We start from the raw sequence: 115,343 nt of genomic DNA on the forward strand, positions 1-115,343 counted from the left end.
CCCCCAGCACACCATCCAGCTGCTGGTGGACGACGATACCCTGGCCCAGCGCAAGGCCAAGTGGGTCTGCCCCGAGCCCAAGATCAAAACCGGCTATCTGGCCCGCTACGCCAAGATGGTCTCCTCCGCCGACAAGGGTGCGATTTTGGAGTAATAAGCGGTGCGGCCCTCTCCGCCCAGTGTACGCACTGGGCATCTCCCCCTTCGGGGGAGCTGGCAGCGCAGCTGACTGAGAGGGCCACAGCATAAACCCCCGCCGTTTTCAACAAAACGGCGGGGGTTTATAACGTTATTTCCAGCTTATCCGTTGCTGCTGAGCAGCTGCTGCTTGATGTCCCACAGCTTCTGGGACAGGTCCACATAGTAGTTGTGGGGGTTCTCAAAGCGCTTGACCTCGTCCCACAGGGCGTCCACCTGGCGCTGGCAATAGGCCCGGCTGGTCTGGATGTCGGGCACCTGATACACCAGCTTTCCCCCCTGGAACACGGGCACCAGCAGCTCGGTGGCATAGATGCCAGTGAAGGTCTTCTTCTTCCAGGTGGCATCCGGGTCGAACAGCTCCAGGGGCTGGGAGAAGTCGAACTGCTCGTCGTGGAGACAGACTAAATCGGCCTCGGCTTTGCCGGTATCCTTGGAGAAGATGCGGTAGACCTTTTTAAAGTGGGGGGTGGTGATCTTGGCGGGGTTCTCGCTGATCTTGATCTTGGGGATGATGTTGCCCTGGTCGTCCTCGATGGCGGCCAGCTTGTAAACGCCGCCGAACACCGGCTCAGACCGGGAGGTGATCAGCCGCTCGCCCACGCCGAAGGCATCGATGCGGGCCCCCTGGCGCACCAGGTCCCGGATGATATACTCGTCCAGGGCGTTGGACACGAAGATCTTGCAGTCGGTCAGCCCCGCGTCATCCAGCATCTTCCGGGCCTTTTGGGACAGATAGGTCAGATCGCCGGAGTCCAGGCGGATGCCGCAGCGGGTAATCCCCTGGGGCAGCAGAATTTCTTTGAAGGCCCGGATGGCATTGGGCACGCCGGATTTGAGCACATTATAGGTATCCACCAGCAGGGTGGCGTTGTTGGGATACAGCTGGCAATAGGTCTTGAAGGCGGTGTACTCATCTGGGAACATCTGCACCCAGGAGTGGGCCATGGTGCCCGAGGCGGGGGAGCCATACCGCTGGTCGGCCAGGGTGCAGGCGGTGGAGGCACAGCCGGCAATATAGCTGGCCCGGGCGCCCAGCACGGCCCCGTCCGCCCCCTGGGCCCGGCGGGAGCCGAACTCAGACACCGGGCGGCCCTCGGCGGCCCGGACGATGCGGTTGGACTTGGTGGCGATCAGGCTCTGGTGGTTCAGGGTCAGCAGGATAAAGGTCTCCACAAACTGGGCCTGGATGGCCGGGGCGCGGACCGTCAGAATGGGCTCGCCGGGGAAGACGGGCGTGCCCTCGGGCACGGCCCAGATGTCGCCGGTAAATTCAAAGTGCAACAGATACTGCAAAAACTCCTCGCTAAAGCAGCCCTTGCCCCGGAGATAGGCCACATCCTCCTCGTCAAAGCTCAGGCCCTGGATATACTCCACCACCTGGGCCAGGCCCGCGGCGATGGAGAATCCGCCCTTGTCGGGCACCGAACGGTAGAACACGTCGAAATAGCAGATCCGGTCCTTCAGTCCCGTCTGAAAATAGCCGTTGGCCATGGTCAGCTCATAAAAATCACACAGCATCGTCAGGTTTGTTTTCGCTTTCATTCCTGAGGCCGCCTCCTCATATCAGGGGTGACAAGACACCCCGGTTTCTCCCTATTATAACCGGATTCGCCCGAAAAGGCAACTGTGAATTCTGTCCCATTGCCTTTTCCCGCAAAGGGTGGTAAAATAGCCGAAAAAGGCTGTGCCCGCCCATATCCACGCTGCGGGCCCTGTTCCACCGCGTCCCGACACAGAGATAAAGGGGAGTGCTGCATCATGCGCAAGCTGGTCATCGACAGAGCCGCCATCAAAAATAACCTGACGGTCATCAAGGACCGGGCCGCCGGGGCCGCCATCTACGGCGTGCTCACCGGCGACGGGCAGGGGGTGGGCACCGCCGCCCTGGCCCAGCTGCTGCGGGACGAGGGCATCGGCCGCTTTGCCGTGTCCGAGGTCTCCGAGGCCGAGGCCCTGCGTCAGGCGGGCTTTGTGGACGAGGAGATCCTGATGCTTCGGGCCACCACCGACCGGGAGGAGCTGGAGCGGCTGGTGGACCTGAACGTGGTGTGCACCGTCTCCTCTGTGGACACAGGCATGGCCCTGAACGCCCTGGCGGGCAACCGCTCCACCGTGGCCGAGGCCCACATCCAGGTGGACACGGGCATGGGCTTTGGGGGCTTTTTGGTCAGCGAGCCGGAGAAGCTGCTGCTGGCCTATCGCTCCATGCCCAACGTGGCCCTGTCCGGGGTGTATACCCAGCTCCATGCCGCCCGGCCCAACGACCCCCAGGCCAAGCGCCAGCTGGAGCAATTCCAGTTGGCCCTGGATGCCATCCACCAGGCGGGGTTCGAGACCGGGGCGGTCCACGCCGCCGGCTCCTTCGCCCTGCTCCACGGGCTGGCACCGGAGCTGGACGGGGTCCGGGCCGGCTCGGCCATCCTGGGCCGGTGCCGCCGCACCCGGGACGACGGGCTGAAGACCGTGGGCTTTGGACAGGCTCCCCTCACCGAGGTACGCTGGCTTCCCAAGGGCCATGTGCTGGGGGTGGACCGGCCGGTCACGCTGAAAAAGCCCACCCGGGTGGCGGTGCTGCCCGTGGGGTATCAAAACGGCTTTGGCATCACCCGCCCCCGGGAGACGGGGCTGCTGGCCGCCATCGCCCGGTGGCGGAAGAATAACCGCCGCACCGTGCGCCTGGGGTCCCAGCGCGCCCGGGTGCTAGGCGGCCTGGGAGCCAGCGAGCTCATTCTGGACGTGACGGACGTGAAGTGCTCCGTGGGCGACCTGGCCACCTTTGAGATAGACCCCCTGTTCGCCCGGGGCTTTCAGGTGGAGTTTCGATAAGGGACAAGACCGGCAGGGGCGGATGTCCTCATCCGCCCGGACAACGGGCCGCCGGGGTCAGCGGCCCCCTGCAGACGGCCCCGTCATATCCCGTAGGGGCGGATGTCCTCATCCGCCCGGACAACGGGCCGCTGGGGACAGCGGCCCCTACGGACGGCCCCGTCATATCCCGTAGGGGCGGATGTCCTCATCCGCCCGGACGACGGGCCGCCGGGGACAGCGGCCCCTACGGACGGCCCCGTCATATCCCGTAGGGGCGGATGTCCTCATCCGCCCGGACGACGGGCCGCTGGGGACAGCGGCCCCCTGCAGACAGCCCCGTCATATCCCGTAGGGGCGGATGTCCTCATCCGCCCGGACAACGGGCCGCCGGGGACAGCGGCCCCTACGGACGGCCCCGTCATATCCCGTAGGGGCGGCTATCAGCCGCCCGGCGCAACGACATCAGACATTGGAATACAAAGGAGTCTCTTTGATGGATCAGTCACTTTCCTTCCAGCCGCTGCTCTTCGGCGGCGACATCAACGTATACAGTGTGGCCCGGGCCTTTCACCAGGCCTATGGCGTGCGCTCGGTGGCCTTCGGCAAATATCCCTCCTTCCCCTGCCACGGCAGCGCCATCATTGACTATCGGGTCTGCCCGGACAACGAGAGCGACGAGGCGTTCCTGCGCAACGCCCGGGCGGTGGCCGAAGAATTCTCGGACAAGACCGTCCTGCTGCTGGGCTGCGGGGACAGCTATGTCCAGCTGGCCGCCCGCCACCGGGACCATCTGCCGGAAAACGTCATCGCCCCCTATATCTCCGAGGACCTGCTCAACTCCCTCATCAACAAGGAGCGGTTCTATCAGCTGTGCGACGAGCACGGGGTGGACCACCCGGCCACCTTTATCTATGACAAGTCCATGGGCCACGACTTCTCCCTGCCCTGGGGAGCGCCCTATATCGCCAAGCCCGCCGACTCCGTGGCCTATTGGGCCTGCGGGGACCACTCCCTGGCCAAGGTCTATATCTGCCAGAGCTGGGAGGAGCTGCTGGAGAGCCTGGACCACGTCTATGCCGCAGGCTATCAGGACCACATGGTCCTGCAGGAGTTCATCCCCGGGGACGACAGCTATATGCGGGTACTCACCAGCTACTCCGACCGCAACGGAAAAGTGACGACTATGTGCCTGGGCCATGTGCTGCTGGAGGAGCACTCCCCCCACGGCATCGGCAACCACGCCGTCATCCTCACCGACTGCGACGAGGAATTGGAGCTGAAATTCCGGGACCTGCTGGAGAGCCTGCACTTCACCGGCTTCTCCAATTTCGACATCAAATATGACCGGCGGGACGGCAAGTATAAGGCCTTTGAGATCAACTGCCGCCAGGGCCGCAGCAACTACTATGTCACCGGCTCCGGCCACAACATCGCCAAAATGGTGGTGGAGGACCGGGTGGAGCATCAGGACCTGCCCTTCCAGATGACCCACGACCGCTCCCTGTGGCGGATGGTGCCCCGGAAAGTCGCCTTCAAGTTCACCCCCAAGGCCTACCACGGGGAGATGCAGGAGCTGATCCGGGCGGGGAAGGACTCCCACTCCCTGGTCTACTCCGGCGACGCCAGCCTGAAACGCCGCCTGCGCATTTTGAAGAACCATATCGGCAACATCAAGCGTTTCGACCAGTACAACAAGGTGCCGGAGGGATAAAGAATCTTTCCCTGACCCTCTCCGCCCAGTGTACGCACTGGGCACCTCCCCCACAGGGGGAGGCAAGAAGTATAGCACCGAAAGCCCCTTCTTGGCTCCCCCTGCGGGGGCCGATTCCCCTTATCAAGGGGAAATGTCCTGAAGGGACAAAAGGGATAGGGATCCTGGCACGGCGCAGCCGTGACTGAGAGGGCCGGGCGGCCCCAGGCCGCCCCTACACCTAACGCTATCACCATGGAGGTTTTTCTGTGAACGACCGTCTCGGGGTGCTGGGGGGCATGGGTCCCCAGGCCACCAACACCTTTTATCAGCTGGTCATCGACCGCACCGATGCCCGCACCGACCAGGAGCATGTGAACGCCCTCATCCTGTCCGACTGCCAGATGCCCGACCGCACGGCGGCCATTCTGGGCACGGCGGAGGAGCAGGAGGCGGTGTTCCAGCGGCTGCTGGCCGACGCCCGGCTGCTGGAGGGGGCTGGCTGCACGGTGCTGGCCGTGCCCTGTAACACGTCCCACTTCTTCCTGGACCGGGTGCAGGAGCACATCGGCGTGCCCATCCTGAACATGATCCGGGAGACTGCGGCGGCCTTGAAGCGCCAGGGGCGCACCCGCCCGGGCATTCTGGCCACCGACGGCACCATCCGCTCCGGCCTGTACCAAAAGGAGTTCGCCGCCCTTGGCATCACGGCGGTGACCCCCTCCCCGGAGGCCCAGAAGCTGGTCATGTCCCTGATCTATGACGACGTGAAGGCCGGGCGGGACGGCGACCCCCAAAAGTTCGACGCCATCCACCAGGACCTGCTCTCTCAGGGCTGCGACAGCGGGGTGCTGGCCTGCACAGAGCTGTCTGTGTTCGCCGTCCGCCGCCGGCTGCCCCCCTTCTACACCGATGCCATGTCCGTCCTGGCCGAGCGGGCCGTGCTGGCCTGCCGCCGGCCCCTGCGGGACATCTTTATCTGAACCACAAAAAAGCCCGGGGCGATCATGCATAGTCCCCGGGCGATTTATTCGATATACCAAACCTGTCATTGCGAGGAAGGGCGAAGCCCTGACGTGGCAATCCGTTCTTCGCAACATCAGCCTCCCTTGTGAAAGGGAGGTGGCACGGGCGCAGCCCGTGACGGAAGGATTCCGACCACAGGAAAGCTGTCCTGAAAACGGAATCCCTCAGTCATCGCTTCGCGATGCCAGCCCCCTTTCACAAGGGGGCCAAACCCTTCAGTCAGCTTCGCTGACAGCTCCCCTTTCAGGGGAGCCTAAGACGGAAGATGCGGATTGCCGCGTCGGTCCTTCGGACCTCCTCGCAATGACAAGGAACGATTGATTTTTCTTATGGAGGCGACAGCTATGGCTCAGTCCGTCCGTCCCCTGGGGGACTATCTTGATCTGCTGGAGCAGCGGGGGCTGCTGGTGTCCCGGCCCGCCGGCCTGGACCTGACGGCCCCGGTGGCCCTGGTTTCCTACGACTCCCGCCAGGTGGAGCCCGGCACCCTGTTTGTGTGCAAGGGGGCCCACTTCAAGGCGGAATTTTTACAGATGGCCCGGGACAAGGGGGCCATGGCCTATGTGAGCCTGGAGCCCTACCCCCAGGTGGACCTGCCCTGCATCCGGGTGACGGACATGCGGGAGAGCATCGCCCCCCTGGCCGACCTGTACTACGGCCACCCCTCCGGCGATTTAAAGGTCATCGGCATCACCGGGACCAAGGGCAAGTCGTCCACCGCCTATTATCTCAAGTATATCCTGGACGAGTATCTGGCGGGGGAGGGCCGCCCCGCCTCCGGCATCATCTCCTCCATCGACACCTACGACGGCACGGAGCAGTTCGAGTCCCATCTCACCACCCCGGAGCCTCTGGAGCTGCAGCGGCACTTCGCCGCCGCCCGGGACAACGGCCTGGGCTATGTGACCATGGAGGTGTCCAGCCAGGCGCTGAAATATCACCGCACCCTGTGCACCGACTTTGCCGCCGCCTGCTTTTTGAACATCGGCACCGACCACATCTCCCCCATCGAGCACCCGGACTTTGAGGACTATTTCTCCTCCAAGCTGAAAATTTTCGCCCAGGCCCGCATCGCCTGCGTGAATCTGGACTGCGACCACGCCCAGCGGGTGCTCCAGGCCGCCCAAGAGGGGGGCCGCCCCGTCATCACCTTCTCCCAGAAGAACGAGGAGGCGGACGTGTACGCCAGCCAGGTGCGCAAGCGGGGCAACGACATCCTGTTCCGGGTGCGCACCCGCCGGTTCCAGCGGGAATTCCGCCTGACCATGCCCGGACTGTTCAACGTGGAAAACGCCCTGGCCGCCATCGCCGTGTGCCAGGGGCTGAACATCCCGGAGCAGGCGGTGTATGTGGGGCTGATGAAGGCCCGGGTGCCCGGGCGGATGGAGGTCTATTCCAACGCCGACGACACCGTCACCGCCATTGTGGACTACGCCCACAACCGCATGAGCTTCGAGACTCTGTTCCGCTCTGTCCAGGCGGAGTACCCCGGGCGGCGCATCGTCACCGTGTTCGGCTGTCCCGGCAAAAAGGCTCTGGACCGGCGGAAGGATCTGGGCGAGGTGGCCGGGGCCAACTCCGACTTCATCCTTCTCACCGAGGAGGACTCCGGGGAGGAGGACACCGTGTCCATCTGCCGGGAGATCGCCCAGTATGTGGCCTGCGACTACTCCATCGAGCCCAACCGGGGGGAGGCCATCCGCCGGGCCATCCTGTCCTGCCAGACCCCCTCGGTGCTGCTCATCACCGGCAAGGGGGCGGAGACCCGGCAGAAGCGGGGCAGCGAGTATATCGACACCCCCTCTGACGTGGACTATGTCCACACCTATCTCCGGGAGTATGACGTGTCCCACGGCCTGGACGGCATGGAGAAGGTGCGCAGCCTGCTCTCTCTCCTGCCCATCCTGAACCGGGCGGAGGGGCAGACGGTGGTGGTCAAATACGGCGGCTCGGCCATCGGGGCGGAGTCCGTCCACGACACCACCCTGCAGGACGTGGCCGCCCTGCGCATGGCCGGGGTGCGGGTGGTTCTGGTCCACGGGGGCGGCAAGCATATCACCGCCCTGCTGAAGCAGCTGAACGTGCCCACCCGGTTTGAAAACGGCTACCGCTACACCGACCAGACCGTGCTGGACACGGCGGAGCTGGCCCTGTCCGCCCAGGTGAACAAGTCCATCGTCCAGGAGCTTGCCCGCCGGAAGGTGTCCGCCGTGGGCGTGTCCGGCAAGGACGGCGGCCTCATCACCGCCACGGTGAAGGACCCGGCCCTGGGCCGGGTGGGGGAGATCACCCATGTGGACACCAAGCTCATCACCACCCTGCTGGATGCCGGGTTCCTGCCCGTCATCTCCCCCATCGCCCTGGGGGAGGACGGCGGCGGCCTGAACTGCAACGCCGACGATGCCGCCCGGGCGGTGGCCGAGGCCCTGGGTGCCCAGAAGCTGGTGTTCCTCACCGACGTGGGGGGCATCCTCATCGACAGCCACAACACCAAGACCGCCGTGCCCCACATGGACGTGAAGCGGGCCCTGGAACTGATGGATGCCGGGCTCATCGCCGGGGGCATGGCCCCCAAGGTCCGGGGCTGCGTCCACGCCATCCAGTCCGGTGTGGGCCAGGTGTCCATCCTGGACGGCCGGGTGGAGCACGCCCTCCTGCTGGACACCCTGGGCCAGCGGGTGGAGGGCACGGTCATTACGGGGTGAGGGGAAACGGATTGCCACGTCGCTGCGCTCCTCGCAATGACACAACGAGAGTGCTCCGTTCTAACAATCATTGTTAAAACCGATTTTCTGTCATTGCGAGGAGGGCAAAGCCCGACGCGGCAATCCGTTCTCAACGTCCAAAATCCGATGACCTGCCGGGTGACGGCGGCGGACCTCCGTGTCCGCCCGAACGATGACCGCTGTACCCCCAATATCCCCACCAACCCCATTCAAGGAAGGTATCCACATGACACGACCTCGTACCCACAGACAAACTCCGCCCCTCACCCCCCTTCGCCGGGCCTGGCTGATCTTTGCCCTGACAGGGCTGGGCTGCTGCGTGGGGGCGCTGACCCTGCTGTATGGGGCGGCGGCCTATATCAAGCTGCCGGGGCTGGCCCTGTTCCGGTCCTATTTTCACCACCCGGCCCTGCTGGGGCTGAACCTGCTGCCCCCGGTGCTGCTGATCTGGCTGTTCTATTTCCTCACCCGCCGGGGCTGGGGCGCCTTTTTGGGCAGCTTTCTGCCCTGCGTGGCCGTGGCCATGGTGAACTACTTCAAGATCCGCCTGCGGTCAGACCCCTTTCTGGCCGCCGACCTCACCCTCATCTCCGAGGCGGGGGGCATCGTGGGCAACTACTCCCTGGATGTAGACTGGCTCACCTGGCTGACTCTGGGGGCGCTGCTGGCCGGACTGCTCTTCTCGGTTTTGCTCATCCCCAAGTGGCCCCGCCGGGGCTGGGGCCGGGCCTTTGCCGCCGCCTCCTGCGCTGCAGTGTGCGCCGTGAGCTGCGCCAGCCTGTTTACAAATTCCGATCTATATCAGTCCACGGACAATTCCGAGTATATCAACCCCTGGTCCGACGTGGAGGTCTTTGTGTCCAAGGGCTGTCTGTACCCCTTTTTGTACAGTATGCGGGACATGTTTCCCGCCCCGCCCCCGGGCTATGACGGGGCCCAGGCCCAGGCCCTGCTGGAGGCGTTCTCCGATGCGGACATCCCGGCGGACAAGCAGGTGTCCGTGATGGGCATCATGCTGGAGGCCTTCTGCGACCTGACCGATTTTGACTTTATGGCCGGCCACCCGGACGCTGCCCGGGTGTATGACCCCTGGCACGCACTGGCGGAGCAGGGGGTGTCCGGCCGGCTGCTGACCAACATCTTTGCCGGGGGCACGGTGGACAGTGAGTGGGGCTTTCTGTCCGGCTACTCCCAGCACGACGACTTCCGCCGGGACACCGACTCCTATGTGTGGTACCTCCGGGACCAGGGCTATCAGACCTTTTTCAGCCACCCGGGGTACGGCTGGTTCTATAACCGGCAGAACGTGAACGACTATTTGGGCTTTCAGGACAGCTGGTTCACCGAGAACCACTACGGTGCGCTGGTAGACCCCACCAGCGCCATCTACCACTCGGACGACATTCTGGTCCGGGAGCTGCTCGCCCAACTGACCCAGCGCACGGCAGAGGGCCCCTGCTTCTCCTTCTCCGTGTCCTATCAGAACCACGGCCCCTACGAGTCGGCCTATTCCGCCGGGGTGGAGTATTTCACCCCAGCCAACTCCGGCATGGCCGCAGAGAGCTGCCACATCTGGAACAACTATCTCCGGGGGGTGGACTCCACCATCCAGGCCATGGTCCAGCTGACCCAGGGACTGGAGGAGCTGGACCGGCCGGTGGTGCTGGTCCTCTTCGGGGACCACAAGCCCTGGGGGGGGAACGGAAACTCCGCCTATGCCGATATGGGGCTCACCTTCGACCTTGGCACCCTTCAGGGGTTTTACGACTACTACGCCACGCCCTATCTCATCTGGGCCAACTCCGCCGCCAAAGAGGTGCTGGGCAGCGACTTCACTGGGGAAGGCGGGGATTTCTCCCCCTGCTTTCTCATGCCCAAGGTCTTTGACCTGTGCGGCTGGACAGGCCCCGGCTTTATGCAGCTGGCCCGCCAGGTGCGGGAGATCACCCCTCTGGTCCACGAGCGGGGGCTCTACCTGTCCGGCGGCCAGATCACCGACGCCCTGCCCCAGGGACAGCAGGACTTTGTAGACCGCTTCCTGTGGGCGGAGTATTGGCGGGAGAATAACGGACGATAATTCAAAACAGGCATAAAAAAACAGCCCCCCCGGGGCTGTTTTTTTATGCCTGAACTGTTACTTGATCTCATAGTCCCGGCCGAACTGGAGGGAGCCGAAGTCGATGCGGCCGTCCCGGCGGGCGGAGGGCATGTCCTCCTCCTGGGACTGCTCCTCCTGCTGGGGCTGGGCGGAGACGGGGGAGAACTCGGCAGTGTCGGACAGGTCGGCCTGGTCGGCTTCTGGCTGGTCCTGCCCGGTCGGCTCCCCTTCCTGGGCCTGCTGGGCCTGGTTGGCGGCGGTGGCCTCCTGCATGGCCTGGGCCAGCAGCCGCTGTACGTTGTCGTCGATCTCCTCGGCGGCCTTCTCCACCCGGTCGGCCTGGCTCTGGACAGGGGCGGCGGGGGAGAGCTGGGAGAGCTGGTCCAGATACTGGGTCTGGGCGGCCTGGAGGGCCTTCACCTGGGCCACAAACTGGGCGGTGTGCTCCTTAGCCTGGGCCAGGCGATACTCCTCGGCCTGGAACTCCTGCTCCAGCGCCTGCTTGCGCTGCCGGGCCTCGCCCTCGGCCTGCTGGAGCAGCTCGGCCTTCTTCTGCTCGGCCTCCTTCACCATGGTGTCCGCCATGCGCTGGGCGGTCATCAGGGCCTTGCGCATGGCCTCCTCGGTGGAGCGATACTCCTCCACCTTGTCCACCAGCACCTTCATCTTGCTCTTTAAAACGGCGTTCTCGCTGTACAGGGCGGAATAGTCCCCGGTGAGCACATCCAGAAACTCGTCCACCTGTCCCATGTTATAGCCGCCGAAGGACGCCTTTTGAAAGGCGCGCTCAGAGACCTCCTGAGGGGTCAGCATAGTCCATTACCTCCTAAAAAACGCCCCCTGCCTGACCGGCGCGGGGGCGCGGGATCAGAAATACATCCCGTTATTCTCCAGCTCGTCGATGAGATCCCCCAGAATGTCCACGTTATAGGGGGTGATGATATAGGTGGAGATGGCCACCTTTTTGATCTTGCCCTCGTTGGCATAGGCCACGCCGGACAAAAAGTCCAGCAGGCGGCGGGCGATCTCTTTGTTGGTGGACTCCAGATTCAGCACCACCGTGCGCTTCTCCCGCAGGTGGTCGGCGATGGAGGAGGCGTCCTCAAACTTCTCCGGCTTCACCAGCACCACCTGCAGCTGGGTGGCCGCCCGGATGTTCACCACCTTGTTGCTGCGGCGCTCCTCGTCCAGCATGGGGGCGGAGCCATACAGCGACCCGGTGCGCTCCCGGCGCTCGGCCCGCTCGGCAGCCCGGTCGCTGCGGTCGGACCGGTCCTGGCGCTCGGCGCGGGGGGCGGGGGCGTCATACTCGTCATAGTCGTCCTCCTCTTCATCCTCATAGGGATGGGCAAGGCGCTTGAATTCATCCAATAATCCCATGGTACTCCTCTTTTCTTTCCGATTATCCTGAAAAGGTCAGCAGGATTCCAGCCAAACTCAGGAGGGCAGGCGGGATCTCATGGGGGGCCGGGGGCCGAACAGGGCGGAACCCACCCGAACCATGGTGGCCCCCTCGGCAATGGCATCCTCAAAGTCTCCGCTCATACCCATAGACAGACAAATGATATCATTTTCATTATCCGACATTTTCTGTCTGATGTCAATAAAAAGCTGACGCATGGCCGCAAAATAGGGGCGGTTGGCCCCGGGCTGGGCAGAGACGGGGGGAATGGCCATCAGGCCCCGCAGACGGACAGCGCCCATGTCCATGGCCTGGCGGGCCAGGGCCTCCGCCTCCTGGGGCATACAGCCCCCCTTGCTCTCCTCCCGACCGATGTTCACCTCCAGCAGGATGTCCTGAATGATCCCCTGCTTGTCCGCCTGGTTCTGGATGGCCTGGAGCAGATGGGCAGAGCCCACCGACTGGATGAGGTCCACATGGCCCACCACCTGCTTGACCTTGTTGGTCTGAAGGTGGCCGATGAAGTGGACCTGCTCCGCCCCGGCGTAGGCATCGGCGGCCAGATGTGCCACCAGCTCCTGCACCCGGTTCTCGCCGCACACCCGCACCCCGGCGGCGATGGCCGCCCGAATGGTCTCGTCGGTCTGAACCTTGGTGGCCGCGCACAGGGTGATCTCCCCCGGCTCTCGCCCGGCGGCCAGGGCCGCCCGGCGAATGCGTTCCATTACCCGTTGAACCTGTTGCGAAACATCCATTTTGATCACCTTTTCTGTCTTGATTCGGTTTATGATTCAGTTAGGAGTGAGGAGGGATGAGTTTTTTAGGACGGGGGTACGGATTGCCGCGTCGCTGCGCTCCTCGCAATGACAAGACACGGTAGCCTGCTGTTTCTGTCATTGCGAGGAGGGCGCAGCCCGACGCGGCAATCCGTCTCTTAACTCCTAACTCCTAACTCCTAACTCATCCCTTTTTTAATACTCCAACAGCTGCCCGTCGTACAGCTCCGTGGCCCGGACGATGACCTCGTCCCCGGCGCGGAGGGCATCGCTCTCGTCGGTGGTGGAGCGGACCACATAATAGTCGTCCCCCTCGGTGACCACCTCCACGGTTTTAAACTCCGCCCGGCCGCCCAGCAGGGCATACACGCCCAGGCGGTTGTTCTGCACCTCCTGGCCCGTCTCCTTGTCGGTGTAGGTGCTCTTCTCCATGCGCAGGGCCTGCTTGGGGATGCGCAGGCCGGACCAGCTGTTGAAGATGAGCTCCGCCGTCTGCTGGCGCAGCAGGGTGGTCTGGGACAGATAGCGGTCAGTGGAGAAGACCACCACGCTCTTGTCCCCCTCGGCCTGGCCGACCTGGTCCACTCGCATGTCGATGTCCTGGTCAAAGTCTCCGGAAAAGCGCAGGGTGGCCGTGATCCCCTCCTTCAGCCGCTCTGCCACAGAGACAGGCAGGGCAGCGGCGAAATACCACCGGGTGGAGGTGATGAGCTTGCCCATGCCGCCGCCGGCCTCCTTCCCCTGACCGGCCAGCAGGGCGGACAGGGAGGAGGGGGTCAGCTGGAACACGGTCTGGGGGGTCACCGCCGTCTCATACCCATCTACCAATGTGGAGAACACCCCGGACTGTGGGGCCCGGACGGAGGATGTGGAGGAGGAGGTCTGCTGCTTCAGGGCGGCATACTGGCTTTTCAGGTCGTTGAGCTTTTGGCTCAGCTCCTCGGCCCCCAGGCCATTGCCATAGACATAACCCCGCTTGAGCACGGTGCTCTTCAGGGTGCGCGCCTGATCCTCCAGCTGGTTATAGTCCCCCACGCCGGAGGCGGCATGAAGGGCGGTGACGGCCTGCAGAATGTTCTCGTCCAGCTTGGCGGCGGAATCCACGCCCCCGCCGTCGGAGGAGTACTCCAGCAGCTGGATCTGGTCGGCCAGGGCCTCTAAGTCGGCCTGGTTGTTCTGGGCCTGGCTGTCCCGATAGACCTGGGCCACGCTCTGGCCCACGCCCACCTTCTCCCCCTCTGACCGGGTCACGTCCACGATGCCCGTCTGGGCGGGGAGAACGGTCTCCTGCCGGACTAAAATGCCAACGGCCTCGGCGCTGTCGTTGGAGGTGTAGGTATAGGCCAGGGCGGTGGTGTACGGCTCGCTGAATACCTTGGCCACATAAAAACCGAAATAGATGACCAGGGCCACGGCGATGGCGGCGATGGCAACGGTGATAACAGGTTTTCCTTGCTTCATGGGGTCCTCTTTTCTGGCCGATATGCAGAATCCCCCCGCCGCTGCGCGGCCCTCTAGCCCTATCCCTTTTGTCCCTTCGGGACATTTCCCCTTGATAAGGGGAATCGGCCCTTTCACGAGGGGGCTGCTGTTACGCTTTATCAGGCCCCCTTGTTAAAAGAGGGCCGGCGTCGCTGTAAGGCGACGACTGGGGGATTCCAACGTTTTGCTCCGTCAGGGGGACGGGGCGCTCCGGCGTGATGGTAGAAATCGCGTGCTTATAGACGAACATCTGCTTTCCGTCGCTGCTGAGCACCACGGAAAAGGCATCGAAGCCGGTGACATAGCCCCGCATCTGAAAGCCGTTCATCAAAAACATGGTGACGGGGCGGCGCTCCCGGCGCAGCTGGGTGAGGAAAATTTCCTGAAGGTTGTTGGTTTTCTGCATAAGTAGCACTCCTTTTTCTTTTGGGGACCGTTTAAACCGCTGGGTCTTAGTCAGTCCCTGAGTGCCTTTATACTAAACCAAATTCTTCCATATATTCTGTCGAAGTCTGGAGGGCGGCTGCAAAATCCGGCTCCCGGCCCCACAGCAGCCACCGGGCGGCCCTGTTCCGCCTGAACCAGGTGAGCTGCCGCTTGGCATACTGCCGGGAGCGGAGCTTCACCTCCTCCGCTCCGGCGGACACATCCCCGTGGGACAGCAGGGCGGCGGCCATCTCCTTATAGCCGATGGCCTGCATGGCGGTACACTTGGCGGGCACGCCGGAGTCCAGAAGGCGCTGCACCTCGTCCACCAGACCCTGGTCCATCATCTGGTCCACCCGGCGGTCGATGCGGCTCCACATGTCCTCCCGCTGTTCAAAGGCCAGAGCCAGGGTCAGGGCATCGTACCGGGGCGGGATGGCCCGGGTCTCCAGATTGTGCTGGGTGATGGTCTTGCCCGTGGACTGATACACCTCCAGGGCCCGGATAATGCGCTTTTCGTCGTTGGGGTGGAGGCGGGCGGCGCTGTCCGGGTCCACCTGGGCCAAGCGGGACAGCATGGCGGCCCCGCCCTCCCGGCGCAGCTGCTCCTCCAGCTGTCCCCGCAGGGGGCTGTCCGGCTGAAATGGTGCAAAGGTCCGGCCGGACAGCAGGGAGTCGATATACAGCCCCGTGCCCCCGGCCAGAATGGGCAGTCTGCCCCGGGACAGGATGTCGTCCACGCATCTGGCGGCCATGTCCACATACCGGGCCACGGAGAAGTCCTCCTCCGGGTCGGCCACGTCCAGCATGTGGTGGGGCACGCCCCCCATCTCCTCCGGGGTGGGCTTGGCGGTGCCGATGTCCATGCGGCGGTAGAGCTGCATGGAGTCCGCCGACACCACCTCGCCGTTGTGCCGCCGGGCCAGCTCCACCGCCAGGGCCGTCTTGCCCGAGGCCGTGGGCCCGCAGATGACTAAAATTTTGGGGGGCATAGGATTCACCTTCTTTGAGTTAGGAGTGATGAGATAGGATGTAGGAGTTAGCCTTCCCCTGGGGGAAGGTGGCATGGCGCAGCCATGACGGATGCGGGTGGGGATCGTGGGTGCGGTGGTCATCGCGGGCCGACACAGTACCCGCAAGGGGTATGCCGCATCCGTAAGGCTCCTTCGTCGCCAACGGCTGCGCAAAGGTCGGCCCCTACAAGAGCCATCGTGACACGCCGTAGGGGCGGACCTCCGTGTCCGCCCGTCGACAACGGATGCACCCCCGCAGGTCCCCCTCATCCGCCCCTCCGGGGCACCTTCCCCCCTGGGTGGGGAAGGCTTTTACCAAGCCACCTCTACTTCTTCACCGGCCATCTTTTCACTGCGTCCCTCGCCGCCCGTAAAAACGCCAAAAAGCCGTCCATCTGCCGGTCGAAGTCCTCCTGGGCGGCCTTTTGCAGGGCGGACTTCTCCCCGTCGTCCTTGAAAAAGCAGTCGTCGGTGAGGGCGGCGATGTGGTCGGTGAGCCAGGGGGAGCGCTGGGTAAGGGTGCCGTCAAAGTTCTCGCAGCACACCTCCACGGTGTGCGCCCCGTCGTCCAAGGGGCCGGGGGCGACCCGCAGGGAGTCGCCGGGGCGGGCGGTCAGGGCGTTTCGCAGCTCCCGATCCCCCAGCACCAGCTTGGTGAAGGCCCGGTCGTCCGTGGTCACCACCCGGCCCTTCAGGGCGGCGGGGTCGCCGTAGTCCCGGCGCTCTCCCGCCAGACTCATCAGGGTCTGAAAGCCCGCCCCGGTCAGGTCCTTCCGGCGGATGTGCAGGGAGTAGCTGCCATCCAGAGGGATGGTGGTCCGGGCGATCAGGTTGTCCCAGCTGCCGCGCCCCTCGGCGCACTGCCGGAGGAGGATCAGCAGGGGCGGCTCCTCCCCGTCGGGCAGCACCAGCTGGCTGTCGCACTGGTTCAGCCGCTCCCGTCCACAGCTGAAAAAGCTGCCGCCCCGGTGCTTCTGATAGCCCGCAAGAAATCGGTTCCAATCGATGTAGCTCATATGGACCCTCCTTTGGGTAGGTAGGAGTTAGGAGTGATGAGTGATGAGTTTTAGGACGGGGGCTACGGATTGCCACGTCGGGGCTTTGCCCCTCCTCGCAATGACGGAAACAGAAAGCCCCGTATCTTGTCATTGCGAGGAGCGCAGCGACGTGGCAATCCGTCCCCAAACTCCTATCTCATCCCTCCTAACTCCTAACTAAACTCAAATCCTCTTAAACTGCTTCTCCAGTTCTTTCTGCGTCAGTTCAATGGCCACCGGTCTGCCGTGGGGGCAGTATTTCACCTGGCCGGACATGACGGCCCGGGCCACCCGCTCCAGCTCCTGGTCGCTGGTCTTCCAGCCGCCCTTGATGGCGGCCTTGCAGGCCATGGTGTGCAGCAGCTCGTCCCGGGCGGCGGCGGGGTCGGCATCCCCGGTGGTCAGCAGCCTTTGGGCCAGCTCAGACAAGGTGGCCTCGATGTCCCCCACATCCACGTCGAAGGGGGCCTGGCGCACCGCCAGGGCATCCCCCAGCTGGTCCACGTCAAAGCCGAACTGCCCCAGCAGTTCCTGATGGGCCAGCAGGACGGCCTGCTCCTGGGCGGGCAGGCGGCACAGGACGGGGGAGAGGAGGGTCTGGGCCATGGGGTCATAGCCCTGGGCCTTCATGCGGTCAAAGTTCATCCGCTCGTGGGCGGCGTGCTTGTCGATGAAGAACACCCGGTCCCCCTGCTCCACCACGATATAGGTGTGCAGCACCTCCCCCACCATGCGCCAGGGGAGTTCCTCCGGGGACGGGCTGCCGGGGCCAGCAGCCCCTACGGACTCTTGGGGGACAGGGCTGCTGGGGACAGCAGCCCCTACATTTTTTTCAGAAACAGCGGCCCCTGCGGGTTTTTCTGGAATAGCGGCCCCTACAGGTCTTTCGGGTTCTTTCGGCTCTAGGTTTTCCACATGGGGCTTCTCTGCCGTGGCAAAAGCCGCCGGTTGGGCGGGGGAGACGGGGGAGGGGACGGAGACTTCCGGTTTTTTCTCCACAGGCCCCGCCGGAACGGGGGAAACGCGGGTCAGGGGGCGATAGGTGCTGTCCTGCACCCGCAGGTTGACGGGAGGGGAGACCGGCTTGGGCGATGCCGGGCGGGGGGAGGGGGCCACAGACGCAGGGCCGCTGGGGACAGCGGCCCCTACGGGCTTTTGCGCAGCAGCGGGGCGGGGCGTGATGGTCAGCTGCTGCTCTGTCACCTGGTCCACAGACCGCACCCCGGGGATGGGCTTGGGCTTCAGCTCCACCTGGGGCCGGGAGCGGTCCGCCTCTAAGGCGGAGAGGACGGCGTGGTATACGGCGGAGAACACCTGCCGCTCGCTGCCGAACTTCACCTCGCTCTTGGCGGGGTGGACGTTCACGTCCACGGCGCTGCGGCGGATGTCCAGATGGAGGACGCAGCCGGGGAACTTGCCCACCATCTTCTGGTTCTGATAGGCCTGCTCTACGGCGGCGGTCATCAGGGGGCTTTTCACCGGGCGGCCGTTGACGAAGAAGAACTGCCAGCTCCGGCTGGCCCGGCAGCAGGCGGGCATGGACACAAAGCCGGTGACGGTCATCTCCTCCCCGGCGGACTGCACCGGGCGCAGCCCTAAGGCCAGCTCCCGGCCCAGCACGGCATAGACGGCGGACTTTAACTGTCCGTCCCCGGGGGTCATCAGCTCCTGCTTGCCGTCCCGGATGAAGTGGAAGGAGACCTCCGGGTGGGACAGGGCGGCCTTCTGCACCACGGCAAAGACGGCGGCCCCCTCGGCAGCGTCCTTTTTCAGGAATTTCTGCCGGGCGGGGGTGTTGTAAAACAGGTCCCGCACCACCATGGTGGTGCCCTGGGGACAGCCCGCCTCCTCCACCTGGCCGAACACGCCTCCCTCCACTGTCAACGACGCACCCAGCGGGGCATCGGCGGTGCAGGTGAGCACCTCCATCCGGGACACGGCGCAGATGGCGGCCAGGGCCTCACCCCGAAAGCCCAAAGTGCCGATGGCCTCTAAGTCCCGGGCGGAGTGGAGCTTGCTGGTGGCGTGGCGGAGAAAGGCGGTCTTCAGCTGGTCGGCGGGGATGCCGCCCCCGTCGTCCGTCACCCGGAGGAAGGTCATGCCCCCGTGGGCGATCTCCACCGTGACGGCAGAAGCCCCGGCGTCCACCGCATTTTCGATCAGCTCTTTGGCGGCGCTGGCGGGCCGCTCCACCACCTCGCCGGCGGCGATCAGGTCGGCCACATGGGGGTCCAGTACAGTAATGACCGACATCGCCTTACACCTGGGGCTCCACGCCCCGGGCCCGGTCCAGGGCGGCGGACAGCTGCCGCAGACTGTGCAGGGAGGCCAGGCGCTGGGGCCCGACGGCCACCCCCGCCAGGCGCAGCGGGGTCTTGGTCCAGATGGTCAGGGTCCACACCCCCCGGGTCATGGTGTGCTGGCGGAGAAAGGCGGACTGAATATCCCCGATCAAAATGGTCCGGCCGTCCAGCTCCAGGGCCCGGTCGTCCATTGTCCAGGCCACCCGGCGGACATTCCAGTTTTTCAGCAGCGTCACCCGCACTGCCACCAGCACCGCCAGGGTGGCCAGCACGCCGGCGGTCACCGTCTCCTGGGTGAGATAGGCCCGGGACAGGCCCCAGGGGATGAGACTCACCACAAAGGTGCAGATCCAATACAGCTCGTCCTTTCGGGGCTGGCGCAAAATCAGTTCTCCATGATGCATGATAAATGGCTCCTTTTGGGTCAATTTTGAATACTATTTGTATTTTGTGGATTGATTTATTCTGTTCATTTTGAAAAATGCTGCGTTTGCGGGGTGCATCCGTTGTCGGCGGGCCGACGCGGAGGTCGGCCCCTACGGCGTGTCACGATAGCTCTTGTAGGGGCGGACCTCTGTGTCCGCCCGTTCGATGACCGCCGCACCAACGGTGGTTCACCCCTCCAGCATCCGCTTCAATTCGTCCAACAGATTCAACGCCTGGATGGGGGAGAGGGCGTTCACGTCGGTCTGCTCCAGGCGGTCCAGCACCGCCCGGCTGCCCAGTTCGGCCAGGGAGAACTGGTCCTCCTCCGGCGCTTGGGCGGGCCGGGGATGGACCCCCTGGCCCCCCTCCAGCTCGGCCAGGATCTCCCGGGCCCGGCGGATGACCCCCTCGGGCACGCCGGCCAGGCGGGCCACCTCGATGCCATAGCTCTGGTCTGCGCCCCCCCGGAGGATCTTCCGCAGGAAGATCACGTCCGCCCCCTTCTTTTTGGCGGCGATGTGATAGTTCTTCACACCGGGGATGCGGCCCTCCAGCACGGTCAGCTCGTGGTAGTGGGTGGCGAACAGGGTCTTGGCCCCCAGGCGCTTGGGGTCGGCGCAGTATTCCAGCACCGCCCGGGCGATGGACATGCCGTCGTAGGTGCTGGTGCCCCGGCCGATCTCGTCCAGGATGAGCAGGGAGCGGCGGGTGGCGCTTTTCAGCAGGGCGGCCACCTCGGTCATCTCCACCATGAAGGTGGACTGGCCCGCCGCCAGGTCGTCGCTGGCCCCGATGCGGGTGAACACCCGGTCCACCACGCCGATGTGAGCCGACTGGGCGGGGACAAAGGAGCCCATCTGGGCCATCAGGACGATGAGGGCCACCTGGCGCATATAGGTGGACTTGCCCGCCATGTTGGGGCCGGTGATGATGGCGCACCGGTCCTCCCCCCGGTCCATGTGGGTGTCGTTGGGGACGAAGGGGGTCCCTTTCAGCACCTTCTCCACCACCGGGTGCCGCCCCTGGGTGATGGTCAGGGTGTCGGAGTCGTCCACCTGGGGCATACAATAGCGGTTGTCCGCCGCCACTGTGGCAAAGGAGTTCAGCACGTCCACCTGGGCCACCGCTGCGGCGGAGGCCTGGATGGCGGCCACCTGCCGGCACACCTGGTCCTTCAGCTGGCAGAACAGCTGATACTCCAGGGCGGTCACCGTGTCCTGGGCGGACAGAATGGCGTGCTCCAGCTCCTTCAGCTCCTGGGAGATATACCGCTCGGCGTTCACCGTGGTCTGCTTTCTCGTCCAGCTGTCGGGGACCAGGTCGATCTGGGACTTGGCCACCTCGATGTAATATCCAAACACCTTGTTGGACTTGATCTTCATATTTTTGATGCCGGTCTGCTCTTTGGTGTCCGCTTCCAGCTGGGCCAGCAGCTCGGCGGAGTGGTCAAGAATATTCCTCTGCCGGTCCACCTCCCCGTCAAAGCCGTCCCGGATGAAGCCGCCCTCCCGCACGGAGAAGGGGGGCTCGTCCACCAGGGCCCGGCCCAGCAGCTCCCGCAGCTGGGGCAGGTCGTCCAGCTGCTGCCCCAGGGACCGGAGCAGGGCGGAGGGGCAGGGGGAGAGCAGCTGGCGGATGTGGGGCAGCTTGCCCAGTCCGGCGCACAGAGCGGACAGGTCCCGGCCCCCGGCGGAGCCATAGACCACCCGGCCAATGAGCCGCTCTAAGTCCGTCACCTCCCGCAGGGCGGCGGACAGCTCCTGACGGGCGATGCTGTTCTCCACCAGATCGCCCACCGCCTGCTGCCGCCGGGAGATCTGGACGGGGGAGAGGAGTGGCCGCTCCATCCACGCCCGGATCAGCCGCCCGCCCATGGCGGTGCGGGTCTTGTCCAGCACCCACAGCAGGCTGCCCTTCTTCTCCTTGCCCCGCATGGTGGCGGTGAGCTCCAGGGTCTGGCGGGCGGTGAGGTCCAGCTCCATGAACTGCCCCGTGGTATAGTAGGTGAAGTGGGCGATGTGGCTCAGGTCGGTCTTTTGGGTCTCGTACAGATAGGACAGCAGGGCCCCCGCCGCCTGGACGGCGGCCTCCTCTCCCGCTCCCAGGCCGTCCAGCCCGGACCGGAACTGCTTCTCCGCCAGGGCCCGGGCCGCATCGGGCCGAAACCGGCCCTCCCCCCCGTTTTCACAGGGGCAGTCCAGCCGCTCCTTCAAAAAGTCCCGCAGCCCGTCCACCTCCCAGGCCCCCGCAGACAGCAGGGCCTCCGCCGGGTGGAACCGGGCCAGCTCGTTTTTCAGGTGGTCCAGATTCTCCCCCCCGGCGGGGAAGGCGGTGGCATACACCTCGCCGGTGGACAGGTCGCACAGGCACAGGCCATACCGGGCCGAGTCGGCGTAGACGGCACAGAGATAGTTGTTCTTGCTGTCCTCCAGCATGGAGGAGGAGATGACCGTCCCCGGGGTGACCACCCGGATGATGTCCCGGTCCACCAGGCCCTTGGCCAGGGCCGGGTCCTCCGTCTGCTCGCAGATGGCCACTTTATAGCCCTTGGCGATGAGCCGGGCGATATAGCCCTCGCAGGAGTGATAGGGCACGCCGCACATGGGGGTGCGCTCCTCCGGGGGCTTGTTCCGGTCCCGGGTGGTCAGGGTCAGGTCCAGCTCCCTGGACACCAGCTTGGCGTCCTCGTTGAACATCTCGTAAAAATCCCCCAGGCGGAAAAACAAGATGGAGTCGGGGTTCTGGGCCTTGATGTCCAGATATTGCTGCATCATGGGGGTGAGCTCTGCCATAGTACACCGGCTTTCTGTGAGTTAGGAGGTAGGAGGGATGAGGTAGGAGTTTTGGACAGGGTCAAAAGCCTTCCCCCTCCCAGGGGGAAGGTGGCATGGCGAAGCCATGACGGATGAGGGTGAGTATCGTGGATGCGGTGGTCATCGCGGGCCGACACAGTACCCGCAAGGGGTATGCCGCATCCGTAAGGCTCCTTCGTCGCCAACGGCTGCGCAAAGGTCGGCCCCTACGAGAGCCATCGTGACCTGCCGTAGGGGCGGACCTCTGTGTCCGCCCGTCGACAACGGATGCACCCCCGGAGGTCCCCCTCATCCGCCCCAGTGTGCTCACTGGGGCACCTTCCCCCAGGGGAAGGCTTTTTTCGTCTTTACGCCAGCTCCCCGAACAGGGACCACTTGTTGGCCCCGGTGATCTTCACGTCTTTGAACTGGCCCAGGGCAGACTTGTCGCCCACCACCCGGACCAGGCGGTTGCCGGGGGTACGGGCGGTGAGGTCATAGCGGCTGTCGTCGCTGAGGGCGTCCACCAGGCAGCGCACCGTCTTTCCGATGTAGGCGGCGTGCTTTTCCTCGGAAATGGCATCCTGCAGGGCGGTGAGGCGGTTGAAGTTGGCCAGCTTCTCCTCCCGGGACATGGGGTCGTCCATACTGGCGGCGGGGGTGCCCACCCGGGGGGAGTAGATGAAAGTGAACAGGGCGTCGTAGCGCACCTCCTCCAGCACCTTCAGGGTATCTTCAAACTCCTGCGTGGTCTCCCCGGGGAAGCCCACGATGATGTCAGAGGTGAGGACGATGTCGGGGATCAGGCTCTTCAGGTCCCGGATCTTGGCCAGATAGTCCGCAATGGTGTGGCGGCGGTTCATGACCTTTAGAATGCGGTCGTTCCCCGCCTGGAAGGGCAGGTGGAGGACGGGGGCCACCTTTTCGCACCGGGCCATGGTCTCAAACAGCTTGTGGGTGGCATCCTTGGGGTGGGAGGTCATAAAGCGGATGAGAAACTCCCCCGGAATATCGTTGACCGCAGAGAGCAGGTCAGAGAAGTCCATGGGCTCGGGCAGGTCCTTGCCATAGGAGTTCACGTTCTGGCCCAGCAGGGTGATGTCTTTATAGCCCTGGGCGACCAGCCCCCGCACCTCCTCCAAAATGTCTTCGGGGGCCCGGGAGCGCTCCCGGCCCCGGACATAGGGCACGATGCAATAGGTGCAGAAGTTGTTGCAGCCGTACATGATGGACACCCATGCCTTGATGCCGTCCTGGCGGACGGTGGGGATGCCCTCGGCGATGGACCCGGCCTCGTCGGCCACGGAGAAGATGCGCCCCCGCTGGGTGAGCAGGGTGTGGACCATCTCCGGGAACTTCCACAGGGCGTGGGGGCCAAAGACCAGGTCCACGTGGCGATAGGACTGGCGGATCTTCTCGGCCACATGCTTCTCCTGCACCATGCAGCCGCACAGACAGATGAGCTGCTCCGGGTGGCGGCGCTTGGTGTGGACCAGAGCACCCACGTTGCCCAGCACCCGCTGCTCGGCGTGCTCCCGGATGGCGCAGGTGTTGATGACGATGATGCGGGCCTGCTCCGGGTCATCGGTAAAACCAAAGCCCATCCGCTCCAGATAGCCCCGGATGCGCTCTGAATCGGCCTCGTTCTGCTGGCAGCCATAGGTGTCCACCAGGGCCAGGGGCTTGTCCGCCCACTGCCCGGTCACCCGGCAGATGTCGTCGCACAGGGTCAGCTGGCGCTCCACCTCCGCCTGGGAAATCTGGGTGGTTTTTCGTTCCATAAAGTATTGTCCTCCGTTCCGGCGCATGTTCCGGCGCTTTCTTCGTGTTCATTTAAGTTAAGTAATTATTTTATCATGGTGCCCGAAAAAACACAAGTGCGGGGAAGGGGAGAAAACCCCAAAGCCCTCTCAGTCACGGCTATCGCCGTGCCAGCTCCCCCACGGGGGGAGCCAAGGGGCGGCGGGTTCCGGGCGGATGGGGACATCCGCCCCTACAGAATGTGACGAATCTCGTCCGTAGGGGCCGCTGTCCCCAGCGGCCCGCCGGCGGCGCCGCACCCGCAATAGGAACGGATCACCGCGTCGGCCCGTTGGGCCTGCTCGCAATGACAGGCTTTTTTGACCGCCTTGCCTCCCCCCTTGGGGGAGGTGCCCAGTGGGCACACTGGGCGGAGAGGGCCACGAGCGGCCCGGCCGCCCGTCAAAAACCCATTCTTACCCTTGACATTGCCGCAGTTCTGTAATAGAATACCCGTTAACAGCAACGACAGAGAACAGTACCCCGCATTCTGGTGGCAGAGAGAGGGCGGCCGGTGAGAGCCCTTCGACGGTGCGGCGGGAAGGCACTTCTGGAGCGCGGGCAGGAAATGGCCCGCCGGTCCCCGCCGTTATCGGGAGGAGAGTGCGCACCAGCCAGGTGCGAATTCAGGTGGAACCACGGACATGTTTATGTTCGCCCTGAGCCTTATTGGGCTCGGGGCGTTTTTTTCTGCCCTGAGTCACAACAAAATCAAGACAGAAGGAGTTTGATCCCCATGAAGAACACCGAAAAGACCATGGAAAAGATCGTCGCCCTGTGCAAGGGCCGCGGCTTCATCTTTTCCGGCAGCGAGATCTACGGCGGCCTGGCCAACACCTGGGACTACGGCCCCCTAGGTGTGGAGCTGAAAAACAACGTGAAGAAGGCCTGGTGGAAGAAGTTCGTCCAGGAGAACCCCTATAACGTGGGTCTGGATGCCGCCATCCTGATGAATCCCCAGGTTTGGGTGGCCTCCGGCCATGTGGGCGGCTTTTCCGACCCCCTGATGGACTGCAAGGAGTGCAAGGAGCGCTTCCGTGCCGACAAGGTCATCGAGGACTGGTGCCAGGAGAACAAGTTCGATCTGGGCCACAGCGTGGATGCCATGAGCCAGACCCAGATGAAGGAGTTCATCGACGAGCACCAGATCGTCTGCCCCTCCTGCGGCAAATTCAACTGGACGGACATCCGCCAGTTCAACCTGATGTTCAAGACCTTCCAGGGCGTGACCGAGGACGCCAAGAACACCGTGTATCTCCGTCCCGAGACCGCCCAGGGCATCTTCGTCAACTTCCAGAACGTGCAGCGCACCACCCGGCGCAAGCTGCCCTTCGGCGTGTGTCAGGTGGGCAAGTCCTTCCGCAACGAGATCACCCCGGGCAACTTTACCTTCCGCACCCGCGAGTTCGAGCAGATGGAGCTGGAGTTCTTCTGCAAGCCCGGCACCGAGCTGGAGTGGTTCGCCTACTGGAAGCAGTTCTGCCACCAGTGGCTGCTGGACCTGAACATGAAGGACGAGAACCTGCGCCTGCGGGACCACGACCCCGAGGAGCTCAGCCACTATTCCAACGCCACCACCGACTTCGAGTTCGTCTTCCCCTTCGGCTGGGGCGAGCTGTGGGGCGTGGCCAGCCGGACCAACTTCGACCTGACCGCCCACCAGAAGACCTCCGGCAAGGACATGTCCTATTTCGACCAGGAGGCCAACGAGCACTATATCCCCTACGTCATCGAGCCCTCCCTGGGTGCCGACCGGGTGACCCTGGCCTTCCTGGTGGATGCCTATGACGAGGAAGTGGTGGACGCCGAGAAGAACGACGTGCGCACCGTGCTGCGTCTGCACCCCGCCCTGGCCCCCTACAAGTGCGCCGTGCTGCCCCTGAGCAAGAAGCTGGGCGAGAAGGGCCGCGAGATCCAGCAGATGCTGTCCAAGTACTTCATGGTGGACTATGACGATGCCGGCTCCATCGGCAAGCGCTATCGCCGCCAGGACGAGATCGGCACCCCCTACTGCATCACCGTGGACTTCGAGACCGTGGGCGACGACAAGACCCCCGCCGACAACGCCGTCACCATCCGCGACCGCGACACCATGGAGCAGGTCCGCGTCCCCATCGACCAGCTGAAGAGCTGGCTGGAGGAGAAGCTGGCTTACTAAGCAAAAAGTTCAGAAAAGATAAGCCCCCCGCCGGAAATTTGCATTTCCAGCGGGGGTTTCTGTTTGCCTTCCCCTGGGGGAAGGTGGCATGGCGAAGCCATGACGGATGAGGGGGAGCACGGGGGTGCATACGTTGTCGCCGGGCCGCTGGGGACAGCGGCCCCTACGAAATCTATCGTAACCCGGCGTAGGGGCGGCTATTAGCCGCCCGCCCTCTCAGTCACGGCTTCGCCGTGCCAGCTCCCCCAAAGGGGGAGCCAAGACCAGACCCGAGGACCCCACCGAACCTTGCCTCCCCCCTCGGGGGAGGTGCCCCCGCAGGGGGCGGAGAGGGCCGCCCGCATCCCCCACCCTGTCATTGCGAGGAGCGCAGCGACGTGGCAATCCGTCCACCCGTCCAAAGCCTTCCCCACCCTGGGGGGAAGGCTTTTCTCTTTATCTTGCCAGCAGCTTTTTCATGGCCTCCTCCAGGCCCTCCACGGTGAGGGGGAACATGGGGAAGACCCGGGCGATGGCGTCGTAGGTCTGGGTCCAATAGTCCCCCCACACGGGGCGCTCACTTGGGTTGAGCCAGACCACGTTGGTGTAGCGGCTTTTAAAGCGCTTGAGCCAATCTAACCCGCACTGGGGGCCGTCGCCGGTGTTGTTCCGGCCATAGTAGCCCCCCAGCAGCTCGTAGGGGGCCATCTGGGCATCCCCCACAAAGATGACCTTCCAGTCCCCGGGCAGGTTGGACAGCACCCAATCTGTCAGCACCGACTCCCTGGTCCAGAGCATGGGGTCTTTATACAGCCGGCCATAGACGCAGTTGTGGAAGTAGAACACCTTCAGGTCCTTGAAGTGCCCCGACTTGCTCACCGCCTGGAACAGGGAGGAGCACAGCTGGCTGTAGTAGTCCATAGAGCCGCCGGAGTCCATCAGCAGCAACACCTTCACCGTGTTCTCCCGGGGGCGCTTATAGCGCACCTGCAGCACGCCGCCCTGGTCGGCGGTGTCCTTGATGGTGTTGTCCACGTCGAACTCCGTAGGGGGCAGGTCCACCAGGCCGGAGAACTGCCGCAGGCGGCGGAGGGCCACCTGGAACTGGCGGGTGTCCAGGGTGTTGTCCCGGCGGAAGTCCCGGAATTTCCGCTCCCCCGCCACCCGAAAGGCCCGGTGGTACATGGACTCGCCTCCCACCCGGATGCCCTTGGGGGACAGGCCGGAGTTGCCGAAGGTGGACATGCCGTGGGTCCCCACCCAATAGCTGCCCCCGTTGTGCTCCTCGTTCTGCTCCTGCATGCGCTCCTTCAGCATCCGCTCGATCTCTTCCTCGGAAAGGCCCATGTTTTTCAGGGCCTGCTCCTCGTCCCAGTTGGCATAGTCATTCAGCACGTCGGGCCGGTTCAGCCAGTCCATCAGCTCCTGAGATACCTCCTGCTGGAAGGGCACGTCCCGGAAATACTCCAGAAACACCCGGTCAAACCGGTCAAAGTCCGCCTCGCTCTTCACCAGCAGACAGCGGCACAGGTAGTAAAAGCCGGTGAAGCTGGACCCGTGCAGTCCCTTGTCCAGGGCCTCCATCAGGGACATCCACTCCGTCAGCGAGACCTTCAGGCCGCTGGAGCGGAGGAGATAGAGAAAATCCTCGAACATAGGCTCACCGCCAGTTGCGCCGCAGGGCGTCCATGTCCTCGTTCTTCTTCAGCAGGACCCCCAGATAGGGCACCTCCTTCACCACCCGCTTGGGGTCCACGCCCCCGTGGACCAGGGCCTGGAGCCAGTCGATGATCTCGCTGGTGGAGGGCTTTTTCTTGATCTGGGGCAGCTGGCGGATCTTATAGAAGGCCTCCAGCACCTGGGTCAGCAGCTTGTCGTCCAGGTCGGGGAAGTGGACCCGGACGATCTGGGCCATCAGCTCCTTGTCCGGGAACTCGATATAGTGGAAGACGCACCGGCGCAAAAAGGCATCGGGCAGCTCCTTCTCCGCATTGGAGGTGATGATGACCACCGGGCGGTGCTTTGCCGTGACGGTGCGGCCCGTCTCCGGGATGTGGAACTCCATGCGGTCCAGCTCCCACAGCAGGTCGTTGGGGAACTCCAGATCGGCCTTGTCGATCTCGTCGATGAGGAGGATCACCTGCTCGTCGGCGGTGAAGGCCTCGCCCAGCTTGCCCAGCTTCACATACTTTTCGATGTCGTCCACGCCCTGGCCGCCGAACTGGCTGTCATACAGCCGCTGCACCACGTCATAGACGTAGAGGCCGTCCTGGGCCTTGGTGGTGGACTTGATGTTCCAGATCAGCAGCTTTTTATTCAGGGCGGCGGCAATGGCCTCGGCCAGCATGGTCTTGCCCGTGCCCGGCTCGCCCTTGATGAGCAGGGGCTTTTGCAGCACCATGGCGATGTTCACCGAGCGCATCAGCTCCTCCGAGGCCACATAGTCCTGGCTGCCTTTGAATTCGTTCATGGGGTGTTTCCTCCTTGTGTTTTGAAAAAGGGCGCAGAAAATACTCTCTTTTCTGCGCCCGGTTTTATTTGTATTTCTGGCTCTGGGCCACGGCCAGCTGGTCGCAGCGGTTGTTGTACTGATTCTCCGCGTGGCCCTTCACCCAGTGCAGGTGTACGTCGTGCTTTTCGTACAGGTCCAGCAGGCGGCCCCACAGGTCGGGGTTCAGGGCGGGCTTTTTGTCGCTCTTCACCCAGCCCCGGGCCCGCCAGCCTTTGGCCCAGCCCTTACCCAGGCCGTCGATGACGTATTTGGAGTCGGAGTACAGCTCCACCCGGCAGGGCTCCTTCAAAAGCTCCAGGGCGGAGATCACCCCGGTGAGCTCCATGCGGTTGTTGGTGGTCTGGGCCTCGCCCCCGGACAGCTCCTTGGTGTGGGGGCCATACATCAGAATGGCCCCCCACCCCCCGGGCCCCGGGTTGCCCGAACAGGCCCCGTCGGTGTAGATGGTGACAGTTTTCATGTTGGTGTTCTCCTGGTGCGTGGTGGGAGTGTCGATGGGTATCGGCGGTCCGGTGTAGGGGCGGATATCATCCGCCCGCGATACCCGTGCGCCAACGGTGGGCGGACACAGAGGTCCGCCCCTACAAAAGCCATCGTAACTCGCCGTAGGGGCCGACCTCCGTGTCGGCCCGTCGATGACCGGCAATTCTACCCCGGGCGGCTAATAGCCGCCCCTACGCCAAATGTCGGTGGCATTTCGTAGGGGCGGCCTTTGGCCGCCCGCGTGCCCCTCACTTCCCCCTCAAGATCTCTTCCTTCTTCTGCCGATACTCCTCGTTGGTATAGAGCCCGGCTTTTCTCAGGGTCTCCAGCTGTTCCAGCTGGCCGGTCTGGTCCAGGCAGATGGAGGGGATGTGGTCGTGCTGTTCTTTGCGGGGTGTGCGTTTGGTGACACTCTGATATGTGCGCTTGGCGGGCCCGGATATGGACAGGGCAGGGCCCTTGCTCTCCCGCCGGGGGGACAGGGGGGCGGAGGGCTTTTCTCCGTTCCCCCCCTGTTTTTTTGCCTGCTTCACCAGCAGAAATGCGGCGACGGCGGTCCACAGCAGGCCAAACAGGCCGGACATAGGCAGGATGACAAAGATACCCACCAGCAGCAGGATCATGTTGGGGGAGAGCTTGTTGTTCCCCCTGTTTCGGCCGTTGTCTCCAAAGGAAGAAAGGCTCATAATTTACTCCTCTTCTGCGGCGGCCTGCTCCGGGGCGGGGGCGGTGTCCTCCTCCCGGTCAGCCAGGGCCATGGCGATCACCTGATCGCCCTCCTCCTTAAAGCGCATGACGATGACGCCCTGGGTGGCCCGGCCGGCCATGCGGATGGCGTCCACATGGGTGCGGATGAGGATGCCCGCCTGGGTGACCAGCAGCAGGTCCTCGGTGCCGTCCACCACCTTGATGCCCACCACGGGGCCGGTCTTGTCGGTGACCATATAGTTGCGGATGCCCAGGCCGCCCCGGTTGGTGATGCGATACTCCTCCAGATCGGTGCGCTTGCCAAAGCCCTTTTCGGTGATGGCCAGCACAGACCGGCCGGGCCGGACCACGCCGGCCCCCACCACAAAGTCGCCGTCCCGGAGCTGGATGCCCCGGACGCCCACGGCGTCACGGCCCATGGCACGGACCTTCTCCTCGGGGAAGCGGATGGCCTGGCCGTCGTGGGTGGCGATGAGCACGTCCTGGCCGCCGTCGGTCTCCAGCACGGAGATGAGGGCGTCCCCCTCGTCCAGGCGCAGGGCCCGGATGCCGCTGACCCGGATGTTTTTCAGGGCGGACACCGCCAGGCGCTTCACCGTGCCCCGGCGGGTGACCATGAACAGGTACAGCTCCTCCTCGGTGAAGTCCCGGAAGTGGATCATGGTCTGGACCCGCTCCCCCTGCTCCACCTGGAGGATGTTCACGATGTTGGTGCCCTTGGCGGCCTTGCCGCTCTCGGGGATCTGATAGCCCTTCTTGCGATAGACCTTGCCCGTGTCGGTGAAGAAGAGCAGATAGTCGTGGGTGGAGGCGGTGAACACGTCCACCACATAGTCCTCCTCCCGGGTGGTGATGCCCTTGCGGCCCTGGCCGCCCTTGGACTGGGCGGCGTACTCGCTGACGGGGGTGCGCTTGATATAGCCCGCATGGGTCAGGGTGAACACGCACTGCTCCTCCTCGATCAGGTCCTCGATGTCCAGCTCGTCCTCCACGTCCTGGATCTCGGTGACCCGGTCGTCGCCGTACTTGTCCCGGATGGCGGTCAGCTCGTCCTTCAGGACCCCCCGGAGCATGGCCTCGTCGGCCAGCAGGCGCTGGAAATAGGCGATGCGCTTTTCCAGCTCGTCATACTCGCCCTGCAGCTTCTCCCGGTCCAGGCCCTGCAGAGCCTTCAGACGCATGTCCAGAATGGCCTGGGCCTGCACGTCGTCCAGACCGAAGCGGTCCATCAGGCGCTGCTTGGCATCGTCATAGGCGGAGCGGATGATGTGGATGACCTCGTCGATGTTGTCCTGGGCCACCAGCAGGCCCTCCAGCAGGTGGGCCCGCTCCTGGGCCTTGCGCAGGTCGTATTGGGTGCGGCGGATGATGACCTGCTCCTGATAGGCGATATACTGGTCCAGAATGTGCCGCAGGGACAGGATGCGGGGCTGCAGCTTGCCGTCCACCTCCACCAGGGCCAGCATATTGATGGCAAATGTGGTCTGCAGCTGGGTCTGGGCAAACAGGCGGTTGAGCACCACCTGGGGGTTGGCATCCCGCTTGAGCTCGATGACGATGCGCATGCCGTTCCGGTCAGACTCGTCCCGGATGTCGGAGATGCCCTCCAGCCGCTTGTCCTCCACCTGGTCGGCCATGTTCTTGATGAGCTGGCGCTTGTTCACCTGATAGGGGATCTCGGTGATGACGATGCGGGTGCGGTCCTTGCCGAACTCCTCAAACTCGTGCCGGGCCCGGACCATCAGGCGGCCCCGGCCAGTGGCATAGGCGGCCCGGATGCCGCTGCGGCCCATGATGATCCCGCGGGTGGGGAAGTCGGGGCCCTTCACATGCTCCATCAGGTCGGCCAGGGTACACTCCGGGTCGTCCAGCACGCAGATGGTGGCGTTGATGACCTCCCGCAGGTTGTGGGGGGGGATGTTGGTGGCCATGCCCACGGCGATGCCGCTGGAGCCGTTCACCAGCAGGTTGGGGAAGCGGGCGGGCAGCACCCGGGGCTCCTTGCGGCTCTCGTCAAAGTTGGGGTCCCAGTCCACCGTGTCCTTTTCGATGTCCCGGAGCATCTCGTCCGAGATCTTGCTCAGCCGGGCCTCGGTGTAACGATAGGCGGCCGGGGGGTCGCCATCCACCGAACCGAAGTTGCCGTGGCCGTCCACCAGCATATAGCGCATGGAGAAGTCCTGGGCCAGACGGACCAGGGCATCATACACCGATGCGTCGCCGTGGGGGTGATACCGGCCCAGCACGTCGCCCACGCAGGTGGCCGACTTTTTAAAGGGCTTGTCCGAGGTCAGGTTGTCCTCGTACATGGCGTAAAGAATGCGCCGGTGCACGGGCTTCAGGCCGTCCCGCACGTCGGGCAGGGCCCGGCCCACGATGACGGACATGGCGTATTCGATATAGGACTTCTCCATCTCGGGGACCAGAGGAGAGGTGACGATCTTCTGTTGAGGATATCGGATCTCCTCGGGGTCGTATTGGGGTTTTTTAGACATTTATGTGTTTCCTCCTTCGCACAGAGGCCGGATCAAATCGTTTTATAAAAATCGCTCCACGCTGGGTTCGTTGTCTCGACCAGTTGGTTCTTTCGTTTTCTGCTCCAGGATTTTATCTGCTTTTCCCGTGCTATCGCAGCCTGGATATCTGGTGTTTCTTCAAAATAGACCAGCTTTGTGATGTTATATTTGGCGGTAAAACTATCAGGGAAATGGTGGCTCCGATGTTCTGCCACGCGGCGCTCCAGATTGTTGGTCACACCAATGTAGAGCGCCACATTGGTCTGATTGGCCATGATATAAACGTAATAGCTCACGGAATATCACAGCCTCCTATCATTTGTCCCTGCGGGGGACAGGACGGATTGCCACGTCGCTTCGCTCCTCGCAATGACAAAAATTACAGTCTCCGCTTTTATCGATACATTCCCAAAGTCAGCCATCTGTCAGCGCCGTTCCGGCTGGTTCAGAACTGCAAGCCCTCGGCTTCCTGTCATTGCGAGGAGGCCGCAGGCCGACGTGGCAATCCGTTCCCTGCGATGACAAAAATTTTGGTCTCTTTCTCTACCGAATCATTCGTAAAGTCAGCCATCTATCTGCGCCGTTCCGGCTGGTTCAGAACTGCAAGCCCTCGGCTTCCTGTCATTGCGAGGAGGCCGCAGGCCGACGTGGCAATCCGTTCCCTGCGATGACAGAAATTTTGGTCTCTGTCTCTACCGAATCATTCATAAAATCAGCCATCTATCTGCGCCGTTCCGGCTGGTTCAGAACTGCAAGCCCTCGGCTTCCTGTCATTGCGAGGAGGCCGCAGGCCGACGTGGCAATCCGTTCCCCTTCGTCCTTAATAATCCAAATTCACCGCATATTTTGCATTCCGCTCGATGAACTCTTTTCTGGGCTCCACTTTTTCGCCCATCAGGATGTTGAAGGTGGCATCGGCGGCCACGGCGTCGGTGAGTTCGATGCGGCGCAGGGTGCGCTTTTCCGGGTCCATGGTGGTCTCCCACAGCTCGTGGGGGTTCATCTCGCCCAGGCCCTTAAAGCGGCTGATGTCGATCTTCACGTTGGGGTTTCCGCCCCGCATCTCGGCGGAGATCTGGTCCCGCTCCTCGTCGGAGAAGGCCACCCGGGTGGTCTTGCCCCGGGTGAGCTTATAGAGGGGGGGCACGGCGGAGTAGACATAGCCCTCCTCGATCAAAGGCCGCATAAAGCGGAAGAAGAAGGTGAGCAGCAGGGTGCGGATGTGGGCGCCGTCCACGTCGGCATCGGCCATGATGACCACCTTGTGATAGCGCAGCTTATCCAGGTCGAACTCCTCGCCGATGCCCGCGCCCAGGGCGGTGATGACGGGCTGGAGCTTGTCGTTGCCATAGACCTTGTCCGCCCGGGCCTTCTCCACGTTGAGCATCTTGCCCCACAGGGGGAGGATGGCCTGGAAGCGGGAGTCCCGGCCCTGGGTGGCCGAGCCGCCGGCGGAGTCGCCCTCGACGATATAGAGCTCGGTAAGCTCGGGGTTATTCTCGTTGCAGTCCCGCAGCTTGTCGGGCATGGCCGCGCCGCCCAGGGCGGTCTTGCGGCGGATGGACTCCCGGGCCTTGCGGGCGGCCTCCCGGGCCCGGTTGGCGGTGAGGGCCTTGTCCAGGATGGCGCGGCCCACGGCGGGGTTCTCCTCCAGATAGGTCTCCAGCTTTTCGCTGACGATGGCGTTGACCAGGGCCCGCATCTCGCTGTTGCCCAGCTTGGCCTTGGTCTGGCCCTCGAACTGGGCCTCGGTGAGCTTGACGGAGATGACCACGGTCAGGCCCTCCCGGCAGTCCTCGCCGGAGACCTTCTCGTCGTCCTTGAGCAGCTTGATCTTCCGGCCATAGGCGTTGAGCACGCTGGTCAGGGCCCGCTTAAAGCCCTCCTCGTGCATGCCGCCCTCGGGGGTATGCACGTTGTTGGCAAAGGAGACCATCACCTCGTTATACCCGTCGTTATACTGCATGGCCACCTCGGCCATGGAGTCCTCCCGGGAGCCGGACATGTAGATGACATCGCCGTGCAGGGCATCCTTATCCCGGTTGATCCAGGAGACGAACTCCCGGATGCCGCCCTCATAGCACATGTCGTCCTCCTGCTCCTGGCCGGGACGCAGGTCCACCGTCTGGATGCGCAGGCCGGCGTTTAAGAAGGCCTCCTCCCGCATACGGGTGTGCAGGGTCTCGTATTGATACTCCAGGGTCTCGAACATCTCCGGGTCGGGCTTGAAGGTGACGGTGGTGCCCGTGTGATTGGTCTGGCCCACGATCTTCATCTCCTGGGTGATCTTGCCCCGGGAGAACTTCATCTCGTAGATCTGCCCGTTTTTGTGGACCTGGACCTCCAGCCACTCGGACAGGGCGTTGACCACCGAGGCGCCCACGCCGTGCAGGCCGCCGGAGACCTTATAGCCCCCGCCGCCGAACTTGCCGCCGGCGTGCAGGATGGTAAAGACCACCTCCAGGGCGGGCTTGCCCGTCTGGGGCTGGATGTCCACGGGGATGCCCCGGCCGTTGTCGGTGACGGTGATGGTGTTGTCCGGGTTGATGGTCACAGTGATGTCGGTACAGTAGCCCGCCAGGGCCTCGTCGATGGAGTTGTCCACGATCTCATAGACCAGGTGGTGCAGGCCGGACTCGGACGTGGAGCCGATATACATGCCCGGACGCTTGCGGACGGCCTCCAGGCCCTCCAGCACCTGGATCTCCGACCCGCCATACTCGTGTTCCACCTGGGTGGAATTCAATTCGTTCAATTCTTCTGACATAACTACCTCCGGTAAATGATCTCGTGGAATGGTTGAGAGGGGAGGGGGAAGAGGACTTTTTGTCATTCCCGTAGGGGCGGATATTATCCGCCCCTACATTGGGTATCGATGGACCGCAATGACAATGATTGCTTCTTTCCTCTCCGCTCTCAACTTTCCTGGTTTCTATGTTCTACTCAAAGGAATTGCGCGCCGCCCGGCTGAGGAGGGTGGCGGAGGACAGCTGGGAGATATAGACGGTGGGCTTGCCGCCCTGTCCGCCCACCAGCACGAAGGACCTGGGCAGGTCGTCGCACACCCACACGGCCCGGCCCTCGGCCTCGGCCCGCTCCAAAAATTCCCGGGTCTTAAAGGCCCAGCTGGCGTTGTCCAGGTCGAAGATGCCTAGGATCTCCCGGTGGGGCACCACCACCGACTGGCCCAAGTGCAGATACACGGCGTTTCCTCCTCAGATCAGGCTTCCGCCCTGGACATGGAAGGCCTTGCCGCCCTCCAGCCCCTCTAATTTTTCCTCCTCGCAGCAGGTGATAAACACCTGGCCGCCCCGGATGCGGTTCAAAATAAATGCCTGGCGGCGACTGTCCAGCTCAGACAGCACGTCGTCCAGCAGCAGCACGGGCCACTCCTCCGTCTCCGCCTGGAAGATCTCCCGCTGGGCCAGCTTTAAAGACAGGGCGGCGGTGCGGGTCTGGCCCTGGGAGCCGTAGGTCTTGGCGGACAGGCCGTTGATGTCCACCAGCAGGTCGTCCTTGTGGGGGCCGGAGAGACACTGGCGGCTGTCCAGCTCCGCCTGTTTGTGCCGGGCCTGGTGGTCCAGCAGCAGGGGCAGCAGCTCTTTGGGCGATGCCAGGGGGTCCGGGATGTTGGACACGGTGGTATAGGTCAGGCTCAGCTCCTCCCCGCCGCCGGAGAAGTCCCGGTGGATGGGCGGGGCCGCCTCCTGCAGGCGCTTGACGAAGTGGGCCCGATAGTGGATGAGCAGCGCCCCCATCTGGGCCATGCGCAGGTCAAAGTCGTCCAGGGCGGACAGCAGGGAGGGGTGCTCGTTCCAGTCCCGCAGGATGCGGGTCTTGTGCTCATACAATCGGCCGTATTCCGCCAGGGCCTGGGCGTACCGGGGGCGGAGCTGACAGATGGCGCTGTCCAGAAACCGCCGCCGGGCGGCGGCCCCCTCCCGGATAAGATACAGGTCCTCCGGGCAGAACAGCACCGTGTTCAGCACCCCCGCCAGCTCCCCGGCGTTTTTCAGCCGGACCCCGTTGGAAAAGAGCTTTCTGGTGCGGCCCCGGGCCAGCTGGGCCTCCACCACAAAGGTGCGGCCCCGGCTTTCGATGGTCCCCCGGATATGGGCGGCGGTCCGGTCCATGCCGATCATCTCCCGGTCATACCGGGCCCGGTGGGACCGGGCGGAGGACAGATAGGCGATGGCCTCCAATAAATTGGTCTTGCCCTGGGCGTTGTCCCCGTAGATCAGGTTCACCTGGGGGTGAAACTCTGCCGCCAGCCGGTCATAGTTGCGGAAGCCCTCCAGCTCCAGGCTGCGGACGATCATTCCACCACCAGGGCGGTCTCGCCGTCGATGACGGCGGTGTCACCCGGACGCATCTTCTTGCCCCGCATGGTGCAGACTTCGCCGTTCACCGCCACCCGGCCCTCCTGGATGATGAGCTTGGCGTCGCCCCCCGTCTCCACCGCCCCGGCGAACTTTAAAAGGTCCTGGAGCTTGATGAATTCGGTGTGAATTTTAACGTGTTCAGTTTCCATAGCTGCCTCTTTCTGGTTGGGTTTTAGTTTCGCCTTCCCTCGGGGGAAGACATTGTGTAGGCGAATTTAGCCTTCCCCTGGGGGAAGGTGCCCCAGTGGGCACACTGGGGCGGATGAGGGGAACGCCGAAGGGTTTTGAGCGGTTGCAACGGAACGGATAGAGCCTTCCCCCTCCCAGGGGGCCGATTCCCCTTGTCAAGGGGAAATGTCCCGAAGGGACAAAAGGGATAGGGAAGGTGGTCCCGAAGGGACCGGATGAGGGTGGGTATCGTGGGATGCGGAGGCCATCGAACGGGCGGATGGGGACATCCGCCCCTACACAGGGTCACGATAGATTTCGTAGGGGCCGCTGTCCTCAGCGGCCCGTCGATAACGGCTGCACCCCCGTGGTCCCCCTCATCCGTCATGGCCTACGGCCATGCCACCTTCTCCCCTGCGGGGCGAAGGCTTTGGCCTGTATTTTCGGAGATACTCAAATGTCGATGGCGTTCCCCTCATCCGTCACGGCTGCGCCGTGCCACCTTCCCCCAGGGGAAGGCTTTTGCGATACGTTTTGTATAATTGATTTTACTTTTAACTTAAAGTTATTTAATTTGCCTTCAATCTCACGGGCAGGACCATATAGATGAAGTTCTCCTCGCCCTCTGCGGGAAGGATGACGCATGGGGCCACGCCGGAGGTGAACTCCAGACGGAGCTTCTCGGCGGGGGCGGCCTTCAGGGCATCCATGAGATATTTGTTGTTAAAGCCGATCTCCAGCTCCTGGCCGTCGCCGTCGATGGGGCACTGGTCGGCGGCATCGCCGATGGCGGTCTTGGTGGTGATGGACACCATGCCGCTGCCGAACACACAACGCAGGGGGGACTTGAGTTTCTCGCTGATGATGAGGGAGACGCGCTCGATGCTGCTGAGCAGGGCCCGGGCGCTGCACACCACGTGGATGGGGTTGTTCCGGGGGATGGCGCTTTTATAGGGGAGGAACTCCCCCTCCAGCCGGCGGCAGACCAGCACGATGTCCCCGGTCTGGAACAGGATGTGCCGGGCGCCCTGGATGACGGTGATGTCCTCCTCGCCGGAGCAGATCTTCTCCACCTCGCCCAGGGCGGAGCCGGGGACCACGAAGGAGAAGGCATCGGCCCCCTTCTTTTCGGTCACATTCTCCCGGCGCAGGGCCAGGCGGTAGCCGTCCACCGACACCACGGTGAGGCTGTCCCCCTCCACGTCGAAGAGGGAGCCGGTGTGTACCGGGCGGCTCTCGTTGTCGCTGACGGCAAACAGGGTCTGGCCGATCATAGAGCGCAGGGTGGGCTGGGGCAGGGTGAGGGCGTTCTGCTGGTCCACGGTGGGCAGCTCGGGGAACTCCTCCGGGTCGCTGCCCACAATATTGAACTCGGACAGGCCGCACTTGATGTTGACCATATAGCCCTCGGCGGAGAAGACCACCACGTCGTCGGCCATCTTGCGGACGATCTCGCCGAAGAGCCGGGCGGACAGGACCAGAGAGCCCCGCTGGGTGATCTCGGCGGGGACGGTGGCCTGGATGCCCGTCTCCAGATTATAGCCGGTGAGACGCAGCTGGCTGCCCGCCTCGATGAGGATACCCTCCATGGCAGGAATGGAACTTTTTGCGGCCACCGCCCTGGATGCCACGGATACCGCGGCGGAGAGCAGGGCCTTCTCGCAGGAGAATTTCATTGGGATGCCTCCAGTTTCTTTCTCTCCGCAACAAGAGGAGAGGATAGGATTATTTTAGTAACAATAGCCGTAGAGAAAAAAAGTGTGGAAAACCGGGGAAAGCCGTTGGGGGACGGGAGTTTGACCGTCCACAGGGGGTGTGGACAAAAAATTGGGCTTATCCACAGACGAAGAAACGGAAAAAAGTTTTCCACATCCGTCCACGAACAATCCACAAGCAAGTGTGGATAACTTTGGGGACGGAGAAAGAGAAAAAAGAGAGCAGACCGCCTGTTTTGCAGGAAATCCTGCTGAATACGGGTGTATAGAACGAATATTTATGCAAGTGTATTCATAAAGCTCATTCGTAGCGGATATTGATGTTGGCGGTGATGTCCTTGATGATCTCCGCCTTCTCCGGGTCGTTTTTGGACAGGTCCTCTATGCGCTCGATGGAGTGGAGCACAGTGGTGTGGTCCCGGCCCTCAAACTCCTTGCCGATCTCCTTCAGAGACAGGTTGGTCATCCGGCGGATGAGGTACATGGCGATCTGCCGGGCCATGGAGATGTCTTTGGCCCGGCCCTGGCCCTTGAGTACGACGGGCTCGATGTTATAGAACTTGCACACCTCGTCGATGATGACCTCTGCCGTGGGCACGATGTCGGATTTCTCCTTAAACATGTCTTTCACGGCCCGGACCACTGTCTCCTTGTCCACCAGGTCGCCCATCAGGTCCTGATAGGCCATGATCTTGTTCACGGTGCCCTCGATCTGCCGCACGTTGGCGGTGATGTTCTCGGCGATGAGCTGCAGCAGGAACTCGGGCAGCTCCACCCCCATGCGGATGGCCTTATTTTTAATGATGGCCATGCGGGTCTCATAGTCGGGGGGCTGGATGTCCGCCAGCAGGCCCCACTCGAACCGGGTCTTCAGCCGGTCCTCCAGGCGGAGCATCTCCTTGGGCGGGCGGTCAGAGGTAAAGACGATCTGCTTTTTCAGCTCGTACAGGGTATTGAAGGTGTGGAACATCTCCTCCTGGGTGGAGTCACGGCCGGCGATGAACTGCACGTCGTCCATGAGAAACACGTCCGCGCCCCGGTATTTCTCCCGGAATTCGGAGTTGCGCCCCTCCCGGATGGCCTGGATAAGCTCGTTGGTGAAGGTGTCGCCCTTGATGTAGACCACTTTATAGTCCGGGTGGTTGTTGTGGATGGTGTGGGCGATGGCGTAAAGCAGGTGGGTCTTGCCCAGGCCGGACTCGCCGTAGATGAACAGGGGGTTATAGCTGTGGCCCGGGTTGTCAGCCACCGCCCGGGCGGCGGCGTGGGCAAATTTGTTGGACGAGCCCACCACGAACCGCTCGAAGGTATACTCCTCCGTGCCGGGGAGAAAGCTGCTCTTGGCGGGCTGCTGATAGGTGTCCAGCTCGCCCTCGGTGAGGACCACCACGTCGAAGTCGGTGGAGAACAGCTCGTGGAGGGCTTTTTGGATGAAGGGGACATACCGGGTGGCGATGATGTCCCGTTTGAAGCGTGTGGGGGAGTAGAGGACGAAGCGGTCCTCCTCCAGGGCGACGGCGGTGGCGTCGTCGAACCAGGTGTGGATGGTGGTGGTGGTCATGTCGGGCTGCATCAGCTCCAGCACCTTGGCCCAGATGTCTGTGGCTAGGTTCATGGGGACCCTCCTTCACGGTTTTGAACTTGCGGGGTCTGTCCGGCCATAGCCGGGATGAATGATAAAGAGAAAAAGGAGAACGGGATCAGAGCGCGGAAAAGGCCTTGCCGGGGCCAAAAGGGCATAACCTTCAAAGCGCCTTTCCCCGGGAGAAGGAAAAGGCGTTGTAAAAGCTGCCGCTGAATGGGCCTGGAAAGCAGAATTTTTCTCCACCATTATAGCAGATGGCTGTGGACATCGCAATATTTTTTATATAAATGTGTGGAAAGACCTGTGGAAAAATTGTAGCTGCCGCGCCCTGCGGCTACAAGATGTGGTACACGGGACAAAAACAGAAAAAAATTTCCCCGGCGGGGCGAAAAATACGGTTGACAGGGCCGCCGCTCATCGTCTATAATGAACCTTGCGTTCTGGGCAAAGGAGGGGTTCTTGTACCCTTTTCCGGCGACAAAGCGCCGGCCAGTCTGGCCGATTCCATGCAGACCGCAGCCCCATAAAACGGGCTGTTGTTGGGCCGGGAGAGCCGGCTTGAAATCTGATGAGGAGGTGTCCCCCATGCTTCGTACCTATCAGCCCAAGAAGCGCCAGCGTTCCAAGGAGCACGGCTTCCGCAAGCGTATGGCCACCAAGAACGGCCGCAAGGTGCTGGCCCGCCGCCGCGCCAAGGGCCGCGCCCGTCTGTCTTACTAAAGACGCCGGGGTCTCCCGACGGCATCGGTAACGCAGGACAAGGATCGGATCGTTTTTGCGATACGACGAGAGGACACAGCTGCCATAAAGCCAATAGATCGCGCAGAAGGGGCGTGGGAGTATTCCCCCGCCCCATGTGTGCATTCCAAAGCTTTTTGGTGCAGCTTCAGTACAGGGGAGGCCGCAGGCATCCCCCCGTTTGGTTTTTAGGAGGCAGTTTTCATGCAGCATACGGTTTCGCTCAAGCAAAACCACGAGTTTCGCCGCCTGTACAACCGGGGGAAGAGTGCGGTGTCCCCCTATTTTGCCATCTATTGCCGCAAGACGGGCCGGGACTACAGCCGCCTGGGGATCACCACCGGGGTAAAGCTGGGCAACGCCGTCAAGCGCAACTTTGTCCGCCGCCGCATCCGCGCCCTCTACCGCACCAACGAGGCGGGGCTGCAGCCGGGGTACGACATTGTGGTGGTGGCCCGCACCCGGGCCATCTTCGGCCGCTATGCCGACCTGGAGCGCAGCTTCCGCCAGCTCACCCGCAAGCTGGGACTGACCCTTGGCGCGCCTGCCCCCGCTCCCGCCCCGAAACAGAGGGCGAAGGAGAACAAAGAGGCGGACAAGCCGTGATCAAGTCTCTGCTGCTGTGGCTCATCCGATTCTATCGGCGCAACCTATCCCCCCTGCGCCCCCCCTGCTGCCGCTTTATCCCCACCTGCTCCCAGTACGCCCTGGAGGCCGTGGAGAAATACGGCGCGGGAAAAGGGGGCTGGCTGGCATTGCGGAGAGTTCTGCGGTGCCATCCCTTCCACCGGCAGAGGTCTGTTCAATATGACCCCGTGCCCTGAACAGGCCGCGGCGCTGCCCCCATTTTAAACTTGTGGAGGTTTCAACGTGCAATACATTCTAATGCCATTTTCCTGGCTGCTGCTGTTTTTCTATCATGTTCTGAACAGCTACGGCCTGGCCCTGATCCTGTTCGCCGTTGTCATCAAGGTCATTTTGTTCCCCGTGACCCTGAAGGGCAAGAAGAGCATGATCCAGACCACCATGATCTCCGGTAAGATGCAGCAGCTGCAAAAGCAGTACGGCAAGGACCGGGAGCGCTATAATCTGGAGCTGCAGAAGCTCTATGAGCGGGAGCATGTCAATCCCATGGGCGGCTGCCTGTGGTCCATGATCCCCCTGGTGCTGCTCATTGCCCTGTACGCCATCATCCGGGAGCCCCTGATCAATCTGATGGGCGTGCCCAAGGACATGATCGCCACCGTGGCCGACATCACCGGCATCGCCAACAGCGGCGCCTATCCCCAGATCTACATGGCCGAGGCCATGAACGACCCCGCCATTCTCCAGAGCGTGCAGAAGGCCCTGGGCGAGGCCGGTTCTAAAGTCTTTGCCATGGATTTCAGCTTCCTGGGCATCAACCTGGCCAGCGTGCCCACCTGGAAGTTCTGGACCAACGGCTTTGGCTGGGGCAGCATCGGCCTGACCATCCTGCCCCTGGTGTCCACCGTCATCTCCTTCCTGTCCATGAAGGTGAGCATGGACACCAATAAGATCAACAACAACCAGCCCCAGAACGACCAGATGGAGCGCACCAACAAGACCATGCTGTGGACCATGCCCCTCATGTCTCTGTGGATCGGCTTCACCGTGCCCGCCGGCCTGTCCATCTACTGGATCGCCCAGTATCTGGTGAACATGGTCCAGGAGCTCATCTGTGCCAAACTGCTGAAAAAGGACTACGAGGCCGCCCGGGTCGCCGCTGAGGAGCAGGCCCGCCAGGCCAAGGAGGACGAGAAGCGCCGCAAGGAGGAGGCCCGCCTGGAGCGCGCCCGCCGGGCCGAGGAGGAGAAGAAGAACAAGAAAAAGAAGCTCCCCAAGCCCGTGAGCGCCGAGCCCGGCGTGGACCCCAACGACAGCAAGGAGGGCATCCGCGCCCACGCCCGGGGCCGCAGCTATATCCCCGACCGCTATGAGGCCACCGAGTACACCGACCCCAATGCCCTGCTGGGTCAGCTGTTTATGACCAAGAAGGAGCGCAAGGCCGCCGAGAAGGCCCAGCAGGAGGCCAAGAAGGCCCAGGCCGAGGAGCAGCCCGAGCCCAAGTCTGAGACCGCCGCCCCTGAGGCCCAGGAGCCCGTCCAGGCCCCCGTTCCCGAAGAGACCGCCGCCCCTGAGCAGTCCGCCCAGCAGCCGGAGCAGGAGCAGCAGAAGGAGGAGAACTGACCATGGTGAAATGGATCGAGACCACCGGACGGTCTGAGGAGGATGCCATCTCCGCCGCCCTGTTCCAGCTGGGACTGGAGCGGGATGATGTGTCCATCGAAGTCATCGAGCGGGCCAAGTCCGGTTTCCTGGGCTTCGGCGGCAACCCCGCCAAGGTCCGCGTCAGCTACGAGGTGGACCAGGAGGGCGGCAGCCCCAAGCCCATGAAGGACCCCTTCCAGGAGCTGCGGGATGTGGCCCGGCCCTCCGCCCCCAAGAAGGAGGAGAAAAAGCCCGAGGTCAAAAAGCCCCAGGCACCCAAGCCCCAGCCCGTCCGGGCCCCCAAGGCCGAGGAGAAGGCCGCCCCCAAGGCGCAGGAGGAGACACCCGCCCAGCCTGTGGAGGAGGAGACCATCCTCACCGCCAAGACGGCCTGGAAGCCCGCCTCTAAGTCCGCCCGGCCCCAGCGCCGGGAGCAGCGCCGCCCTCGCCCCGCCCAGAACCAGCTGCAGGAGGGGGACGAGGTGCTCATCGGCGGGGAGAAGCCCGTCCATGTCCACAAGGAGGTCACCCTGACCCCCGCCAGCGCCAACGACGAGAAGGCCCAGAAGATCGGCACCTTCCTCACCGGCCTGCTGGAGCGGCTGGAGGTGGAGGCCACCCCCGAGATCTTTGCCGCTGACGACGGCGGCTATCAGATCGTCCTCCAGGGCCAGAACCTGGGCGCCATCATCGGCCGCCGGGGGGAGACTCTGGATGCCATCCAGCAGCTGACCAACTATGCCGTCAACCACGGCCAGTCCAAGCGGGTGCGTATCCACGTGGATGCCGAGGGCTATCGGGCCAAGCGGGAGGAGTCCCTCCAGCGCCTGGCAGTGAAAGTGGCCGGAAAAGTGGTCAAGTATCGCAAGAACATGACCCTGGAGGCCATGAACGCCTACGAGCGCCACGTCATCCACACCGCCCTGCAGGACTACCCCAACGTGACCACCTACTCCACCGGCGTGGAGCCCAACCGCCGCACCGTGGTGGCCTACGCCCCGGGGCAGAAGTAAAAATTTGATTCTGCGAGGCTTTTGGCGGCGGGAGGAACTTCCTCCCGCCGCCTTTTTGTCAGGAGGTTTCATCATGTCCACGCCCCTTTATGACGCCCTGAAAGACTATGCCGCCCGGCGGACGGCCCGGTTCCACATGCCCGGCCACAAGGGCCGCTGGCTGCCCCTGCCGGAGCTGGTCCCCCTGGCCCCTCTGGACGTGACCGAGATCCCGGGAACGGGGAACCTGTACGAGGCGGGGGAGCCGTTCGACTCTGCCCAGGCCCTGTGGGCCCAGGTCTTCGGCTTTGACCACTGCCAGTTCCTCACCGGCGGCTCCACCATGGGGGTGCTCACCGGGCTGACCCTGTTCTGCCCCCCGGGCAGCCGGGTGCTGCTGGACCGGGGCTGCCACCGCTCCGCCTTCAACGCCCTGGCCCTGCTGGACTTAGATCCCGTCTATCTCCCCCGGCCCTGGCTGGCGGAGGAAAATCTGGTGGGCCCCTTCGGGCCGGAGCAGGTGGAGGCGGCCCTGAAAAAAGCCCCGGAGATCAAAACGATATGTATAACGTCACCCACATATGCCGGAGCGTTGTCGGATATTCCCGCCATCGCCCAAGTGGCTCACGCCCACGGGGCCCGGCTGCTGGTGGACGGAGCCCATGGAGCCCACCTGCCCTTTTTGGGGATCGACGCCTTTGCCGGAGCGGACGGGGTGGTGGTCTCCGCCCACAAGACCCTGCCCGCCATGGGCCAGTCCGCCCTGCTTTTTACCCGGGGAGTGGACCCGGAGCTGGTCCGCCGCCGGGCCAGCCTGTACGGCAGCTCCAGCCCCTCCTATCCCATGATGGCCAGCCTGGACGCGGCCCGGGATTGGATGCTGGGGCCGGGGCGGCAGGAGTATGAACGGGCAGCCCGACGGGTAGCCGGGCTCCGCCGCCGCTTTCCCAGCGTGGGGGATCGTTTGCCTTGGGACCCCGCCCGGCTCACCGTGAAGGTGAAAAACGGCCCCGCCTTTGCCCGGGCGCTGGAGGGAATGGGCATCTATCCCGAGATGGAGGACGGGGGGCATGTGGTGTTCATCTGCTCGGCCCAGGACCGGGAGGAGGATCTGGACCGGCTGGAGGGGGCGCTATCGGCCCTGGAGGGGGAGATGGGTCCCTGTCCGCCCCTGCCTGCACCCCCCGCCCCGGAGCGGGTGCTCTCCCCCAGACAGGCCCTGTTCGCCCCCGTGGAGACCCTGCCTTTAGCCGACTGTCTGGGCCGGGTGGCCGCCGGACAGCTGGCCCCCTATCCCCCCGGCATCCCCGTGGTGGCCCCGGGGGAGCGGATCGGGAAAAAAGAACTTTCTTATTTCGCCCAAATAGGGTATAATAGCCCCAACGTGGCCGTGGTGAAAGCGTAACGGCATGTTTTCTGTCATTGCGAGGAGGGGCAAAGCCCCGACGCGGCAATCCGTATCTTCGTCCAACAGCCTCCCTTGTCAAAGGGAGGTGGCACGGGCGCAGCCCGTGACGGAAGGATTCCGACTACCAGAAAGCTGACCTAAGAAAGGAATCCCTCAGTCAGCTTCGCTGCCAGCTAGCCCTATCCCTTTTGTCCCTTCGGGACATTTCCCCTTGGTAAGGGGAATCGGCCTTTGACAAGGGGGCCAAGGGACGGGGGTTACGGATTCCCACGTCGCTTACGCTCCTCGGAATGACAAACGATAGAAGCATTTCTAAAATTCTAAGAGAAACAGGGGTGAGACCATGGACTTTCCTGCTTTGGCGGGGAACGGGCGCTTAAAGCAGCAGCTGTCCCAGCGGGAGGAGGGCCGGGGCCTCTCCCACGCCTATCTCATCGCCGGGCCAAAAGGCTCCGGGCGGCACACCCTGGCCACGGAGCTCTCTGCCGCCATGGTCTGCACCGCACCGGCGGGACAGCGCCCCTGCCATAGGTGCCCGCCCTGCAAAAAGGTGCTCGCCGGCGTACACCCAGACGTGAATATGATTTCCGGCGGGGAGAAACCCATCGCCGTGGACCAGGTGCGCTCCCTCCGCTCCGATGCCTACGTCCGCCCCAACGAGGGGCAGCGGAAGGTCTATGTGCTGGAGGGGGCCGACCAGATGAACGCCTCCGCCCAGAACGCCATGCTCAAGCTGCTGGAGGAGGGGCCGGACTACGCCGCCTTTCTGCTGCTGGCGGAAAACGGCTCCGGCGTGCTGGAGACGGTGCGCTCCCGGTGCGAGGAGCTGGAGCTCTCCCCCGTGCCCCTGGCCGACTGCCGCAGGTATCTCGCCGTCCGCTTCCCGGGAAAAACGGAGGAGGAGCGGGAACAGGCCGCTTTCAGCTGTCAGGGCGTGCTGGGCCGGGCGGTGGCCCTGCTGGAGGGTAGCAGCACCCCGGAATGGCAAAGCGCCGTAGAGACGCTGGCAGAGGCCATAGAGCGGGGCGGCGAGCTGGAGCTGTTCCAGGCCTCCATGGCCCTGGACCGGAAAGATAGCCTGCTGCCCATGCTGGAGGCCCTGGAGGAAAATTTAGGCCGCCGGTGCGTGGCGGCCTCAGACCGCCGCCGGCTGGTGAAGGGCATGGAGCTTGTGGCCGCCCTGCGCCGGGCAGCCAAACTCAACGCCAACCCGGGCCAGCTGGCCGGGTGGCTGTGCGCAGGGATGTTTTCCTGAACGAACCGCACCGGAAAAAGGGGGCTCCGGCCCCGATCCGGCAGATTTTCAATCGATATTTTGTTTTTAAGATCGGACCAAAGGAGAAGGCAATGGTAGAGATCATCAGCGTCCGCTTTAAAGAGGGCGGCAAGCAGTATTATTTCAATCCCGACGGCCAGCAGTTCCAGGTGGGGGACGGGGTCATTGTAGACACCACCCGGGGCACGGAATACGGCCTGTGTACCCACGGAAATTCCATGATCGACGAGATCGAGCTGATGGCCCCCCTGCGCCCGGTGGTGCGCAAGGCCACCCAGGAGGACAAGCTGACCCTGGAGCGGAACAAGGAGAAGGAGAAAAAGGCCTTCGCCATCTGCCAGGAGAAGATCGCCCAGCACGGGCTGGACATGAAGCTGGTGGAGGCGGAGTATAGCTTCGAGGGGAACAAGGTCCTGTTCTTCTTCACCTCCGACGGGCGGGTGGACTTCCGGGCCCTGGTGAAGGATCTGGCCGGGACCATCCACGCCCGCATCGAGCTGCGGCAGATCGGCGTGCGGGACGAGGCCCGGATGCTGGGCGGCCTGGGCATCTGCGGCCGGCCCTTCTGCTGCGCCCAGTTTTTGGACGAGTTCCAGCCCGTGTCCATCAAAATGGCCAAGACCCAGAACCTGTCGCTGAACCCCACCAAAATTTCCGGGGCCTGCGGGCGGCTGATGTGCTGCCTGAAGTATGAGCAGGATGCCTACGAGGATCTGGTCAAGCACGCCCCCAAGCAGGAATCCTTTGTAGAGACCCCCGACGGGGCGGGCACCGTGTCCAGCGTGAACCTGCTGCGGCAGACGGTGCAGGTCCGGCTGGACAGCGCCCCCGAAAGCCCCAAGTGCTATCACAACTGCGAGCTGTGCGTCATCCGCAGCGGCAAGGGCAAGCGGCCTGACGACTATGTCCAGCCTCCGTTAGAGGAGCTGGCCAAGCTCCGCCGTTCCGCCGAGGAGGACCAGGCCAAGAAGGAAGTCGACGCCCTCACCGTGGCCCTGGAGAACGCCTTCCCAGGCCGTCCGGCCAAGGAGCTGCGTCAGCCGGAGCCCGCCCCCGACCAGGGGGAGGAACGCCCCGCCAAGCCCCGGCGCAGCCGTCCCCGCCGCCCCCGCCCCCAGGGGGAGGACCAGGCCCAGAGTCAGGATAAGAACCAGGGCCAGCCCCGTCAGGACCAGCGGCCTCCCCGCCAGGAGCCGTCCGGCGAGGGCAAAAAGCCCGAGTTCCGCCGCCGCCCGCCCCGCCGCCCCCAGGAGGGCAGCGGCGAGCCCCGGCAGCAGCCTTTCCAGCAGGAGCGGAGAGAGAATCAGCCCGGCCCCGACCGGGAGGGGGGTGCCAACCGCCCCCGCCGCCGCCGCCGCCGTCCCGGCCGGGGCAATGGCCCCGCCGGAGCCCCCGGAGGAAAGCCGGGGGAGGAGTAAGCGGAAGGCCCTCTCCGCCCCCTGCGGGGGCACCTCCCCCAAAGGGGGAGGCAAGTGAGAACCGCTATCGAGAATGCGCCCGTGGCTCCCCCGGCGGGCCGCTGAGGACAGCGGCCCCTACGGACAAGGTTCGTCGCATTCCGTAGGGGCGGATGTCCCCATCCGCCCGTCCCCACGTCCCAAGCCTTCCCCTGGGGGAAGGTGGCACGGCGTTAGCCGTGACGGATGAGGGGAAGGCCGAAGGGCTGTGAGCCCTCGCATCAGAACGAATATAGCCTTCCCCACGCAGGGGGGAAGGTGGCATGGGCGTAAGCCCATGACGGATGAGGGGGACCCCCATGGATGCATCCGCCCCCGGCGGGCCGCTGGGGACAGCGGCCCCTGCGGACGAGGTCCGTCGCATTCCGTAGGGGCGGATGTCCCCATCCGCCCGGAACGCTTTGTACGCCGACGGCGGGCGGCCACAGGCCGCCCGCTGTTTTTGTAAAACTGGAAAAGAGAGAAGGGTCCCGATGGCGGAATTTTTCAATGCGGTGTCCGCCGTGTTTTTGTTGTTTTCCCTGATGGCCGTGGGCTATTTTCTGGGCGTGTCCGGCTGGATGGGCGGCGGGGAGAAGAAGTTCCTCAGCCGCTTTGTAGTGAACATCGCCGTGCCCTGCAACTGTCTGGTGGGTCTGCTGAACAATCTCAAGCACGAGGACCTGGCCCGGGCGGGGCAGATGATGGTGTTCACCGTGGGGGGCATCGTGCTCACCCTGGCGCTGAGCGCCCTGGCGGCCACCCTGCTGCAGCTGCCCCGGTCCCGGTGGGGCGTGTTCGTGCCCATGGCGGGGCTGTCCAACGTGCTGTTTGTGGGGCTGCCCCTGTGTACCCAGCTGTTTGGGGAGGTGTGCGTCCCCTATGTGATGGTCTATTACCTGTCCAACACCATCTTCACCCAGTCTCTGGCCGTGGTGCTCATCGAGCGGGCGGGCAGCCAGCCGGGGAAGGGGGGCAGCCTGGCTCACCGGATGCTGGACATGCTGCGCAAGCCCCCCATCGTGGGCATGGCCGTGTCCATTGTGCTGCTGGTGCTGGGGCTGCGCCCGCCGGAGCTGGTGATGCGCTTTGCCAGCCAGATCAGCGGCAGCGTCACCCCCCTGGCCCTCATCTACTGCGGCTATATCGTCTATGAGGTGGGGCTGAAAAACCTGCGCTTTCTCCGGGGCATGCCGACAATGCTGATCATCCGGCTTATCATCTCCCCTTTGATCTGCGCAGCGTTCTGCACGCTGGGGGGCGTGTCCGGCCTTGCCATGCGGGTGTTCATCGTGGAGTCCGCCCTGCCCGTGGTCAGCCAGATCACGGTGATGGCCGGGGCCTATGGGGCCGACGAGGAGTATGCCGCCACCGGGGCCTGCCTGTCCATGCTGGGCTGCTTTCTCACCATCCCGGTGCTGATGCTGATCCTGTCTTAACGCAAAAAATCGGCGTGAGTGTTCTCACGTCGATTTTTTGCGCTCTTTTTTTGGAAACCAGCCCCGGGCTACCCGCTTTTCCTGTTCCTTCAGCTCCAGAATGCTCCACAGGCAACTCATCCCTGCCACGCCCAGGGCGGCGGAGGGGATGGTCTGCCGGACGAAGAGAGAAGCAGCCAGCAGGGCCAGTCCGGCCAGGAGGAAGGCGGGCCAGCACCGGCTGGAGAAGTGGTATTCACTCCAGATGACGATGGGGTGGAACAGACCGATGAGGGCAAAGGCGATGCCCCCGATGATCACGCCGTCCAGCATCACACGAAGGTGTTTTCCAGGGTGCCGATGCTCTGGATGGTCACGGACACCCGGTCCCCGGGCTTGAGCCAGTCCTTCCGGTCGGCGGGGTAGCCCTGCATGACCCCCTGGGGGGTGCCGGTGAAGATCAGGTCCCCGGGCATCAGGGTGAAGTGGCGGGACAGGTCGGCGATGATCTGCGCCACGGAGAAGATCATGTCTCCGGTGTTGGAGCTCTGCCGGGTCTGGCCGTTCACCTGGCTGGAGATGTCCAGGGCGGTGGGGTCCAGCTCCCTGGCGGGGACCAGGCAGGGGCCGATGGGGGCAAAGCCGTCGAAGGTCTTGGACAGCAGCCACTGGCCGCCCCGGGCAAACTGCAGGTCCCGGGTGGACAGGTCGTCGCCGCAGGTATAGCCGTAGACATAGTCCAGGGCCTCGTCCACGGAAACGTCCCGGGCGGGGCGGCCCATGACGGCCACCAGCTCCGCCTCATAGTCATACTCCTTATAGTCGGGCAGCAGCTTCACGGCCTCCCCGTGGGCGGCCAGGGCATTGGAGAACTTGCAGAAGGGCACGGGAGCCGGGGGCAGGGGCAGACCGCACTCCTTGGCGTGCCGGCGATAGTTCAGGCCGATGCACAGGATGCGCCCGGTCTGGGTGACCACCGGGGCCAGAGGGGCGCTGGTAAAGCACCGGGCGGCTTCCGCCAGGGGAGCGAGCTGAGAGAGCCCCTCGTCCCCCAGGGCGATGGCCTGGGCCATGTCCGCCGGAGCGGACACCCCCCGCCGGGCGGCCTCCGCCTGCACGTCCACGATGCCCTGGGGGGTCTGAAGGCCAAGGGCGGGAGTGCTGTCGTGCCAAAATTGAACCAGTTTCATAAGTAACACCTCGGTGAGTGATGAGTTAGGAGTTAGGAGTTAGGAGGGATGAGTTAGGAGTTGGCCTTTTCCCCTGGGGGAAGGTGCCCCAGTGGGCACACTGGGGCGGATGAGGGGAATGCCGAAGAGTTTTGAGAGGTTGCGTGGGAACGTATTTAGCCTTCCCCCTGCCAGGGGGAAGGTGGCCCGAAGGGCCGGATGAGGGTGAATTTCGTTGGGTGCAATGGCCATCGAACGGGCGGATGGGGACATCCGCCCCTACGCCGGGTTACGATAGATTTCGTAGGGGCCGCTGTCCCCAGCGGCCCGTCGATAACGGGTGCACCCCCGCAAATCCCCCTCATCCGGCATGGCCTGCGGCCATGCCACCTTCTCCCCTGCGGGGCGAAGGCTATAACCGCTCTGTCGGGAGCGCTCAAATGTCGATGGCCTTCCCCTCATCCGTCACGGCTAACGCCGTGCCACCTTCCCCCAGGGGAAGGCGGAGGGGCAGTGTCGAAGGCGTGTTCTTGGCTCCCCCTTTGGGGGAGCTGGCACGGCGAAGCCGTGACTGAGAGGGCGGGCGGCTAATAGCCGCCCCTACGCAGGGTTACGATAGATTTCGTAGGGGCCGCTGTCCCCAGCGGCCCGTCGATAACGGGTGCACCCCCGCAAATCCCCCTCATCCGGCATGGCCTGCGGCCATGCCACCTTCTCCCCTGCGGGGCGAAGGCTATAGCTGTTCCGTCGGGAGCGCTCAAATGTCGATGGCGTTCCCCTCATCCGTCACGGCTGCGCCGTGCCACCTTCCCCCAGGGGAAGGCGTTGTGCGGGCGAAAAAATACCGGAGCGGGACGGTCCCGCCCCGGCGAATGGGGTCTGTTTTTGAACTTACTGCTCGGCCTCGGGGTCGCTCTGCTCCATGCGGGTGACGGCGATGGACAGGTCGTCCAGCTGCTTGTCGTCCACCACGTCGGGGCAGGCCATCATCAGGTCAGAGGCGTTCTGCACCTTGGGGAAGGCGATGACATCCCGGATGGAGGGGGCACCGGCCATAAGCATGCACAGCCGGTCCAGGCCATAGGCCAGGCCGCCGTGGGGGGGCGCGCCGAACTTGAAGGCGTTGACCAGGTGGCCAAAGCGCTCCTGAATGTCCTCCTCGCTGATGCCCAGGGCCTGGAAGGCCTTCTCCTGCATCTCGGGGGTGTTGATGCGGATGGAGCCGCCGCCCAGCTCCACGCCGTTGAGCACGATGTCATAGGCACGGGCACGGCAGTTGGCCTTGTCGGTGAGGATCTTGTCCTCGTCCTCCACCATGGGGGCGGTGAAGGGGTGGTGCATGGCCATGTAGCGGTTCTCCTCCTCGGACCACTCGAACATGGGGAACTCGGTGACCCACAGGAAGCGGAAGTCCTTGGGGTCCAGAATGTCCAGCTGCTTGGCGATCTCGCAGCGCAGGGCGCCCAGGGCGGCCCACACCACGGTGTTCTTCTCGTCGCCCACGATGAGGACCAGATCCCCGTCCTTGGCGCCGGCCCGCTCCAGAATGGCGGCGTTCTCCTCCTCGGTGAGGAACTTGGCATAGGAGGAGGTGGTGCTGCCCTCGTGCAGGCGGGTCCAGGCCAGGCCCTTGGCCTTGTAGGTCTTGACGAACTCGCCCAGCTTGTCGATCTTCTTCCGGGGGAAGGCAGCTGCGCCGCCCTGGATGTTAATGAGGCGCACGCTGCCGCCGGCGGCCACGGGGCCGGAGAAGACCTTGAAACCGCAGTCCTTCACAAGGTCGCTGATGTCCTTCAGCTCAAAGCCGAAGCGCAGGTCGGGCTTGTCAGAGCCGAAGCGGTCCATGGCCTCCCGCCAGGGCATCCGCTGGAAGGGGGTCTGCACGTCCACGTCCAGGACCTCTTTGAACACCCGCTTGAGGAAGCCCTCCTGGATGGTCATGATCTCGTCCTCGTTGAGGAAGGACATCTCCAGGTCGATCTGGGTGAACTCGGGCTGACGGTCGGCCCGCAGGTCCTCGTCCCGGAAGCACCGGGCGATCTGGAAATAGCGGTCGAAGCCGGAGAGCATCAGCAGCTGCTTATACTGCTGGGGGGACTGGGGCAGGGCATAGAACTTGCCGGGGTGGACACGGCTGGGCACCAGATAGTCCCGGGCCCCCTCGGGGGTGGACTTGGTGAGGATGGGGGTCTCGATCTCTAAAAAGCCGTTCTCGTCGAAGTAGTCCCGGGCGATCTTGGTGATCTTGTGACGGGTGGCGATGGCCTGCTGCATCTCCGGGCGGCGCAGGTCCAGATAGCGGTATTTCAGGCGCAGCATGTCGTTGGCCTTGGAGTGCTCCACGATCTCAAAGGGAGGGGTGTCCGCCTTGGCCAGCAGGCGCAGCTGGGTGACATAGACCTCGATGTCGCCGGTGGCGATCTTGTCGGTCTTGGACTCGCGCTCCCGCACCAGGCCGGTGGCGGCCACCACATACTCCGAGCGCAGGGAGGCGGCCTTGTCGAAGATGTCCTTGGCAGTGCTGTCGTCAAAGGACAGCTGGACCAGGCCGGTGCGGTCCCGCAGGTCCACAAAGATCAGACCGCCCAGGTCCCGCTGCCGCTGGACCCAGCCGCACAGGGACACGGTCTTGCCTGCGTCGGCCAGACGCAGGTCGCCGCAGTAGTGGCTGCGGTGGAAATTCTGAAGATTATCCATGAAATTTCAACTCCGAATCGTATTATTAAGTGGATATATAACATAGAGTCAAGAAAATCCCCGCCCCATCCGGGGGATGGGGCGGCGGATGAACTTACTCCTTGTCAACGATGGGGGTGCCCTGGTTCAGCAGCTCCAGGCCGGCCTGGATGAGATTGACGGCCTCGTCGGGGGAGACCTTTACCTGTTCGCCGGTGCGCATGTTCTTTACGGCGGCCACGCCGGAGGCGATCTCCTCCTCGCCCAGGAAGATCACATAGGGGACGCCCAGCTTGTCGGCATAGGACATCTTCTGCTTGAATTTCTTCTGCTCGCCATACAGCTGGGTGCGCACCCCGGCGCTGCGCAGCTGGGTGGCCAGGGCGATGGCGGCGCTCAGGTCCTCGGTCATGGGCAGGATGAGCGCGTCGGCGGGGGCGGTGTTCAGCTGGTCGTTGAGATAGCCCTGGTCCTCCAGCACGAAGAACAGGCGGGTCAGGCCGATGGAGATGCCCACGCCGGGCAGCTTTTTGTCGGTGTAGTACTCGGCCAGGTTGTCAAACCGTCCGCCGGAGCAGATGGAGCCGATCTCCGGGTGATCCAGCATCGTCGTCTCATACACGGTGCCGGTGTAGTAGTCCAGGCCCCGGGCGATGGTCAGGTCCACCTTGAAGTGGTCCTCGGGCACGCCGAAGGCGGCCAGATAGCGGGCCACGGTGGTCAGCTCGTCCAGGCCCTCGTCAAACAGGGGGTGACGGCCGCGGTAGCCCTCCAGGGCCTGAAGGACCTCTGCGTTGGAGCCGTCGATGGCGATAAAGCGCATGATCTCTCCGGCCTGCTCGGCGTTCAGGCCGATCTCCTCGGCCATCAGCAGCTCCTTCACCTGGGCTGCGCCGATCTTGTCCAGCTTGTCCACGGTGCGCATGATGGCCCCGGACTCGTGGGTCAGGTCCAGCATGGCATAAAAGCCGTTGAGGATCTTTCGGTTGTTCACCCGGATCTGGAAGCGCTTCAGGCCCAGAGCGGTGAAGGTGCGGTAGATGATGGCGGGGATCTCGGCGTCGTTGGAGATGTCCAGCTTGCCGTCGCCGATGATGTCGATATCAGCCTGATAGAACTCCCGGAAGCGGCCCCGCTGGGCCCGCTCGCCCCGGTATACCTTGCCGATCTGGAAGCGGCGGAAGGGGAAGGCCAGCTGACCGCTGTACTGGGCCACATACTTGGCCAGGGGAACGGTCAGGTCAAAGCGCAGGGACAGGTCGGAGTCGCCCTTCTGAAAGCGGTAGATCTGCTTCTCCGTCTCGCCGCCGCCCTTGGCCAGCAGAACCTCGCTGGCCTCGATGATGGGGGTATCCAGGGGGGTGAAGCCGTACAGGGAGTAGGACTCGCGCAGAACGGCCATCATGCGGTCGAACTGGATCTGGCGGGCGGGCATCAATTCCATAAAGCCGGACAGGGTCCGGGGCTGAACCTTACTCATAAGTCAAAAATCCTTTCTGTCATGAAGTTGTATTTTGGTGTTTTTCCCGTGGGCACAATGGGCCCGGCATTACAATGATCCTTCCCTGGGGGGAAGGTGGTGCTTGTGATACTGGCCGTATCCCCGGCGGGCATGGGGAAGCTTTTGGGGCCGGAACATCAAAAACAGCTCCTTTCAGAATGGATGTGGACGGGGAAGAGGTAAAAAAATGCGCTCTACGTCCCCCTGGATTGGGACGAGAGCGAAAACCGCTTCGTGGTGCCACCCAATTTCAGACGCAGAATGCGTCCCTTTGGCCCTTTTTGTGCGGAAGGGAAAAACCGCACCTGTCTCCAGGTCCGCTGCTGGCGCTGTCTTGGGCGGCTCCTTCCCCTGCGGCCCTCTCAACCAAGGGGCCGCTCTCTGTCGGGGGGTGTTTCGCTTACTCATGCGCCGTCATTGCGGTGGATGGTGGTATCCTAACTCGAAATGAGAAAAAAGTCAAGGGAATCAGGGCAAAAAGTGACTTTAATACAGTAGATTATAAATTGAAAGCAGAGGAAACGGGCGGACACGGAGGTCCGCCCCTACAAGAGAGATCGAAAACACGCCGTAGGGGCGGACCTCCGTGTCCGCCCGCCGTTGGCGCAACAGTTACCGCGGGCGGCCAAAGGCTGCCCCTACGGTGGGGGATGTTGACATTTTACCACACGGTCCGGCAATGATACCTGTAGGGGCGGATATTATCCGCCCGCCGTTAACAGACCAGGTATCACGGGCGGATGATATCCGCCCCTACACAGGGTGCATTAAATGTCTGTAGGGGCGGCCTTTGGCCGCCCGGACGATCCGCAAAAGCTCAGCTTACAGCGCAAAGGGCACCCGGTTGGGGTTCATGACCTCCCGCCAGTCCAGGTCGCCCCGGGCCAGGCCGTGGATGAGCAGCTCGGCAGTGGCCACGTTGGTGGCCATAGGCACGGAGTGCTGGTCGCACAGGCGGGAGATATACAGCACGTCCTTGTCCATCTCGTTGTCCAGGGGGGAGTTGAAGAACAGGACCATGTCGATCTCGTTATAGATGATGCGCTGGCCAATCTGCTCGATGCCCCCGTGCTCGTGGGACAGGAACAGGTGGACGGGCAGGCCGGTGGCATCGGCTACCATCCGCCCAGTGGCGTTGGTGGCGCAGACGGAATGCTTGGACAGCACCCCGCAGTAGGCGGTACAGAACTGCACCATCAGGTCTTGTTTTTTTGTGTGGCTCATAATGGCGATATTCATGGTGGCGAAACCTCCTTGATCGTGATAGACGGCGTGATGCGGGGTCAGCGGATGCGCATGATGGGGATACGGCGGCCCATCAGCCGCCAGGCGATGTTCCGGCAGGCCATGGCCGCACCCTTGCGGCCCTGGCTGGTGAGGGGGATGCCCCGGTTGGCACACAGCATGACCTGGGCGTCCTCGGGGATGACCCCGATCAGAGGCAGGCCGGCGGTGTTCATGGCATCGTCGATGGTGGTGCGCAGCTTGCGCAGCAGCTTGGGCTGGATGCGGTTCATCACCAGGTGGACCTGGGGCAGCCAGTCCAGCTCGGCCACCACCCGCTGGGCGTCCCGCAGGGAGGAGGCGTCGTTGGTGGCCACGACTAAGGCCCGGTCCGCCCCGCACACGGCATATTGAAAGCCGGGCCCCAGACCGGCGGGGGCGTCGATGAGGACGTAGTCATACAGCGTCCGGGCGGCGGAGAGCATGGAGCGCACCCGATAGGGGCTAAGACTGGGGGGGAGGGCCATGGGGGCGGTGAGGAGCGACAGCTCCTTCAGGTCCGGGTGGTGCACGGCAGCCCGGGACAGGGTGCATCGGCCCAGGGCCACATCGGCAAAGTCCATCAGGGCCCGGTCGCTCAGACCCAGGGAGATGTCCAGATTCCGCAGACCGATGTCCATGTCGATACACAGTACCCGCTGCCCGGCCATGGCCAGGGCGGCGGCTACGCCGCCGGTGACGGAGGTTTTGCCCGTGCCTCCCTTCCCGGAAGCCACGGCGATGACGATACCCATGAAAAACCTCCTATCACACCACTTAAAAGTGTATCACAAATCTGTTTTGCGTCAATGGTTTTGGGACAAAAATTTGTCGAATGCCGGGGGAAAGGCGAAAAGTCCGTGGAACTTTCCACAAAAAAGAGGAGAAATGTGGACAAAATCCCCCGTTACAGAGGGGCCTTTTGGATCTTGGCCCACCGGCGGGGGTAGCCCTTTAACGTGGAGGCCACTTTTTCCACAATGACCAGCCGGTGTGTGACCTCTGTGCCGGGGATGGCGTAGTCCTTCACATCCCGCACCCGGCCCCCCAGCAGCTTGATGGCGTGGGCGGCCTGGTCCAGCTCCTGGTCGCTGTCCACCGACTTCATGGCCAGGAAGCGGCCCCCCACCTTGACAAAGGGCAGGCACAGCTCCGCCAACAGCCGCAGGTCGGCTACGGCACGGGCGGTGACCAGGTCGAAGGAGTCCCGCATGGACTTGTCCAGGGCCCTTTCCTCCGCCCGGCCCTGGATGGCCCGGACACCGGTCAGCTCCAGCTGGGCGGAGACCTCGTTCAGCCAGTCCACCCGCTTGTTCAGGCTGTCCAGCAATGTCACATCCAACTGGGGCAGCAGGATCTTCAGGGGCAGGCCGGGAAAGCCCGCCCCGGTGCCCACGTCCAGCAGGGTGCGGGCCTGAGAGAAGTCGGTGCAGGGGAGCAGGGCGGCGCAGTCCAGCATGTGCAGCCGGGCCACCCCCGCCTCGTCCCGAATGGCGGTGAGGTTCATCACCTGGTTTTTTTCCAGCAGCAGGCGGCCGTATTCCGCCAGCTTTTCTGCGGCATCAGGAGGGACGGAGCCGGTCAGCCCCAGGGCCTCCAGGCCGGAGGAGATCAGTTCTTTCATAGTATAACCTCAAAAATTGCTCATCAGACCCAAAAGGCCGATGGGCAGGGTGAAGGCGGCCAGACAGAAGCACAGCAGGCTCAGTCCAAAGGCCAGCCCCCGGCGGGGGTGGCCGGTGGAGCGCCAGCTGACCAGGATCAGCGCCCCCAGGCCAATGAGCCCGGGCACGGTGAGCAGGGGGGCCAGGTTGCCCAGCATTCTGCCGGTGTAAAAATAGAAGGTGGCCAGACACAGCAGGATGACCATATACACGATGCCGATCCAGGCCATGGTGCGCTTCACCGGGGAGGCGGGGATATACTCCGGCTGCTCCTCCCGGTGGTCAGGCTGCTGGTTGGGGTCGGGTCGGGTTTGATTGGGTTTGGCCATAGGGCCTCCTTTCCGGCGGGCGGCTTACTTGTTCTGCTCCTTCAGCAGGTCACGGATCTCGGTGAGCAGCTTCTCCTCGGCGGAGGGCTCGGGGGGAGGGGTCTCCGCCTCCTTCTTCTTGGCCAGGGCGGCGGCCTTGTCGTGGAAGGTGTTGATGCCCTTGATCATGGTGAACACCACCAGGGCCATGATGAGGAAGTTCAGAATGGCGTTGATGAAGTTGCCGTAGGTGATCACTGCCCCGCCCACGGTGACGGACAGGTCGGCAAAGGACACCTCGCTGGTGAAGATGCCCAGGATGGGCATGATGATGTCGGCGGTAAGGGAGTCGGCGATGGCCTTGAATGCGCCGCCGATGATCACGCCGACGGCCATGTCCATCACATTGCCCCGCGCGATGAAGGTCTTGAACTCGTTGATAAACTTTTTCATAGCAGGGATCATCTCCAATCAAAACATTGTTTTTCGCACGGAAAAAACAGGGAAGCGCTCCGCCCCCATGACCCGCCCCCGGAAACCGTTGGGGCCCAAGGGTTTCCGGGCTTGACCGCTCTGGAGCCATTTTCAGAGGCCAAAATGACCCAGGATAGGGTCGGGGACAGCGTGAGCGGCTGGAGAAGGGTAAAACAAACCGTAATAATATCCGAAAATATTACAGAAAGATATGGAGCGAGCAGTTTTCCACATTCGGAGCGGGAGATGGGGAAAAGCGGGGGAGGGGAGTGGAGTGGGGTGGGGAACGGATTGCCACGTCGCTGCGCTCCTCGCAATGACAAAAATCTGAAGGCTGTCGGTTCGACACGAAACCGATTTACTGTCATTGCGAGGAGGTCCGAAGGACCGACGCGGCAATCCGTCCTCCCCAACTCATCCCTCCTAACTCCTACTTTCTAACTTACTTCTTGGGCACCAGCACCTGGGTGCCGCCCATGTAGGGCCACAGCACCTCGGGGATGGTGACGGAGCCGTCGGCCTGGAGGTTGTTCTCCAGGAAGGCGATGAGCATCCGGGGGGGAGCCACCACGGTGTTGTTCAGGGTGTGGGGCAGATACATCTTGCCGTCCTCGCCCTTCACCCGCATCTTCAGGCGGCGGGCCTGGGCATCGCCCAGGTTGGAGCAGGAGCAAACCTCGAAATACTTCTGCTGGCGGGGGGACCAGGCCTCGATGTCGCAGGACTTTACCTTCAGGTCGGCCAGGTCGCCGGAGCAGCACTCCAGCTGGCGGACGGGGATGTCCAGGCTGCGGAACAGCTCCACGGAGTACTGCCACATCTGCTCATACCACTTCATGGAGTCCTCGGGCTTGCAGACCACGATCATCTCCTGCTTCTCGAACTGGTGGATACGGTAGACGCCACGCTCCTCGATGCCGTGGGCGCCCTTCTCCTTGCGGAAGCAGGGGGAGTAGGAGGTGAGGGTCTGGGGCAGGGTGGCCTCGGGGATGATCTGGTCGATGAACTTGCCGATCATGGAGTGCTCGCTGGTGCCGATGAGGTACAGGTCCTCGCCCTCGATCTTATACATCATGGCCTCCATGTCGGTCTGGGACATGACGCCCTCCACCACGTTGCCGTGGATCATGAAGGGGGGGATGCAGAAGGTAAAGCCCTTGTTGATCATAAAGTCACGGGCATAGGCCAGCACCGCCTCGTGGAGCCGGGCGATGTCGCCCATCAGGTAGTAGAAGCCGTTGCCGGAGACACGGCCGGCGGCGTCCATGTCGATGCCGTGGAAGGACTCCATGATCTGGGTGTGGTAGGGGATCTCAAAATCGGGGGTGACGGGCTCGCCGAAGCGCTGGACCTCCACGTTGGCGGAGTCGTCGGGGCCGATGGGCACGGAGGGGTCGATGATATTGGGGATCTGGAGCATGATGTGGCGGATCTGGGCGGCCAGCTCGGTCTCCTTGGCCTCCAGCTCGGCCAGCCGGTCGGCGCTGGCCTTCACCTTGGCCTTGGCGGCCTCGGCCTCGGCCAGCTTGCTGGGGTCCTTTTTGGCCTGGCCCATCAGCATGCCCACCTGCTTGGACAGGGTGTTGCGCTGGGCCCGCAGGTCGTTGGCCTCGTTCACTGCGGCACGGTTCTCCTCGTCCAGAGCCAGCACCTGGTCCACCAGGGGCAGCTTGGCGTCCTGGAACTTCTTCTTGATGTTCTCCTTGACGATTTCGGGATTCTCCCGGACAAATTTCATATCCAGCATCGTTGATTTCTCCTTATTATAATAAAGTTTAAGAATCTGCGGAAAAAGCCTTCCCCTGGGGGAAGGTGCCCCCGAAGGGGGCGGATGAGGGGAACGCCGAAGGGCCTTTTAGGCTCTCGTCGAAACCGCTCAGTTTTCGCCGCCCTTCCCCTCATCCGTCATGGCTGCGCCATGCCACCTTCCCCCAGGGGAAGGCTTTAGGGGGGCGGTTTTAGCCTTCCCCACCCTGGGGGGAAGGTGCCCCGAAGGGGCGGATGAGGGGGACCATCGGTGGTGCATTCGTTATCGGCGGGCGGCCCTCTCCGCCCCCTGCGGGGGCACCTCCCCCAAAGGGGGAGGCAAGAGAGAGCGGTGTCGAAAGAACGTCCTTGGCTCCCCCTGCGGGGGCCGATTCCCCTTATCAAGGGGAAATGTCCTGAAGGGACAAAAGGGATAGGGATCCTGGCACGGCGCAGCCGTGACTGAGAGGGCCTTCACGTTTCACGTGAAACATCTCGCCCATCAGTGCAGGGCGTGATAGATCTCCTCATACCGGTGATAGGGGGAGAAGCGGCCGTTTTTGGTGGCGCTCTCCTGGGGGAGGTAGTTCTTCAGGGGGTCGCCGTCGCCGGTGTCCTCCAGATGGCGCATCAGGGTGCGGCAAAGGGCGTACTTGCCCCGGACATAGGCCTCGTCCACCTGCCAGAACCAGTCCAGAGCCTGGGCCGAGCGCTGCTGCCACTCCACGGTGTCCTGGGATGCGGCCAGGTCCTGCTCCAGCTGCTGCTTTTCCTGTTCCAGGTTGGATATCTGGGTCTCCAGATGGTCCATGGACTGCTTCAGATATTCGTTCTCCTGATACAGGTTGTCCAGAGACTGGACGGCGGAGACCGACTGCTGCTGCAGCTGGTTCAGCTTGTCGTTGGACTGCTGCTGGAGGATGTCGTTCTGGCGGCGCTCCATCATAAAGGTATACAGCAGCAGGACAAAGGCGGCGGCGAACAGGATGGTGATATACTGGAACACCGACTTCTGCCGGTGCTTGTGGGAGTGCTCGGGCTTTTTCTCCGGTTCCGGCTGCTGGGCAGGGGGATCGGCTTCGGGTGGATGATATCCGCCCCTACGGTCAGATTCCTCCGGGGTAGGGGAGAGGGGCTGCTTTTCTTCGCTCACAGAGATTCCACCTCCCCGCCGTCACGCTGCTGGAGCAGGGCCAGCAGGCTCTCTAAGTCCTGGTCGTCGTAATACTCCAGCTGAATGCGGCCCTTTTTCCCCTTGTGGGAGATGGTGACCTTCCGGCCCAGGGAGCTGGACAGGCTCTTCTCCACCTCGCCCAGATAGAGGGCCAGGTCGGGGCGCTCGGGCTCTTTCGGGGGTTTTTCCCCCTTTTGCAGGGCCTTGATCAGGGCCTCGGTCTGGCGGACGGACAGCTGGTGCTCCATCACCTGTTTTGCGGCCTGGCGCTGCAGGTCGGCGCTGGGGGCGGCCAGGATGGCCCGGGCGTGTCCGGCGGACAGCTGTTCCTCCTCCACCAGGGCCAGCACGTCCTGGGGCAGGGCCAGCAGGCGGAGCATGTTGGTGATGGCCGGGCGGGATTTGCCCATGCGCTGGGCCACCTGCTCCTGGGTCAGACCGTATTCCTCCATCAGCACCTGATAGCCCTGGGCCTCCTCCACGGGGTTCAGGTCCTCCCGCTGCAGGTTTTCGATGAGACCCAGCTCCATGACCTTTCGGTCGTCCGCCTCGATGATGACGGCGGGGACCTGGTCCAGTCCGGCGGACTTGGCTGCCCGCCACCGCCGCTCGCCGGCGATGATCTGATAGTAGCCCGAGGGCAGCCGCCGCACCGTCAGGGGCTGGATGACCCCGTGGACCCGGATGGACTCGGCCAGATCGGCCAGGGACTCCGGGTCAAAGCGCTTTCGCGGCTGATTCAGGCCGGGCTCCACCTGGGAGATGGGCAGCGAGACGGAGCCCTCCCCCTGGGCGGGCAGGTCCGGGTCGCCGAACAGGGCATCCAGCCCCCGGCCCAGACCGGTCTCAAGTTTTCGTTTTGCCATATCAAACCTCGATTTCTTTTATAAGCAACTGAAATGTTGGCATTGTGTCATTCCGAGGAGCGCAGCACCCGCAAGGGGTACGCCGCATCCGTAAGGCAGCAAAGCTGCCAACGGCTGCGCAGCGACGTGGGAATCCGTATCTCCCGTCCCTTGGCCCCCTTGTTAAAGGCCGATTCCCCTTATCAAGGGGAAATGTCCCGAAGGGACAAAAGGGATAGGGCTAGCTGTCAGCGAAGCTGACTGAGGGATTCCGTTTCCAGGATAGCTTTCCTATGGTCGGAATCCTTCCGTCACGGGCTGCGCCCGTGCCACCTCCCTTTAACAAGGGAGGCTGCTGGACGTGGGTTACGGATTGCCGCGTCGGCCCGTTGGGCCTCCTCGCAATGACAGAAACGCTGGCTAATAATCGCTTTGCCTAATTCTTATCGTGGATGGCGATCATCTCCTGGGCCAGGGCGGTGTAGGCCTCCGCCCCCCGGGAGAAGGGGTCGTATGCGGTGACGGGTTTGCCGTGGCTGGGGGCCTCGGACAGGCGGACGTTCCGGGGGATCACTGTGGCGTATACCTGGCCGGGGAAGTGGCGCTTCACCTCCGCCGCCACCTGGAGGGACAGGTTGGTGCGGCTGTCGAACATGGTCAGCAGCACGCCCTCCAGAGCCAGCTCGGGGTTCATCTTCCGCTTTACCAGCCGGACGGTGGCCAGCAGGTCGCTGAGTCCCTCCAGGGCGTAATACTCACACTGCACCGGCACCAGAAGGGAGCCGGCGGCGCACAGGGCGTTCACCGTGAGCATCTCCAGGGAGGGGGGGCAGTCGATGAGGATGTAGTCATACCGGGGGGAGAGGATGTCCAGGGCCTGCTTGAGCAGGGTCTCCCGGTGGTCGATGCCGATCATCTCCACGCCGGCCCCTGCCAGGGCCTTGTTGGAGGGGAGCACGTCCCCGTATTTGGTGGATACCACCGCCCGCTCCACATCTGCGCCGTTGATGAGCACGTCGTAGATGTTGGGAGAAGCGCCGTTTTTGTCCACGCCCAGGCCGGAGGTGGCGTTGGCCTGGGGGTCGAAATCGCACAGCAGCACCCGTTTTCCCTGGGCGCAGAGGGTGGCTGTCAGGTTGACGGTGGTGGTGGTTTTGCCCACGCCGCCCTTTTGGTTGACCACTGCGATGATTCTGGCCATGTTTTGCCTCCTAAATTCGGAAAGGGTCTACCTTATATAAACAGAAGGGCATTGCCGGGAGTATTTACATAAGGCCGTTTGCAGTATCCCATTATAACAATCACCGCCGGGCATTTCAACCGTTTTGCCCGGCTTTTTCACCTTGTGGCAGGAAAAAGACGGGATTTTCTTGCCGTGGAACGGAACGATCATAAAAAACAGCCATGTTTCACGTGAAACATGCGAGAAACCATCTAAGCTGTATACAATGTGTACGCAGGAAGGAACGAAAAAAGACCGCCCGATAGGCGGTCCAGAAGGAGTATCATGGAGGAAGTGATCAACGGAGTTTGACAATACTAAGGGCGGGGCGACGTGGGGATACGGATGGTGAGGGTGATGGCATCCTGGTCGTCCTGGCGCTGGCACTGGGCGTCCACACCCGCCGAGCGCATCACGTCCAGACTGTGGGAGATGGTGTTGAGAAACAGGCGCACATCCTTGACGATGAGCACAGGGCGGCGCTTCTTGGGGGGCGGAGCGCGGAGCATAGACTCCACCAGGGCCTCCGTCTGGGCCACGGTGAGCTTGTCCCGGATGACCCGGTCCGCCGTCCGGCGCTGCGCTTCCCCATCCGGCAGGCGGAGCAGGGCCCGGGCGTGGCGCTCGGTACAGCCCGCGTCCCGCAGGGAGGACAGCACCTCTTGAGGCAGCTTAAGGAGCCGCAGCTTGTTGGCGATGGCCGACTGGCTCTTGCCCAGCCGCCGGGCCAGCTCCTCCTGGGACAGGGCAAAGTCCTCCTGCAGCCGCCGCAGGGCCAGGGCCTCCTCCCAGAAGTCCAGATCCCGGCGCTGTAGATTTTCCACCAGGGCGAACAGGGAGGAGGTCTGGCCGTCGGCCTGAACGGACAGACAGGGCACCTGCTGCAGGCCCGCCAGCTTGGCCGCCCGCAGGCGGCGCTCCCCCGCCACCAGCTCCCAGCCGTGCTCTCCCCGGCGGACCGTGAGGGGCTGGAGCAGCCCCATAGAGCGGATGGAGCCGGCCAGCTCCTCCAGCTCGGGCTGGGAGAACTGGGTGCGGGGCTGGCCCGGATTGGGCGCAATATCCTCCACAGGCAGAAACAGCACCCGCCCGCTGTCATATAGCCCCTTTCTCGTGAGAAAACCCATGGTGGTCCCCGCTTTCGTTCTGATATGGTCAGGAATAGTTTACCATATCATGGAATTAAAACCGTCGAAATATGGGCCGGGGAAATAATTTTCCTGCAGCGGGACAGAAAGAACCGAAAAAAGCCGGACGGAAATGTGAAATTTCGCCGAAACAGAGGGAAAAATATCTTGAAAAAGAGGAAAAATGCCGATATAATGGGAGAGAAAAAGAGAAGAAATCGACGTGGAGAGAACAACACCAGAAATTGGAGGAAAGAAAATGAACACAAAGAAACTGCCCCTTGCATTTTGGATTTTCGTAGGCCTGGTCGTCGGCATCGTGGCCGGTCTGGCCCTGATGGCCATTCCCGGCGGCGTGGACTTTGCCAAGACCTACGTCAAGCCCTTCGGCACCATCTTTCTGAACCTCATTAAGTTCATTGTGGTGCCCATCGTCCTGTTTTCCATCACCGCCGGCATCATCTCCATGGGGGACATCAAAAAGCTGGGCTCGGTGGGCGTGAAAACCATCGTCTATTACATGTGCACCACCGCCGGAGCGGTGATCATCGCCCTGGTGCTGGCCAACCTGTGCAAGGGCTTCTTCCCGCCCCTGGATAAGCTCTCCTCCGGGGAGTATACCGCCGGCGATCCGGTGAGCTTTATGGACACCCTGGTGAACATCTTCCCCGCCAACATCATCGAACCCATGCGTTCGGCCTCCATGCTCCAGGTCATTGTCATCGCCATCCTCTTCGGCGTGGGCATTCTCATCGCCGGGGAGAAGGGCCTGGTGTGTGCCCAGGTGGTAGACAGCTTTAACGAGGTGTCCATGAAGGTCATGGACCTGATCATCCGCCTGTCCCCTGTGGGCGTGGCCTGCCTGCTGGCCCCGGTGGTGGCGGAGAATGGCCCCAAGATCCTGGGTGCCCTGGCCGCCGTGCTGCTGGTGGCCTATATCGGCTATGTGATCCACGCCCTGGCCGTCTATTCCTTCAGCATGGCCGCCCTGGCCCGGATCTCCCCTGTGACCTTCTTCCGGGAGATGGTCCCCGCCATGATGATGGCCTTCTCCTCCGCCTCCTCTGTGGGCACCCTGCCCTTCACCCTGGAGTGCGCCGAGAAGCTGGGGGCCAGAAAGGAGATCGCCTCCTTCGTCATCCCCCTGGGGGCCACCATCAACATGGACGGCACCGCTATCTACCAGGGCGTGTGCGCCGTGTTCATCGCCTCCTGCTTTAACATCGACCTGACCCTGGGCCAGATGGTCACCATCGTCCTCACCGCCACTCTGGCCTCCATCGGCACCGCCGGTGTGCCCGGTGCAGGCATGGTCATGCTGGCCATGGTGCTGGAGAGCGTGGGCCTGCCCGTGGAGGGCATCGGCCTGGTCATGGGCGTGGACCGCATCTTTGACATGGGCCGCACCACCGTGAATATCACCGGCGACGCCGCCTGCGCCGTGGTCATTTCCAAAATGGAGGAGCGGAAAGAGCAGCGCACCCGGGGCGTGCTGGGCTGAGAGAGTTTGAAAATTTTCCACGAAAAACAGCCGCCGAAAGGCGGCTGTTTTTCTGCCTTCCCCTGGGGCCGATTCCCCTTGTCAAGGGGAAATGTCCCACAGGGACAAAAGGGATAGGGCAGGTGGCCCGCAGGGCCGGATGAGGGGAACGCCAAAGGGCTTGTAGCGCTAACGTTAAAATGGACGTGGTTTTCGCCCTGCGGGGGACGAGGGACAGAATCCTTCCGTCACGGCTTCGCCGTGCCACCTCCCTTTCACAAGGGAGGCTGATGTTCCGCACCAATAGGCCCCCTTGTGAAAGGGGGCTGGCATCGCCGCAAGGCGATGACTGGAGGATTCCGTCGAAAATGCGGTGGTCATCGTGGGCGGACACAGAGGTCCGCCCCTACGAGAGCCATCGTAACCTGGTGTAGGGGCGGACCTCCGTGTCCGCCCGTCGATAACGGCTGCACCCCCGTGGTCCCCCTCATCCGTCATGGCTGCGCCGTCGTTGGCAGCTTTGCTGCCTTACGGATGCGGCGTACCCCTTGCGGGTGCATCCGCCCCCGGCGGGCCGCTGGGGACAGCGGCCCCTACGGACGAGGTTCGTCACATCCGCCCCTACGAGAGCGATGTGACCTGCCGATTTTCAAATACACCCCGCAATATTAAAATCAGATTCAACCCCCCGTATCAAAACCACCCCGTTTCCCCGGAAAACCCGGCCATTTTCACCAGAAATCTTAGAAAATCAAAACCGCAAATAAATTTGTGGAAAAGTCGGTGGAAAGTGTGAAAAGCGGGGGAGAACGCTGACGTTTCTTGCGATTTAGGTGTTTGGGCCTGTCTGCCCGGGGGAGGGAGAAAAAAAGAAGGGCGGCGGGGGAAAAGAAATTAAAAAAAGGGATTGCAGGGCGAAAAAATTTCTTGTACAATAACACTGTATCGACATGATCCGCGTGGCCCGTTTTTCCGGGCCATTGTCATTTTTTAAAGAGGAAGGGCGGAACAGGACTATGGAGCTGTTGAAGCAGCGCATCCGCAAGGATGGCACTGTGAAGGGGAACGACGTTTTGAAGGTGGACAGTTTTCTGAACCACCAGATGGATGTTGCCCTTTTTGAGGAGATCGGCAAGGAGTTTAAGCGGCTGTACGAGGGCTGCGGCGTGAACAAGATATTGACCATCGAGGCCTCGGGCATCGGGATCGCTTGTGTCACGGCGCAGTCTTTTCATTGCCCGGTGGTGTTTGCCAAGAAGAGCCAGAGCAAGAACATCGACGGCGCAGTGTATGCCACCAAGGTGCAGTCCTTCACCCACGGAAAGATCTATGACGTGATCGTCTCTAAAAAGTTCCTGGGGCCGGAGGACAAGGTACTCATCATCGACGACTTTCTGGCCAACGGTGCGGCCCTGGAGGGCCTCATCGACCTGGTCCGCCAGGCGGGGGCCACCCTGGTGGGTGCCGGTATCGTGGTGGAGAAGGCCTTCCAGCCCGGTGGCGACCGGCTGCGGGCCCAGGGCATCCGGGTGGAGTCCCTGGCCCGGGTAAAATCCATGAGCGAGGAGACCGGCGTGGTCTTTGTGGACGACTGAATTGGAATTAAGGCCGGGGGACCGGCTTTAAGATAGGGCGGAAGAACATTCTGCCCGAGAAAGAAAAACCGCAAAAATATCAAGGAGGAATTATTCACCCATGAAGAAACTGCTTGCAATGGTCATGGCCGTCGCCATGACCCTGTCCCTGGCCGCCTGCGGCGGGAACAGCACCCCCGCCGCCAGCGGCTCCACCGGCTCCGCCAGCTCCGAGGCCGGTTCCGCTGCCAACGCCGACTTTAAGGTTGGTGCCATCTACATCAACAGCAAGAACGACACCGCCGGCTATACCTACGCCCACCACAACGGCATCACCAAGGCCATGGAGGAACTGGGCCTGGACCCCGACAGCCAGCTGGTCATTGTGGACGAGGTGCACGACAACAACTATGACGGCATCGCCAGCGCCGTGGACACCCTGGTGGCCGCCGACTGCAACATCATCTTCGGCATCTCCTTCGGCTATATGCAGGCCATGGCTGACAAGGCTCAGGAGTATCCCGACGTGATCTTCTCCCACGCCACCGGCTATATGAGCAACGATACCAACTTCAACAACTACTTTGGCCGCATCTATCAGGCCCGCTATCTGGCCGGTGTGGCCGCCGGTCTGAAGAGCCTGGAGACGGGCAACAACAACCTGGGCTATGTCTCCGCCTTCGGCACCGAGTACGCCGAGACCTGCTCCGGCATCAACGGCTTTACCCTGGGCGCTCAGGCCGTGAACCCCAACGCCAAGGTCTATGTGAAGGAACTGGGTGACTGGGCCGACGAGGTGAACGAGTCCGCCTTTGCCAAGGAGCTGATCCAGAACTATAACTGCGGCGTCATCTCCCAGCACTGCGACTCCGCCCAGCCCCAGATCGCCGCTCAGGATGCCGGTGTGTTCGGCTGCGGCTATAACTCCGACATGACCGCCGACGCCCCCAAGGCCCACCTGACCGCCGCCATCTGGAACTGGAACGTGTACTATCACACCGCCATCCAGGCCGCCATGGACTGCAACGGCGATGCCTCCCAGTTCGTCACCAAGATGGGCGGCGGTGCCTACTACGGCGGCCTGGCCCAGGACTTTGTGGACGTGTCCCCCCTGAACCAGGACACCGTGGCCCCCGGCACCGATGCCGCCATCGAGGCCGTGAAGGCCAAGATCGTCTCCGGCGAGTGGGATGTGTTCTCCGGCGTGAAGCTGCACGTCAACGTGAACACTGACGGCACCGTGTCCGTGGACCAGGCCGACGAGGCCCTGGTGGACAATGCGGGCAACGAGATCGTTGCCGCCGGCGGCCCCAGCGTGGAGGACAGCGTCATCACCGGCTCCATGAACTACTTTGTGGCCGGGGTGGAGGAGGCCTAAGGCCCCCTGCCCGGACAATCAAAGACCCGAAACCCGGGCCGGCCGGATATCCGGCCGGCCCGGACTTTTTTGCCGACCCAGGTCGGCCTTTGCTGTTGGGGCCGGAGTCAGTGCAGCTGCCGGCCCGAACAGGAGAGAACAACGGCGGAGGGTTCCGCCGGGACAAAGGAGGAATTTTTTATGGCGGAGCGACCCTGTGCCATTGAGATGCGGGGCATCACCAAGACCTTTGGCAGCGTGACGGCCAACCACAACGTCCACCTGGACCTGCGCCAGGGGGAGATCCTGGCCCTGCTGGGGGAGAACGGCTCGGGCAAGACCACCCTGATGAACATGCTCTCCGGCATTTATCAGCCGGACGCGGGAGAAATTTTGGTGGAGGGCAAACCCGTCTCCATCAATTCCCCGGAGGACGCCAAAAAGCTGGGCATCGGCATGGTCCACCAGCACTTCAAGCTGGTGGACGTGTTCACCGCGGCGGACAACATCTGGATGGGCAAGGAGAAGGCGGGCTTTACGCTGAAGAAGGACCGCTGCCGTGAAATTCAGGACATGGTGGGCAGGTTCGGCTTTGCCCTGGACCCCGGCAAGAAGGTCTGCAACATGGCCGTGTCGGAAAAGCAGACCCTAGAGATCATCAAGGTTCTGTATTACGGGGCCAAGGTCATCATCCTGGACGAGCCCACCGCCGTGCTCACGGTGCAGGAGATCGAAAAGCTGTTCGCCGTCCTGCGCCGGATGCGGGACGAGGGGCACTCCATCATCATCATCACCCACAAATTAAACGAGGTGATGGAGCTGTCTGACCGGGTGGCCATCCTGCGCAAGGGGGAGTATATCACCACCGTGGACACCGCCCAGACCAACGAGCAGGAGCTGACCGAGTGGATGGTGGGCCGGAAGATCGACCTGAACATCCAGCGCCCCGTGGTGGAGAAGACCCGGCCCCTGCTGGAGATAAGGGACCTGACCATCCGCAGCGACGAGGGGGCCGTGGCCATCGACCACGTGAACTTCTATATCCGGGGGGGCGAAATTTTAGGCGTGGCGGGCATCGCCGGCTGCGGCCAGAAGGAGCTGTGCGAGGCCATCGCCGGGCTGCGCCCCGTCCAGTCCGGCCTGATGATCCACAAGGGGGACAACATCGTGGGGCTCTCCCCCAAGGCCATCCTGGAAAAGGGCATCTCCATGTCCTTTATCCCGGAGGACCGGCTGGGCATGGGCCTGGCCCCCTCCCTGTCCATCACGGACAACATGATCCTGAAAAATTATGCCCTGGCCAAGGGCCCCTTTGTGGACCGGAAGGGGGGCCGGGCGGATGCGGAACACGTCATTCAGGAGCTGGAGGTGGTCACCCCCTCCACCGAGACGCCGGTGCGCCGCCTGTCCGGCGGCAACGTGCAGAAGGTGCTGCTGGGCCGGGAGATCAAGGCCGGGCCCAACGTCATCGTCACCGCCTATCCCGTGCGGGGGCTGGACATCAACTCCTCCTATGCCATCTATCACATCCTGAACCAGCAGAAGCAGAGCGGCGTGGGCATCCTGTTCGTGGGCGAGGACCTGGACGTGATGCTGGCATTGTGCGACAAGATCATGGTGCTGTGCCACGGAAAGGTCATGGGCGTGGTCCACGCCCACAAGACCACCAAGGAGGAGCTTGGCCTGATGATGACCGGGGCGCTGGACCTGTCAAACCGCTATGAGGACAAGCCCGCCGGCTATGCCAAGGACACCAACATCACCCCCCAGGAGCTGGCCCAGCTGGAGCGCCAGAACCGGGAGCAGACAGAGGCCGAACAGGCCGTGGAACAGGAGGAGAAGTGAGATGCGCTTTCATGTGGTAAAGCGGGACGGCTGCCCCCTGTGGAAGAAGCTGGGGCTGTATGTCCTGGCGGTGCTGGCCGCGTTGATCCTGGGCGGCGTGGTGCTGCTGGCCCTGGGGGTGGACCCCCTGGCCTATTACAGCCGCATGTTCACCATGGGCATGGTGGGCAACAAGATCGCCTATAAGACCTTTGAGAACTATTTAAAAGTGTTCGTGCCCCTGGCCCTGACCTCGGTGGCCCTGTCCCTGGCCTTTAAAATGCGCTTTTGGAACATCGGCGGCGAGGGGCAGTTCATCCTGGGCGCTGTGGCGGCGGCCACGGTGGCCTTCAAGCTGGGGCCGGTGCTGCCCTCGGCTGCGACGCTGCTCCTCATGTGTCTGGCCGGGATGCTGGCCGCCGGGGTCTACGGGGCCATCGTGGCGGTGCTGAAGGTGAAGTTCGGCACCAACGAGACCCTGATGACCCTGATGCTCAACTATGTGGCCCTGTATTTTGTCACGTTTTTGGGGGAGACCCAGGCCGACTGGAACTTCTATCTGGACAAGAGCTCCGCCCGGCCCATGTTCGCCACCTTCTCCCAGTATGCCGCCTTCCCCCGCATTCCCCTGGGCAAGTTCGGGCTGAACGTGTGCGTCATCTTCACCTTTGTCATCGGCATTCTGGTGTTCGTCTATCTGAAATACACCAAGCACGGCTATGAGATCGCCGTGGTGGGCGACAGCGTGGGCACCGCCCGGTATGCGGGCATGAAGGTGGACCGCATCGTGCTGCGCACCGTGTTCCTGTCCGCCTGTCTCATCGGCCTGGCCGCCGCCTTTAAGGTGGGCACCGCCGGGGTGCTGGCCACCTCTATCACCGACGACGTGGGCTGGACGGGCATCATCGTGGCCTGGCTGTCTCAGATGAACACCGCCGTCATCTTTGTGGTGTCCGCCCTCATCGGTATGCTGCGCTATGGCTCCACGGTGGCTGCGGCCACCTTCGCCCGGGTGGACTCCAGCTTTGCCAACATGCTCCAGGGGGCCATCCTGTTCCTGGTGCTGGCGGCGGACTTCTGCACCCGCTTTAAAGTGGTTCCCGTGAAGAAAGGGGGAAACGACAATGGAAATGGATAAGCTGGGGGTGGTCACCTCCTTTGTACATAACATTGTGGTCTATAACATCCCGCTGCTGTACGGCACGGTGGGGGAGATCATGGTGGAGAAGTCGGGCAGTCTGAACCTGGGCGTGGAGGGCATCATGGCCGTGGGTGCCATCTTCGGCTATATCATCGGCTGTTACACCAACAGTCTGCTCATCGGCATCCTCACCGCCTTTTTGGCCGGGGCCCTGTGCGGGCTGCTGTTTGCCGCCCTCACCGTCTCCCTCCAGGCCAACCAGAACATCACCGGCCTGACCCTGACTACCTTTGGCCTGGGCGTATATTTCTTCGTGGGCAACGGCCTGAAGGCCGTCCGCTGGCCCGCCATGAACGACTATTCCGGCATCAAAAACGGCTTTGCGAATTTACCCATCCCCGGCCTGTCCAAGCTGCCCCTCATCGGCGAGGGCCTGTTTGACCACAACCTGCTGGTCTATCTGGGCGTGGTCATCGCCATCGTGGCCTGGTGGTATCTCAACCGCACCACCCCCGGCCTGCGGCTGCGGGCGGTGGGGGAGAACCCCGGCGCCGCCGACTCCGTGGGCGTGAACGTGAAGCGCTTTCAGTATATCCACATCTGCATTGGCTGCGGCATCATGGGCCTGGGCGGCTATTACATGGGCCTGAACATGTCCGGCTCCTTCTCCAGCAGCTGCTGGATCAACGGCTATGGCTGGATCGCAGTGGCCCTGGTCATCTTCGCCAACTGGAACCCCGCCCTGGCCATTCTGGGCACCTTTGTCTTCGGCTTTTTCAGCACCCTGCGGGTGTCCGGCAGCAGCCTGGCCGCCGCCTTCCCCGCCGCCCTGGGCTGGCTGGCCAAGGTCCCCACCCAGCTCTATCAGGCCCTGCCCTTCCTCATCACCGCCGTGGTCCTGGTGGCCACCTCCGTGCGGAAACGGGAGGGCTCCGGCTGCCCCGCCGCCCTGGGACTGAACTATTTCCGGGAAGAGCGGTAAATGGAAAACACAAAAAACCGGGCAGAGCCATGTAGCTTACACATGGTTCTGCCCGGAAGTTTTGTTTAGAGATACAGTAGGCCAAATAGGATGATCGCCGCTATCATGATCGGTGTCAGGACGGCAAGTACCTTCAAATAGGCGGAGTTTTTTGCTATGCCCTGGCGGTAGGTCCGCACCGCAGTGACCAGACTGCACACCAGAAAAAAGAGTGCCAGAAGTGGGCGGTGGTACACAACGGGAACGGGCGTCTGGGGCAGGAAAATGATAAAGCCAGCGAATATGCACAGGAAGAGCAGGATAATTTTCATGGTCGTCACGCCTCCTTTTAGGGTGCCCGCTTGGTGAAGTACAGCACCGTGTCGATGGGCGCATAGTAGTAATAAAACCCCCGGTGCCCCTGGGTGATGAGGGTGGACTCCCCGGTGGTCTGGTCGGTGAGGAGATAGTGGTTGTTTCCCAGGCTCTCATACGTCCCCTGGGAGAACTTCGTCCGCTGGCCGTCGTCCACCTCCAGGTAGTATTGGTCTTTGTTGAAAAATTGCGCATTGTAGAAGGCCCCATCTGTCCACTCCGTCTGATACATGCCGAACATACTGCCCAGGGGATTCAGGGCGTACAGGCGATACAGAGCCGCCGCCAGGGACACCCCCAGGACCAGGACGAGCAGCAGTAGGACTTTTTCAAGAGAAGTTCGTTTGGTCATGGCGGTTTCCGCCTTCTCAGCGCACGGGTCCCTCTTTTTCAGCACCCAGACCAGCTGCAGGAGCATGAGCAGCTCCGGGTAGATGGCGTACATAAACAGGCGGTAGAAGTCCACGTTGTACTTGATGTACCACCGAATGAACAGGGCTGCCGCCGTGACCAGGACGATCTCCGCGGCGATGATCGGGCGGCTGTGCCCGAATCGCTCCCGGTGGAGCCAAACATAGACGGCGTTGGCCCAGAAGAGGACCTGGGCCACCCAGTTCAGGGCCAGGGCAGTTCCTGTGATTTGGGTAAAGTAATTGTGCTGCCAAGCGGGTTGCTGCCACTCTTGGCAGAGCCAACCCCAATTCTCGTAGCTTATCAAATGTACCTTTGGGTCTACCACGATCATACCCCAAAGCCCTATGAGCTCAATCAGAAAGATTGCCTGAAAGACCAGCGCGCAGAGCAGCATCTCCCACCGCCATTGGCGCTCGTTCCATAAAATCATAGTTGGCTCCTTTCTCTGTCGGCCTTTAGTCGGTCTCCATAGGAAGGTCATAGATGTCGCTGAATGGTACATTCTCTGTGGTCCAGCGGGTGACCTCGCCGGTGTTGTGGTCCACGCGGATGAAGTCGATTCGACCACGTTCTAAATCGGCCATGGCGATGGCAGTACCGTCATGGGTGGAGCTGACGCATATCCCCGTGTTGTCTTCCGACAGGGGGAGCCGGATGCTGTAAGACGGGTCGCCGTTGCCGTCTTTTTTCTCAAACGCACCGGGAGTCCAGGTCATTTTGTCCGACTTTTCTCCGGCGCAGCCGAACAGCGCCGCAACCAAAACCAAAGCCAGCGCCGCCGTGATCCATCGTTTCCAGGTGTGTTTCATGTGGTCAGCTCCTTTCTCCGTTGTGGCCCGAACGGGCCGGTCAGTCGTTTTATGTACAGGGGAAGGATATGGGAATGGTAGTTCTGTAAGCATTGTATCATGGAATTTGCGTTTTGTATAGAAGAACAATAAGATTTAATAGAAATGGGTGGGCAGAGCCAAGAAGGCTCTGCCCAGAAATTTTGGTTAGAGATGCAGTAGACCAAAGAGAAGGATAATTGGCGTGATGACTAATGCCAAAGATACGGATGCTTTTGAATGGCTACTACGTTGTTATGCTAAGAGCGGGTGACTAGTTTGCTGAAACCTTGTCCAGAATTTGTGAAATAGTATTTTGCGATATCAACAGCTTTATTGCCGTTCAGCGCTTTTTTTGCAGCTCCACTTTGGCAGTATCCCCTTCGGTGACCATCAGCGCCGGTAAACAGATCGGAACAGCTTTTTGCTTTTACACCTGGCCAATTATCTGGGTGATCAATGGTCCCTTTGTTTTTACAGCTGGAAAACCATTCGGTCATTAGGTACTGATACGTAGAACTACTAGGTTTGTAGTATAAGATAACCGTACTTGGAGCGCCGTTTGCATTGACAAACATAGCAGAAAGCGCTTTAGGAAGGATTGAGTAGCTCTGTGTAGTATCGTAGGCATGGCACCCTGGAGCACAAACATCATAGCCAGAGTGTTTAATATAGACTTTTTGAAGAGCCTCAATATATGTGTTGCATATTAGTGCCTGTGCTGCATAAACTTGTAGTATGTCCGTATCACTCATATTTAATCCGCTATAATAAGCGGGTGGATATTGTTCAGACGCTACAGTGTGATACACATACTCTTGTCTATCGACTGTTTCAGTTATCCCATCGTGATATACTTTCACTGTTGAATACGCAGTTGGGATTGAACTCATAGGATTATTTGGTTTTCTCGTTGCGCGCATACCGCTTGCGACTAGCTCATCTAACGACTCTTCCTGTGCACATTCTCCAACATGCTCGTGTAGAGTGTCGCGATTCACGGAGAATTCTCTATCATCACAAATCTTAAACTCGAAGATGTTTGTGCCTCCTGCATTTGTGACAACATAGTTTAGGTATGTTCCGTTTTTATACCCGTTCGCAGACACCTCCCAATCGTATTTACCATCGGGGAGATTTACGATTTGAAACCGTCCGTCTTTGTCAGTAGATACAAGTTCCACTCCGTTTGCATTTATCTTTGCGTTAGCAATAGGCTGTTTAGTATAGAGGTCGAGGACCATGCCTACTACGTTGGAGACTGCGGTTTCATCACTGTTGCCAGCTACCATATTAGGCAGTGCCACTCTGGACTCGCCAGATGCGTAGTGGACAAAATTGGAGCTTACATCCTCTTTAGTCATGGCAGCATCAATGTCCGAATCAAGGTTTACGTCAGACGTATCTACAGTAACCATGACACCGTCTTCCATAACGTAAGAAGTGTTTTTGCTAGAGACTGCCTCAAGTGCATACACGCCGGTCAGCATCGTGGCAATACACAGCGCGAGGGCTAACATTCGGCGAGCTTTCTTCATTTTCAGTTCCTCCTTGTAGTTTAGTAATTTACATACCCAGACACCTTGATTTCCTTGGACGAATTGTTTCTGATTTGCAGCGTGTAGCTGCCATTTTTCTCGACTTTCATGGTCTTGTCGATTTTCCCGCTGGTCACGTTGAAATAGCGGAAGTTTCCATCGGGGTCGATAAGACCGAAGTCTACGCTTCCGTCAGGCGTATAGCTGGCGTTAAAGCGTACCGTTTCGCCAGCGGTCAAGTGGAACGACTGACTTGAATGTGCTTTCTGCTTCGCTTGAATCGTAATGTGGAAAGAGTCGGAGGCGCGGGTTACCCCGAATGTCGCAATGCTGATTTCTTCTGCGGGGACATCTACCGCACAGGCAGAGCCGTACAAACAACCCAGCATCAAAGCAACGGCAAGAGCTGCAAAACAGATTTTGTTGCGCTTCATTGGTATTACCTCCTTCCGTTGTTACTTACCACTCATCAAAAGAAAACGATATATCTGAATAGGAATTATCATTTTCTTCAGCGGTATCTGTGCTTACGTCGTACATGGACACCGGCTGTCTCTCCTTCCATTGGAGATAGTACGCCGTGCCCGCCGCTGTGACCAGGACCAGCACAGCGGCAGCAGCCAGGGCCGCCAGAGCCAGGAGCCATTTCCGGTGTTTCCGGGCGGACTTGGGTTTTTCCTGTGGCGGTGCAGGCTGGGCTGTGGGCGGGGGCGTGGGAGTGTCCAGGTCGTCGTTGAGCAGGTAGTCGGTGGAGACCTGGAACACCTGGGCCAGGCTCTTCACGCTGTCGGCCAGGGGTTGGACGGCCCCGGTCTCCCACCGGGAGATGGCCTGGCGGGACACCCCCAGCCGGTCGGCCAGGTCCTGCTGAGACAGGCCGTTTTGCTTTCTCAGTTCGATCATCTTTTTCGCAAGACTCATGGTTTTCTGCTCCTATCCTATCGAAGTGCATGGCAAAAGTAAACCATACGGAGGTTGCATCGGGGGCAACAACATGTTACATGGGTGAAGTTTAACATATTTTTTGTATTTTGAATAGGAAAACGGGAAAAATTGACGGGGCAGAGGGACGGATTGCCACGTCGGGGCTTTGCCCCTCCTCGCAATGACACGATGCCAAGCTTTCCCCCTCCCAGGGGAAGGCTATATATATACTGAAATATTCAAACATGATTCAACATTTCGTACTGAAAAATGCCCTGTCATACCCCTGCCTGTCCCCTCATACACTGTTGGATACAGAGGGTCACGCAGGATAAGGAGGGCGGATGCATGGAGGGCAAAGGACGTGGACTGGGACGGGCTGTGCGCCGGGGGGTGGCCCTGGGATTGACCGGGGCGGCCCTTTGGTGCATGAGCTGGGCGGCGGACCTGACGGGCTGGCTGGGCCGGGCAAAAGCGGCGGGGGAGCGTTCGGCAGTGGCGGTGGCCCTGCTGTCGGCCCAGCTGGGGGACAGTGCGGGGACAGACAAGCTGTCCGGCTGGAGCCGGCTGGTACTCAGTCAGTCCGCCCTGCTGCGGGCGGGACTCGGCGCTGCCGCCGAAGAGACCGACCCGGAGGAGCACCCGGAGCCCTCCTCCGGCGAAGAGCACGAGGAGGACCGGGAGGAGCCCCGGCTCTCTCACCAGGGGGACGACGGCATCATCGAGATGACCGCCCAAGGGAAGAGCGGCGGGAAGTATCTCTTCGGCCAGGGGGTCTATCTCTACAACCGGACGGGCTATGACCTGGACGAGTCGGTGCTGACCCAGGGGAGCGTGGACGTAAATCTGGGGGAGGGGCCCCAGATCCTCATCGTCCACACCCACGGCAGCGAGGCCTACGCCCAGACGGACGGGGACACCTATGAGCCCAGCGACCCCTACCGCACCACCGACTGCACCCACAACGTGGTGCGGGTGGGGGAGGAGATGGCCACCGTGTTCCGGGCCCACGGCTTTGGGGTGGTCCACGACCCCACCCTGTATGATTACCCCTCCTACACCGGGGCCTATGACCGCTCCGGGGCGGCGGTGGAACAGTGGCTGACCAAATACCCGACGATCCAGATCGTGCTGGATGTCCACCGGGACGCGCTGGTGGGCAAGGACGGCCAGGTGTATAAAATGGTGGCCCAGGAGGCGGGGCAGAAGGTCGCCCAGGTGATGCTGGTGGTGGGCTCTGACGGCGGGGGCAAAGAACATCCCCGGTGGCGGGACAACCTGGCCTTCGCCGTGCTGCTCCAGCAGGGGCTGACCCGGGGCTATAGCCAGCTGGCCCGGCCCATCGTCCTGCGCAACAGCCGGTATAACCAGCAGCTGCTCCCCGGCTCCCTGCTGGTGGAGGTGGGCGGTCACGGCAACACCCTGACAGAAGCGGTGGACGCCGCCCGCCTGTGGGCGGACAACGTGGCCAGGACGCTGCTGGCCCGGGAGAAGGGGTGAAAACTTTCCACAAAATTGGACGAAAATGTGGAAACTTTCACGAGCAGCGTACTGTCATTGCGAGGAGGCCGCAGGCCGACGTGGCAATCCGTTCCTTTCGAGCAAGAGACGGGGGAGACGGATTCCCACGTCGCTTCGCTCCTCGGAATGACATTCTTCCCTTGCACTCAGACCGTCCATCGGGTACACTGGAGAAAATGCGATTCCGGGCGGATGATATCCGCCCCTACGGGGAGAGGGCGACCACATGGACCACGAAAAATATATGCGTATGGCGCTGGAGCTGGCGGCCCAGGCGGAGGGGGACGGGGACGTGCCCGTGGGCTGCGTCATCGTGAAGGCGGACCGGGTCATCGGCCGGGGCCGCAACCGCCGGGAGGAGCGGGGGGACGCCACCGCCCATGCGGAGGTGGAGGCCATCCGGGATGCCTGTGCCCGCACAGGGAGCTGGCGGCTGACGGACTGCACCCTGTATGTCACCCTGGAGCCCTGCCCCATGTGCGCCGGGGCCATCATCAATTCCCGCATCCGCACTCTGCGCTATGGCACCCGGGACGACAAGGCTGGCTGCTGCGGCTCGGTGCTGAATTTGTTCGAGGAGCGCTTCAACCACCACCCGCGGATCTACCAGGGGCCGCTGAAAGAGGAGTGCGAGAGTCAGCTCCAGGACTTCTTCCGGGGATTAAGAGAAAAGAGCGGGGAGATTTAATGCTTCTGTAACAGTTTTTCTGAATTTTTGTAATATCATCCGGCTATACTCATACTTGCAAGGCAAGAGCATCTTTTCATTCTATCCTCCAATCTTTTGGGACGGCTGCCGGGGAGACCCGGCAGCCGTTCTCTTATGCAGGACGGCGTTTGAAATATTTAAAACTTATGTAACATTTAATGTTGGATTTGTTAATAACTTTTTCGTATCATAGACTTCGCAAGAGACAGTTCGTTTCATTTTAATCCTCTTTTTCAACGGCAAACCCGGATGCTTTGGAGCTGGCATCCGGGTTTTGCTATATTTTAGATAGTTTGAGAGACCCCTCAGTCACTTGTGGCAACGGTCTGTCCTCTCCGCCCCTGCGGGGGCACCTCCCCCGAAGGGGGAGGCAAGGGGGACGGGGGAACGGATTGCCACGTCGCTGCGCTCCTCGCAATGACAAGCCTATCTTGGCTCCCCCTGTGGGGGAGCTGGCACGGCGTTAGCCGTGACTGAGAGGGCGGGCGGACACAGAGGTCCGCCCCTACAAGAGCTATCGTAACCTTTCCAACAACGCAAAAACCCCGGACCTACGTTTCCGCAGGTCCGGGGTTCAACTTTATTTCTTCAGTTAGAAGCTCAGCACTTCTCGAAGATGGTGGCCACGCCCTGGCCGCCGCCGATGCACAGGGTGGCAAGGCCCTTCTTGGCCTCGTCCCGCTTGAGCATCTCGTGGAGCAGGGTGACGATGATGCGGGCACCGGAAGCGCCGACAGGGTGACCCAGAGCGATGGCACCGCCGTTGACGTTGACCTTGCTCATGTCAAAGTGCAGCTCGCGGGCCACAGCGATGGACTGGGCGGCAAAGGCCTCGTTGGCCTCGATCAGGTCCATATCCTCAATCTTCAGGTCGGCCTTGGCCATGGCCTGACGGGAGGCGGGCACGGGGCCCACGCCCATGATCTTGGGGTCCACGCCGCCCTGGCCCCAGGAGACCAGCTTGGCAATGGGCTTCAGGCCGTACTTCTCCACGGCCTCGCCGGAGGCCAGGATGATGGCGGCAGCGCCGTCGTTGATGCCGGAGGCGTTGGCGGCGGTCACGCGCTGGACGTGCTTGTGGGCATCGGCCTCGTGGATCTGGGTGGGCTGGAAGGTGTGCTCGATGGTGTCCTCAACGCCCTCGGGACCCACGGGGAAGGCACCGCGCAGCTTGGCTACACTCTCGGCGGTGGTGCCGAAGCGGGGGAACTCGTCCACCTTGAACTCCACGGTCTCCTTCTTCTTCTTGATCATAACGGGGACGATCTCGTCCTCGAAGCGGCCGGCCTTGATGGCGGCCTCGGCCTTCTGCTGGGAGGCGGCGCCGAAGGCGTCCAGCTCCTCACGGGTGATGCCCCACACATCGCAGATGTTCTCGGCGGTGGTGCCCATGTGATAGTTGTTGAACGCATCCCACAGACCGTCGCGGATCATGGTGTCGATGACCTTCTTGTCACCCATGCGGGCACCCCAGCGCTCCTCGGGCAGGGCATAGGGGGCAGCGGACATATTTTCCATGCCGCCGGCCACCACGATGTCGGCATCGCCGGAGAGGATGGCGCGGCCGCCCTCGATGACGGACTTCATGCCGGAGCCGCACACCATGCCCACGGTGTAGGCGGGGGCGGACAGGGGCACGCCGGCCTTCACAGCGGCCTGACGGGCGGGGTTCTGGCCCAGGGCGGAGGTGAGGATGCAGCCGAACATGACCTCGTCCACGTGCTCGGGGGCCACGTTGGCCCGCTTCAGGGCCTCCTTGATGACCAGAGCGCCCAGCTCTACGGCGGGAGTATCCTTCAGAGAGCCGCCATAGGAGCCGATGGCAGTGCGGCAGCAGTTAACAACATAAACTTCCTTCATCATGTAAAACCTCCAACATAAATTTGGCGTCTCTTCTCAAGACGCATGTCTCAAGTCTACATTCAACATCATTATATCGGAACAGCTGAAAAAAAGCAATGCAGGAAATTCGTGTTTCCCGGAGAATTTATGTCTCAGGTTGACGGAAGGGATAGAGATAAACTTGCCTTCCCCTGGGGGAAGGTGGCGCGCAGCGCCGGATGAGGGGAAAGCTGCCGATGACCGAGCACTTTCGACGGAGGGCTGGAAAAGCCCTTTGGCGTTCCCCTCATCCGCCCCAGTGTGCCCACTGGGGCACCTTCTCCCAGGAGAAGGCTTGATTCACTTTTACTTGTCAGCCCGTAATGGTCGCCGTGGGCCCGTCTGCTCCGCCGATGACACCGTAGCTGGAGGCAAGGTCATCCATGGCGGGCTCGTCCGGTTCAATGGAGACAGTCTCCGAACCGGATCTGTCCCAGCCGCCGTCCACATAGTCATCGTCGCCGCTGTCCCGGCTGTGGGGCTGGAGCTGATAGTCATTGCCCAGACCGGTGGACTCCAGCACGGCCAAAGTATTGGCGGCCTGGGGGGTGAGGGTGACGGTGACGCTGCGGTAGAAGTCCTCCTGTTCGCCGTCTTTATTCATGTGGCCCCAGGTGAAGGACAGGTCGGTGACATAGGTGTTCTCGCTGCGCTCCTCGTCGTCGAAGAGATAGCGCTTGCCGATGTTCCCAGCATCGAAGTCCGCCTTCACGGCCTGCCACAGCTGCTGGCCATAGTCGTCCATGGACAGGTCGGTATAGGACTGCTTCCGGGTGTTGTACACGCTGCGCAGATAGGTTTCCATCAGCGTGCCCTGTTCCGCCTGGTCAAAGCCATAGGCCTGGGTGACGAGGCTGCGGTCAGAGATCAGCTGGCCCACCTGCCAGGTGAGGGTGCCCTCGGCGTGCTCCTCAGCCTTGTACAGGAACACCTGGCTGTACCGCCGGGTCAAGCGGGTGCCGTCGGTCAGGGTGTAGTCCAGGCTGACATAGACGGAGTTGCCGATGTTGTCCTCCAGCCGGTCCTTGTCCCGGATGATGGCCTTGTGCAGGTCGATGACCTGCTGGACGTGCTGGGGGTCGGTGAGCTCCAGCCCCGAGAGCCGGCCGCTGTCATAGGGATAGCCGGACTCCAGGTACAGGCGGACGGAGGCCACCTCTCCGGCCTGGGGGATGCGGGCCTCGATGCCGAAGGGGTCCAGGAAGCACACCAGGCACAGGGCGGCCATGGCCGCCGTCATGGCCAGGCAGCGCTTCCAGGCTCCCAGCACCCGGAAGGACTTTTTCAGCAGCATCTCCGCCACGAAGAAGCCCACCGCTGTCCAGATCAGGGCACACAGGGTCAGGGCCAGGGGGTCCTCATAGCAGCCGAAGAACAGGGCGGTGAACAGGCCCAGGGACAGCCCGGCGCAGAAGGCCACGCCGATCTGGAACAGGGGGCGGACCAGGGGGATGGACACCACGTCTCCGGCGGACTCCACCTGGCGGGCCCGGTAGATCAGCAGGGCCAGCACCGCCAGCACCACCCCCGCCCCGGCATAGATGGCCACCAGCAGGGGGTCGTCGATGGACCAGCTGTGGGGGTTATAGATGTGGCCGTTGGCATCGATAAGGGCGTATAGGGGGGTGAGGTAATAGACAGGGCCGCCGGAGGGGTCCTGGAAGAAGAAGCCGTAGTAGAACTGGTCCAGCAGACTTTGGATCAGGGCGTAGACGCCCAGGGCCAGGCCGTTGAGCACCCCATAAAAGACGGGCAGGGCCAGAATGTGCCCGGTGAACATGGCACAGAAGGCGGCGAAGGAGAAGAAGAACAGGCAGGCGCCGCTGTGGGCCAAAAACCACACGGCCAGACAGGGCAGAGCGTCGGCCCACATGCTGGGGGGCAGCAGGGCCAGCTCCACCAGCACCCCGCACAGGGCCACCGCCGCCACGGGCAGCAGCAGGAAGGACAGCCCGGCCAGATACTGGGTGACGAACAGGGTCTCCCGGCGCATGGGCAGGGCGTGCATCATGCAGGCGGAGCGGTTATCATAAAGGTAGCCGAAGCAGGCCATGGCGCACAGCAGCCCCATCAGGGCGGCCAGCCAGACGCCGGGGGCCAGATACTCGGGGATGGATTGGGCCAGGTCCAGCAGCAGGTCCTGGGGCGTGCCGGTCCCGCCGGTCCAGCGGAGATAGTTGAAATAGCGGTTCATCAGATTCAGAGGAATGGCAAACATCCAAAACAGGCCGTACAGGGCCCAGAGGGGCCAGAAGCGGGCCATGGTCTTGCGATAGAGGGCCCCGTTAAAGCACGATGTCCCGGACCGCATAGTCCTCACCTCCCAATTCATAAATAAAGATCTCCTCCAGAGACAGGGGCAGGGCCTCCAGCAGCAGGGGCTGATAGGCGGCCATGCGGGCCTTGATATCTGCGGGGTTGCCCCGGACGATGTAGGTGAACACCCGGCCGATCTGGCTGGTGTGGAGGATGTTCAGGTCGTCGGGCAGCTGGGGGGGCTCCGGCTGGGGGAAGGCCACCTGCAGCTTGACCACGTTGTCCTGCAGGTCGGTGAGGGAGCGCTCCAGCAGCACCTTGCCGTGGGACAGGATGCCCACATGGTCGCACACGTCCTCCAGCTCCCGCAGGTTGTGGGAGCTGACCAGCACGGTGGTGCCCCGCTGGGCCACGTCGCCCATGAGCAAAGACCACACCTGGCGGCGCATCACCGGGTCCAGGCCGTCCACCGGCTCGTCCAGCACCAGCACCTGGGGCTGGCAGCACAGGGCCAGCCAGAAGGCGGACTGCTTCTGCATGCCCTTGGACAGGCGGCGGATGGGCTGCTTGTCGTCCACGTCGGGAAAGGCCTCCCGCAGGGCCTCGTACCGCTTGCCGTCGAAGGCGGGGTACATCCCCCGGTAAAAGCGGGCCATGTCCCGGGTGGAGGCGGAGGGGAAGTAGTACAGGTCGTCGGGGATGACGGCGATCTTGGCCTTCACCGCCGGGTTTTCAAACACCGGCTGGCCGTCCACCAAAATGGAGCCGGAGTCGGGGCGATAGACCCCCATGATGTGGCGCAGGATGGTGGACTTGCCCGCACCGTTGGGGCCCACCAGGCCGTAGATCGAGCCCTGCTCCACCGTCATGGTCAGGCCGTCCAGAGCCCGAAAGCCGTCGAAGCTTTTGGTCACGTTGTTCACTTTTATCACTGGCGAACACCTCCATCTAACTTACTAAGGCGCTGGGACAGGGCGTCGGCGGACAGGCCCAGGAACATAAGCTCTGTGGCCGTGTCGTCAAAGACCCGCAGCAGGCCGTCCCGCCGGGCGCTGTCCACCTGGTGGTGGGGCGCAGCGAAGGAGCCCTTGCCGGGGACGGAGCTGACATAGCCCTCCGCCTCCAGCAGCTCATAGGCCCGCTGGATGGTGTTGGGGTTGATGGCCAGGTTGGTGGCCATGGCCCGTACAGTGGGGAGCTGCTCCCCCTCCTGAATGATGCCGGACACCATCAGCCGGCGCAGGCCGTCCCGCACCTGCTCGTAAATGGGCCGGGCATCCCGATAGTCCAGATTCAGCATCAGCTGCCTCCTTTCCCCGGCGCTTCCGCCGGAACTGTATGAGTCTTGCTAGTACAATCCAGTATAGCCGGGAGAAGCGGGAAATACAATTAAGAAAGGCTTAAGATTTCCTTTAGATTGGGGGGAGAGTTAGGAGTTAGGAGTTAGGAGTTAGGAGTTAGGAGTTAGGAGTTAGGAGTTAGGAGTTAGGAGTTATAGCCTTCGCCCCGCAGGGGAGAAGGTGGCATGGCGAAGCCATGACGGATGAGGGGGACCACGGGGGTGCATACGCTGTCGAATGGGCGGACCTCCGTGTCCGCCCGCCCTCTCAGTCACGGCTTACGCCGCGCCAGCTCCCCCAAGGGGGGAGCCAAGATAGGCCCCGCCTGTCATTGCGAGGAGCGAAGCGACGTGGCGATCCGTTTTTGCTCAAAGCGCTCAAAGCCTTCCCACATAGGAAGTCCTGAACAGGCTGTCCTATCCCTATATAAATGGGTTCAGGTCCGGTCAGACGGTGCGCCTGATGGGACACCTCCCCCCCTGGAAAATGGAAGCAAAGTCGGGCAAAAGCTGTGGAAAACACGGTGGAAAGTGGAGGAAAACTGAAATTAGGCTTTAAAAAAGAAAGGAAAAACGGGGTTTCAACCGCGATGGGAAAAATATTTTTAAAAAATTTATTTCAAGTATTTTGTGCCAAAATTAGGCGTTTTCATAAAAATTGTGCAGATTAGACGCAAGGAAACGGGAATCCATGTGCGCTTTTTCAGAAAACGCCCAAATTCATAGACGTTTCAAAGACGACAGGGGGACTATAATCTAGTCACGGTTGCGGGGCCGGACAGGTCCGACAATCTGTAACAAATGAAAAAGGCGGGGCGAAAGAGAAACAGCGAACTGTGAGATATCACAGAAAACCCCGCCTGATCGGCAAGCACCCAACGCATGAATGCGTTAAATAAAACATGAAATTATGATGGAAAAAAGAAAGGAATGGTTTAGCATGGATTTCGGCTTCAACGACGAGTATAAGATGATACAGAAGATGTATCGCGACTTCGCTGAGAAGGAGATCAAGCCCCTGGCGGAGGAGATCGACGAGAACGAGCGCTTCCCCAAGGAGAGCATCCAGAAGATGGCCGACAACGAGATGCTGGGCATTCCCTGGCCCGAGGAGTACGGCGGGTCTGAGGGCGACTACCTCTCCTATGTCATCGCCGTGGAAGAGCTGTCCAAGGTCTGCGCCTCCACCGGCGTGACCCTGTCCGCCCACACCTCCCTGGGTTCCGCCCCCATTTTTGACTGGGGTACCGAGGAGCAGAAGCAGAAGTACCTGGTCCCCCTGGCCAGCGGCGAGTGCCTGGGCGCTTTCGGCCTGACCGAGCCCAACGCCGGTACTGACGCTTCCCGTCAGAAGACCACCGCCGTGAAGCAGGGCGACCACTACGTCCTGAACGGCTCTAAGTGCTTCATCACCAACGCCGGTGAGGCCTCCACCTATGTGGTCATGGCCATGACCGACAAGGAGAAGGGCAACCACGGTATCTCCGCCTTCATCGTGGAGGACGGCTTCGAGGGCTTCTCCATCGGCAAGCACGAGAAGAAGATGGGTATCCGCGGCTCCGCCACCGCCAGCCTGGTCTTCGAGAACTGCATCGTTCCCGAGGAGAACCTGCTGGGCAAGGAGGGCGAAGGCTTTAAGATCGCCATGCACACCCTGGACGGCGGCCGTATCGGCATCGCGGCTCAGGCTCTGGGTATCGCCGAGGGCGCTCTGAACGAGGCCGTGGCCTATGTGAAGATGCGTGAGCAGTTCGGCAAGCCCCTGTCCGCTTTCCAGAACACCCAGTTCGTCATCGCCAGCCTGGCCAACCGCATCGAGGCCGCCAAGCTGCTGGTCTACCGCGCCGCCTGGGCCAAGGACAACCACCTGCCCTACTCCGTGGAGTCCGCCCACGCCAAGCTGTATGCCGCTGAGACCGCTATGTACGTCACCACCGAGTGCGTCCAGCTGCTGGGCGGCTATGGCTACACCCGCGAGTATCCCGTGGAGCGCATGATGCGCGACGCCAAGATCACCCAGATCTACGAGGGCACTTCCGAGGTCCAGCGGATGGTCATCTCCCGCTCCCTGCTGCGCTGAGAAAACGACAATTTCGCCAGCGTCTACATTGCGTCAAACCTATCTCTCTAGCGAATTAAAAAACGTCTAATAATTAGACGTTTAAAAGACGGTGCAAGGTATATAATCGTCTTGTTGATCCTGAGTTGAATGTTGGCGATTTGTTCCAAAAAAGTTCGTTCGCACTAGAGGCGTGAGAGTGTCCCCGGGAAACCGGGAACCCAGACCTTTCTCAAGCAAGAAAGTATCCGTTACCTGTACGAATCTTAAAAGCTCAGCAACCGTTTTCTCCTTCGGGAGGGGCCTGTACGGGCCCTTCCCGAAGGGGTGGCAGCACCACCTGCCAGAACAATCGAATACTTATTATTTTAAGATGACCTAGGGGTAATTCATTCCTGCTTGTTCAGCGCGCTAGTCTAAAAACGATCTAGCGAGGAACTGACCGCCGCGTCCAATGAGGGGCACAGCACCCGGCATACCTGTGTGTGTCCGGTGTTTCGCAGCCGCAATTTTGGAAGGAGGAAGGTTCTAAATGGAAGGCAAAGACACGAACGTAACCACCAAGGCAATGACTGCAGAGGAACTGGAAAGAAAGCTTTCAAAAGAGGTCGGTGTTGAAGTTGACTACAGCACCATCACCCCGGCAAACTTCATCAAGTTCCTGGTCTTCTCCGGCTTGGGCGTGTGGGTGTTCTTCATCAACACCACCATCGGCGGCAAGACCGGTACCCCCATGGTCCTCTTCATTGACTGGCTGAAGGCCACTCTGGGCAGCGTGAAAAACTGGATGACCCTGATCGTCTGTATCGCGCTGGCCGTCACCTTCACCATCGCCAAGGTCACGAAAAAAGGCCCCCTGGCCAAGTTCCACGAGAAGGACGGCATGGTAGACGGTGTTCTGTTCTATCTGGCCGCTATCTTCGCCATCGCCATTACCGCAATGCCCACCTCTGAGCACACCATCAGCGCCGGTGCCGCCGAGGGCGCACTGAACGCCACGTTCCTTCAGAAAGTGATGGACCCCGAGGTCGGTCCCATGGCCATCGGCCTGGCCGGCACCTGCTTGTTCACCGTGACCATCGCCGGCTGGCTGGTCAACCTGCTGATCGAGTTTGGTATCCTGGAGTTCATCGGCACCCTGATGGAGCCCATCATGCGCCGCGTATTCAAGATCCCCGGCCAGGCCGCCGTGGACGCTCTGTCCTCCTTCGTGGCTGCCCCCGCCGTGGGTGTTTATCTGACCAACCGCCTGTACAATGAGAACGTCTACACCGAGAAGGAAGCCTGCTGTATCTCCACCAACTTCTCTGTGGTGTCCCTGGGCTTCTTCGCCCTGCTGGTTTCCATCACCGGTACCGAGTATATGTACGGTCCCGCCGTGCTGTGCTCCCTGATCATTGTCTTTATCCTGGCCATCATCGTCATCCGCATCCCGCCCCTGTCCTGGAAGAAGGACGTGTACCGCAACGGCGTGGTCCAGACTCCCGAGCTGGCCCGTCCCGGCAAGTACACCATGGGCATCTTCAAGAAGGCCCTGGCCGCTGCTACTACCAAGGCCAAGAAGACCCAGTACTCCGTGTTCATCACCTCGATCCCCGATGTTCTGTCCTTTGCGCTGAAGATCGTGTCCTTCGTGATGTCCATCGCCACTGTGTCTCTGTTCCTGTGCTGGTACACCCCCATCTTCACCTGGATCGGCATGCCCATGATCCCCTATCTGCAGCTGTGCCAGATGCCCGACGCGGCGGTCATCGCCCCCGCCACTCTGGTTGGCTGCGCCGAGATCGCCCTGCCTGTTATGACCATCGCCGGTCAGCAGATCAGCGAGATGGCTATCTTCTTCGTTATCGTCCTGTCCACCGTGCAGATCATCTTCTTCACCGAGAGCGCCAACGCCATGATGAAGGCCGACATGGGCCTGAAGTTCGGCCAGCTGATCGTGATCTTCCTGATCCGCACCGTGATCGCTATCCCCATCGTCTCCGTGTTCGCCCACATCATCTACGGTTAACGGAAGCTGTACGGCTTTGACGGAAACCGAACCAGATGACCCGCCGAATGTGAGAAAACGCCTCCCCGCCGCTGAAATATGCGGCGGGGGGCGAGATCAAACAGCCGGCCGGAACGGGAACGCTTTTATCGAAACACTTTTCTTTTGGGAGGTAATATCGTGAAAAAAGCACTTGAGGGCGTGAGAGTCCTTGACTTTACCCAGGTGCTGGCCGGCCCGTTCTGTACCATGAACCTGGCCGACTTCGGCGCGGAAGTCATCAAGATCGAAAAGCCCGGCGTGGGCGACGGCAGCCGTATCTTTGGCCCCTTCAAAAATGGGCAGAGCGGCTACTACACCCTGGTCAACCGGGGCAAGAAGGGCATTGCCATCGACCTGAAAAAGGGCAAGGACCTGATTTATGATATGGTCAAGTCCTGCGACATCGTAGTGGAGAACTTCAAGCCCGGCGTGATGAAGAAACTGGGCTTCTCCTACGAGGATCTGAAGCAGATCAACCCCAAGATCATCTACTGCTCCATCTCCGGCTTCGGCCAGGACAGCCCCATGCGCGACCTGCCCGCCTATGACATCGTGGCCCAGGGCATGTCCGGCATGATGAGCATCACCGGCTATCCCGATACCCCTCCCGCCCGAGTAGGCGCTTCTCTGGGCGACGTGAGTGCCGGCCTGTACGCCGTCACCGGCATCCTGCTGGCCCTGTATAACCGGGAGCGCACCGGCGAAGGCCAGTATGTGGACGTGGCCCTGCTGGACAGCGTGTTCGCCTTTGTGGAGACCAACGTGGTCCGCCACACCATCGGCGGTATCCACCCCACCCGTGTGGGTGCCCGCCATCCCCTCAGCGCCCCCTTCGACATCTACATGTGCAAGGACACCTATGTGATCATTGCCGTGGCCAGCGACCATCACTTCGCCAAGCTGTGCGAGATGATCGGCCAGCCTGACCTCATCAAGGACCCCAAGTTTGATTCCGACCCCCACCGCTCCGCCAACGATGTGGAGCTCAAGGCCATCCTGGAGAAGTTCTTCAGCAACTACACCGCCGCCGAGGCGATGAAGATGATGCAGGACAACTCCATCCCCTGCGGCCCTCTGTGCACCGTGGACGAGGCCTGCGAGAACCCCAGCATCCTGGCCCGGAAGATGCTGGTGGAGATCGACCAGCCCGGCATGGGCAAGGTGAAGATCACCGGCAACCCCATGAAGCTGTCCGAGACCCCCGCCGACCCCTGCCACCCCGCCCCGGCCGTGGGCCAGGACAACGAGACCGTGCTCCGCGACATCTTTGGCTACAGCGACGAGCAGATCGCCAAGTGGAAAGAGGAGAAGGTCCTGTAATTCACTTTGTGCGCAATTAAAATGAACATATAAAACGAAACGAACAAAACAAAATTTTAGGAGGATATGACTTATGGAATTCAAATACACTGAGGACCAAATCGCCCTGCGCCGTGCCGTTCGTGAGTGGGCCCAGAGCTATCTGGCTCCCAAGGCCGAAGAGATCGACGTGAACAACCGCTTCCCCACCGAGACCATCGAGGCTCTGGGCGAGCAGGACCTGATGGGCCTGGCTTATCCTGAGGAGCTGGGCGGCGCCGGCTATGATGCCATCTCCGAGGCCATCGCCATGGAAGAGATCTCCGCCGCCTGTGCTGCCACCGGCTCCATCATCACCGGTCACTATCTGGGCTTCGACGCTCTGTATCTGGCTGGTACTCCCGAGCAGAAGGAGAAGTGGCTGCGGCCCGCTCTGGAGGGCGAGAAGTACGCCGCCTTCTGTCTGACCGAGCCCGCCGGCGGTTCCGACATGACCTCCAACAAGACCACCGCTGTGGAAGACGGCGATGACTATGTCATCAACGGCGTGAAGCACTTCATCACCGGCGGCGCTCACTGCGACTTCCTGTGCTGCTTCGCCATCACCAACAAGGAAGATCCCCGCCACGGCATGACCTGCTTCGTGGTCGAGAAGGGCACCCCCGGCATGAAGATCGCCTCTGAGGATAACAAGATGGGTATCCGCGGCGCCCGTACCGCTGAGATCGTCTTTGAGGACTGCCGTGTTCCCAAGGCCAACATGGTCGGCGAGCTGAACAAGGGCTATCGTCTGGCTCTGGACGTGGTGGACCGCGGCCGTATCGGCATCGCTGCTATGTCCGTCGGTATTGCCCAGGCCGCTCTGGACCTGGCCATCAAGTACGCCAAGGAGCGTGAGGTCTTCAAGCGCCCCATCGCCAAGTTCCAGGGCATCCAGTGGATGCTGGCCGATGCCGCCACTCAGGTCGAGGCCGCCCGTATGCTGACCTACTACGCCGCCGACCTGAAGGATCAGGGCGTGCCCTTCACCAAGCAGGCCGCCATGGCCAAGGTCTTCGCCGCTGAGGCCGCCCACAAGGTGGTCGACACCTCCCTGCAGATCCACGGCGGTTACGGCTACATGAAGGAGTACCCCATCGAGCGCATCTACCGCGACCAGCGCATCACCGAGCTGTTCGAGGGTACCTCTCAGGTCCAGCGCATCGTCATCGCCGGCCAGCTGCTGCACTGATTTGACGGCGCGAACTGCATAACATTTCGTAAAGCTTAGATAGCTGCATCTGCAAAACAATATGGGCAGATCTGGGTTTTACCTGGGTCTGCCCATATCTTATTAAAAATCTTTACTGCGAGACCGGTTTTCCGGTGTACGCTGATAGGAGGATAAAACATGAATATTCTGGTATGTGTCAAGCAGGTACCGGATAACGCCGTGGTGCCCACCCTGGACCCCGCCACCAACCGCGTTGTCACCCAGGGCGTGGAGACCATGGTCAGCCCCTTCGACCTGAACGCGGTGGAAGCCGGCCTGAAGCTGGCTGAGGAGCACGGCGGCGAGGTCACCGTGCTGAGCCTGGGCGACGATTCCTGCAAGACCTCTCTGCGCATTGCCCTGTCCATGGGCGCTGCCAAGGCCTATCTGGTCAGCGACCCCGCCCTGGAGGACTCCGACAGCTTTGCCGTGTCCTACACCCTGGCCAAGGCCATCCAGCACATCGGCCAGTTCGATGTCATCCTCTGCGGCAAGCAGGCCATCGACGACGACGCCGGCCAGGTCGGTGCCGGGATCGCCGAGCAGCTGGGCATCTCCCAGGTCTCCTATGTCAACGAGATCGTTGAGGTGGGCGACGGTGTGATGGCTGTCAAGCGCGTCACCCCCACCGGCGAAGAGGTGGTCCAGGCTCAGCTGCCCGTGCTGCTGACCTGCGAGAAGTCCCTGAACGAGCCCCGTTACCCCACCCTGAAGCGCACCCGTCAGGCCAACCGCATGGAGATCCCCGTGCTGGACTGCGCCGCCATCGGGGCCGACGTGAGCAAGGTGGGCAAGAACTCTCCCTCCGCCATCCTGAAGCTCTATGCCCCCGCTCCTCGTCAGAGCGGCGAGCTCATCAAGGGCGACGCGGAAGAGATCGGCAAGACTGCCGTCGAGAAGCTCGTTGAGCAGAAGATCGTCTGATAAGGGGGAAAGGTCATTATGAAGAATAACGTGTGGGTCTGCCTGGAGCAGAACGACGGTAAGATCGCCGGTGTCTCCTTCGAGATGCTCAGCGAGGCCAGAAAGCTGGCCGACCAGCTGTCCGGTAAGGTGGGCGCTGTCCTGATGGGCGCCGGCGTGAAGGAGCTGGCCAAGGAAGCGGTTGCCTATGGCGCGGACGAGGTCTATGTCTGCGACGATGAGCAGCTGAAGAACTATCGAACCGATGCTTACACCCGCGTCCTGGAGGACCTGGTGAAGGGCAAGGAACCCGGCATCCTGCTGCTGCCCGCCACCACCAATGGCCGTGACCTGGCCGGCCGCCTGGCCAGCCGTCTGGAGGCCGGTCTGGCCGCCGACTGCGTGGCCCTGCGCCTGGAGGACGGCCAGCTGGTGGCCACCCGTCCCATCTTCGGCGGCAACCTGATGGCCGACGTGGTCTTCAAGAAGGACCCCGCCATGTGCACCATCCGTCCCAACTCCCTGAACAAGGCCGACCCCGATGCCACCCGCGGCGGTGAGATCGTGGACGTGGCCGTGGTCAGCGAGGAGGACAAGATCCGTACCCAGGTCAAGGAGATCCTGGCCAAGGCGGCTGGCGAGATCAGCCTGACCGATGCTCAGATCATCGTCTCCGGCGGCCGCGGTCTGGGCGATGCCAGCGGCTTCGACCTGATCCGTGAGTTTGCCAAGGAGCTGGGCGCTGCCGTGGGTGCTTCCCGTGCCGCCGTTGATGCGGGCTGGATCCCCTACGAGCACCAGGTCGGCCAGACCGGCAAGACCGTCGGCCCCAAGCTGTACATCGCCTGCGGCATCTCCGGCGCTCTGCAGCACCTGGCCGGCATGAAGACCTCTGACGTCATTGTTGCCATCAACAAGGACGAGGAGGCCCCCATCTTCGGCGTTGCCAACTATGGCATCGTGGGCGACCTGTATAAGGTCATCCCCATCATGATCGAGGAGTATAAGAAGGTCGTGGCTTCCCGCTAAAGGGACCGCCCCCCTTTTGTTTGAATCGTCGGGCCGGCGCAGCTTTTGCTGCGCCGGCTTTTTTTGGCTGCGCCGCCCCAGCAGGACATTGACAGATGACGCCTTTCGCAGTATTCTAACTGTATACAGGACGGACATCCGCACAACGAACAGGAGGAGGATCATATGGCATATCCCAGCGAACAGATCTTTGGCCCGCAGGTGCGCTGCGCGCCCCAGCGCAGTCTGCTCAAGGCCATGGGTTATACGGATTTTGAACTGGAGGACCGGCCGCTCATCGGCATCGCCAGCTCCTGGAACACCATCTCTCCGGGGCACTATAACCTGAGCGAGCTGGCCGACTTTGTGCGCAAGGGCATTTATGCCGCCGGAGGCACGGCGGTGGACTTTGGGGTCATCGCCCCATGTGATGGCATCCCCGACGCCACCGAAGGGATGAAGTATATCCTGCCCAGCCGGGAGGTCATCTGCGATGCCATCGAGGTGCAGACCCGGACCTCGATGCTGGACGGTCTGGTGCTGCTGGGCTCCTGCGACAAGATCGTCCCGGGAATGCTTATGGCCGCCGCCCGGCTGAATCTGCCCGCCGTTATGGTGGTGGGCGGGCCTATGCCCGGGGGTGTGGTGTTCGATGGGCGCAAGTCGGACCAGACCTCCCTCGACGAGGCCCTGGGAATGCTGCAGGTGGGCAAGATCGAAGCGGAGGATGTCCAGAAGCTGGAGGATACCGCCTGCCCCTCCTGCGGTTCCTGCGCCTTTTTGGGCACGGCCAACACCATGGGCTGCGTGGCCGAGGCGCTGGGCCTGGGGCTGCCCGGCAGCGCCCTGGCCCCTGCCACCTATGCCCAGCGGCGGCAGCTGGCCTTTGAGTCTGGCCGGGCGGTGTGCGAGCTGGTCCGTCGGGGCATCCGGGCTCGGGATATCCTCACTCCGGCGGCCATCCAGAACGCCGTGCGGGTGGTTACCAGCGTTAGCGGCTCCACCAATGCGGTGCTCCACCTGTGCGCCCTGGCCCACGAGGCGGAGCTGGACCTGGATGTGATGGAGTGCTTCCGCTCCATGTATTTCACCACCCCCCAGCTGGCCCGGGTGAACCCGGCGGCCAGGTGGGATATGGAGGACTTCTTCCAGGCGGGGGGCATTCCCCGGGTGATGGACCATTTGGGCGAGCTGATTGACCGATCTGCCCTCACCTGCACGGGCAGGACGGTGGGAGAGAATCTGGCGGAGTATGTTTACCGCTACCCCGAGAATACAGAGATCATCCGCAACCGGCAGGAGCCTTTTGCCCCGGTGGGGGGCATTGCGGTGCTCCGGGGCAATCTGGCCCCCCGCACCGGCGTGACCAAGCCAGGGGCCTATCCCGAGACGCTGCACCACTTTGAGGGCCGGGCCCGGGTGTTCGATGGGGAGGAAGCCGCTGACCGGGCGATCTTAGCCGGGGAGATCCGGCCGGGGGACGTGCTGGTGGTGCGGTATGAGGGGCCCCGGGGCGGCCCGGGTATGCGGGAGATGTATAAGGCCATGAAGCTGCTCTACGGCATGGGCCTGGGGGGCTCCACGGCGGTGATCACCGACGGACGCTTCTCCGGCACCAACAACGGCTGCTTTGTGGGGCACATCTCCCCGGAGGCCGCCGAGGGCGGACCCATCGCCCTGGTAGAGGACGGGGATAAGATCGTCATCGACGTGCCCCGGGGCCGCATCGATGTGGACCTGACCCGGGAGGAGTTAGACCGCCGCCGGGCCAACTGGACCCCGCCCCAGCCGCCCCCCGTCCCAAGGGGCTACCTCCGCCGCTATGCCAGGGGAGCGACCTCGGCGGACCGGGGCGCGATTTTGGAGGATTGACCCGTTTTAAAATAACGAAACGTATTATCACCAGCAAATGAAACGAATCGGAATCAAAAATACCGCAAAAAGAGGCCGCGTCTCCTGTGAGATGCGGCCTCTTTCGGATCTGTTGTCGGCTTATTTGGTCAGCAGGGAGTGGGTGAGGAGCTTGACCTCGTACTGGTTGCAGTAGATGTTCAGCTGCTCCAGGGCCTGGCGGGAATAGGTCTCCACGCTGTCGGGCAGGCGGTCGCCCACGGCGGTCTTCCCCTCCGGGTCCAGGTCGCAGCGCTGGCGGAACACGGCCTCAGCAAAGAAGACCACGCCCAGGTCGTTGGGGTCCTTGATATAGCCCACGTTCTCCCGGGCGGTGGTGAGGTACTTCACGGCCTGGCCGTACTCCCCCTGGCGCAGCAGGGTGAGGGCCATATAGGAGTCCAGGACAGACCGCCGCCAGAAGGAGTCGAACTGGCCGTACAGGGCATAGGCCTTGTCGAAGAATTCCCGGGCCATGCTCAGGTCCTCCAGGTAATAGGCGGTCTTGCCGGCGTTGATATAGAAGTAGGACAGGCTGGCAAGGGCGTTTTTGCCCACGCACAGGGAGATGGCCTTTTGGAACAGCTCCAGGGCCTCCCGATAGGTGCCGTGGGCCAGACGGATCTCCCCGATGTAGTTATAGGCGGCGGCGATGTTGGTGGCATAGCGCTTGGCGATGGTCTCGGTGACGGCCAGGGTGTTGATGGACTCGGTGAGCAGCTTTTCGGCCTGGGTGTAGTTGCCCATCATATAGTGGCACAGACCCTTCAGGCGGAGGATGATGCCGATCTCCTTGTGATAGTTGCACCGCACCGCCAGATCCAGAGCCAGGCCCACATATTCCGCCATGTCCTTGGCGGAGTTGATCTGGAGGTAGTAGAGGATCATCTGCTTGTACCCCTCCAGCATATAGTCCCGGTTGCCCAGCTGCTTGGACTTGTCGATGACGTGGATGATGTCGTTCACCCCGTCGTCATAGCTGCCGTCCCGGATGAGGTAGCGGCCCCGGATGTAGAAGAACTCCAGCTCCAGCAGGTCCAGCTCGGTGGTGTTCCGGGAGCCGGCCCGGACCTTTTTGAAGCTGCTCTCCAGATTGCGGAACAGCTCGCCGATCTGGTCCCGGGACATATAGAGGTTGGCCCCCTCCTCCACGGCCACGTTATTCAGCACGGGGAACATCTCGTGGCTGAAATTCAGATAGTAGTTCAGGGTGTCGATCTGATATTTCAGGGCCTTTAAAAAGTCGCCGGAGGCGGAGAAGTGGTAGATGAGCTTGGAATAGAGCTTGGTGTCCCGCTTTTTCTCGTCCAAAGACTGCTCCAGCAGCTGGCCGATCTTCTGATGCAGGACTTTTTTTCGGGAGGCGGGCTGGCTCTGATAGACATATTCCCGCAGCTTGCCGTGGGTGAAGGAGAAAGCCCCGGCCCCCTCGCTCTCGTGCTCCTCCAGGATGTTCCGGTCCTTCAGCTGCTCCAGCAGGGAGAGGACCTGGTTCTCGTCCCGGTCGGTGAGGGCCAGAATGGTCTGCAGAGGCACAGCGTCATAGAAAAAGGAGAGCAGGTTCACCAGCTCCAGCTCCCCGGCGGAGAGATAGAGCAGGCGGGATTTCAGCGCCTCGATCATGGCGGGGCTCATCTCGTCCAGGTTCTGGTGGTTTTTCAGACGGTTAATATATTCCCCCAGGAAGAGGGGATTGCCCTCGGTGGCGTTATAGATGTGCTCCAACGTGTCGCCGGTGAGGTGTTCGCCGGGGACGGCCTCCTCGATAAAGTGGTGGCAGGCCTCGATGTTAAAGCGCTCCAGGGGGACAGATACCAGGCGGTGATAGCGGGAGAGGGTGGTAAGGGCATCGTCCAGAGCGCGGCTGCGTTCCTTGCCCCGGGTGGCCACCAACATGACCCGCAGGGGGTCGGTCTCCATAAGCACCGAGGTGAGCAGCCGCAGACTGTCCGGGTCCATCCACTGCAGGTCCTCGAACACCAGGACCACCTGGCTGTGGTCGGCCAGCTGTGTCAGGGCTTCCACCATGACGTGGACGATGGAGACGAAAGGCACCGGGTCCTTGCTGGACATGAACTGGCTGTTGGGCAGGTGGTCGTTGAAGTCGGGAAACACACGGGTCATCAGGTCGCGCCACAGGGTGGGGGGAAGGAGCTTCTCCTGCTGGATCTGACGGCTGATCTCCCGGGCGATGGCCCGCCAGGGGCGCAGGGGCATGTCCTGTTCGGTCTGGATGCAGTTGACCTCCAGTACCATCATGTTGTCCGTGGCCTCTTCCATCAGGCGGCGCTTGATGGTGGACTTGCCCACTCCGGGCTCGCCGGTGATGAGGATGGACTTGCCCACCTTCTTTTCCCGGAAGTCTTTAAACGTCTTCTCCAGGGTGGCCAGCTCGTTATAGCGGCCATAGAAAAATACATCGTCGTGGGTGCGCTTGCCCCCGTCAAAGTTGATCTGCTCCAGGGAATGCTCATAGATCTCTTTCGTCTTCTTGTCCGGGTCGATGCCCAGTTCACGCCGCAGCAGCTTGGACAGGTCGTAATAGGTCTCGATGACCTTGCTGTTGCGCCCGGTGTCCTGGTAGAAGCGCATGAGCAGGCGGAAATTCCGCTCGTCATACTCGTCCAGGTCGGTCAGGCGCTGGATCTGGTCCTCCACGTCGTCATAGTGCTTGTTCTGGATGTCCTCTTCGATCTTTTGATAGCACTCGGCAGCGAACTTCTCCTTATAGTAGTTGCGCATCTTTACGATCCAGTATTCGTAGGACTCCGCGTCCTTCAGGAAAAAGCCCTGGAGAAAGTCGCCGGTGTACAGCTGGATGTTCTCCCGTGGGGACTTGGAGAACTGGTCCACGTCGGACTCGATGTCCAGGTCTTCGTTTAAGATCAGAAAGGATTTTTTAGGAGAGATGATAATGTCCTCCCCCAGGGATTTCTTGGCCTGATAGATGGCGTTGCGCAGATTTTTTTTGGCGATTTTCTCGTCCTCGTCGGGCCACAGCAGCCCTACCACCTCGTCCCGGCTGACGACCTTGGAGACCAGGATATAATAGAGCAGGGCGTTGATCTTGGCGTAGGGGAGAAAGACGCTCTGTCCGTCCTTGGTGATCTTGGGGACGCCGAACAGCTTACAAACGATCTTACTCACTCAAGCACCTCCTAATATGGTATGCCGCAGCAAGAGCATGGTACAGAGACGCGGGGATGCGTCCGAGCGGACTGGAGCCGCATGGTGAATTTCCGTGGCGCAGACATCTGGCCGATTTATCTATTATACCGGAAAAGGCCGTCGCTTTCAATGCGGAAGAAGACAAATTTTCACAGGAGCGGCATTGGTAAAATGACGAAAATCGACCCACCGAAACTGGGAGAAAATGGGCTTGGCCGGGGCGGGTTTTCATGCCGTGAAACGAGGAAGGGGGCAATGAAAAAAATAAGAGAATCGAACTTAAAAAAGTAAAGACGCAGGGCTGAAAAAGACAACAAAATCTATTTACGAAATTGAGAGAATGCGGTACAATATGCCCATAAAGCGAACCCATACACATCGTAAAAATAACTAAGGAGGCTGTCAAACATGACCGATATCGAAATCGCCCAGGCGTCCAAAATGCTCCCCATTGAGGAAGTTGCTGCCAAGGTGGGCATCAAGCCCGAGCAGCTGGAGAACTATGGCCACTACAAGGCCAAGGTCGACATCCACGCCCTGAAGGACCTGCCCCGCAAGTCCAAGCTGGTGCTGGTGACCGCCATCAGCCCCACCCCCGCCGGCGAGGGCAAGACCACCACTTCCGTGGGTCTGGCCGACGCTCTGAACCAGCTGGGCAAGAAGACCATCGTCTGCCTGCGTGAGCCCTCTCTGGGCCCCGTGTTCGGCGTGAAGGGCGGCGCTGCCGGCGGCGGCTACGCTCAGGTCGTCCCCATGGAGGACATCAACCTGCACTTCACCGGCGACTTCAACGCCATCGGCATCGCCAACAACCTGATGTCCGCTCTGATCGACAACCACATCCAGCAGGGCAACGCTCTGGACATCGACGTGCGCAACATCCCCTGGAAGCGCGTTGTTGATATGAACGACCGTCAGCTGCGTCACATCGTGTGCGGTCTGGGCGGCAAGGCCTCCGGCGTGCCCCGTGAGGACGGCTTCGACATCGTTGTTGCCTCCGAGATCATGGCCGTTCTGTGCCTGGCCACCGACCTGGCCGACATGAAGGCCCGCCTGGCCAAGATGGTCGTGGCTTACAGCCGTTCCGGCCAGCCCATCACCGCTCACGACCTGAAGGCCGAGGGCGCCATGGCTGCCGTTCTGAAGGACGCCATCAAGCCCAACATGGTCCAGACTCTGGAGCACACCCCCGCTTTCATCCACGGCGGCCCCTTCGCCAACATCGCCCACGGCTGTAACTCCATCCAGGCCACCGAGACCGCTATGAAGCTGGCCGACTACACCGTCACCGAGGCCGGCTTCGCTGCTGACCTGGGCGCCGAGAAGTTCCTGGACATCAAGTGCCGCGCCGGCGGGTTCCACCCCGATGCCGTGGTCATCGTTGCCACCGTCCGCGCCCTGAAGTATCACGGCGGCGTGCCCAAGACCGAGCTGAACCACGAGAACCTGGAGGCTCTGGAGAAGGGTCTGCCCAACCTGCTGCAGCACGTTGACAACGTGAAGAACGTCTATGGCCTGCCCTGCGTGGTCGCCATCAACGCCTTCCCCACCGACACCAAGGCCGAGCTGGACCTGGTCGAGGCCAAGTGCAAGGAGCAGGGCGTGAACGTCCGCCTGTCCGAGGTCTGGGCCAAGGGCGGCGAGGGCGGCAAGGCCCTGGCCGAGGAGGTCATCCGTCTGGCCGAGGATACCACCAACGATCACTTCCAGTACGTCTATGACCTGGAGGACTCCATCGAGGAGAAGCTGAACAAGATCGCCACCAAGGTCTACCGCGCTGACGGCGTGGTGCTGGCCGGCGATGCCAAGAAGCAGGCCAAGCAGCTGGCCGAGCTGGGCTTCGACAAGATGCCCATCTGCATGGCCAAGACTCAGTTCTCCTTCTCTGACGATCAGACCAAGCTGGGCGCTCCCCGCGGCTTCAAGATCACCGTCCGCGAGATCAAGGTCAACGCCGGCGCCGGCTTCCTGGTTGCCAAGACCGGCAACATCATGACCATGCCCGGCCTGCCCAAGGTGCCCGCCTCCGAGCGCATCGACATCGACGCCGACGGCAAGATCACCGGCCTGTTCTAATCTAGGACCCATATAAGAGTTCCCCCTCTTTCTGTATCCGACCCAAGCGAAAAAGAGGAAGAGCCGCATGGCCCTTCGGCCATGCGGCTCTTCTTCTGAACAGAAAATACAAAAAGAGGATTTATTCCGGCATGGGAATGTCCTTGGATTCAAAATAGGTCTTCAGCTCCACAGAGGTCTGGGAGTCGCCGTACCGCTTGATGGCGGACAGCAGCTCGTCCAGCTCCCGGGTGCCCCGAACGGCGAAGCGCAGCAGGGCATTGAACACGCCGATGACATGATAGTGGCTGATGATACCGGGATCGTTCCGGCAGAATTCGCAGAAGCTGTTGTACTTTTCCGGCTCCAGGGCCACCAGAATGAATCCGGTCATTCCGCTGTCCAGACGGGCGCGGTCAATGTCGATGCGAAAGTCGCGGATCACGCCCTTTTCTTCCATGCGGCGCACCCGCTCGGAAACGGCGGGGGCGGTCAGGCCCACCTGGTCGCCGATACATTTGAGTGTCGCCCGGCAGTCGGCCTGCAAAATGTTTAAAATCTGATAATCTGTCCGGTCCATACCGGTCACTCCTTTATCCAAAGTCTGCTCGGCCGCCAAAACAGGGCCGGGCCGTTGCCGCGCCTGCGCTGTCAACCGATTTTTTCAATTTACAGTTGTATTTTATCGAAAAGCTAGTATAATTGAAAATACTTGTATTATATAATAGAGATACAAAAAAGGTATGACGGTATGAATTTCAAGCAGTTGGAATACTTCGTCGCCGTGGCAGAGGCCAAAAGCATCTCCAAGGCGGCGCGCAAACTACACGTGGCTCAGCCCCCCATCAGCCGGCAGATCGCCATGCTGGAGGACGAGCTGAAGGTGTGCCTGTTTCTGCGCACCAACAAGGGCGTGGAGCTCACCGAGGCCGGACGGAGCCTGTATCAGCAGAGCCAGCACATGTTCCAGAACTTCCGCATGATGGTGGACAGCGTAAGGGACGTGGATGCCGGCGTGCGGGGACTGTTGAAGGTGGGCGTTGTCTACTCCAACACCCCTGTCGTGCTGAACTATCTGAAAGCCTATCACAAGGAATATCCCCAGGTAGAGCTTTATATCCGGGTGGGGGCCCCCGGCGACCTGCTGGACGACCTGAACCGGGGCGACCTGCATGTGCTCTTTCTCCGCACCCCCACCGAGGGCAGCTCGGACTTCCACGAGAAGATCCTGGGCGAGGACCCGCTGGAGCTGGTCATGTGCCCGGAGCTGGACCCGGCCCCGGACCAGGACAGCATCCCCATCGAGCTGTTGAAGGATGTGCCCATGTGTCTTTTGCGCAGCGACGATCTGTGGGGCTATAGCAGCCACCTGATCAACGAGTGCCAGCGCAAGGGCTTTACCCCCAACACGGTGTGTCAGTGCTATGACACGCCCATGACCATGCAGCTGGTCCAGGCGGGCTTTGGCATCAGCTATCTGCCCCGGTCCATCGTAGAGACCCATCCGGGCTCTAACATCTATTCCAAGCCCTTGGTCGGGCTGCCCGCCAAATCTTATCCCACGCTGCTGTGGAGCAGCAACATTTACTACGCAAACTGCGTAAAGCGTTTCATTTCCATGTTCGGCTATCCCACATAATGCCGGGATGCCGCCGGACATGGTTGAGAAATATCCAAATTGTTATTATGAATTATGGAGGAATTTATCATGGCTAGACTGGTAGAGTGTATCCCTAACTTCAGCTGCAGCAAGGAGAAGGACGAGGCCACTTACAACGCCCTCGTGGAGACCGCCAAGAGCGTGCCCGGCTGCACCCTGTTCGATGCCCAGACCGACGGCAACCACAACCGCTGCGTGTTCACCCTGATCGGCTCCCCCGAGGCCATCGAGGAGGTCGCCTTCCAGCTGACCAAGGTCGCCACCGAGCGCATCGACATGAACCACCACAAGGGCGAGCACAAGCGCATGGGCGCCACCGACGTGATCCCCCTGGTCCCCCAGTCCAAGGACGTGACCGTTGAGGAGTGCGTGGAGATGTCCAAGCGCCTGGGCCAGCGTATCTGGGACGAGCTGAAGGTCCCCTCCTTCCTGTATGAGGACTCCGCCACCCGTCCTGAGCGCCGCAACCTGGCTACCTGCCGCAAGGGCGAGTTCGAGGGCATGCCCGAGAAGCTGCTGCAGCCTGACTGGGCTCCCGACTTCGGCGAGCGCAAGATCCACCCCACTGCCGGCATCGTGGCCATCGGTGCCCGTATGCCCCTGGTCGCCTTCAACGTGAACCTGGCCACCTCCGACGTGGAGATCGCCAAGAAGATCGCCAAGGTCATCCGTGGTTCCTCCGGCGGCTTCCGCAGCTGCAAGGCCATGGGCTTCATGATGGAGGACCGCGGCATCGCTCAGGTCTCCATGAACATGGTCAACTATGAGGACACCCCCCTGTACGTCGCCTATGAGATGATCAAGGCCCTGGCCGAGCGCTACGGCACCTATGTTCTGGACAGCGAGATCGTCGGCCTGACCCCTGCCAAGGCCATGATCGACTGCGCCGAGTTCTATCTGAAGGCCCGTGACTTCGACTGCCACAACCAGATCATGGAGTATCACCTGCTGGACATGCAGGGTTGAGCCTGACCGGGATAAATAAAGGAGAATATAACGATGAAGAAGTTAGCCGAACTGACCACTGCCGAGTTTGTTGACCTGCTGGCCTCTGACGCTCCCGCCCCCGGCGGCGGCTCCGCCGCTGCCCTGGAGGGTGCTCTGGGTGCCGCCCTGTCCGCCATGGTCTGCGGTCTGACCACCGTGGGCAAGAGCAAGGAGAAGTACGCCGACTATCAGGAGTTCGTCATCGAGAGCCAGAAGAAGCTGACCGAGCTGAAGGTCGCCTTCGTGGACGTGATGGATCGGGACACCGAGGCTTTCAACGTTGTCAGCGCCGCCTTTGGCATGCCCAAGGCCACCGACGAGGAGAAGGCCGCCCGCTCCGCCGCCATCCAGAAGGGCCTGGAGGGCTGCACCGCCACTCCCTTTGAGATGATGGAGCTGTCCTGCAAGGCTCTGGAGATGACCCACGAGCTGCTGGGCAAGACCAACGACAGCGCTGCCAGCGACCTGGGCGTGGCCGCCCTGTCCCTGCGCGCCGGCATCCAGGGTGCCTGGCTGAACGTGCTGATCAACATCGGCAGCCTGAAGAACAAGGATCTGGCCGCCGACTACAAGAAGAAGGGCGAGGAGATGCTGGCCAAGGCTCTGCCCCTGGCTGACAAGATCTACGAGAACGTCCTGGCTCAGATGTAATTTTTTCCACAACGGGTCAGCCGGGCTTTGCCCGGCTGACCTTGTTGCGCCTAAAAACCAAAGACTGATTGACACAGACCGATTGACAGAGTAGACTTAAGCGCGTCAAGTGCCGCCGGATGGGAGGTCGCCGGCGGACGAAGGGAGCGTCCCGCGTCGCTAAAGCCGCATCCGCTGCCATGGAGGACCCAGCTCCTTTCATGGCAACACGCCGTGAAAGGAGCATTCTGCTTTTTATGAGTTCCAAAGAAAAAACCATGTTTCTGTGCCGTCTGGCCCTGCTGACTGCGGCCTATTTCGTGCTGAGCATCACCCTGACCGTGAAGACCCCCTATCTGGAGATCACCTTCAAGTCCCTGCCCGTGGTGGTGGGTGCCCTGATGTTCGGCCCGGTGGGCGGCGGTCTGGTGGCCCTGTTCGGCGAGCTGCTTGCCCAGATGATGGGCCCCTATGGCCTGATGCCCACCACCGTGCTGTGGCTGCTGCCTCCCCTGACCCGGGGCCTGCTGCTGGGCGCAGTGGCCGCCGCCTTCTCCAAGCGGGGCAGCCATCTGGAGAAGCGGCCTTTGATGTGCTATGGGGTCTGTCTGGGGGCGTCCATCGTCACCAGCTGCGTGACCACCGTATGCCTGTGGCTGGACAGCCTGATCTATCACTACTATAACTTCGCCCTGATCTTTGGCAGTGCCCTGGTGCGTTTCGGCAAAGAGATCGTGGTCACTGCGGTGGTCACCTCCCTGGCCATCCCCATGGTGCGGCTGCTGCGGCGTATGGGTCGGGTAAGTCAGCCCGCCTGATGCCGGCCGGGGCGCAGAAGGAAAGGAAGTATCTTTATGGAATGGAAGCTGTTGACCCAAGCCGATCAGGTGACCACCACCTGGTCCGGCGGAACCACCACCCAGCTGGCCATCGCGCCCGAGGGCGCGGTGTATGCTGACCGGGATTTCCTGTGGCGGCTGAGCTCCGCCAAGGTGGAGCTGGAGCACTCTGACTTCACTCCCCTGCCCGACTATAACCGCCTGATCTCTGTGCTCCACGGCGAGCTGGATATGAAGATCGGTGACGGGGAGCGCTTTGGCCTGGAGCCCTTCACCCTGCGCTCCTTCGACGGCGGCGTGCCCGTGGAGTCCTGGGGCATGTGCACCGACTATAACCTGATGGTCCGCAAGGACAAGTGCCAGGGCATTGCCCAGTCCGTGGCCCTGAGCGACGGGGCCGCCTGCCGCTGGACTGCGCCCCTGGCCGCCCCCCAGGAGGGGACGGCCTGCACCCTGGCCCTCTACTGCGTCAAGGGCGGCGTGAGCCTGCCCCAGGCCGGTGTGGAGGCCAAGGAGGGCCAGCTGCTGCTGTGCCGCCGGGCCGACGAGGGCGCCGTGGAGCTGCGTGCCCACGGGGACACCGTGGTCATGGCTGCGGCCATCTATACGCGGTAAAGTTTTGATTTTCGCCTTCCCCCTCCCAGGGGGCCGATTCCCCTTGTCAAGGGGAAATGTCCCGAATGGACAAAAGGGATAGGGAAGGTGGCATGGCGCAGCCATGACGGATGAGGGTGAGTTTCGGAAACGCGGTGGTCATCGTGGGCGGACACGGAGGTCCGCCCCTACAAGATCCATCGTAATACGCCGTAGGGGCGGGCCTCTGTGCCCGCCCGTCGATGGCGTATGCACCCCCGTGGTCCCCCTCATCCGCCCCTTCGGGGCACCTTCCCCCCAGAGTGGGGAAGGCGAATGAACTGACAGAGAACACACTAGGAGGAACGCACATGGCCATATTGATGCCCGGGGGCCCGGTGGGCAAGGCGCTGAGTGAAAAGACCGCGCAGAATGCAGCCCGTCTGAAAGAGATGGGCGTGACGGCCACCCTGGAGGTCATCCGGGTGGGCCAGCGGCCGGAGGATATGGCCTATGAGCGGGCGGCGGTGAAGCGGGCCCAGGCCGTGGGCGTTCAGGTGCGCCACACCCTGCTGCCCGCCGATGCCCGGCCTGAGGAGCTGGTGGCCGCCCTGCAGCGGGTGAACGAGGACGATGCCGTCCACGGCTGCCTGCTGTTTCGCCCCCTGCCCGGGCAGCTGTCCGCCCCCGGACTCACCGAGACCCTGCGCCCGGAAAAGGACGTGGACGGCATGACCGCTGCGGGCATGGGCGGACTGATGACGGTGGAGCGCAACGGGTTCGCCCCCTGTACCGCCGCCGCCTGCATGGAGATGCTCCGCCACTATCACATCCCCCTGCGGGGGAAGAACGTCACCGTGGTGGGCACCGGGCGCACCGTGGGTATGCCGCTGCTGCTGCTGCTCATCCAGGAGGATGCCACCGTATCTGCCTGCCACCTCCAGACCCCGCCGGAGCGGCGGATGGAGCTGTGCCGCACGGCGGACATCATCATCTCTGCCGCCGGGTCTGCCGGGGTCATCGACCGGGCACACCTGGGCCGGGGCCAGACCATTGTGGATATCGGCCTGAGCCCCGGGCCGGACGGCGAATTGCTGGGGGACGTGGATTTTGATGCCGCCGAGTCTCTGGCCGCCGCCCTCACCCCCAAGAAGGGCGGCGTGGGTGCCGTGACCACGGCGGTGCTCATGGCGCACACCGTGGAGGCGGCCATGCGCAAGTGCGGGCTGGAAGAAGTTTAAATTCTGTGTCATTGCCAGGCCGATTCCCCTTATCAAGGGGAAATGTCCCGAAGGGACAAAAGGGATAGGGAGGCCCAACGGGCCGACGCGGCAATCCGTAACCCCCGTCTCTTGGCCCCCTTGTGAAAGGGGGCTGTCAGCGAAGCTGACTGAGGGATTCCGGTTTCAGGATAGCTTTCCTGTGGTCGGAATCCTTCCGTCACGGGCTGTGCCCGTGCCACCTCCCTTTGACAAGGGAGGCTGTTGGACGGGGATACTGCAGGTGCTGCGCCGACGGCGGGCCGCTGAGGACAGCGGCCCCTACGGACGAGAAGACAAACTTTTGTGCAATGACAAAACACGCTGAAACACTTTGTTTGAGAGGAGGTGCGGTGGATGACGGGACAGGAAGCGGTGGAACGGATCCACCAGGAGGCTTGGATCGGACGGGAGCCCGGACTGAGCCGGATCACAAAACTGCTGAGCATGGTGGGAGACCCCCACAAGGAGTTAAAGTTCGTTCATATCACCGGGACCAACGGAAAGGGGTCCACTGCATCTATGACCGCCTCTATCCTGGCGGCGGCCGGACTGCGGGTGGGCCTTTATACCTCGCCCCACCTGTGGCGCTTTCACGAGCGCTTTCAGGTGTGCGGCCGTCCCATCCCAGACGAGGCCCTGGGCCGCATCGGGGAGCGGGTCATTTTAGCCGGGCGGCAGATGGACGACCCCGCCACTGAGTTCGAGCTGATGACCGCCCTGGGCATGCTCTATTTCCGGGAGGCCCAGTGTGACCTGGTGGTGCTGGAGGTGGGCCTGGGCGGACGGCTGGACTCCACCAATGTGATCCCCGCGCCGGAGGTGGCGGTGATCACCAACATCGGCCTGGAGCATGTGGAGCAGCTGGGGGATACCCACGCCAAGATCGCCGGAGAGAAGGCGGGCATCATCAAGCCCGGCTGCGACACCGTGCTGTATCACCAGCGCCGGGATGTGGAGGAGGTCGTCACCGATGCCTGCCGCCATGCGGGCAGCCCCATGACCGTCACCGACCCGGACAGCCTTGAGGTGCTGTCCACCGGACGGGACGGACAGAACTTTATGTACCGGGGGGAGGGCCCCTATCACATCAACCTGCTGGGCCACTATCAGCTCAGCAACGCCCTCACCGCCCTGGACATCGCCGCCGTGCTCCGCCGCCGGGGCTGGCCCATTTCCCGGGAAGCGGTGATGCAGGGCATGCGGGAGGCCGTGTGGCCCGCCCGTATGGAGCTGGCCCGCCGCAGCCCGGACGTGATATTGGACGGCGGCCACAATCCCCAGTGCATGGGAGCTATCCGCCAGGCCCTGGAGGAGCTGTATCCCGGCAAGAAAATTTTGTTCCTGGTGGGCGTGCTGGAGGATAAGGACTATCACGCCATGGTGGGACAGCTGCTGCCCCTGGCGCGGGCGTTCATCACCATCACCCCGGACAGCCAGCGGGCCCTTCAGGCCCAGGCGCTGGCCGACTACCTCCGGGGGGAGGGGGCCGAGGCCCACTCCTGCGAGACGGTGGAGCAGGGTATGGAGAAGGCCCTGTCCATGGCCGGACCGGAGGACGTGGTGTGCGTGTGCGGCTCCCTGTACATGATCGGCGAGGCCCGCCACGTGCTGGGGCTGTGCTGATAGCCTGAAAACGAGAAGAGAAGAGAGACAGGGGACCCGCCGGGAATGGTCGGTGTTCATAAGGCAGCGAACAGCCACAGCAGTGCAAACTGCTGTGGCTGTTCTTGTAGTTTATCCGGTCATATGATAATATGGAGCCGAACAGACCTGCAAATCAGAGGTTATGGAGGAAACAAACGTGGAAGATAATAAATCAACGAATATCAAGAAAACGGTAAAATCAGGAATAACTTTTGGAAGTGCATTAGCTATGGTTATTAGTTATACAACGTGGAAATCTGTCGGTTGGGCGATTTTTCATGGATTACTTAGTTGGGTGCATGTAATATATTTCCTTTTACGTTACTAAATTCCAGTTTGTTGAACAGATAACAAGGGCGCACTTCTATACACCGTTCGGTGTAGTGCATTACGCGCGGAACTTGGCTCTCCCTTTGGGAGAGCCAAGGGGGGCTGCCTGCAACTGTGCCATATGTCATATTAGCATAAAGAAACGGAGCGCATCCGCACCGATACGCTCCGTTAACTGTCTTATGAACGCCCCGCGAAACCGGCGGGTCCTTTTGTAGTTTTGGGAAACGGATCGCCGCGTCAGGGCTGCGCCCTTCCTCGCAATGACGGGCACGGAACCGACCTTGTCATTGCGAGGAGCGCAGGCGACGTGGCAATCCGTAACTCCCGTCCAAAATCTCCGAACTCCCTGTCATAAAATGTTTACACAAAATGCAATTGCAATCTCGCCCCGGCGTGATATGATAAAAGGGACATGGTCCCGGGGGGGCCGGGACGAAGGAGGACATCGCTTATGTTTCAGTCTATCGGATTTTTAGGTACCGGCCAGATGGGCGGAGCCCTGGCCCGGGCGGCGGTGAAGGGGGCCCAGGGGGCCCGGGTGCTGCTGGCAAACCGCACCCCCGCCAAGGCCCAGGCCCTGGCTGACCAGCTGGGCTGCCAGGCCACGGACAACCAGACAGTGGCCGCCCAGTGCCAGCTGATCTTCCTGGGGGTAAAGCCCCAGATGATGGAGGGGCTGCTGAAGTCCATCGCCCCCGTCCTGGCGGGGCGGAAGGACCGGTTCGTGCTGGCCTCTATGGCGGCGGGCCTCACCGCCCGGCGCATTCAGGAGCTGGCGGGGGCGGACTATCCCGTCATCCGCCTCATGCCCAACACCCCTGCCGAGGTGGGCGCGGGGGTCATCCAGTTCTGCGGCGTGGACGTGGAGCCCGGCGAGCTGAAGGACTTCCAGACCCTGCTGGCCCCCGCCGGCCTGGTGGACCAGGTGGACGAGGGGCTCATCGACGCGGCCTGCGCCCTGTCCGGCTGCGGTCCTGCCTTCTGCGCCCTGCTGGCCGAGGCCCTGGCCGACGGCGCGGTGGCCTGCGGCCTGCCCCGGGACAAGGCCCGGCGCTATGCCGCCCAGACCATGGAGGGCACAGCCAAGCTCATGCGCCAGACCGGAGCGCACCCCGGCGCGGTGAAGGACGCGGTGTGCTCCCCCGGGGGCAGCACCATCCAGGGCGTGCGGGTGCTGGAGGCCAACGGCTTCCGGGCCGCCGCCATCGACGCGGTGATCGCCGCCTTTGAGAAGACCCAGGCCCTGGGCAAGGGATAAGGGGGGAGACACATGCGCATCGTGGTAAAAGTGGGCACCTCTACCCTGGCACACGCCACCGGGCGGCTGAACATCCGCCATGTGGAGCAGCTGGTAAAGGTGCTGTCCGACCTGAAAAACGCGGGACACGAGATGATCCTGGTGTCCTCCGGCGCCATCGGCATGGGGGTGGGCAAGCTGAATCTGCCCGGCCGCCCCGGCGACATGCCCACCAAACAGGCGGCCGCCGCCGTGGGCCAGTGCGAGCTGATGTATACCTATGACAAGCTGTTCTCCGAGTATAACCACACGGTGGCCCAGATCCTGCTCACCGGGGAGGACGTGGACCACGCCGACCGGCGGCGGAACTTTGAAAATACGATGTCCCGCCTGCTGGAGCTGGGGGCCCTGCCCATCATCAATGAGAACGACACCATCGCCACCGAGGAGATCAAGGTGGGCGACAACGACACCCTGGGGGCCATTGTGGCCTGCTCGGCCAAGGCCGACCTGCTGGTGCTGCTCAGCGACATTGAGGGGCTGTATACCGCCGATCCCCGTCGGGACCCCGGTGCCCGGCTCATCCCCGTGGTGGAGGAGATCACACAGGAGATCCTGGCCTTGGCCGGGGAAAAGGGCAGCGACCTGGCCACCGGCGGCATGGCCACCAAGCTGCGGGCCGCCCAGATGGCCACCGCCCGGGGCTGCGACATGGTCATCACCAACGGCGAGCACCCGGAGGTGCTGTATGACATCGCCCAGGGCAAGGCCGTGGGCACAAGATTTGTGGCGAAGAAGTAAAGCATTTGCGCCGAAAAACGCCGCCAATACCCGGCGCAGGGGCGGATATCATCCGCCCGCGTTACCTGGCGCACCAGCGGCGGGCGGCTAATAGCCGCCCCTACAGACCCGCTCGACATTAACGGGCCACCGTAAGATTTAAGGAGATGATCTCAATGACCACACAGGAGCTGCTGCTGCGGGCCCGGGGGGCGAAGGATGCCATGGCTATGGCGGATACCCAGACGAAAGACCGGGCCCTGCTGGCTATGGCCGATGCCCTGGAGGCGGAGCAGGAGGATATTCTGGCCGCCAACGCCCAGGACCTGGAGCAGGCCAGAGGCACCGTGAGCGACGTGATGCTGGACCGGCTGGCCCTGTCCCCGGAGCGCATCCGGGGCATGGCCCAGGGCATCCGGGAGGTGGCCGCCCTCCCCGACCCGGTGGGGGAGGTGCTGGCCCGGGTGGAGCGGCCAAACGGCCTGGTGATCGAAAAGACCGCCGTGCCCATGGGGGTCATCGCCATCATCTATGAGAGCCGGCCCAACGTCACCTCTGACGCGGCGGCCCTGGCCCTGAAGGCCGGGTCTGCCTGCGTGCTGCGGGGGGGAAAAGAGGCCCACCGGTCCGCCAAGGCCATCGTGTCCGCCCTGAAACAGGGTATGGAGCAGGCGGGCCTGCCCCGGGATGCCCTGCAGCTGGTGGAGGACACCAGCCGGGACAGCGCCAACCAGCTGATGCAGGCCCGGGGTCTGGTGGACCTGCTCATTCCCCGGGGGGGTGCGGGGCTCATCCGGGCCTGTGTGGACAACGCCACCGTCCCCGTGCTGGAGACGGGTACGGGCATCTGCCACATCTATGTGGATAGGGACGCCGATCAAACTATGGCCCTGGATATCCTGGAGAACGCCAAGTGCAGCCGACCCAGCGTGTGCAACGCCGCCGAGGTGTGTCTGGTCCACCGGGACATTGCAAAGGAATTCTTGCCCAAGTTCCAAAAGCGCATGGTGGAGGACCGGGCCGCCGCCGGCCTGCACCCGGTGCAGCTGCGCCTGGACGGGACTGCCGCCGCCATCATCCCCGGGGAGCGGGCGGGGGAGCGGGACTTTGACACAGAGTTTCTGGACTATGTGATGGCCGTGGCCGTGGTGGATGACGTGGAACAGGCCATCGCGCACATCGCCCAGCACTCCACCGGCCACAGCGACTGCATCGTCACCGAAAACGCCGCCGCCGCCCGCCTGTTCCAGACCTGGGTGGACTCCGCCGCGGTCTACTGGAACGCCTCCACCCGGTTCACCGACGGGGGGGAGTTCGGCCTGGGCTGCGAGATGGGCATCTCCACCCAAAAGCTCCACGCCCGGGGCCCCCTGGGCCTGCGAGAGCTGTGTACCTTCAAATTCCTCATCCGGGGGGACGGTCAGACCCGCTGACCGCCGCCGGAGAGAGTACGTTTTTCCCAAGAGGTTGAAAACTTTATGAACCGTTATATGCGAGAATTTGTCACCACCACCCAGGAGCTGCTGGGCAGCGACACGGTGCGCAGCATGGGCCAGTGGAAGCACCACGGGCCCATCAGCACCCTGGACCACTCCCTGTTTGTGGCCTATCTGTCCTATCGGTGGGCCCGGTTCCTCCATCTGGATGCCCGGGCCGCCGCCCGGGGCGGACTGCTCCACGACCTGTATCTGTATGACTCCAGGGACAAGAGCGCCCACCCGGGCTGGCAGTGCTTTGACCACCCCAGGGCGGCGGCCCAAAACGCCCAGACGCTGACGGAGCTGAGCCCCAAAGAGCGCAACATCATCCTATCCCACATGTGGCCCCTGGGGGGTGCGCTACCCCGGTCCCCGGAGGCGTGGCTGGTGGACCTGGTGGATACCATCTGCGCCGGGTTAGAGGTGTTCCGAATCTATCACCCCGCCAAGCTGCGAAAGCGGCTGGGCGTGGTGCCCATTGCAGGGGCAGGGACGGCCTGATTTTTGGGGGAGGGAGCCGGGACAAGACCTGAAAATCGGACGATGTTGCAGGAAAAATCGTGCTTTCTGGCCCAGTTTAAAAATTTTTGTCTTGTCAGGGGGAAAAAACCCTGATAATATGCTATAATGTATGTGACAGCGCCGCCAAACACGCCGGGCGGTCCCGGCTGGCGGAGGGCGGCGAATGCGGAATGAGGGCGGCCCCGTATCCCGGAAACGGGCACCCTGAACCAAAAAAATAAAACAAGAGGAGGCGCGGCCCGCAGCGGGACCGGACTGCGCCGACGAAATGGGAGGACACAACATGATCGCACACGGGAAGGATATTAAGGTCTTTACCGGAAATTCCAATCCGCAGCTGGCCAAAGACATCTGTACGGAACTGGGCATCCCTCTGGGCAACTCCGAGGTGGGGGCTTTCTCCGACGGGGAGAACTTCGCCTCGATCTATGAGACGGTGCGCGGCTCCGATGTCTTTGTGGTCCAGTCCACCTGCTCCTTTGAGAAGGACGGCAAGCCCGGCACGGTGAACGACTCGCTGATGGAGCTGCTTATTATGATCGATGCCCTGAAGCGGGCCTCCGCCGGACGGATCACCGCCGTGATCCCTTATTTCGGCTATGCCCGTCAGGACCGGAAGACCAAGCCCCGCGACCCCATCTCTGCCAAGCTGGTGGCCAACCTGATCACCACCGCCGGCGCTGACCGGGTGCTGACCATGGACCTGCACGCCAACCAGATCCAGGGCTTCTTCGACATCCCGGTGGACAACCTGCTGGGCTCCCCCATCTTTGTGGACCACTTCATCGAGAAGTATGCCCAGTGCCACGACGACACCATGGTGGTGTCCCCCGACGTGGGCTCTGTGGCCCGGGCCCGGGCCTTTGCCCAGAAGCTGAACATGCCCCTGGCCATTGTGGACAAGCGCCGCCAGAAGGCCAACTCCTCTGAGGTGATGAACATCATCGGCGAGGTGGAGGGCAAGCACGTCATCCTCCTGGACGACATGGTGGACACCGGCGGGTCCCTGTGCCACGCCGCCAAGGCCCTGGTGGAGATCGGCCACGCCAAGGACGTGACCGCCTGCGCCTCCCACGGCGTGCTGTCCGGCCCCGCCCTCCAGCGCATCAACGACAGCGTGCTGGACGAGGTGGTCTTCCTGAATACCATCCCGCCCCGCCACGGCCAGCGCTGCGACAAGATCAAGTATATCTCTGTGGCCCACCTGTTTGCCGAGGCCATCAGCCACATCTACATGGAGACCTCCGTCTCTCCCCTGTTCCTGTAATAGGGCACAACTGAAAAGGGTCAACAGGGGCGGGTAGCTTTACCCGCCCCTTGTGGCACTGTCATAAAGGAGATAAGCCTTCCCTACGCAGGGGGGAAGGTGCCCCGAAGGGGCGGATGAGGGGGACCTGCGGGGGTGCATCCGTTTTCGACGGGCGGACACGGAGGTCCGCCCCTACGGCGTGTCACGATGGCTCTTGTAGGGGCCGACCTCTGTGTCGGCCCGCGATGACCGGCGCACCATCGATACTCACCCTCATCCGTCATGGCTGCGCCATGCCACCTTCCCTATCCCTTTTGTCCCTTCGGGACATTTCCCCTTGACAAGGGGAATCGGCCCCCTGGGAGGGGGAAGGCTAAATTTTAAAACCATCAAAGCGAGGAAACATTATGTTTGGAAAAAATTCCGGCGGGGTGGCCTGGCTGCTGGTCTGTTTGGGCAACCCGGGGGATAAATATGAGAATACCCGGCACAACGTGGGCTTTATGGTGGCCGACGAGATCGGCGAGCGGCAGAACGCCCCCATCCAGAAGCTGAAGTTCAAGGCCCTGACCAACCTGTTCACCATCTCCGGCCAAAAGGTCCTGGTGATGAAGCCCATCACCTATATGAACCTGTCCGGGGAGGCAGTGCGCCAGGCGGCGGACTTTTATAAGATCCAGCCCGACCACGTGCTCGTTGTCTCTGACGACACCGCCCTGGCCCTGGGCCGTCTGCGCATCCGCAAGGGCGGCTCCGCCGGGGGGCACAACGGCCTGAAAAACATCATCCTCCACCTGGGCACCGACCAATTCCCCCGGCTGCGGGTGGGCGTGGGAGAAAAGCCCCACCCCGACTATGACATGGCCGACTGGGTGCTGGGCAAGTTCGTGGGCGAGGACAAAAAGACGGTGGATGCCGCCGTCAAGCGGGCCGCCGATGCCATCGAGTGCATCCTGGCCGACGGGCTGGATAAGGGCATGAACCGGTTTAACGGGTAAAAAAGCCTTCCCCTGGGGGAAGGTGCCCCAACGGGGCGGATGAGGGGAACGCCGAAGGGCTTTGAGCCGTTGCGTCGGGACGGATATAGCCTTCCCCCTCCCAGGGGGAAGGTGGCCCGTAGGGCCGGATGAGGGTGACTATCGCGGGTGCGGTGGTCATCGAACGGGCGGACACAGAGGTCCGCCCCTACAAAAGCCATCGTAACCTGGTGTAGGGGCCGACCTCCGCGTCGGCCCGCCGATAACGTATGCACCCCCGTGGTCCCCCTCATCCGTCATGGCTGCGCAGTCGTTGGCAGCTTTGCTGCCTTACGAATGCGGCGTACCCCTTGCGGGTGCTGCGCCATGCCACCTTCTCCCCTGCGGGGCGAAGGCTATACCTGTTCTGATGGGAACCATCTAAATGTCGATGGCCTTCCCCTCATCCGTCACGGCTAACGCCGTGCCACCTTCCCCCAGGGGAAGGCTGAGTACTCACCTATTTTT

General features: G+C 62.2%; 96 protein-coding genes, 1 riboswitch and 1 other annotated feature (1 of these 98 only partly in view). Of the genes, 46 read left to right on the forward strand and 50 right to left on the reverse strand.

The window, feature by feature from the left end:
• Positions 1-154, forward strand: the final stretch of a protein-coding gene (gene ilvD, locus H8S55_RS08140) for a dihydroxy-acid dehydratase (RefSeq protein WP_186878571.1). The gene continues 1,508 nt to the left of window position 1, outside the view; only the last 154 of its 1,662 coding nucleotides appear in the window; its start codon lies off the left edge, out of view; its stop codon occupies positions 152-154.
• Positions 155-300: 146 nt separating this feature from the next.
• Here ilvD (H8S55_RS08140) and H8S55_RS08145 read toward each other — a convergent pair whose 3' ends face one another.
• On the reverse strand, positions 301-1,743 hold the full coding sequence (locus tag H8S55_RS08145) for a nicotinate phosphoribosyltransferase (protein ID WP_186878572.1): 1,443 nt from the start codon (positions 1,741-1,743) through the stop codon (positions 301-303).
• Positions 1,744-1,959: 216 nt separating this feature from the next.
• Here H8S55_RS08145 and H8S55_RS08150 point away from each other — a divergent pair, with 216 nt between their 5' ends.
• From H8S55_RS08150 to H8S55_RS08170, 5 genes are all read left to right on the forward strand, one after another.
• The gene (locus tag H8S55_RS08150; RefSeq protein ID WP_186878573.1) at positions 1,960-3,027 is read left to right on the forward strand and encodes an alanine racemase; all 1,068 of its coding nucleotides are present in this window, start codon (positions 1,960-1,962) and stop codon (positions 3,025-3,027) included.
• A gap of 475 nt (positions 3,028-3,502) precedes the next feature.
• Entirely contained in the window at positions 3,503-4,720 is a 1,218-nt protein-coding gene (locus tag H8S55_RS08155) for a carboxylate--amine ligase (protein WP_186878574.1), read from the forward strand.
• A 248-nt stretch (positions 4,721-4,968) separates the two neighbouring features.
• Positions 4,969-5,682, forward strand: coding sequence for a cysteate racemase (gene cuyB / locus H8S55_RS08160; protein ID WP_186878575.1), 714 nt, complete (start codon positions 4,969-4,971; stop codon positions 5,680-5,682).
• A 387-nt stretch (positions 5,683-6,069) separates the two neighbouring features.
• Positions 6,070-8,430 (forward strand): acetylglutamate kinase, encoded by a 2,361-nt coding sequence (gene argB / locus H8S55_RS08165; protein WP_186878576.1) that lies wholly within the window; start codon positions 6,070-6,072, stop codon positions 8,428-8,430.
• 247 nt (positions 8,431-8,677) lie between these two features.
• Positions 8,678-10,528 carry an LTA synthase family protein gene (locus H8S55_RS08170; RefSeq protein ID WP_186878577.1) on the forward strand — a complete coding sequence of 617 codons (1,851 nt, stop codon included), beginning with the start codon at positions 8,678-8,680 and terminating at the stop codon, positions 10,526-10,528.
• 57 nt (positions 10,529-10,585) lie between these two features.
• Here the strand turns inward: H8S55_RS08170 and H8S55_RS08175 are convergent, their stop codons facing one another.
• From H8S55_RS08175 to miaB, 11 genes are all read right to left on the reverse strand, one after another.
• Complete coding sequence (locus H8S55_RS08175) at positions 10,586-11,362, reverse strand: DivIVA domain-containing protein (RefSeq protein WP_186878578.1); 777 nt, start codon at positions 11,360-11,362, stop codon at positions 10,586-10,588.
• A 54-nt stretch (positions 11,363-11,416) separates the two neighbouring features.
• Positions 11,417-11,929 carry a cell division protein SepF gene (locus H8S55_RS08180; protein ID WP_186878579.1) on the reverse strand — a complete coding sequence of 171 codons (513 nt, stop codon included), beginning with the start codon at positions 11,927-11,929 and terminating at the stop codon, positions 11,417-11,419.
• 57 nt (positions 11,930-11,986) lie between these two features.
• A complete protein-coding gene (locus tag H8S55_RS08185) occupies positions 11,987-12,706 on the reverse strand; it encodes a YggS family pyridoxal phosphate-dependent enzyme (protein WP_186878580.1) in 720 nt (239 codons plus the stop codon).
• A gap of 216 nt (positions 12,707-12,922) precedes the next feature.
• Positions 12,923-14,188 carry a biotin/lipoyl attachment domain-containing protein gene (locus H8S55_RS08190; RefSeq protein WP_186878581.1) on the reverse strand — a complete coding sequence of 422 codons (1,266 nt, stop codon included), beginning with the start codon at positions 14,186-14,188 and terminating at the stop codon, positions 12,923-12,925.
• Between the two features lie 130 nt (positions 14,189-14,318).
• Positions 14,319-14,615, reverse strand: a complete 297-nt coding sequence (hfq, locus tag H8S55_RS08195) for an RNA chaperone Hfq (protein WP_186878582.1) — start codon at positions 14,613-14,615, stop codon at positions 14,319-14,321.
• A 67-nt stretch (positions 14,616-14,682) separates the two neighbouring features.
• The gene (gene miaA / locus H8S55_RS08200; protein ID WP_186878583.1) at positions 14,683-15,627 is read right to left on the reverse strand and encodes a tRNA (adenosine(37)-N6)-dimethylallyltransferase MiaA; all 945 of its coding nucleotides are present in this window, start codon (positions 15,625-15,627) and stop codon (positions 14,683-14,685) included.
• Positions 15,628-15,974: 347 nt separating this feature from the next.
• Positions 15,975-16,664 (reverse strand): hypothetical protein, encoded by a 690-nt coding sequence (locus H8S55_RS08205; protein WP_186878584.1) that lies wholly within the window; start codon positions 16,662-16,664, stop codon positions 15,975-15,977.
• Positions 16,665-16,868: 204 nt separating this feature from the next.
• Entirely contained in the window at positions 16,869-18,938 is a 2,070-nt protein-coding gene (mutL, locus tag H8S55_RS08210; protein WP_186878585.1) for a DNA mismatch repair endonuclease MutL, read from the reverse strand.
• Positions 18,939-18,942: 4 nt separating this feature from the next.
• Positions 18,943-19,392, reverse strand: coding sequence for a hypothetical protein (locus tag H8S55_RS08215; protein ID WP_147564050.1), 450 nt, complete (start codon positions 19,390-19,392; stop codon positions 18,943-18,945).
• A gap of 210 nt (positions 19,393-19,602) precedes the next feature.
• The gene (gene mutS, locus H8S55_RS08220; protein ID WP_186878586.1) at positions 19,603-22,206 is read right to left on the reverse strand and encodes a DNA mismatch repair protein MutS; all 2,604 of its coding nucleotides are present in this window, start codon (positions 22,204-22,206) and stop codon (positions 19,603-19,605) included.
• 368 nt (positions 22,207-22,574) lie between these two features.
• The gene (miaB, locus tag H8S55_RS08225; protein ID WP_186878587.1) at positions 22,575-23,987 is read right to left on the reverse strand and encodes a tRNA (N6-isopentenyl adenosine(37)-C2)-methylthiotransferase MiaB; all 1,413 of its coding nucleotides are present in this window, start codon (positions 23,985-23,987) and stop codon (positions 22,575-22,577) included.
• A 475-nt stretch (positions 23,988-24,462) separates the two neighbouring features.
• Positions 24,463-24,671, forward strand: a binding site (T-box leader).
• Positions 24,672-24,742: 71 nt separating this feature from the next.
• Here miaB and H8S55_RS08230 point away from each other — a divergent pair.
• A complete protein-coding gene (locus tag H8S55_RS08230) occupies positions 24,743-26,164 on the forward strand; it encodes a glycine--tRNA ligase (RefSeq protein WP_186878588.1) in 1,422 nt (473 codons plus the stop codon).
• 435 nt (positions 26,165-26,599) lie between these two features.
• On the opposite strand, the gene H8S55_RS08235 is transcribed toward H8S55_RS08230, so the two are convergent.
• From H8S55_RS08235 to dnaA, 12 genes are all read right to left on the reverse strand, one after another.
• A complete protein-coding gene (locus H8S55_RS08235; protein WP_186878589.1) occupies positions 26,600-27,799 on the reverse strand; it encodes a vWA domain-containing protein in 1,200 nt (399 codons plus the stop codon).
• Positions 27,800-27,803: 4 nt separating this feature from the next.
• On the reverse strand, positions 27,804-28,613 hold the full coding sequence (locus H8S55_RS08240; RefSeq protein WP_186878590.1) for an AAA family ATPase: 810 nt from the start codon (positions 28,611-28,613) through the stop codon (positions 27,804-27,806).
• Between the two features lie 64 nt (positions 28,614-28,677).
• Positions 28,678-29,115, reverse strand: coding sequence for a ribonuclease HI (gene rnhA / locus H8S55_RS08245; protein WP_147563716.1), 438 nt, complete (start codon positions 29,113-29,115; stop codon positions 28,678-28,680).
• Between the two features lie 271 nt (positions 29,116-29,386).
• Positions 29,387-29,824, reverse strand: a complete 438-nt coding sequence (locus H8S55_RS08250) for an SHOCT domain-containing protein (RefSeq protein WP_186878591.1) — start codon at positions 29,822-29,824, stop codon at positions 29,387-29,389.
• Positions 29,825-29,827: 3 nt separating this feature from the next.
• Positions 29,828-32,341 carry a DNA gyrase subunit A gene (gene gyrA, locus H8S55_RS08255; protein ID WP_186878592.1) on the reverse strand — a complete coding sequence of 838 codons (2,514 nt, stop codon included), beginning with the start codon at positions 32,339-32,341 and terminating at the stop codon, positions 29,828-29,830.
• Positions 32,342-32,373: 32 nt separating this feature from the next.
• Positions 32,374-32,658 carry a GIY-YIG nuclease family protein gene (locus H8S55_RS08260; RefSeq protein ID WP_227148065.1) on the reverse strand — a complete coding sequence of 95 codons (285 nt, stop codon included), beginning with the start codon at positions 32,656-32,658 and terminating at the stop codon, positions 32,374-32,376.
• Between the two features lie 524 nt (positions 32,659-33,182).
• Positions 33,183-35,129 carry a DNA topoisomerase (ATP-hydrolyzing) subunit B gene (gene gyrB, locus H8S55_RS08265; RefSeq protein WP_186878593.1) on the reverse strand — a complete coding sequence of 649 codons (1,947 nt, stop codon included), beginning with the start codon at positions 35,127-35,129 and terminating at the stop codon, positions 33,183-33,185.
• A 172-nt stretch (positions 35,130-35,301) separates the two neighbouring features.
• Positions 35,302-35,565 carry an extracellular matrix regulator RemB gene (gene remB / locus H8S55_RS08270; protein ID WP_147563712.1) on the reverse strand — a complete coding sequence of 88 codons (264 nt, stop codon included), beginning with the start codon at positions 35,563-35,565 and terminating at the stop codon, positions 35,302-35,304.
• 12 nt (positions 35,566-35,577) lie between these two features.
• Entirely contained in the window at positions 35,578-36,681 is a 1,104-nt protein-coding gene (gene recF / locus H8S55_RS08275; protein WP_186878594.1) for a DNA replication/repair protein RecF, read from the reverse strand.
• Positions 36,678-36,893 (reverse strand): RNA-binding S4 domain-containing protein, encoded by a 216-nt coding sequence (locus H8S55_RS08280; protein ID WP_147563710.1) that lies wholly within the window; start codon positions 36,891-36,893, stop codon positions 36,678-36,680. The genes recF and H8S55_RS08280 overlap by 4 nt, the downstream gene beginning before the upstream one ends.
• A gap of 588 nt (positions 36,894-37,481) precedes the next feature.
• Positions 37,482-38,588, reverse strand: coding sequence for a DNA polymerase III subunit beta (dnaN, locus tag H8S55_RS08285; RefSeq protein WP_186878595.1), 1,107 nt, complete (start codon positions 38,586-38,588; stop codon positions 37,482-37,484).
• 340 nt (positions 38,589-38,928) lie between these two features.
• Complete coding sequence (gene dnaA / locus H8S55_RS08290; protein ID WP_186878596.1) at positions 38,929-40,242, reverse strand: chromosomal replication initiator protein DnaA; 1,314 nt, start codon at positions 40,240-40,242, stop codon at positions 38,929-38,931.
• A 555-nt stretch (positions 40,243-40,797) separates the two neighbouring features.
• Between dnaA and rpmH the strand changes: the two genes are divergently transcribed.
• From rpmH to H8S55_RS08335, 9 genes are all read left to right on the forward strand, one after another.
• A complete protein-coding gene (gene rpmH, locus H8S55_RS08295; RefSeq protein WP_147563723.1) occupies positions 40,798-40,932 on the forward strand; it encodes a 50S ribosomal protein L34 in 135 nt (44 codons plus the stop codon).
• 222 nt (positions 40,933-41,154) lie between these two features.
• Positions 41,155-41,556 (forward strand): ribonuclease P protein component, encoded by a 402-nt coding sequence (rnpA, locus tag H8S55_RS08300; protein WP_186878597.1) that lies wholly within the window; start codon positions 41,155-41,157, stop codon positions 41,554-41,556.
• Entirely contained in the window at positions 41,556-41,774 is a 219-nt protein-coding gene (yidD, locus tag H8S55_RS08305) for a membrane protein insertion efficiency factor YidD (RefSeq protein WP_147563722.1), read from the forward strand. Before rnpA ends, yidD begins: the two co-directional genes overlap by 1 nt.
• 46 nt (positions 41,775-41,820) lie before the next feature.
• Positions 41,821-43,158, forward strand: coding sequence for a YidC/Oxa1 family membrane protein insertase (locus tag H8S55_RS08310; protein ID WP_366467667.1), 1,338 nt, complete (start codon positions 41,821-41,823; stop codon positions 43,156-43,158).
• Between the two features lie 2 nt (positions 43,159-43,160).
• Positions 43,161-44,192, forward strand: a complete 1,032-nt coding sequence (gene jag, locus H8S55_RS08315; RefSeq protein ID WP_186878598.1) for an RNA-binding cell elongation regulator Jag/EloR — start codon at positions 43,161-43,163, stop codon at positions 44,190-44,192.
• Between the two features lie 73 nt (positions 44,193-44,265).
• Positions 44,266-45,576, forward strand: coding sequence for an aminotransferase class I/II-fold pyridoxal phosphate-dependent enzyme (locus H8S55_RS14350; protein WP_186878599.1), 1,311 nt, complete (start codon positions 44,266-44,268; stop codon positions 45,574-45,576).
• A gap of 346 nt (positions 45,577-45,922) precedes the next feature.
• Positions 45,923-46,834, forward strand: a complete 912-nt coding sequence (locus H8S55_RS08325) for a DNA polymerase III delta subunit-related protein (RefSeq protein ID WP_186878600.1) — start codon at positions 45,923-45,925, stop codon at positions 46,832-46,834.
• 92 nt (positions 46,835-46,926) lie between these two features.
• On the forward strand, positions 46,927-48,273 hold the full coding sequence (locus H8S55_RS08330; protein ID WP_186878601.1) for a PSP1 domain-containing protein: 1,347 nt from the start codon (positions 46,927-46,929) through the stop codon (positions 48,271-48,273).
• A 512-nt stretch (positions 48,274-48,785) separates the two neighbouring features.
• Positions 48,786-49,730 (forward strand): AEC family transporter, encoded by a 945-nt coding sequence (locus H8S55_RS08335; protein ID WP_186878602.1) that lies wholly within the window; start codon positions 48,786-48,788, stop codon positions 49,728-49,730.
• Positions 49,731-49,754: 24 nt separating this feature from the next.
• On the opposite strand, the gene H8S55_RS08340 is transcribed toward H8S55_RS08335, so the two are convergent.
• From H8S55_RS08340 to H8S55_RS08405, 14 genes are all read right to left on the reverse strand, one after another.
• Complete coding sequence (locus H8S55_RS08340) at positions 49,755-50,042, reverse strand: DUF4491 family protein (RefSeq protein WP_207721819.1); 288 nt, start codon at positions 50,040-50,042, stop codon at positions 49,755-49,757.
• Entirely contained in the window at positions 50,042-50,899 is an 858-nt protein-coding gene (locus H8S55_RS08345) for a fumarylacetoacetate hydrolase family protein (protein WP_186878604.1), read from the reverse strand. Before H8S55_RS08345 ends, H8S55_RS08340 begins: the two co-directional genes overlap by 1 nt.
• A gap of 870 nt (positions 50,900-51,769) precedes the next feature.
• The gene (aspS, locus tag H8S55_RS08350) at positions 51,770-53,575 is read right to left on the reverse strand and encodes an aspartate--tRNA ligase (protein ID WP_186878605.1); all 1,806 of its coding nucleotides are present in this window, start codon (positions 53,573-53,575) and stop codon (positions 51,770-51,772) included.
• A 94-nt stretch (positions 53,576-53,669) separates the two neighbouring features.
• Positions 53,670-55,034, reverse strand: a complete 1,365-nt coding sequence (gene hisS, locus H8S55_RS08355) for a histidine--tRNA ligase (RefSeq protein ID WP_186878606.1) — start codon at positions 55,032-55,034, stop codon at positions 53,670-53,672.
• Between the two features lie 843 nt (positions 55,035-55,877).
• Positions 55,878-56,294 (reverse strand): methylglyoxal synthase, encoded by a 417-nt coding sequence (locus tag H8S55_RS08360; RefSeq protein ID WP_147563852.1) that lies wholly within the window; start codon positions 56,292-56,294, stop codon positions 55,878-55,880.
• Positions 56,295-56,338: 44 nt separating this feature from the next.
• Entirely contained in the window at positions 56,339-57,073 is a 735-nt protein-coding gene (locus H8S55_RS08365; protein WP_186878607.1) for a nucleotide-binding protein, read from the reverse strand.
• Between the two features lie 152 nt (positions 57,074-57,225).
• Positions 57,226-57,942 (reverse strand): 16S rRNA (guanine(527)-N(7))-methyltransferase RsmG, encoded by a 717-nt coding sequence (gene rsmG / locus H8S55_RS08370; protein WP_186878608.1) that lies wholly within the window; start codon positions 57,940-57,942, stop codon positions 57,226-57,228.
• 9 nt (positions 57,943-57,951) lie between these two features.
• Positions 57,952-58,311, reverse strand: a complete 360-nt coding sequence (locus tag H8S55_RS08375; RefSeq protein WP_186878609.1) for a hypothetical protein — start codon at positions 58,309-58,311, stop codon at positions 57,952-57,954.
• A 24-nt stretch (positions 58,312-58,335) separates the two neighbouring features.
• Positions 58,336-58,743 carry a large-conductance mechanosensitive channel protein MscL gene (gene mscL / locus H8S55_RS08380; RefSeq protein ID WP_186878610.1) on the reverse strand — a complete coding sequence of 136 codons (408 nt, stop codon included), beginning with the start codon at positions 58,741-58,743 and terminating at the stop codon, positions 58,336-58,338.
• Positions 58,744-59,206: 463 nt separating this feature from the next.
• Positions 59,207-60,511: a serine--tRNA ligase gene (gene serS / locus H8S55_RS08385; protein ID WP_186878611.1), complete on the reverse strand. Its 1,305-nt coding sequence runs from the start codon at positions 60,509-60,511 to the stop codon at positions 59,207-59,209.
• A 501-nt stretch (positions 60,512-61,012) separates the two neighbouring features.
• On the reverse strand, positions 61,013-61,663 hold the full coding sequence (locus H8S55_RS08390) for a hypothetical protein (protein ID WP_147563858.1): 651 nt from the start codon (positions 61,661-61,663) through the stop codon (positions 61,013-61,015).
• Complete coding sequence (locus H8S55_RS08395) at positions 61,660-62,550, reverse strand: ParB/RepB/Spo0J family partition protein (protein ID WP_186878612.1); 891 nt, start codon at positions 62,548-62,550, stop codon at positions 61,660-61,662. The genes H8S55_RS08390 and H8S55_RS08395 overlap by 4 nt, the downstream gene beginning before the upstream one ends.
• Before the next feature lie 415 nt (positions 62,551-62,965).
• Positions 62,966-63,730, reverse strand: a complete 765-nt coding sequence (locus H8S55_RS08400; RefSeq protein WP_186878613.1) for a ParA family protein — start codon at positions 63,728-63,730, stop codon at positions 62,966-62,968.
• 338 nt (positions 63,731-64,068) lie between these two features.
• Positions 64,069-64,878, reverse strand: a complete 810-nt coding sequence (locus H8S55_RS08405; RefSeq protein ID WP_186878614.1) for a ParB/RepB/Spo0J family partition protein — start codon at positions 64,876-64,878, stop codon at positions 64,069-64,071.
• 259 nt (positions 64,879-65,137) lie between these two features.
• Between H8S55_RS08405 and H8S55_RS08410 the strand changes: the two genes are divergently transcribed.
• From H8S55_RS08410 to H8S55_RS08435, 6 genes are all read left to right on the forward strand, one after another.
• Positions 65,138-66,379, forward strand: coding sequence for a dicarboxylate/amino acid:cation symporter (locus H8S55_RS08410; protein ID WP_186878615.1), 1,242 nt, complete (start codon positions 65,138-65,140; stop codon positions 66,377-66,379).
• A 995-nt stretch (positions 66,380-67,374) separates the two neighbouring features.
• Complete coding sequence (locus tag H8S55_RS08415; RefSeq protein WP_147563937.1) at positions 67,375-67,953, forward strand: xanthine phosphoribosyltransferase; 579 nt, start codon at positions 67,375-67,377, stop codon at positions 67,951-67,953.
• A 100-nt stretch (positions 67,954-68,053) separates the two neighbouring features.
• The gene (locus H8S55_RS08420; RefSeq protein WP_186878616.1) at positions 68,054-69,310 is read left to right on the forward strand and encodes a BMP family ABC transporter substrate-binding protein; all 1,257 of its coding nucleotides are present in this window, start codon (positions 68,054-68,056) and stop codon (positions 69,308-69,310) included.
• A 180-nt stretch (positions 69,311-69,490) separates the two neighbouring features.
• On the forward strand, positions 69,491-71,134 hold the full coding sequence (locus H8S55_RS08425; RefSeq protein ID WP_243200530.1) for an ABC transporter ATP-binding protein: 1,644 nt from the start codon (positions 69,491-69,493) through the stop codon (positions 71,132-71,134).
• Between the two features lies 1 nt (position 71,135).
• On the forward strand, positions 71,136-72,251 hold the full coding sequence (locus H8S55_RS08430; RefSeq protein ID WP_186878617.1) for an ABC transporter permease: 1,116 nt from the start codon (positions 71,136-71,138) through the stop codon (positions 72,249-72,251).
• Positions 72,238-73,236 carry an ABC transporter permease gene (locus H8S55_RS08435; RefSeq protein WP_227147639.1) on the forward strand — a complete coding sequence of 333 codons (999 nt, stop codon included), beginning with the start codon at positions 72,238-72,240 and terminating at the stop codon, positions 73,234-73,236. The genes H8S55_RS08430 and H8S55_RS08435 overlap by 14 nt, the downstream gene beginning before the upstream one ends.
• A 65-nt stretch (positions 73,237-73,301) precedes the next feature.
• Here the strand turns inward: H8S55_RS08435 and H8S55_RS08440 are convergent, their stop codons facing one another.
• The 6 genes from H8S55_RS08440 to H8S55_RS08465 form a co-directional block, all read right to left on the reverse strand.
• A complete protein-coding gene (locus H8S55_RS08440; RefSeq protein ID WP_147563941.1) occupies positions 73,302-73,547 on the reverse strand; it encodes a hypothetical protein in 246 nt (81 codons plus the stop codon).
• 17 nt (positions 73,548-73,564) lie between these two features.
• Positions 73,565-74,434: a hypothetical protein gene (locus tag H8S55_RS08445; RefSeq protein ID WP_186878618.1), complete on the reverse strand. Its 870-nt coding sequence runs from the start codon at positions 74,432-74,434 to the stop codon at positions 73,565-73,567.
• Between the two features lie 25 nt (positions 74,435-74,459).
• Positions 74,460-74,813, reverse strand: coding sequence for a hypothetical protein (locus H8S55_RS08450; protein ID WP_186878619.1), 354 nt, complete (start codon positions 74,811-74,813; stop codon positions 74,460-74,462).
• Between the two features lie 278 nt (positions 74,814-75,091).
• Positions 75,092-76,369, reverse strand: a complete 1,278-nt coding sequence (locus tag H8S55_RS08455) for a carboxypeptidase-like regulatory domain-containing protein (protein ID WP_186878620.1) — start codon at positions 76,367-76,369, stop codon at positions 75,092-75,094.
• Between the two features lie 20 nt (positions 76,370-76,389).
• Positions 76,390-76,803: a hypothetical protein gene (locus tag H8S55_RS08460; protein WP_186878621.1), complete on the reverse strand. Its 414-nt coding sequence runs from the start codon at positions 76,801-76,803 to the stop codon at positions 76,390-76,392.
• A 25-nt stretch (positions 76,804-76,828) separates the two neighbouring features.
• Positions 76,829-77,290, reverse strand: coding sequence for a helix-turn-helix domain-containing protein (locus H8S55_RS08465; RefSeq protein WP_186878622.1), 462 nt, complete (start codon positions 77,288-77,290; stop codon positions 76,829-76,831).
• 351 nt (positions 77,291-77,641) lie between these two features.
• On the opposite strand from H8S55_RS08465, the gene spoIIP reads away from it, so the two are divergent.
• Entirely contained in the window at positions 77,642-78,793 is a 1,152-nt protein-coding gene (gene spoIIP / locus H8S55_RS08470) for a stage II sporulation protein P (protein WP_186878623.1), read from the forward strand.
• Positions 78,794-79,040: 247 nt separating this feature from the next.
• On the forward strand, positions 79,041-79,502 hold the full coding sequence (tadA, locus tag H8S55_RS08475) for a tRNA adenosine(34) deaminase TadA (RefSeq protein WP_186878624.1): 462 nt from the start codon (positions 79,041-79,043) through the stop codon (positions 79,500-79,502).
• Positions 79,503-80,123: 621 nt separating this feature from the next.
• On the opposite strand, the gene H8S55_RS08480 is transcribed toward tadA, so the two are convergent.
• From H8S55_RS08480 to H8S55_RS08495, 4 genes are all read right to left on the reverse strand, one after another.
• A complete protein-coding gene (locus H8S55_RS08480) occupies positions 80,124-81,383 on the reverse strand; it encodes an acetyl-CoA C-acetyltransferase (protein WP_186878693.1) in 1,260 nt (419 codons plus the stop codon).
• A 334-nt stretch (positions 81,384-81,717) separates the two neighbouring features.
• Complete coding sequence (locus tag H8S55_RS08485; protein WP_186878625.1) at positions 81,718-83,736, reverse strand: hypothetical protein; 2,019 nt, start codon at positions 83,734-83,736, stop codon at positions 81,718-81,720.
• Entirely contained in the window at positions 83,690-84,592 is a 903-nt protein-coding gene (locus H8S55_RS08490; RefSeq protein ID WP_186878626.1) for an ABC transporter ATP-binding protein, read from the reverse strand. Before H8S55_RS08490 ends, H8S55_RS08485 begins: the two co-directional genes overlap by 47 nt.
• Positions 84,589-84,960: a GntR family transcriptional regulator gene (locus tag H8S55_RS08495; RefSeq protein ID WP_186878627.1), complete on the reverse strand. Its 372-nt coding sequence runs from the start codon at positions 84,958-84,960 to the stop codon at positions 84,589-84,591. Before H8S55_RS08495 ends, H8S55_RS08490 begins: the two co-directional genes overlap by 4 nt.
• Before the next feature lie 979 nt (positions 84,961-85,939).
• On the opposite strand from H8S55_RS08495, the gene H8S55_RS08505 reads away from it, so the two are divergent.
• The 7 genes from H8S55_RS08505 to ilvD (H8S55_RS08535) all read left to right on the forward strand — a co-directional run bounded on the left by H8S55_RS08505 (position 85,940) and on the right by ilvD (H8S55_RS08535) (position 95,424).
• Positions 85,940-87,079, forward strand: a complete 1,140-nt coding sequence (locus H8S55_RS08505; RefSeq protein ID WP_147563469.1) for an acyl-CoA dehydrogenase — start codon at positions 85,940-85,942, stop codon at positions 87,077-87,079.
• 511 nt (positions 87,080-87,590) lie between these two features.
• The gene (locus H8S55_RS08510; protein WP_186878629.1) at positions 87,591-89,069 is read left to right on the forward strand and encodes a YjiH family protein; all 1,479 of its coding nucleotides are present in this window, start codon (positions 87,591-87,593) and stop codon (positions 89,067-89,069) included.
• A gap of 159 nt (positions 89,070-89,228) precedes the next feature.
• Entirely contained in the window at positions 89,229-90,410 is a 1,182-nt protein-coding gene (locus H8S55_RS08515) for a CaiB/BaiF CoA transferase family protein (protein ID WP_186878630.1), read from the forward strand.
• Positions 90,411-90,483: 73 nt separating this feature from the next.
• Complete coding sequence (locus H8S55_RS08520; protein ID WP_186878631.1) at positions 90,484-91,620, forward strand: acyl-CoA dehydrogenase family protein; 1,137 nt, start codon at positions 90,484-90,486, stop codon at positions 91,618-91,620.
• Positions 91,621-91,779: 159 nt separating this feature from the next.
• Positions 91,780-92,565 (forward strand): electron transfer flavoprotein subunit beta/FixA family protein, encoded by a 786-nt coding sequence (locus H8S55_RS08525; protein WP_186878632.1) that lies wholly within the window; start codon positions 91,780-91,782, stop codon positions 92,563-92,565.
• Positions 92,566-92,583: 18 nt separating this feature from the next.
• Complete coding sequence (locus H8S55_RS08530) at positions 92,584-93,573, forward strand: electron transfer flavoprotein subunit alpha/FixB family protein (RefSeq protein WP_186878633.1); 990 nt, start codon at positions 92,584-92,586, stop codon at positions 93,571-93,573.
• A gap of 165 nt (positions 93,574-93,738) precedes the next feature.
• On the forward strand, positions 93,739-95,424 hold the full coding sequence (ilvD, locus tag H8S55_RS08535; RefSeq protein ID WP_186878634.1) for a dihydroxy-acid dehydratase: 1,686 nt from the start codon (positions 93,739-93,741) through the stop codon (positions 95,422-95,424).
• 120 nt (positions 95,425-95,544) lie between these two features.
• Here the strand turns inward: ilvD (H8S55_RS08535) and H8S55_RS08540 are convergent, their stop codons facing one another.
• On the reverse strand, positions 95,545-98,589 hold the full coding sequence (locus H8S55_RS08540; RefSeq protein ID WP_186878635.1) for an ATP-binding protein: 3,045 nt from the start codon (positions 98,587-98,589) through the stop codon (positions 95,545-95,547).
• Between the two features lie 429 nt (positions 98,590-99,018).
• Here H8S55_RS08540 and H8S55_RS08545 point away from each other — a divergent pair, with 429 nt between their 5' ends.
• Complete coding sequence (locus H8S55_RS08545) at positions 99,019-100,686, forward strand: formate--tetrahydrofolate ligase (protein WP_436233154.1); 1,668 nt, start codon at positions 99,019-99,021, stop codon at positions 100,684-100,686.
• Positions 100,687-100,807: 121 nt separating this feature from the next.
• Here H8S55_RS08545 and H8S55_RS08550 read toward each other — a convergent pair whose 3' ends face one another.
• A complete protein-coding gene (locus tag H8S55_RS08550; RefSeq protein ID WP_147563454.1) occupies positions 100,808-101,245 on the reverse strand; it encodes an Lrp/AsnC family transcriptional regulator in 438 nt (145 codons plus the stop codon).
• 171 nt (positions 101,246-101,416) lie between these two features.
• Between H8S55_RS08550 and H8S55_RS08555 the strand changes: the two genes are divergently transcribed.
• The 14 genes from H8S55_RS08555 to pth all read left to right on the forward strand — a co-directional run bounded on the left by H8S55_RS08555 (position 101,417) and on the right by pth (position 114,857).
• Positions 101,417-102,304 (forward strand): LysR family transcriptional regulator, encoded by an 888-nt coding sequence (locus H8S55_RS08555; protein ID WP_147563453.1) that lies wholly within the window; start codon positions 101,417-101,419, stop codon positions 102,302-102,304.
• Positions 102,305-102,373: 69 nt separating this feature from the next.
• Positions 102,374-103,291 carry a glutamate formimidoyltransferase gene (gene ftcD, locus H8S55_RS08560; protein WP_186878636.1) on the forward strand — a complete coding sequence of 306 codons (918 nt, stop codon included), beginning with the start codon at positions 102,374-102,376 and terminating at the stop codon, positions 103,289-103,291.
• A gap of 33 nt (positions 103,292-103,324) precedes the next feature.
• Entirely contained in the window at positions 103,325-103,963 is a 639-nt protein-coding gene (locus H8S55_RS08565) for a cyclodeaminase/cyclohydrolase family protein (protein ID WP_147563451.1), read from the forward strand.
• An 84-nt stretch (positions 103,964-104,047) separates the two neighbouring features.
• Positions 104,048-104,142: riboswitch (THF riboswitch) on the forward strand.
• Positions 104,143-104,199: 57 nt separating this feature from the next.
• Positions 104,200-104,760 carry a folate family ECF transporter S component gene (locus H8S55_RS08570; RefSeq protein ID WP_186878637.1) on the forward strand — a complete coding sequence of 187 codons (561 nt, stop codon included), beginning with the start codon at positions 104,200-104,202 and terminating at the stop codon, positions 104,758-104,760.
• A 36-nt stretch (positions 104,761-104,796) separates the two neighbouring features.
• Entirely contained in the window at positions 104,797-105,396 is a 600-nt protein-coding gene (locus H8S55_RS08575; RefSeq protein ID WP_186878638.1) for a HutD family protein, read from the forward strand.
• Between the two features lie 329 nt (positions 105,397-105,725).
• The gene (locus H8S55_RS08580) at positions 105,726-106,595 is read left to right on the forward strand and encodes a bifunctional 5,10-methylenetetrahydrofolate dehydrogenase/5,10-methenyltetrahydrofolate cyclohydrolase (RefSeq protein WP_186878639.1); all 870 of its coding nucleotides are present in this window, start codon (positions 105,726-105,728) and stop codon (positions 106,593-106,595) included.
• A 375-nt stretch (positions 106,596-106,970) separates the two neighbouring features.
• Entirely contained in the window at positions 106,971-108,239 is a 1,269-nt protein-coding gene (locus tag H8S55_RS08585; RefSeq protein WP_186878640.1) for a bifunctional folylpolyglutamate synthase/dihydrofolate synthase, read from the forward strand.
• A gap of 178 nt (positions 108,240-108,417) precedes the next feature.
• Positions 108,418-108,588, forward strand: a complete 171-nt coding sequence (locus tag H8S55_RS08590) for a hypothetical protein (RefSeq protein WP_366467686.1) — start codon at positions 108,418-108,420, stop codon at positions 108,586-108,588.
• Between the two features lie 456 nt (positions 108,589-109,044).
• Positions 109,045-109,851, forward strand: coding sequence for a pyrroline-5-carboxylate reductase (gene proC / locus H8S55_RS08595; RefSeq protein WP_186878642.1), 807 nt, complete (start codon positions 109,045-109,047; stop codon positions 109,849-109,851).
• A gap of 12 nt (positions 109,852-109,863) precedes the next feature.
• Positions 109,864-110,631, forward strand: a complete 768-nt coding sequence (gene proB, locus H8S55_RS08600) for a glutamate 5-kinase (protein ID WP_186878643.1) — start codon at positions 109,864-109,866, stop codon at positions 110,629-110,631.
• Positions 110,632-110,786: 155 nt separating this feature from the next.
• Positions 110,787-112,043, forward strand: coding sequence for a glutamate-5-semialdehyde dehydrogenase (locus H8S55_RS08605; RefSeq protein WP_186878644.1), 1,257 nt, complete (start codon positions 110,787-110,789; stop codon positions 112,041-112,043).
• A gap of 45 nt (positions 112,044-112,088) precedes the next feature.
• Positions 112,089-112,589, forward strand: coding sequence for an HD domain-containing protein (locus H8S55_RS08610; protein ID WP_186878645.1), 501 nt, complete (start codon positions 112,089-112,091; stop codon positions 112,587-112,589).
• Between the two features lie 304 nt (positions 112,590-112,893).
• Positions 112,894-113,877 (forward strand): ribose-phosphate pyrophosphokinase, encoded by a 984-nt coding sequence (locus H8S55_RS08615; protein ID WP_147563442.1) that lies wholly within the window; start codon positions 112,894-112,896, stop codon positions 113,875-113,877.
• A gap of 386 nt (positions 113,878-114,263) precedes the next feature.
• A complete protein-coding gene (gene pth / locus H8S55_RS08620) occupies positions 114,264-114,857 on the forward strand; it encodes an aminoacyl-tRNA hydrolase (protein WP_186878695.1) in 594 nt (197 codons plus the stop codon).
• Positions 114,858-115,343: the final 486 nt, after the last annotated feature.

Source organism: Flintibacter faecis (assembly GCF_014287875.1).
GTDB classification, from domain to species: Bacteria; Bacillota; Clostridia; order Oscillospirales; family Oscillospiraceae; genus Lawsonibacter; species Lawsonibacter faecis_A.

Coding starts and splice junctions, on each gene's coding strand:
- H8S55_RS08145 (WP_186878572.1), bottom strand. CDS start 1,743: ATGAAAGCGAAAACAAACCTGACGATGCTGTGTGATTTTTATGAGCTG.
- H8S55_RS08150 (WP_186878573.1), top strand. CDS start 1,960: ATGCGCAAGCTGGTCATCGACAGAGCCGCCATCAAAAATAACCTGACG.
- H8S55_RS08155 (WP_186878574.1), top strand. CDS start 3,503: ATGGATCAGTCACTTTCCTTCCAGCCGCTGCTCTTCGGCGGCGACATC.
- argB (WP_186878576.1), top strand. CDS start 6,070: ATGGCTCAGTCCGTCCGTCCCCTGGGGGACTATCTTGATCTGCTGGAG.
- H8S55_RS08170 (WP_186878577.1), top strand. CDS start 8,678: ATGACACGACCTCGTACCCACAGACAAACTCCGCCCCTCACCCCCCTT.
- H8S55_RS08175 (WP_186878578.1), bottom strand. CDS start 11,362: ATGCTGACCCCTCAGGAGGTCTCTGAGCGCGCCTTTCAAAAGGCGTCC.
- H8S55_RS08180 (WP_186878579.1), bottom strand. CDS start 11,929: ATGGGATTATTGGATGAATTCAAGCGCCTTGCCCATCCCTATGAGGAT.
- H8S55_RS08185 (WP_186878580.1), bottom strand. CDS start 12,706: ATGGATGTTTCGCAACAGGTTCAACGGGTAATGGAACGCATTCGCCGG.
- H8S55_RS08190 (WP_186878581.1), bottom strand. CDS start 14,188: ATGAAGCAAGGAAAACCTGTTATCACCGTTGCCATCGCCGCCATCGCC.
- hfq (WP_186878582.1), bottom strand. CDS start 14,615: ATGCAGAAAACCAACAACCTTCAGGAAATTTTCCTCACCCAGCTGCGC.
- miaA (WP_186878583.1), bottom strand. CDS start 15,627: ATGCCCCCCAAAATTTTAGTCATCTGCGGGCCCACGGCCTCGGGCAAG.
- H8S55_RS08205 (WP_186878584.1), bottom strand. CDS start 16,664: ATGAGCTACATCGATTGGAACCGATTTCTTGCGGGCTATCAGAAGCAC.
- mutL (WP_186878585.1), bottom strand. CDS start 18,938: ATGTCGGTCATTACTGTACTGGACCCCCATGTGGCCGACCTGATCGCC.
- H8S55_RS08215 (WP_147564050.1), bottom strand. CDS start 19,392: ATGCATCATGGAGAACTGATTTTGCGCCAGCCCCGAAAGGACGAGCTG.
- mutS (WP_186878586.1), bottom strand. CDS start 22,206: ATGGCAGAGCTCACCCCCATGATGCAGCAATATCTGGACATCAAGGCC.
- miaB (WP_186878587.1), bottom strand. CDS start 23,987: ATGGAACGAAAAACCACCCAGATTTCCCAGGCGGAGGTGGAGCGCCAG.
- H8S55_RS08230 (WP_186878588.1), top strand. CDS start 24,743: ATGAAGAACACCGAAAAGACCATGGAAAAGATCGTCGCCCTGTGCAAG.
- H8S55_RS08235 (WP_186878589.1), bottom strand. CDS start 27,799: ATGTTCGAGGATTTTCTCTATCTCCTCCGCTCCAGCGGCCTGAAGGTC.
- H8S55_RS08240 (WP_186878590.1), bottom strand. CDS start 28,613: ATGAACGAATTCAAAGGCAGCCAGGACTATGTGGCCTCGGAGGAGCTG.
- rnhA (WP_147563716.1), bottom strand. CDS start 29,115: ATGAAAACTGTCACCATCTACACCGACGGGGCCTGTTCGGGCAACCCG.
- H8S55_RS08250 (WP_186878591.1), bottom strand. CDS start 29,824: ATGAGCCTTTCTTCCTTTGGAGACAACGGCCGAAACAGGGGGAACAAC.
- gyrA (WP_186878592.1), bottom strand. CDS start 32,341: ATGTCTAAAAAACCCCAATACGACCCCGAGGAGATCCGATATCCTCAA.
- gyrB (WP_186878593.1), bottom strand. CDS start 35,129: ATGTCAGAAGAATTGAACGAATTGAATTCCACCCAGGTGGAACACGAG.
- recF (WP_186878594.1), bottom strand. CDS start 36,681: ATGATCGTCCGCAGCCTGGAGCTGGAGGGCTTCCGCAACTATGACCGG.
- H8S55_RS08280 (WP_147563710.1), bottom strand. CDS start 36,893: ATGGAAACTGAACACGTTAAAATTCACACCGAATTCATCAAGCTCCAG.
- dnaN (WP_186878595.1), bottom strand. CDS start 38,588: ATGAAATTCTCCTGCGAGAAGGCCCTGCTCTCCGCCGCGGTATCCGTG.
- dnaA (WP_186878596.1), bottom strand. CDS start 40,242: ATGAACCTAGCCACAGACATCTGGGCCAAGGTGCTGGAGCTGATGCAG.
- rpmH (WP_147563723.1), top strand. CDS start 40,798: ATGCTTCGTACCTATCAGCCCAAGAAGCGCCAGCGTTCCAAGGAGCAC.
- rnpA (WP_186878597.1), top strand. CDS start 41,155: ATGCAGCATACGGTTTCGCTCAAGCAAAACCACGAGTTTCGCCGCCTG.
- jag (WP_186878598.1), top strand. CDS start 43,161: ATGGTGAAATGGATCGAGACCACCGGACGGTCTGAGGAGGATGCCATC.
- H8S55_RS14350 (WP_186878599.1), top strand. CDS start 44,266: ATGTCCACGCCCCTTTATGACGCCCTGAAAGACTATGCCGCCCGGCGG.
- H8S55_RS08325 (WP_186878600.1), top strand. CDS start 45,923: ATGGACTTTCCTGCTTTGGCGGGGAACGGGCGCTTAAAGCAGCAGCTG.
- H8S55_RS08330 (WP_186878601.1), top strand. CDS start 46,927: ATGGTAGAGATCATCAGCGTCCGCTTTAAAGAGGGCGGCAAGCAGTAT.
- H8S55_RS08335 (WP_186878602.1), top strand. CDS start 48,786: ATGGCGGAATTTTTCAATGCGGTGTCCGCCGTGTTTTTGTTGTTTTCC.
- H8S55_RS08340 (WP_207721819.1), bottom strand. CDS start 50,042: ATGCTGGACGGCGTGATCATCGGGGGCATCGCCTTTGCCCTCATCGGT.
- H8S55_RS08345 (WP_186878604.1), bottom strand. CDS start 50,899: ATGAAACTGGTTCAATTTTGGCACGACAGCACTCCCGCCCTTGGCCTT.
- aspS (WP_186878605.1), bottom strand. CDS start 53,575: ATGGATAATCTTCAGAATTTCCACCGCAGCCACTACTGCGGCGACCTG.
- hisS (WP_186878606.1), bottom strand. CDS start 55,034: ATGAGTAAGGTTCAGCCCCGGACCCTGTCCGGCTTTATGGAATTGATG.
- H8S55_RS08360 (WP_147563852.1), bottom strand. CDS start 56,294: ATGAATATCGCCATTATGAGCCACACAAAAAAACAAGACCTGATGGTG.
- H8S55_RS08365 (WP_186878607.1), bottom strand. CDS start 57,073: ATGGGTATCGTCATCGCCGTGGCTTCCGGGAAGGGAGGCACGGGCAAA.
- rsmG (WP_186878608.1), bottom strand. CDS start 57,942: ATGAAAGAACTGATCTCCTCCGGCCTGGAGGCCCTGGGGCTGACCGGC.
- H8S55_RS08375 (WP_186878609.1), bottom strand. CDS start 58,311: ATGGCCAAACCCAATCAAACCCGACCCGACCCCAACCAGCAGCCTGAC.
- mscL (WP_186878610.1), bottom strand. CDS start 58,743: ATGAAAAAGTTTATCAACGAGTTCAAGACCTTCATCGCGCGGGGCAAT.
- serS (WP_186878611.1), bottom strand. CDS start 60,511: ATGCTGGATATGAAATTTGTCCGGGAGAATCCCGAAATCGTCAAGGAG.
- H8S55_RS08395 (WP_186878612.1), bottom strand. CDS start 62,550: ATGGCAAAACGAAAACTTGAGACCGGTCTGGGCCGGGGGCTGGATGCC.
- H8S55_RS08400 (WP_186878613.1), bottom strand. CDS start 63,730: ATGGCCAGAATCATCGCAGTGGTCAACCAAAAGGGCGGCGTGGGCAAA.
- H8S55_RS08405 (WP_186878614.1), bottom strand. CDS start 64,878: ATGGGTTTTCTCACGAGAAAGGGGCTATATGACAGCGGGCGGGTGCTG.
- H8S55_RS08410 (WP_186878615.1), top strand. CDS start 65,138: ATGAACACAAAGAAACTGCCCCTTGCATTTTGGATTTTCGTAGGCCTG.
- H8S55_RS08415 (WP_147563937.1), top strand. CDS start 67,375: ATGGAGCTGTTGAAGCAGCGCATCCGCAAGGATGGCACTGTGAAGGGG.
- H8S55_RS08420 (WP_186878616.1), top strand. CDS start 68,054: ATGAAGAAACTGCTTGCAATGGTCATGGCCGTCGCCATGACCCTGTCC.
- H8S55_RS08425 (WP_243200530.1), top strand. CDS start 69,491: ATGGCGGAGCGACCCTGTGCCATTGAGATGCGGGGCATCACCAAGACC.
- H8S55_RS08430 (WP_186878617.1), top strand. CDS start 71,136: ATGCGCTTTCATGTGGTAAAGCGGGACGGCTGCCCCCTGTGGAAGAAG.
- H8S55_RS08435 (WP_227147639.1), top strand. CDS start 72,238: ATGGAAATGGATAAGCTGGGGGTGGTCACCTCCTTTGTACATAACATT.
- H8S55_RS08440 (WP_147563941.1), bottom strand. CDS start 73,547: ATGAAAATTATCCTGCTCTTCCTGTGCATATTCGCTGGCTTTATCATT.
- H8S55_RS08445 (WP_186878618.1), bottom strand. CDS start 74,434: ATGATTTTATGGAACGAGCGCCAATGGCGGTGGGAGATGCTGCTCTGC.
- H8S55_RS08450 (WP_186878619.1), bottom strand. CDS start 74,813: ATGAAACACACCTGGAAACGATGGATCACGGCGGCGCTGGCTTTGGTT.
- H8S55_RS08455 (WP_186878620.1), bottom strand. CDS start 76,369: ATGAAGAAAGCTCGCCGAATGTTAGCCCTCGCGCTGTGTATTGCCACG.
- H8S55_RS08460 (WP_186878621.1), bottom strand. CDS start 76,803: ATGAAGCGCAACAAAATCTGTTTTGCAGCTCTTGCCGTTGCTTTGATG.
- H8S55_RS08465 (WP_186878622.1), bottom strand. CDS start 77,290: ATGAGTCTTGCGAAAAAGATGATCGAACTGAGAAAGCAAAACGGCCTG.
- spoIIP (WP_186878623.1), top strand. CDS start 77,642: ATGGAGGGCAAAGGACGTGGACTGGGACGGGCTGTGCGCCGGGGGGTG.
- tadA (WP_186878624.1), top strand. CDS start 79,041: ATGGACCACGAAAAATATATGCGTATGGCGCTGGAGCTGGCGGCCCAG.
- H8S55_RS08480 (WP_186878693.1), bottom strand. CDS start 81,383: ATGAAGGAAGTTTATGTTGTTAACTGCTGCCGCACTGCCATCGGCTCC.
- H8S55_RS08485 (WP_186878625.1), bottom strand. CDS start 83,736: ATGAATTGGGAGGTGAGGACTATGCGGTCCGGGACATCGTGCTTTAAC.
- H8S55_RS08495 (WP_186878627.1), bottom strand. CDS start 84,960: ATGCTGAATCTGGACTATCGGGATGCCCGGCCCATTTACGAGCAGGTG.
- H8S55_RS08505 (WP_147563469.1), top strand. CDS start 85,940: ATGGATTTCGGCTTCAACGACGAGTATAAGATGATACAGAAGATGTAT.
- H8S55_RS08510 (WP_186878629.1), top strand. CDS start 87,591: ATGGAAGGCAAAGACACGAACGTAACCACCAAGGCAATGACTGCAGAG.
- H8S55_RS08520 (WP_186878631.1), top strand. CDS start 90,484: ATGGAATTCAAATACACTGAGGACCAAATCGCCCTGCGCCGTGCCGTT.
- H8S55_RS08525 (WP_186878632.1), top strand. CDS start 91,780: ATGAATATTCTGGTATGTGTCAAGCAGGTACCGGATAACGCCGTGGTG.
- H8S55_RS08530 (WP_186878633.1), top strand. CDS start 92,584: ATGAAGAATAACGTGTGGGTCTGCCTGGAGCAGAACGACGGTAAGATC.
- ilvD (WP_186878634.1), top strand. CDS start 93,739: ATGGCATATCCCAGCGAACAGATCTTTGGCCCGCAGGTGCGCTGCGCG.
- H8S55_RS08545 (WP_436233154.1), top strand. CDS start 99,019: ATGACCGATATCGAAATCGCCCAGGCGTCCAAAATGCTCCCCATTGAG.
- H8S55_RS08550 (WP_147563454.1), bottom strand. CDS start 101,245: ATGGACCGGACAGATTATCAGATTTTAAACATTTTGCAGGCCGACTGC.
- H8S55_RS08555 (WP_147563453.1), top strand. CDS start 101,417: ATGAATTTCAAGCAGTTGGAATACTTCGTCGCCGTGGCAGAGGCCAAA.
- ftcD (WP_186878636.1), top strand. CDS start 102,374: ATGGCTAGACTGGTAGAGTGTATCCCTAACTTCAGCTGCAGCAAGGAG.
- H8S55_RS08565 (WP_147563451.1), top strand. CDS start 103,325: ATGAAGAAGTTAGCCGAACTGACCACTGCCGAGTTTGTTGACCTGCTG.
- H8S55_RS08570 (WP_186878637.1), top strand. CDS start 104,200: ATGAGTTCCAAAGAAAAAACCATGTTTCTGTGCCGTCTGGCCCTGCTG.
- H8S55_RS08575 (WP_186878638.1), top strand. CDS start 104,797: ATGGAATGGAAGCTGTTGACCCAAGCCGATCAGGTGACCACCACCTGG.
- H8S55_RS08580 (WP_186878639.1), top strand. CDS start 105,726: ATGGCCATATTGATGCCCGGGGGCCCGGTGGGCAAGGCGCTGAGTGAA.
- H8S55_RS08585 (WP_186878640.1), top strand. CDS start 106,971: ATGACGGGACAGGAAGCGGTGGAACGGATCCACCAGGAGGCTTGGATC.
- proC (WP_186878642.1), top strand. CDS start 109,045: ATGTTTCAGTCTATCGGATTTTTAGGTACCGGCCAGATGGGCGGAGCC.
- proB (WP_186878643.1), top strand. CDS start 109,864: ATGCGCATCGTGGTAAAAGTGGGCACCTCTACCCTGGCACACGCCACC.
- H8S55_RS08605 (WP_186878644.1), top strand. CDS start 110,787: ATGACCACACAGGAGCTGCTGCTGCGGGCCCGGGGGGCGAAGGATGCC.
- H8S55_RS08610 (WP_186878645.1), top strand. CDS start 112,089: ATGAACCGTTATATGCGAGAATTTGTCACCACCACCCAGGAGCTGCTG.
- H8S55_RS08615 (WP_147563442.1), top strand. CDS start 112,894: ATGATCGCACACGGGAAGGATATTAAGGTCTTTACCGGAAATTCCAAT.